This is a genomic window from Curtobacterium sp. MCLR17_055 (assembly GCF_003234305.1).
GTDB classification, from domain to species: domain Bacteria; phylum Actinomycetota; class Actinomycetes; order Actinomycetales; family Microbacteriaceae; genus Curtobacterium; species Curtobacterium flaccumfaciens.
The window spans coordinates 57,672-159,863 of the sequence record NZ_QKSX01000010.1; the positions used below are offsets into that span (position 1 = coordinate 57,672).

Here is a 102,192-nt window from a genome sequence, read left to right on the forward strand (position 1 = left end):
CCTCGCGGGCGACCACGGCCGCGACCGGCATCAGGAAGTTCTCGGTGAACAGTTCGCTGTGCGCCAGGTGCAGCGCGATGAAGCCGATGCCGAAGGCCAGCCCGGCGAGCAGGTGGCTGTCGGTCTCGGTGAGCACCGCCAGGTACGCCATCACCCCGAGACCGACCTCGAGGCCGCCGAAGAACCCCGTGACGAGGACAGCCCGGGTCGTCCGTTGCAGCCGCTCCGCGCCCTCCTCGATGGTCGCGTCGAAGGACTCCGCGAGTTCGTCCTCCACGGGGGCGTCGCTGGTGCCGAGCTCACGTCGGCGGTCGTCGGTCATGGCCGGGACGCTATACGCGGCCGTCGTGGCGGCCCGCAGGATCGCGCCGAGACGGACGGGAGGCCCGGTACCAGCCGGCACCGGGCCTCCCGTCCGTCGTCCGGTCACCGCTCAGGCGGCCGGCACCGCCGGTCCCACCGGCCACCGCAGCAACGCCGCGGCGGGCGCACCGTTCGGGAGCGACGCGGCGTTCACGAGCAGCAGCTCCGCGTCGGTGAGGGCGACCGCCCGGACGATCGCGCACACGGCCGGGACCGGTCCGATGACCGGTGCCCCCGCCGCCTGCTCGGGTGCCGTGGCGATCCACGGCACCGCTCCCAGCGCGAGCAGGGTGCGGTCGCCGATCGCGGCGGCGTCGATCGCGACGACCGAGGCCTGCGCCTGCTGCAGCGCCTCGACGACGGACCCGAGGCCGGTGACCGTCTGGTTGTCCCCGCGGCCGACGTGCGTGCGGAGCAGGTCCTCGAAGTCGTGCCGACGGGTCGCGATGACCCGGGCGAGCGCGATGTCGACGTGCTCGACGAGCGCGGTCTCCGACGCATCCGAAGCCCGGGTGTCGACCGGGACCTCGGAGACGACGGCGCGCGCCTCGGTGGACAACTGGTCGAGCAGGAGCCCCCGTGCGCGGATGTCCCCCGCGACCACGATGAGCTTCGGCTGCAGCCGCCGGAAGGCCTCGTCGACGGACGTGGCGACCTCGTTCTGGTTGTCGCGCCAGATCTCCTCGGTGTGGTGCTGCCACCGCAGGTGCGACCAGCCGCCGCCCTGGAACTTGTGGAGCGTGTCGGTGCGGCCCTGCACGCGCTGCTCGTCGCGACGGTCCGGCACGTCGGCGTGGCCCAGGCGGTAGGCGCGGTAGCCACCACCTTCGCGACCGACCTCGACGATCAGGAACGGCAGGTCGAGCGGCCGGTGTGCCAGGAGCGGCAGCAGGTCGGGCACGGGGTCGTGGCCGATCGACGTCGGGGCGTGCATCGCCCCGGGCAGGACCTCGCTGAGCACGAGTTCGCCGTCGTGCACGAGCACGTACCGGCTGACGGGTGCCGGCACCCCGGGTGTCTCCTCGAGTTCGGCCATCACGGTGTCGATGACCTCGGCGTCCGCCCCGGCCGACCGCAGCACGTCCTCGGCCTTCCGGCGTTGCAGGGCGGCGAGGTGCTGCGGGTCCTCACGGTCACCGGACGCGTCGACGTAGGCCCACGTCCAGGTGCCCCCGCGCTTCAGGCGTTCGGCGATGCCGGACTGCAGGTGCGGCGCGTCATTCTGCGTCAGAGCCATCGGTGCTGCCCTCCCCGGTCTCGGTGCGGTACACGGTCGCGTCGGCTCCGTCGCCGTCGCCGGTGGGCAGGGGGTCGGCCCGGTCGGCGTCGTCCTCGGGGAGCACGTCGGTGGTGTCGTCCTGCAGCTCGCCCTCGAGCTCGCCGTCGTAGCCCGACGCCGCGAGGGTCTCCGGGCCGTCGGTGTCGTCGGGGACCGGCTCGGACTGCCGGAACTCCTCGACGTGGGCGTTGCTGCCGTGCCCCTGGACGATGCTCTGCGCCTCGTGCGCGAGCTGCTCGTCGAGTTCGGGGCGATGGGTGGTGTTCCCGCGTTCGGTCATCGCTTGTCCTCCCGGTCGTGCCACCGGCGGCCTTCGCCGTCCGGGGCGTCGGTGTCTGCTCTGTGACCCCACGGTCCGCGCCCGGGCCTGGGGCCGTTCCAAGGTGCGCAGGGAACGCGCAGTGTCGGTACGGTCACGAAACCACAACGGCGTTCGGTTCTGTGATTGGGTGTCGACAACCCCGATCAACGACGAACGGAGTGCGGCAATGGCGCCACGACCACGACCCATCACGAGACGACACCTGTTGGGCTTCGGCCTCGGCACCGCGGCGGCGGGACTCCTCGCCGGCTGTGCGGTCCCGGGCTCGACCAACGTCAACAAGGCGGCCCTCGTGCCCGCCGCGGCCTCGGGTGAGACCGTCCAGCTCACCTACTGGGCCTGGCTCAAGGACCTGCAGAAGGTCTGCGACGTCTGGAACAGGACACATCCGGACATCCAGGTGTCGGCGAACTGGATCCCCGGCGGCAACAGCGGCGGGTACCAGAAGATGTACTCCGCGCTCGCGGCCGGCGGCGGCCCGGACATCGGGCAGGTCGAGCTCCGACAGATCCCCGAGTTCATGCTCGCGAACGGCCTGGTCGACCTGGCCCGGTACGGCGCGAAGGACTTCGAGTCGAAGTACGACGAGGCCGCGTGGGCGCAGGTGTCGTTCGTCGACGGCATCTACGGCATCCCGCAGGACACCGGCCCGATGGGGTTCTACTACCAGACCGCGATCCTCGAGCAGGCCGGCGGCGAACCCCCGACGACGTGGGACGAGTGGCGTGACCTGGCCGACAAGGTCCGGAGCACCGGCAAGCAGAACTACCTCGAGGTGTTCCCGGTCGCCGACGCGTCGCCGTTCGCCGCGTACGCACAGCAGGCCGGCGCGCGCTGGTTCAAGGTCGACGGCGACGAGTGGGTCGTCGACATGACCGACGACAAGACCCTGATGGTCGCGGACTTCTTCGACGGGGTCATCGACGACAAGCTGGTCGACACGAGTGCCGGTGCGTACTCCCCCGGGTGGTACGCCGCGGCTGCGAGCGGCAAGATCGCCGCGGTCACGAGCGCGAGCTGGGGTGACGCCCTGATCGAGTCGGTGCAGGGCGGCGAGGGCAAGTGGAAGGTCGCCCCGATGCAGAAGTGGGGCGCCGACGGCTTCGGCTCGAGCGCCATCGGCGGTTCGACGGCCGCGGTGCTGGCGAACGCGAAGCACCCGAAGGAGGCGCTCGAGTTCATCACGTGGATGACCACCTCGAAGGAGGGCATCGACGCGATGATCAAGCACTGCGGCATCGGCTGGTCACCCGCCGTCGACTACATCGGGGCGCAGCGCGAGAAGCCATCGAAGTGGTTCTCCGGCCAGAACTACAACGAGGACGTCTTCGTGCCGGCCTCGAAGGAGCAGAACATCGACTGGTCGTGGTCCCCGGTGACCCAGTCGGCCTTCACCAGCCTGCAGAACCAGTTCCGCCGCAAGCTCACCTCGGGCCTGAAGCTCAGTGACGCGGTGGAGCTCGCACAGCGGGAGATCGTCCAGTCCTTCAAGGACAAGGGCCTCAGCGTCAGGACGGCACGATGACCCAGCAGACCACCACCCGGCAGTCCACCGGCCGACCGGCCGGCGGCACGCCCGCGTTCCGCACGAGCACGAAGGCCACGAGCGCGCAGAAGCGTGCCCCGTGGATCCTGCTCGCCCCGTTCCTGGCCCTGTTCCTGCTGACGTTCGTCATCCCGATCATCAGCGCCCTGTTCCAGTCGTTCACCACCGTCGACCGTGAGGGCCTGTTCGGCGAGGACGGTGTGGTCGGCCGGTTCGCCGGGTTCGACAACTACGCGATCGCCCTGCAGGACAGCGGGTTCGTCGCCTCGATCGGCCGCATGCTGCTGTTCGGCATCGTCCAGGTCCCGGTGATGATCATCGCCTGCACGATCCTCGCGCTGCTGCTCGAGTCGGCGAGCGCCCGCTGGCCGGGCTTCTTCCGGGCGATCTACTTCATGCCCTACGGCGTCCCGGGCGTCATCGCCACGATCCTGTGGTCGTTCCTGTACGTGCCCGGCCTGTCACCGATCGTGTCGCTGCTGCAGTCGATGGGGCTGCAGCCGGACTTCCTCGGCGCGAACAGCGTGCTGTGGTCGATCGCGAACATCGTCACGTGGACGTACACCGGCTACAACATGCTCATCATCGTGGCGCAGCTGAAGTCCATCCCCGGCGAGGTCTACGAGGCCGCCAAGGTGGACGGAGCGAACGCGTTCCAGGTCGCGTGGCGGATCCAGATCCCGCTCATCGCACCGGCCCTGGTGCTCACGACGGTGTTCTCGATCATCGGCACCCTGCAGCTCTTCGCGGAGCCGCAGATCCTGTCGACCGTCGCCCCGGCGATCGACACCGAGTACACGCCGAACTACGCCGCCTACACGAACGCGTTCGCGTTCAACGAGTACGGCGTCGCGAGTGCGCAGGCGGTCATCATCGCGCTGGCCGCGTTCATCCTGTCGTTCACGTTCCTCGCGCTGACGAACCGACCACCCAAGGACGAACGCGACCGACGCAAGCGCGCACGGCGCGACGGCCGGGAGGCCCGCACCGCGCTCCAGACGCGCGCTGCGGCGGGCAGCACGGTCACCACCCAAGCCGACCCGGGCCTCCAGGCCGGTCGCGTCGCGACCACCGAAGGGACTGACCGATGACCAGCGAAGCCATCGAAGCGCCGGCCACGGCGAAGACCGCCGTCCCCGTGGACACCACGTCGATCTCGGCGCACCAGCGACGGAAGCTCGACCGGTCCCCACGCTCGCAGATCGTGGTGACGGGGATCCTCGTCGTCGTCGCGCTGTACTTCATCGTCCCGCTGTACTGGGTCGTCATCGCCGCGACGAAGACCACGGGCGCGCTGTTCTCGACCAACGGGTTCTGGTTCGGCGGCGAGTTCGCGCTCTGGAGCAACCTGCAGCAGGTGTTCACCTACGACGGCGGCATCTTCGTCCGGTGGATCGCGAACAGCATCCTGTACTCCGGCGTCGGTGCCGTCCTGGCGACCTACTTCGCCGCGGCCGGCGGGTACGCGCTGGCGAAGTACGACTTCCGGGGGCGCCAGTTCGTGTTCGGCACGATCCTCGGCGGCGTGCTCGTGCCGGGGACCGCGACCGCACTGCCGCTGTTCCTGCTGTTCTCGTCGATGGGCCTGACCGACACGTACTGGAGCGTGCTCATCCCGAGCCTGGTGTCACCGTTCGGGCTGTTCCTGTGCCGGGTGTACGCCGCCGCGTCGGTGGACACCACCCTGCTCGAACAGGCACGCATCGACGGGGCCGGCGAACTGCGGATCTTCCACACCGTGGTGCTCCGGCAGATGACCCCGGCGCTCGTCACCGTGTTCCTGTTCCAGGTGGTCGGGATCTGGAACAACTTCTTCCTGCCGCTCATCATGCTGGCAGACCAGAAGCTGTACCCGATAACACTGGGTCTGAACAACTGGCGCTCGCAGGTCGACCGCCTGCCGGAGTTCTACCAGCTCACCACCGGCGGGGTGCTCGTCTCGGTCATCCCGCTCGTCATCGCCATCATCGTCCTCCAGCGCTTCTGGCGTGGAGGCCTCACGGAAGGATCGGTCAAGGGTTGACCCACTCCGCACTCTCGTCCACCGCACCCGGCTCCGACTCGCGGCTGGCACCCCGTGCCTGGCTGCACACCGACGCCCCGTCCCTGTCGCTGAACGGGGACTGGCGGTTCCGGTGGTCGCCCGTCGCCTCGGTCTCCGAGGACTTCGCGACCGAGGGTGGGGAGGACGACGACCCGGCCTGGGGCGAGCTCCCGGTGCCGTCGCACTGGGTGCTGCACGGGCACGGCGCACCGAGCTACACGAACCTGCAGTACCCGTTCCCGATCGACCCGCCGCACCCGCCGGAGGAGAACCCGACCGGTGACCACCGCCGCACGTTCGAGCTGCCGTCGTCGTTCGACGGTGCCGGCCGGGTGCTGCTGCGGTTCGACGGGGTCGAGTCGCACTTCCGGGTGTGGCTGAACGGGACGCTCGTGGGGTGGTCGACGGGCTCGCGCCTGGCGACCGAGTTCGACGTCACAGAGCTGGTGCGCCCGGGGGCGAACGAACTCGCGGTCCGGGTGCACCAGTGGTCGGCGGCGTCCTACCTGGAGGACCAGGACCAGTGGTGGCTGCCCGGCATCTTCCGTGACGTCACCCTGCTCGCCCGGCCCACGGCACCGATCGACGACGCGTTCGTGCGCGCCGGTTGGCGGGCGACGCTCGGCACGGCTGCCTCGTCCGGCACCGCGGCGTCGGGACGGCCGGAGACGGGGACTGGGACGATCACGTTCCCGACGCTCGACGCGGTGTTCCCGGTGCGGTTCGCGGTGCCCGACCTGGGCGTCGACGTCACCTGGGCCACGGCGGACGACGTCGCGCCGATCGAGGTCGAGGGCGTCGAGCCGTGGAGTGCCGAGCTGCCGAAGCTCTACGACGCGATGCTGTCGACCGGTTCCGCGGCGGCCGGCGCGGGCGCCTCGGGCGGTGAGACGGTGTCGCTCCGACTCGGGTTCCGCACCGTGTCGATCGTCGGCGACCGGTTCCTGGTGAACGGCGAGCGTGTGGTGTTCCACGGCGTGAACCGGCACGAGACCCACCCCGTGCGCGGCCGGGTGTTCGACGAGGAGCACGCCCGCGCCGACATGGCGCTGATGAAGCGGAACAACGTCAACGCCATCCGCACCTCGCACTACCCGCCGCACCCCCGCGTGCTCGACCTGGCCGACGAGCTCGGGTTCTGGGTGATCCTGGAGTGCGACCTGGAGACCCACGGGTTCCTGTTCACCGACTGGGTCGGCAACCCCTCCGACGACCCGGCGTGGGCCGAGGCCTACCTCGACCGCATCGCCCGCACCGTCGAGCGCGACAAGAACCACGCATCGATCGTGATGTGGTCGCTCGGCAACGAGTCGGGCACCGGCCGGAACCTCGCGGCGATGTCGCAGTGGGTGCACGACCGCGACGCCGAGCGCCCCGTGCACTACGAGGGCGACTACACGGGCGAGTACACCGACGTCTACTCGCGGATGTACCCGACGCTGCAGGAGACCGAGTCGATCGGCGGTGGCACCCCGACGCCCCTGCTCGGCTGCGGCCCGGCCGAGGCCGCACGGCAGCGGTCGAAGCCCTTCATCCACTGCGAGTACGTGCACGCGATGGGCAACGGCCCGGGGCAGATCGCCGAGTACGAGGCCCTGGTCGACCGGTACCCGCGGCTGCACGGCGGGTTCGTGTGGGAGTGGCGGGACCACGGCCTGCTCGCGAAGACGCCCACGGGCGAGGACTACTACGCGTACGGCGGGGACTTCGGCGAGGTCGTGCACGATGGCAACTTCGTGATGGACGGCCTGGTGCTGCCCGACGACACCCCGACACCGGGGCTCGCCGAGTTCGCCGCCGTCGTGGCCCCGATCCGGCTCGCGGTCTCGGACACCACGGTGCTGGTCGAGAACCGGTACCACTCGGCCTCGACCGCCGGGCTCCGGCTGTGCTGGACCCTGTCGCGGAACGGCGTCGTCGAAGCCTCGGGGCGCCTGTCCACGGGCATCGTCGCCGCCCGTGAGTCCGCGACGATCCCGGTGCCCTCCGAGGTGCTCGACGCGGCCACGTCCGAACTCGCACCCGGCGACGAGCTCTGGTTCGACCTGACCGTGGAACTGGCGGGGCCGACCGCGTGGGCGGACACCGGCCACGTCGTCGCACGCACCCAGCGGCTCGTCGCGGCGCGCGCGGCGGACGCACCACGGCCCTCCCGGCAGGGGTGGGATGGCGACCGACTCGGTGACGGCACCTTCAGCGCCCGCGGCGACCTGGTGTCCTGGAAGGGCCACGAGGTCGCCGGGCCCCGCCTCGAGCTCTGGCGTGCACCGACCGACAACGACAGCCTGGCGTCACAGGGCGGCTACGAGACCGCGGACCCGGTGCTCACGCACGGTGTCGGCGATCCGACCGCTCCCCCGTCGGCGTCGCGCTGGCGCGACCGAGGGCTGGACCGGCTGACGCACCGGCTGGTGTCGGTGTCGCGGACCGACTCCGGTCTGGAGCAGCGCGTCCGCGTGGCGGCGGCGAACAGTGGGTGGGGCCTCGAGGTCACGCACCGCTGGACCCTGACGTCCGACGGACTCGTGCTGCAGACCGACGCCGTGCCGTTCGGCGCCTGGGACGTCACGTGGCCGCGGATCGGGGTGCGGTTCGACCTGCCGGCATCGCTGGCGGATGCGGACGCGACCTGGTTCGGGACCGGACCGCTGGAGTCGTACGCCGATTCCTCGCACGCTGCCCGTGTCGGCCGGTTCACCGCTCCGGTGCGCTCGCTCGGGGTGGAGTACTCGCGGCCGCAGGAGACCGGGCACCGGCCTGACCTGCGGGAGCTGTCCGTCGGGCCGTTCACCGTGTCGACGGTCGGGTCGCACCGTGCGGGGTTCACCCTGTCGCCGTGGACCGCGCAGCAGATCGACCGCGCCGAGCACCCGTACGAGCTGCCGACGTCGGACCACCTGTACCTGTACCTCGACGCCGCGCAGCACGGGCTCGGCAGCCGGGCGTGCGGGCTCGACGTGCTGCCGGAGCACCAGCTCTGGCCGCAGGCGTTCAGTTGGAGCGTGCTGCTGGGCTAGGCGGTCACGCGCAAAACACCGGTGTTCGCACGTTGCACACCCGCGTCCCGCGGCGTGCGGTGCGAGCACCGGTGTTTTGTGTGCGCAGCGGATAGCCCACCAATCCATTGGGGCCGTTGGCGCTTCCCGTGTGCCGCGCTCCTGCAAGAGCGCTCCGTTGACGCAACCTCCTCCGATCGAAGCACAGCGAGGCAGCTGCTCAATGCCGCATGCACAAAGGGGTTCATTCGCTCTTGACACAGGTGACATTCTACGTTTCAGTACTCATATGCTTCTCTCCGGCTTGGCCCTCTTTGCTAGCGCGTCGGTAATCACCGTCGTCGCCGAGCTGACTGCGCGCGGCATCGTCGGGCCGAACGGTGGCGCTGGAATCCGCATCGCTTCCGTGATGCGGTCCAAAGCTGCTTGGCAGGTCGGCCACCGTGCGGCCCGAAGGTGGCTCCACTCCGGTGCTGCAGCGTTGGCCGGCTCCGGGGTCCTGGACATCGTGGCACCCAGTCGCGTTGCTGACACGTACCTCCCCATCGGGATGGCGCTCGCAGTTTGCTTCCTCATCGTCGGTGCCGTTGTCGCCCATCGCGCCGCCCGGCTGGTTGAAGCCAACAGAGATGACGACTGAACTGACGCTTCGAAACGACCCGCAGCCGGACCACTTGATTCGCCGCCGCTGAAGACCAACAGCACGACCCACCAACTCACAAAGGGGTAGCCATGAAGTTGATCACCACCGCAGTCACACTCACCGCAGTGATCGCCTTGGGGAGCGTGACAGCCGCACACGCGGACCAGCGCGATGTGTTCTCCGATGAGCAGATCGTCCGAGGCTTGGTCTTCGGCCAGGGTGAATTCGCCGACCGCATCAACACCAGGGTCGAACTTCCCGAGGATCTCGACGAATCCGGACTGAAGAAGTACGACGAGGTGATGGACAACATCGTCACCGACCTGGTCGACAACAGCGCGTACGGAACCGACAGCTCCATCGAAGCCGTGAAGTCCGGAGATCCCTACAAAACGCTGTCGGCCTTCGGTGATCTCCGCGAAGCTTTCGAGAAGTCGCTGCGTTCGCAGTACCCAGAGGTGATCTCAGAGCGATCAGACGCAATGCAACCACGAGTGTGTGGGCCCACTGTGTGCGCTGCGGCACTCGTGGCAGTGATCGCGGTCGGAACGGTTCTCGCCGCGGTCAACTTCAACGTCGCCGGCAACGTCAACATGGTCGTCAATCAAAACGGCTTGTGGTCGAACAACGGGGTGTTCGGTTCACGGTCAACTCCACGCGTCGACGGAAACCTCCCCTCCCCCGATCCCGCCCGAATCGTGGAGCAGTACCCCCACCTGAACGAGTCCGAGGTCGCCGCACGAGTGGCGACGGTCTTCGCGTAGAACGTGAGTGCGCAGCGGTCGAAGATCGCGCTCGGAATCGCCGTTCTCGCCGTAGCAGGAGCCATGATCCTGACGCTCGCGTCGTTCGCCGGCAACAAGGTGTCACAGACCGTGAGCGATCCGACAGGACGGCAACTTTCAGGACAGCCCGCCGCCCAACTGTTCCGACAAGGATGGGGCTTCTTCACCCGCGATGCACGCGAAGACATAGTCCGAGTCGCTCATCGGCACGGCAACGAATGGCGGGTAGCGGAGGGCAACGTCACTTCATCGAGGGAGAACTTGTTCGGCTTCTCACGCCGATCCCGGAACTTCGACCAGGACCTGTCGTTCCTGCTCGAAAGCCTGCCTGCCGGCACCCGTTGGACCGACTGCCGGGCACTGAGTGCCCCTGGCTCGTGCTTGACGACGACCGGCCTGCGAAACGCTCCGGTGGTGCGGCTTCACAGTTCATCGGAGTCTCTATGCGGAACGCTGATCCTCACCCGACAACCGCCGATTCCGTTCGCGTTCTCTCGTTTCCGGGTCGCGGCTCCGGGAGCTGTCCTGGCGCTGGAGGTCAGATGCCTCGGCTGAGTCGTCTCTTGGATCGCTGGGGCGATCGAGTGATGATTGCGTGGGGGCGGTCACCCCACGGCTTCCAGCTAACGCTCGCACGCTCGGTGCTGGCCTCGTCGACCTTCCTCGTGCTGCTGCTCAATCCGACTTCAGTGTTGCTACACGATCCTTCACTGGTCGGTACGACACCGTCGTCCTGCACTGGTATCGCTTCGGCAGGTGCGTTCTGCCTTGCACCGGATAACCTCGGCGAACTGGTTCGCTGGCTCCTGGTGGCGATGTGCATCCCCACGCTGCTCGGGGTCATGCCCGCGGTATCGGCTCCTTTGCACGCCTACGCCGCTTTCAGCCTTGCATCGAACACGGTCGGGATCGAGGGAGGCGACTACCTCGAGACCACTGTCAGCGTCGTGCTGGCGGTCGTCTGCTGCACCGATCGACGGTGGAACGGTTGGCGTCCGCGCGATACGGCGCTCCGCCAGCGGCGGAACATCCCGGCCCACGTCCTGTTGCTCGCGCTCAAGCTGCAACTCGCCTACGTGTACCTCGAAGCCGCCACCGTCAAACAAGCCCATCCCATATGGGCAGATGGAAGCGCCTTGTGGTACTGGGTGCAACAACCGAACTTTGGTGCCCGCTCCGAGGTTCGAGAGTTCCTCGAATGGGTTCTGTCACATGGAACCATCCTCCACGCTGCGACGTGGGGGGTCATCGTCACCGAGTACGTTCTCGCTGTCTCAGTGCTCGCCGCCCGACGTCGTACGCCTCGCTTGCTGACGCTCGGTGCCTCCGCGACGCTGCACCTCGTCTTCTCGATGGTTCTCGGACTGGTCACGTTCGAGATCTCGATGCTCGGTTCAATGCTCGTCCTCATGTGGCGCTCAGGGGACGCGATGCCGTGGAAAGTCTTTCGCCTGGCGCGCTCTGGCTCCCATGAGCGAGGTGACGGGAGCTCGCGCCGTGGCCCTTTGGTCCAGTCGACCGAGAAATGGTCCGGCTGATCGCGCGTCTACGACGAGTCGCTGGCGCAGGACGAGTCGCTCCCGCCGCCTACGCGCCGGCGGACAGGGCGCGCAGGGCCTCGGGGGCGCTCGCGTTCAGGAAGTCGGTCAGGCGCTCGGCCTCGCCCGGCTCCTCGATCGCCTCGGCCGCACGCCGCAGGGCGAACAGCGCCCGCAGCACGCCACGGTTGGGCTCGTGCGACCACGGCACCGGACCGACACCGCGCCAGCCGGCCTTGCGCAGGGCATCGAGCCCACGGTGGTACCCGACACGGGCGTACGCGTAGGACTCGAGGGTCGCGCCGCGCGCCCACGCCTCGTCGGCGAGCAACGCCCACGCCAGGCTCGACGACGGGTAGGACACCACCACGCTGGCGACGGGGGCCTCCGCCTCGATCGCGGCGGTCACCTCCGGCTCGGCGGGCAGCAGGGTCTCGGGGTTCGACGACGGGGTCGGCAACAGGTTCTCCGGCATGCCCCCAGCCTGTCATCCCTTGCGGGTGCCCGTGTCACGGGATTACCGTGGAGGTCACCTCGTCGTCATCGCGGGGCCGCCGGGGCGGGAGACCGACCGGCGGAACGGATGGCGGACACGGGGGTCCCCCGACGGAAGCAGACGGATTGCTGTCGATCACCGGTACCGCTCAGCCCACGCGCTGACACCGTGATCGCGCGCCCCGTCGGGCGCTCCACCGCACCGCGGTGGCCTCGGTGTCGTGCGCCCAGCATCGACACCGGGAGACACCCCATGCCCACCAGTCCGTCCGTCGTCCTGCACGACGTCACCTTCGCCTGGCCCGACGGCACCGTCGCGCTCGACCACCTGACCGCCGCTTTCGGACGTGGCCGGACCGGGCTGGTCGGGAGGAACGGGGCCGGCAAGTCCACGCTGGTCCGGCTCGCGACCGGCCGGCTCCACCCCACGTCGGGCAGCATCGCGACGTCGGGTCCCGTCGACCACCTGCCGCAGCGCCTTGCAACGGGGATCGACGACACCGTCGCCGACCTGCTCGGCGTCCGGCCCACACTCACCGCGCTCCGGGCCGTCCTGGCCGGCGACGCCACGGCCGCACAGCTCGAGGCAGTCGGCGACGACTGGGACCTGGAGGAACGGGCCGCCGCGGTGCTCGACCGGGTCGGGCTCGACGGCACCGACCTCGACCGGCCGGTGTCGACGCTGTCCGGCGGGCAGTCGGTGCTCGTCGCCGTCGCCGGGGTTCGGTTGCGCGCCCGGCCGATCGTGTTCCTGGACGAGCCGACGAACAACCTGGACCGCCGGGCCCGCGGGCTGCTCCTCGACCTGGTCGACGACTGGCGCGGCACCCTGGTGCTCGTCAGCCACGACCGGGAACTCCTCGAGCACGTCGACGAGACCGTGGAGCTCCGCGCCGGGTCGATGACGGTCTTCGGCGGGACGTTCAGCGCGTTCGAGGAGCACCTGGCCGTGCAACAGGCGGCCGTCGAGCGCGAGGTCCGCGTCGCCGAACAGCGGCACCGCACCGAGAAGCGGCAGCGCATCGAGGCAGAGACCAAGATCGCCCGACGGGCGAAGGCCGGCGAGAAAGCGGGCCGCTCGATGCCGAAGATCCTGGCGAACGAGCAGCGGAAGAAGGCGCAGGAGACCGCCGGCCGACTGCGCGTCGGGTACGCGGACGACGAAGCCGCCGCACTCGCCACCAAGCGCGAGGCCGAGCTCCGCCTGCGCGACGACGAGTCGATCCACGTCACCCTGCCCGACCCGGACGTGCCGGCATCGCGTCGGATCGCCACCGTGACCGTCCGCGGACGGGACGTCATCGTGCAGGGGCCGGAACGGATCGCCGTCACCGGGGACAACGGCGTCGGCAAGTCCACCCTGCTCGAGCAGCTCGTCGGCGACCCCGCGGCCCGGGAGCACCCGCTGCCCGAGACCGCGGCCGTCGCCCACGTCGACCGCATCGCGTACCTGCCGCAGCGGAAGGACAGCCTGGACGACACCGTCACGGTGCTCGACAACATGCGCCGGGACGCCCCGCACGTGCCCGTCGCCGAGGTCCGCAACCGGCTGGCGAAGTTCCTGGTGCGCGGGGACACCGTCGACCGCCCGGCCGGGGACCTGTCCGGCGGCGAGCGGTTCCGGGTGGCGCTGGCGGCCCTGGTGCTCGCCGACCCGCCGCCGCAGCTGCTCGTGCTCGACGAGCCGACGAACGACCTCGACCTGACGAGCGTCGACCAGCTCGTGGATGCGCTGCGGGCCTACCGGGGAGCACTCGTCGTGGTGAGCCACGACGAGACGTTCCTGGAGCGACTCGACCTCGACGAACGGATCGAGCTGCGGTGACCCGTCGAGGGACGGACGTCAGCGCCGTCGGGTCGGCCGGATCGCGAGCGACTCGACGGTGCCGCGCTCGGGCAGGTCGACGACGGTGCGGACCGCGGCGGCCACGTCTTCGGGTGCCAGGTAGTAGTCGGTGTCGTAGGACTCCCCGAGCTTCGCCACGAGCTGCCGCTGCATGTCCGAGTCGGTCCGGCCCGGGTGCACGCTCGACACCCGCACGCCGTTCGCCCGCTCCTCTTCGCGCAGGGCGTCGGCGAAGGCCCGCAGCGCGAACTTCGACGCCGCGTACACCCCACCACCGGGGCCCGAGTGGAACCCGGAGCCGCTGTTGATCGGCACGACGATGCCGCGCGCCGCCCGCAGTGCCGGCAGCGCCAGCCGGGTGAGCTCGGCGACCGCGAACACGTTCGTCGCGAAGACCTGCTCCCACACAGCGCGCGGGGTGTCGGCGACGGTGGTGCCCTGCTCGACACCGGCCGAGTGCACGAGGACGTCGAGCCGATCCGGCAGCGCGGGGACCTCGCCCGAGCCCAGGTCACCGACGAACGGCGCCGCGCTCGGCAGCTCCTGGACGAGGGCGTCCACGGCGTCGGCGGACCGGCCGCCCACGAGTACGTGGTGGGTGCGGCCGAGGTCGGCGGCGATCGCGCGCCCGATGCCGCGGGTGGCTCCGGTCACCAGGGCGACCGGACGGTTCTGGAGCTGGTCTGTCGTCACGGAGGCCAGCCTACGGAAGCCGGGCCGGGCCTCCTGTGCGGTCGCGGCGACGACGCAGGACCGTCAGCGCGACGCCGGCGACGACCACCAGGCCCACGAGCGCTGCGATGCCCCACGGCGAGCCGGCGAGCGCCGCGACGACCGCCCAGAACACGGCGAGCCCGACGGTCGCGTACAGGAACGCCCATGCCACGCACCCGGGCACCATCGCGATCGTGTACCGCCACCAGGCGACCCGCGCCAGCCCCGCCGCGGCGTTCATCACCGTCTGCAGGCCGACCACGACGAAGCTCACCGTCACGACGGGCAGCCCCCAGCGGTCGAGCAGCGCCGAACCGCGACGGACCGCCGGCGAGCGCAGCCAGCCGCCCCACCGCGATCGGGACGCGCCGGTCACCGCGAGCCGCGCGACCCAGTACGTGGCCTGCGCACGGCAGAACACGATCACGAAGAGCGCGAGGACGAGCCACCGGAACGGGAGCCCCTCGAGGAAGGACGGCACGCTCGCACCGTAGCGCCCCGACCCGGAGAGCGCCCGTCAGCGGTGGTCGGACGAGCCGCGGTCAGTCGTTGTCGACGCCCTGGCGGATGCGGATGCCCTCGAGCACGTCCTGCGCGCGCTTCTCGTCCTGCTTCTCGATCTGGCGGGTGTCGCGCTCGGGGAGCTGGATGTCCTCCTCCGCCCGGATGCCGGCCTGCAGCTCGCGACCCCGCTCGATCTCGGCGTCGAACTCGGCGCCGAAGAGCAGGGCGTTGTTCGTGATCCAGATCCACAGCAGGAACACGATGACCCCACCGAGGGAGCCGTACGTGGCGTTGTAGTTCGAGAAGTTCCCGACGTAGAACCCGAAGCCGACGCTGGCGATGATCCAGATGAGCAGCGCCAGGATCGAGCCGCCGCTGACCCAGGTGAACTTCGGCTGCTTGACGTTCGGCGACCAGTAGTAGAGCACCGCGACGACGATGATCGCGATGACGAGCAGGATCGGCCACTGCACGATCGACAGGACGGTGACGGCCACGTCGCCGAGACCGATGACGTCGCCGAAGCTGCGGGCGAGCGGCGCGCTCACCAGGACCAGCAGACCGACCACGAGCAGGACGACGGTGGTGACGGTCACGCCGAGCATGGTCGGGCGGAGCTTCCAGATCGGGCGGCCCTCGCGGACGTTGTAGATCCGGTTCATGGCACGGCCGAACGCGCCCACGTAGCCGGAGGCCGACCAGAGGGCGCCGAGCAGACCGACGATGAACGTCACCGGCGCAGCGGGCGAGCGGACCAGGCCGTTCACCGGCTCCTTCAGCAGGCTCGCGACGTCACCGCCGCCGACGTTGCGGATCACCTGGAGCAGGGTCTCGATGGTCTTCGCCGGGTCCGACACCAGGCCCAGGATCGACACGACCGCCAGCAGCCCGGGGAACAGCGCGAGCACGGAGTAGTACGTCAGGCTCGCCGCCAGGTCGGTGCACTGGTCGCTCGTGAACTCGCGCAGCGTCTTCTTCAGCGTGTAGACGAGCGTCGGCTTCTTGAGGTCGGTGGGGTTGTCGGGCTTCCGGGCGTCGTCCGGGTCCGGCTTGTGCTCTTCGTGCGCCATGTGACTACCCTCTCGCCTTCAGGGCCTGCTTCGACCGCTTGACCGCCTGCTTGCGGTTCTTGTTCGCCCGTCGCTGCACCGCCGCGATGCCGACCTGCTGCTTCACGCGGGCGCGGTGCGCCGGGTCCTGCTCCAGGGCTTCCTCCGCCGCCTTGGCCCGCGCCTTCCGGCCCTTGCGACCTGCCTGCGCCTGCTCCTTCGCCGAGGGGGCGTCGCCACGCGCGCCGAACGGCAGCAACGCGGTGAAGGCCGAGTTCGCCGGCGGCTGGGCCAGGTGCCCGGCGGGGCGGTTCCGCAGTGCGATGCCGAGGACGATCGCCGCGACACCGGTCAGCCCGGTGATGCCCATCGCCACCAGCGGCGTGGGGTCGCGGTGCCACCGCTGCTTCGTCTTGGCGACCGCGAGCCGCGTCCGGGCGGGCAGGTCCGCGCGTCGCTTCAGCTCCGTCACGGTGTCCGTGATGCCCTCGCGGGTGCGCACGTTGGCGAGTTCGAGCTCGGGCAGACTGTCCTTGGCCATTCCCCATTTCGTACACGTCCCACCCGGGATCGTGCCCAGCAGGCCGCGTCTACCGTGCCGCACATGCTCTTCCGGGACGCCGCCGAGGGGATCCACCGCCTCGAGATCGCACACACCAACACGTACCTCGTCGAGACCGGCGATCGGTTGCTCGTCGTCGACGCGGGGTTGCCCGCCGCATGGCCGCACCTGCAGCTCGCCGTGCACGACCTGGGCTACACGCCCGACCAGGTCGAGGGGCTCCTGCTCACGCACGGGCACTTCGACCACGTCGGCACCGCCGCACGGATGCACCGCGACTGGGGCACACCCGTGTTCGTCCACCCGGGCGATCGACACCTCGCCGCGCACCCGTACTCGTACCGGCCGCAGACGAACCGCTTCGGGTTCGTGGCGCTCCACCCGGGTGGTCTGCGCCCCCTGGGCCGGATGCTGCTGGCCGGTGCGGTCACCGTCGACGGCATTGCGGACACCGAGCCGCTGGAGAGCCGCGCCGACGTGCCGGGCAACCCGTGGATCATCGAGACCCCGGGGCACACCGACGGCCACGTGGCCCTGCACTTCGCCGACCGTGACGCCGTGATCGCCGGGGACGCGCTCGTCACCTTCGACCCGTACACGGGCGGTATCGGACCGCGGATCGTCGCACCCGCGGCGACCTCCGACGTCGACACGGCGGTCGCGTCGCTCGACCGGCTCGCGGACACCGAGGCGAAGCACGTGCTGCCCGGCCACGGGCCGGGCTGGTCGCTCGGCGTGCGGCGGGCCGTCGCGCAGGCGCGGCGGGCGGCCGGCGCCGCCTGACGCGCGACCTGCTCGCGAGTCCACGGGCTCAGCGACACCTCACGCGCGGCGTGACGCGTGGACTGTCGGCGCGCGCGAAAGGTCACCGACGCGGTGGACGCGACCAGAGCCGGCCTGGAGGCGCGGTGCGGGCCCGCCCCGCGCCTCCAGGCCGTGGGTGGGTGCGGTCAGGACGGGACGACGACGTCCTCGGGCAGGCCGGACGCCGCGGAGCGGCCGGCGGCCTCCATCAGCGCGAGGCTCCGCAGGTTGTCACGACCGCTCGTCTCGGGGGCGGGACCGCCCTGCACCGATCGGGCGAACGCCTGCAGCCCGCCCTGGCGGTCGGTGTGCGCGAGCACGGGCAGCTCGACCGGCTCGGCGACGTCGTCCTGCGTGCGGCGGACGGTGACCCGGTCGCCGTCGACCGCGTTCGGCTCACCGTCGCGGCTCGTGAACCAGAGCTCGCCGTCCTCGCCCTCGATGCTCCACTCCCCGGCCCAGGCGGTGCGCGGGCCGCGGCTCAGCCAGCTGCCGCGGTAGTTGACGACCGTGCCGCCGTCGAGCTCGATGATCATCGAGGCGACCGCTTCGTCCTGGTACTTGCTGTACGCGGGGTAGCTGGCCTTGGCGAAGACCCGGACGGCCTCTTGCCCGGTGATCATCCGGAGCAGGTCGAAGTGGTGGATCGCCATGTCGTTGATCATCGCGTGCGGGAACCGGTAGTGCGGGTACGTCTCGGCGGGCTGGTCGTTGTCCCACTGCCGGAAGTCGACGTTGATCGCGGAGACCTCGCCGACGACGTCCGCCTCGAGCATCTCCTGCACGACCCGCGGTGCCGGGTACCAGCGGTAGTTCTGGCTGACCTGCAGCACCAGGCCGAGCTCCTCGGCGCGACGGACCGCGGTGACGGCCTCGTCGGTGGTGTTGGCGAACGGCTTCTCGACCAGGACGTGCTTGCCGGCATCGAGGGCCTCGAGCGCGAGCGGCACGTGCGTCACGGCCGGGGCGGTGATGACGACGGCGTCGGCCTCGACCGCGGCGAGCGCCTCGGTCAGGGACCCGAACGCCGCGGAGGCCGGGAGCCCGAGGTCGGTCCGCACGGCCTCGAGCGTCGGCGCCGACGGGTCGACGATCCCGACCACCTGCACTTCCGACACCTCTGGGATGGCGGTGCGGGCCCAGTTGCCGCCCCACCCTCCGAGACCGACGTGGATGATCCGGACGCTCATGCGCGCACTCCTTCGTGACTGCCGTCGTGACTGGTGACGCACCACGGACGCCGCGGTGCGTGCGTCCAGTCTGTCAGTGCGTGAAGGCGTACGCGATGAGTGCCATCGTGACGATGAAGCCCGCCAGGTAGTTGATCCAGAGGAAGCGCTTCCACCCGGCGTTCGCGGCCTCGGCGCCCTGGTCCGTGATGTTCCACCACGGCAGCACGTTGAGCGCGTACGGGATGACGACGATCGCGGCGATCGGCCCGGGGAACGCCGAGAACAGCAGCGCGACGCCGGCGACCAGGTAGGCGACGAAGGCCAGGCGGACGGTGGCCCGTGCACCGATGACGGTCGCGACGGAGCCGATGCCGCCGGCGCGGTCGGCCAGGACGTCCTGCACGGCACCGAACGCGTGCGAGGCCACGCCCCACAGGAAGAACGCGATGCACACGGCGACGAGTTCACCGGTCCAGTGCGGACCGGCGAGGGCGAGGCCGTAGATCGCCGGTGAGACGAAGTGGGTGCTCGACGTGAGCGAGTCGAGGAACGGCTTCTCCTTGAACCGCAGCCCCGGTGCCGAGTACGCGATGACCGCGAAGACGCTGATCGCCAGGACGAGCCACGACCACGGCCCGTTGCCGCTGACCGCGCCGAGCACCACGAGCGCGACGAGGAAGGGGACGTTCGTGACGACGACGGCCCACAGCGTGGTGCGGTGGACGCTCTTGTCGAGCAGGGCGCCCTCGACGCCGCCCTTGCGCGGGTTGCGCAGGTCGGACTCGTAGTCGAAGACGTCGTTGATGCCGTACATCGCCAGGTTGTAGGGCACCAGGAAGTACACGACGCCGACCAGGAACGCGACGAGCGAGAACCCGCCGCCGCCCTCGACGCCGACCCCGCTGCCGAGCAGGTACGCGGCGCCGAACGGGTAGGCGGTGTTCACCCAGCTGATCGGGCGCGACGACACGAACAGGGCGCGCAGGGTCGACGGCCTGGAGGCGGTGCTGGCGTTCACTTCATGTCCTCTGCTGGTGCTGTGGTCGGGCCGAGCGCGGGGCGCGCGCTGGTCCGGTCGCTGGCGTTCGTCCGGTCGCGTGCGCCCGTCCGGTCGAACAGGACCCACAGGCTGGGCAGCAGCACGATGGCGGACATCGCGTAGGCGAGGTCCTCGACCGGGATCGCACCGATCTTCGCACCGCTGATGAGCGAGGGGTCGTACGCGACGATCCGCAGCGTGACGATGACGTTGTCGAACACCATCGTCATCACCAGCAACGCGACGCCGGCGATCACGGACGTGAGCACCGCGACCCGGCGCCCGACCGCGGGCCGTCGACCCGCTGCACGGGCCCGGCGGGCGGCGACGACGCCGGCGACCACGGCCACGACGGCCGTGACGCCGAAGAACGGCAGGGCCAGGAGCGCGTACGCCCCGGTGCCGTTCACGACCGCCGCCGATCGGTCGCCCGCTGCACCAGGGGCCGGACGAAGCCGACCAGGTCCATCGTCGAGTAGCAGAGCAGCAGCAGGAAGAAGAGCTCTTCGAGCGGGACCTCGGGCGCCAGGAGCACCCCGGTGAGCAGGTTCTGCGGCCCGATGAAGAAGATGCCGGCAGCGACACCGGCGACGTCCCACACCATGAAGAACGCGACGCCGACGACCATCACGGCCGCCGCCCGCCAGGGTGCCCGCCAGAAGAACAGCCGGAAGCGGGCGTCCAGCACGGTCATGCCGACCAGGGACACCACCAGGCCGGCGAGGTAGACCCCGGGCATCAGGCGGTCTCGGTCCGGTCCCGCGGGGCCCCGAGGGGCGTCGGCAGCGGCTCGGTGCTCCGGTCGCCGTGGATGCGCTTGAGCAGGACCTCGGCGCTGATCAGGCACATCGGCAGACCGATGCCCGGGATCGTCGAGGCACCGACGTAGTACAGCCCCTCGACCTTCTTCGACGCGTTCTTCTCGCGGAAGAACGCGCTCTGCTTCAGGGTGTGCGCCGGGCCGAGCATCGAGCCGTTCCAGGCGTTCAGGTCGTCGGCGAAGTCGCGCGGTCCGATCGTCCGTCGGACCCGGATGCGGTCGCGCAGGTCCGGCACCCCGGCGCGCTCGGCCAGCACGTCGATGGCACGGTCCGCGATCTGCTCGACCTGGTAGTCACCGGCACCGTCGATGCCGCCCTTGCCGATCGACAGGTCGGCTGGCAGCGGCACCAGGATGAACAGGTTGCTGGTGCCGGGCGGCGAGACGCTCGGGTCGGTCTCGGACGGGGCGCAGACGTAGATCGAGGCGGGGTCCGGCACGTGCCGGTCGTCGCCGAAGATCGCGCCGAAGTTCGCCTTCCAGTCCGCGGTGAACATCAGGGTGTGGTGCAGCAGGCCCGGCGTCGGACCGTCGATGCCGAGGTACACGAGCACCGCGCTCGGGCCCGGGTCGCGCTTCTTCCAGTGGTCCGCGCCGTGGGTGCGGTGCTCCCGCTCGAGCAGCTGCATCTCGGTGTGCTGCATGTCGGCAGCGCTGACCACGAGGTCGGCGGGGGCCGTGTGCTGCACGCCGTCGCGGTCGCGGTGGACGACCCCGGTGGCGACGCCGTCCTCGACGACGATCCGTTCGACCTTCGCGCCGGCGATGATCTTCGCGCCCTCGGCCCGGGCGACCCGCTCGACGGCGGAGATCACCTCCGTGATGCCGCCCTTCGGGTAGAGCACGCCGTCGGCCAGGTCGAGGTGGCTCATCAGGTGGTACATGCTCGGCGCCGCGTACGGGCTCGTGCCGAGGAACACCGCCGGGTAGCCGAGGATCTGCCACAGGCGACGGTCGCGCACCGCGGTCTCGGCGAAGGTGGAGAGCGGCTCGAGCAGCAGGCGCGCGAGCTTGGGCAGGCGCCGCAGGACGTCGGGTGCGGCGAGCTTCGTGAGGTCCTGGAAGCTCGTGTAGAGGAACCGGCGCACGGCCATCGTGTAGGTGTCCTCGGCCGACGCGAGGTACTTCCGCATCCGCTCGCCGGCACCGGGCTCGATGGACTCGAACAGCGCGATGTTGGCCTCGGCGTCGGCGCGCAGGTCGATCGGCTCGTCGTGGCCCTCGCTGTAGACGCGGTAGCCGGGGTCGAGCTTCACCAGGTCGAGTTCGGCCTCGGCCGACGTTCCGAGCAGCTGGAAGAAGTGGTCGAAGACCTCGGGCATGAGGTACCACGACGGCCCGGTGTCGAACCGGAACCCGTCCTGCTCCCACGAACCGGCACGGCCGCCGAGCTGCGTGCGCTGCTCGAGCACCGTCACCGAGAAGCCGTCGCGTGCGAGCAGCGCGGCGGCCGCCAGGCCGCTGATGCCGCCGCCGATGACGACGGCGCGGCGTGCGGGCACCTTGCGCCGGGTGGTGGTTGCGACCGTCGTCGGTCGGGAGGCGCGGGGCGGGGTCATGAGGAGCCTCCCGGCCGGTGGGTGGTGACGCGCGACCGGAGCGGTGCGCGTCCGGCGAGGACCTGCGCCGCGAGGCGCACCTTCACCGGGTTGGGGACGCGCACGCGCGTCGTGACGAGGCGGCTCGCCGGGGTGCGCGCGAGTCGGTCGTTGAGTTCCTGGAACAGTGCGTGCGCGAGTCCGACGGCGTTGCGGGCGTCGGCCGGCAGCAGCCGGATCGTGCGTGCTGCGTGGTCGAGGTCGGCCTGCACGTCGGCGACCAGGCGGTGCTTCGTGGCCTCGTCGAAGGAGCGGATGTCGACGCCCGGGAAGTACGAGCGACCGAGCACCTCGAAGTCGGCGTGCAGGTCACGCAGGAAGTTCACCTTCTGGAACGCGGCGCCGAGCGCACGTGCACCGGCGACGAGTTCGGCCTGGTCGAACGTCGGCCGACCGGCGCGGTACACGAACGCGCGCAGGCACATCAGGCCGACGACCTCGGCCGAGCCGTACACGTACGCGTAGAACGAGTCGTCGTCGTGCTCGGTGCGGTCGAGGTCCATGCGCATCGAGGCGAAGAACGGGGCGGTGAGCTCGGCGCCGAAGCCGGTGGCGCGGGCCGTGCGGGCGAAGGCGTGGACGACCGGGTTCACCGAGAAGCCGAGCGCGATGGCCCGTTCGGTGTCGGCCTCGAGCTCGTCGAGCACCGTGCGGGCGAGCTCGCGGTCGAGCCCGGCCTCGGTCGCGGGGCCGTCGACGACCTCGTCCGCGACGCGGACCAGTGCGTAGACGTTCCGGATGTGCTCGCGCGTGTCGCGGGCCAGCATGCGGCTCGCCAGGCCGAACGACGTGGAGTACCGGTCGATGACGACCCCCGACGCGGCTTCGGCCGTGGCGTCGTAGAGCTGGAGGCGAGCCGGACGGGATCCGGTCGCCGTGGTGGTGCTGTGGGTCACCGGGCGCGCTCCACGAGTTCGGTCACGAGGGCCTCCAGGCGGTCGGCGAGGTCGTACGGCAGCCGGGCGAGCTCGGCCCGGGCGAGTGCGGTGTGGTCGGCGACACGTGCTTCCGCGGCGCCGCGCGCACCGCAGGAGACCAGGGTCGCACGGACCTCGTCCGCGCGGGCCTCGGTCAGGTCCGGGTCGCCGAGGTACGGCTCGAGGTCGGGCCAGCAGTCGGTGGTCGCCGCGTACGCGATCAGCATGGTGCGCTTGCCCTCGCGCAGGTCGCCCAGCACGGTCTTGCCGGTCATGGTCTCGTCGCCGAAGACCCCGAGCAGGTCGTCGACGATCTGGTACGCGATCCCGATCTCGCGGCCGAAGGCCCCGAGGGCGGTGACGATCTCCTCGTCGGCGCCGGCCAGCACGGCCCCGGACTGCAGGGGCGCCTCGAACGAGTACACGCTCGTCTTCGCCCGCTCCATGGCCAGGACCTCGTCCACCGTCGGCATCACGCCGAGTGCCAGGTCGACGTCGGTCATCTCGCCGGCAGCGCTGGCGAACACCGCCTCGTCGAGCAGTTCGAGCAGCCGCTCGCGGCGGGTGCCGTCGACGCCCGCAGCCTCGATGAAGCGGGGCGCACCGGCGAGTGCCAGGTCGCCGGCGATGACCGCGGCACTCATCCCCCGGTGCTCGGCCGTCGGCAACGGCAGGCCGCCCGTCGTCCCGTTGTCACGGAAGGACCCGGCGACGTTCGGCTGACCGCGGCGCGACCAGTCACGGTCGATGACGTCGTCGTGCACCACGAGTGCGGTGTGCAGGAGTTCGTAGGCCGCAGCGACGTTGGCGGCGGCGTGCACGTCGGTGCCGCCCATGCCGGCGTACGCGGTCATGACCATGCGGGGCCGGAAGCGCTTGCCGCCCATGCTCGCCTTGCGGAGCACGCGCCACAGTTCTTCGGACGGTCGGCCGTAGCGCTCGGCGCGTGCCGACGACACGGCGAAGAAGCGCTCGAGGCAGTCGTCGACGAGCGCGAGGTCGATGTGCGGCACGGTGGTCGCTTCCTCGCTCATTGGCCTAACCTATCGACACAGATGAACGCTTTCCCTGAATCCGTGGTGCTCCTGGCCGACGACCGTACCCCGATCGGCACGGCGGACAAGTTCACGGTGCACACAGCCCACACGCCCCTGCACCTGGCGTTCTCGTGCCACGTCCGGAACACCGACGGTGACGTCCTGGTGACCCGACGAGCACTGTCGAAGAAGACCTGGCCGGGGGTGTGGACGAACACCTTCTGCGGCCACCCCGGTCCGGACGAGTCCTTCGAGGACGCCATCGGCCGTCGTGCCTCTCGCGAGCTCGGCATCACCGTGCGTGACGTCGAGGTCGTGCTGCCGGAGTTCCGGTACCGCGCGGTCGACGCCTCGGGCATCGTGGAGAACGAGGTCTGCCCCGTCTTCCGTGCCGTGACCGACGACACCCCGGCGCCCGCCGACGACGAGGTCGCCGAGTGGGCATGGGTGTCCGAGGACTCTCTCAGGCAGGCCGTCGCCGGCGCGCCGTTCGCCTGGAGCCCGTGGCTCGGGTGGCAGCTCGCCGAACTCGAGACCGCCGGGCTGCACGTCACGCGCTGACGCTCCTGCGCAGGCCGCGACGGGTTGTCCGACCCGCGCCGCAGGCGTACGCTCGACCGTCGGCAGCGCTCTGGGCGCCGCCACGACGAGACGAGAAGGGCAGGTGAGGCGCGATGTCGGGTGACCATCCTCGATCGGGCCGGCCGCCCGTGTCGGTCGTCGCGCCCGCTCGCTGACCCTGCCCCGCCCCGGATCGCCTCCGGGGCGCCATCGCGCCCGCCTGCTCCCCACCGAAGGAGCACGCACATGGCACTGATCGACAACGCGATCTACGTCCGGGGACGCCGCGTGGAGTCTCCGTCGACCCTGTCGCGCCCGGCTCGTGGCGACCTGACGTGGATCGGGCTACTCCGGCCCGACCCGCACGAGCTCGAGGCCGTCGCCACCGAGTTCGACCTGCACGAGAACGCCGTCGAGGACGCCCGCAAGGGACACCAGCGCGCGAAGCTCGAGCGCTACGGCGACACCCTGTTCCTGGTGCTCCGGCCGGCCTGGTTCGACCCGTCCGAGGGCACCGTCGAGTTCGGCGAGGTGCACCTGTTCGTCGGCGACCACTTCGTCGTGAGTGTCCGGCACGCCGCCCGACCCGACCTGGCGGTGCTGCGGGCACAGGTCGAGGCAGACCCGGAGTTCCTGGCGAAGGGGTCCGAGGCCGTGACCGCGGCCGTGCTCGACGAGGTCGTCGACGGCTACGGCCCCGTCGTCCAGGTCCTGCAGGAGCAGATCGACGCCATCGAGGACCAGCTGTTCGCCGGGCAGGTCGACCCCGGGGTCTCGAAGCGCATCTACCAGCTGCTCAGCGAGGTCCTCGCGTTCCAGCGGGCTACCACCCCGGTGCCGGCGATGGTCACGGGGCTGCTCCGCGGTGCCGACAAGTACGGCGTGGACGACGACGTGCAGCACCGGCTCCGCAACGTGCACGACCACGCGCTCCGTGTCACCGAGCGGGTCGACTCGTTCCGCGCCCTGCTCGAGAACGCCCTGACCCTGCACGCCACCCTGGTGTCGCAGGAGCAGAACGAGGCGATGCGCCGGATGACCAGCGCGAGCCTGGCCCAGGGTGAGGAGAGCCGGCAACTCGCCCGGGCAGCACACCGCCAGGGCGAGGAGGTCAAGAGGATCTCGTCGTGGGCGGCGATCCTGTTCGCACCCGGCCTGATCGCCGGTGTCTACGGGATGAACTTCGACCACATGCCCGAGCTGCACTGGCACTACGGCTACCCGGTCGCGATCCTCGGCATGCTCTTGCTGATGGGCGTGCTCTGGGCGATCTTCCGCAAGCGCAACTGGCTCTGAGCGGACGGCGGATCGGCGCACAGGTGGCGTCGATCTGCCGGACGTGCATAATGATCTGGCCCGGATGTGAACGTGCACATCGATGTGCCACGGCACCCGGGCGGAAACGAGCAGCAATGGCGTCATCGCGGACACAGCAACCGCGTTCGCCCAGCATCCGTGACGTCGCACGGATCGCGGGCGTCTCGCACCAGACCGTCTCGCGGGTGCTGAACAACTCGGACGCGATCCGGGCCGAGACACGCGACAAGGTCCTGGCGGCCATGGAGCAGCTGCAGTACCGGCCGAACCGGGCCGCACGCGCCCTGGTCACGAGCCGGACCCACACGATCGGCGTCCTGACGGCCCGCCGCGCCCACTACGGTCCGGCCGTGGCACTGCAGGCGATCGAGGACGCCGCGATGCTCCGTGGCTACTCGGTCACGACGGCGAACATCGCTGAGGCGACCGATGCCGCCGTGCGGGAAGGACTCGGGCACCTGCTCGACCTCGACGTCGAGGGCATCGTCGTCATCGCGCCCCAGCAGCGGGTCTTCGACCTGATCGCGGAGCTCGGCATCCGCACCCCCTACGTCACCATGCGCGCCAGCGTCGGTGAGGATCCGACGGCCCTGTGGGTGGACCAGATGGAGGGCGCACGACTCGCGACCGCGCACCTGCTCGACCTGGGGCACGAGTACGTGCGGCACATCGCCGGACCGCAGGACTGGATCGAGGCCGACGCCCGGATGCAGGGGTTCCTGCGCGAGATGTCCGACCGCGACATGGCCGTCGCCCCGCCGATCCTGGGCGACTGGACCGCCGACTTCGGCTACCACGCCGGTCGCGAGCTGCTGCGGTGGCGGGACTGCACCGCGATCTTCTGCTCGAACGACCAGATGGCGCTCGGCGTCATGCACGCAGCGCGCTCGTACGGGCTCGACGTCCCGGGTGACCTGTCCGTGGTCGGCTACGACGACATCCCCGAGGCGAAGCACTTCTGGCCACCGCTCACCACGGTGCAGGTCGACTTCGCCGAGCTCGGGCGGCGCTGCGTGGACCTGCTGCTGCCGAGTGAGGGCGAACTGCTCCGCCCCATCGACATCGTCCCGCAGCTGGTCGTGCGCGCCTCCACCAGCGCGCCCCGCACGCGCTGACGCACCTCGGGCTGGTCCGGCGCCCCGGAGTACCTGCCACGAACTTCTGCCCAGGGACGCCCGGAGACACCCGGTACGCCCGAAACCGCCCCGCGCCCCCGGAGTACCTGCCACAAACGGGCATACCTGCCACGAACTTCCGACCAGGTACGCCCGAAGACACCAGGTACGCCCGGAATGACTGGGTACACCCGAAACGTCTCGGTACACCCGAAACCAACCGGCCACCCCGGAGTACCTGCCACAAACGGGCATACCTGCCACGAACTTCCGACCAGGTACGCCCGAAGACACCAGGTACGCCCGGAATGACTGGGTACACCCGAAACGACCCGGTACGCCCGGAACCACCCGGCGCCCCCGGAGTACCTGCCACAAACGGGCGTACCTGCCACGAACTTCCGACCAGGTACGCCCGAAACGACCAGGGACGCCCGGAACCACCCGGCCGCCCCGGAGTACCTGCCAGGAACGGGCATACCTGCCACGAACTTCCGACCAGGTACGCCCGGAAGCACCAGCCAAGCCCGCTCCGACAAGGCGAGCGCGGCTCCGGACGCGACCACGAAGCGGACGGGAGGCCCGTGGCGGGCCCGCCACGGGCCTCCCGTCCGCGCATGCGGATTCGCGCAACGAAACGCGCGCTCCCGAGCCCCCTGGCCCCAACCCGGGGGACGTTCCCTCCGGATCACGCACGCCGTTACGAAAACGCGACCAATCCGAATTGACAGCCGCACCGAGGCTGTGCGTAAATTGCCTCCGTCCAGCCGATGTGACCGTTCACATGAGCGTCACACCGAGCCGGATCCGGACGCGACAACGAAGTCCACACAGGCCCCCTGTGCTTTCGCTGCCGCAGCAGAACCACCCGAACACACTGCCGCACCGAAGCGGCAGAAGGAGATGCACTGTGGCGTCAACCCCGATCGACACCGGCCTCGAGACCCGGTCGATCACCGCACCCGAGACGATCCTCGAGATGCGCTCGATCACCAAGGAGTTCCCTGGTGTGAAGGCGCTGGCCGACGTCTCCCTCAGCGTCCGCGCCGGCGAGATCCACGCGATCTGCGGCGAGAACGGCGCCGGCAAGTCGACCCTGATGAAGGTCCTGTCGGGCGTCTACCCGTACGGCACCTACAGCGGCGAGATCGTCTACGAGGGCGAAGAAGTCCGCTTCTCGAACATCAAGCAGTCCGAGCAGGCCGGCATCGTCATCATCCACCAGGAGCTAGCGCTCATCCCGGAGCTCTCGATCACCGAGAACCTGTTCCTCGGCAACGAGCCGGGCCGCGGTGGCGTCATCAACTGGACCGCCGCGCAGCTGCGTGCGCAGGACCTGCTCGCCCGCGTCGGCCTGGCCGACGACCCGGACACGCAGATCAAGAACCTCGGTGTCGGCAAGCAGCAGCTCGTCGAGATCGCGAAGGCCCTGCACAAGGACGTCAAGCTCCTGATCCTCGACGAGCCGACCGCCGCGCTCAACGAGAACGACTCGCAGCACCTGCTCGACCTGATCGTCGGGCTGAAGGCCAAGGGCATCGCGAGCATCATCATCAGCCACAAGCTCAACGAGATCGAGCAGATCGCCGACGAGATCACGATCATCCGCGACGGCAAGGCCATCGAGACGCTCAACGTCAAGGCGGACGGCGTCAACGAGGACCGCATCATCCGCGGCATGGTGGGCCGCTCGCTCGAGTCGCGCTTCCCCGACCGCACCCCGAAGATCGGCGAGACCTTCTTCGAGGTCCGCAACTGGACCGTGCAGCACCCGCTCGACTCGTCGCGCCTGGTCTGCAAGGCCTCGAACTTCCACGTCCGCCGCGGTGAGATCGTCGGCTTCGCCGGCCTGATGGGCGCCGGACGCACCGAGCTCGCGATGAGCCTGTTCGGTCGCTCGTACGGCACCTGGCTCGACGGCCAGATCATCAAGGACGGCCGCGAGATCAAGGTCACGAACGTCCAGCAGGCGATCGAGAACGGCCTCGGCTACGTCTCCGAGGACCGCAAGGCGCTCGGCCTGAACCTGCTCGACACCGTGAAGCGCTCGACGGTCGCCGCCGACCTGCAGAAGATCTCGAAGCTCGGTGTCGTCGACTCGCTCGAGGAGTACTCGGTCGCCGAGAAGTACCGCAAGATGCTCCGCACCAAGGTGCCGAGCGTCGAGGACAACGTCGGCAAGCTCTCTGGTGGCAACCAGCAGAAGGTCGTCCTGTCCAAGTGGATGTTCACCGACCCGGACATCCTGATCCTCGACGAGCCCACCCGCGGCATCGACGTGGGCGCCAAGTTCGAGATCTACGGGATCATCCAGCAGCTCGCGGCCGAGGGGAAGGGCATCATCCTCATCTCGTCCGAGCTCCCCGAACTCCTCGGTCTCTCCGACCGGATCTACACCATCTTCGAGGGCCAGATCACCGCTGACCTCCCGGCCGACCAGGCCGATCCCGAATCGCTCATGCGCAGCATGACCTCCGCGCGGAAGGGCGCCACCGCCTCATGAACAACCTGAAACTGCTCTTCGGCAAGGGCAACAGCATCGGCCAGTACGGCATGATCATCGCCCTCATCGTGCTGCTGATCTTCTTCTCGATCACGACGAACGGGCTCATCCTCGAGCCGACCAACGTCATCAACCTGTTCCTGCAGTACTCCTACATCCTGATCCTGGCGCTCGGCATGGTCATGGTCATCATCGCGGGGCACATCGACCTGTCGGTGGGTTCGGTCGCGGCGGTCGTCGGCATCGTCGTGGCGCAGTCCATGGCCGTGTGGGACTTCCCGGTGTGGGCCGCCATCATCCTGGGTCTCGCGTGCGGTGCCCTGATCGGTGCGTGGCAGGGCTTCTGGGTCGCGTTCGTGAAGGTCCCGGCCTTCATCGTGACGCTGGCCGGTCAGCTCATCTTCCGTGGTGTGAACCAGATCATCGGCAACTCGACGTCGGTCCCCGTCCCGGACGCCTTCACCCCGATCGGCGCCGGCTTCCTCGGTGACTTCGGCCCCGACTTCGGCTTCAGCAACGGCACGCTGCTCATCGGCCTCGTCACGATCCTCGCGCTCATCATCATCGAGGTCCGTGGCCGTGCCCGCCGTCGGAAGATGCAGGCCGAGGTCCCGCCGCTGTGGGTCTCGATCGTCCGCACCGGCATCCTGGTCGCCGTCACGCTCGTCGCCACGTACCTGTTCGGCGCCGGTCCGGTCGGCACCTCGGTCCCGATCGTCGCGATCATCCTCGGCATCCTGACCATCGTCTACGGCTTCGTCACGAAGAACACGATCTTCGGTCGCCAGGTCTACGCCGTCGGTGGCAACGCCAACGCAGCCGTCCTGTCCGGTGTCTCCGCGAAGAAGGTCAACTTCTTCGTCATGATGAACATGTCGGTCCTCGCCGCGATCGCCGGCATGGTGTTCGTCGCCTACTCCGGCGCCTCGGGCCCCGCGGACGGCACCGGCTGGGAGCTCGACGCGATCGCCGCCGTGTTCGTCGGTGGTGCAGCGGTCGCCGGTGGTGTCGGCACGATCTCCGGCTCGATCATCGGTGGTCTCGTGATGGCGCTGCTGTCGAACGGTCTGCAGCTCATGGGCCTCGAGTCCAACCAGGTGCAGATCATCCGCGGTCTGGTCCTGCTCGTCGCCGTCGCCTTCGACGTCTACTCGAAGTCGCAGGGTCGTCCGTCCCTCATCGGGGGCATGATGCGGCAGTTCCAGCGGAAGGACACCGAGCAGAACACGGTGGCCGCCCAGCAGCCGCGGTCCATCGAGGACCAGCCGGACAAGATAACCCTCCCCTAGTTCACCCCTCCCCACAGCGGGGCTCCGGCCCCACACCTCCTCAACGAAGAGAAAGCACTCACATGCGCAAGAAGATCGTCGCCGGCCTCAGCCTGGCGCTCATCGCGGGCCTCGCCCTCAGCGGCTGCTCGGCACGCGGCTCGTCCGACGACGCCGGCAGCACCAGCAGCATCAAGAAGGGCGACCTCATCGGCGTCGCCCTGCCGGCCAAGACCTCGCAGAACTGGGTCCTCGCGGGTGCCGCGTTCAAGAAGTCGATCGAGGACGCCGGCTTCAAGGCCGACATCCAGTACGCCAACGCCGGCAACCCGGTCCCCGACCAGCAGTCGCAGATCTCGGGCATGATCACCAAGGGCGCCAAGGCCGTCATCATCGGTGCCGCCGACGGTTCGCAGCTGACCGCGCAGGTCAAGTCCGCCAAGGACCGTGGCGCCGTCGTCATCGCCTGGGACCGCAACATCCTGAACACGAAGAACGTCGACTACTACGTGGCGTTCAACAACTTCAAGGTCGGCCAGCTCCAGGCCGAGGCGCTGCTCAAGGGCCTCGAGGAGAAGAAGGGCGACAAGCCGTACAACGTCGAGCTCTTCGCCGGTTCGCCGGACGACGCCAACGCGACCGTGTTCTTCAACGGTGCAATGGACGTCCTCCAGCCGAAGATCGACGACGGCACCATCAAGGTCGTCTCCGGTCAGACCACGTTCCAGAAGGTCGTCACGCAGGGCTGGCTCGCGCAGAAGGCCCAGTCGCGCATGACCGACCTGCTCTCGCAGTACTACACGGGTGACACCGAGCTCGACGGCGTCCTGTCGCCGAACGACACCCTCGCCCGTGCGATCCTCACCGCGACCAAGGCCGCCGGCAAGGACAACCCCGTCGTGACGGGCCAGGACTCGGAGACCGCGTCCATCCCGCTCATCATGCAGGGCACGCAGTACTCGACGATCTTCAAGGACACGTCGAAGGAGGCCCAGGCGGCCGTCGACCTCGTCTCCACGCTGTCGAAGGGCGACAAGCCCGACACGAAGATGGACAAGACGAACAACTACAACGGCAAGAAGACGGTCCCCGCGATCGAGCTCACGCCGGTCCTGGTCACCAAGGACAACGCCGTCGAGGCCTACAAGGGCAACGACACCCTCGAGGAGCTCGCCAAGAAGGGCTGATCTCCCCAGCACCACGGACGGCCCCGTCTCGCCTCGGCGAGACGGGGCCGTCCTGCGTCGTCAGGGGGCCGGCCACACGGCGGACGGGAGGCTCGGTGCACGTCGTGATCCGTGCCTCCAGTCCGCCGTGTGGTCCGCCCAGGGCACGTGGCCGCGCCCGGTCCGTGCCCGCGTCCGTCAGGGGTGGGCAGCGCGCAACCGGCGCGCGGCGTCGGCGAGGTGCGGGACGTCGGTGCGGGCGGTGCCGAACACCAGCGCACGCGTCGTGTCGAAGTACCGCCGGGTCAGCCGCTCCCCCAGGTCGGACACGCGCGACCACGGGATGCCGGGCTCGCTCGCGGTGACCCCGGCGGGGAGCACCCGGACCGCCTCACCGATCTCGACCAGGCGCATCCGGACCGCGTCGTGCACCAGGTCCTCGGGCACCCGCTCGTCGTCGATGTAGCGCCGGATCGCCTCACACGCCCGGATGACGTCGTCGAGGCGGTCGGCCACGGCACGGCGGATGCCGGGCTGCCCACTCACAGCGGCACCGCGGTCCGGACGACCCCGGGGCGCATACCCGCGGCGTCGACCACGTCGACCCGGACCCCGAGCAACCGTTCGGCGGCGTCCTGGATGCGCATCAGCGCGAAGATGCCGAGCCCCGCGTCGACGTCGACCATCAGGTCGACGTCGCTGTCCGGACCGTCCTCACCCCGGGCGACGCTGCCGAAGATGCGGGGATTCCGCCCGCCGAACCGCTGCACGATCTCGAGGAGGTCCTGCCGGGCCGCGACCACGCGCTCGAGGAGCGGCGGGGGTTCCTCGACCGGCTGCAGGTCGATCGTCGTCGTGAAGCCCGCCGCGCGGAGCATCCGCTGCAGGGCTGCGAGCGACGGTTCGCGCCGACCGTTCTCGTAGGTGCTGATGACGCTCTGCGTGACGCCGGCGCGCTGGGCGAGCTGGACCTGGGTCAGTTCGGCGCGTTCACGGGCGTCGCGGATGAGCACCGCGGCCGACAGCGGCGGGGCGGACCGTGGGGGAACAGCGGACATGCTGCAACGATACACAGCATCCAACATTTCGTCCGCCGCCGGAGCGGCGCACGCTCAGCGGGGGTCGGAGACGTCCGCCCGGTGGAAGTTCTGTGCCGAGCGCGACGCGGTCGGGCCGCGCTGACCCTGGTAGCGGGACTGGTACTCGGCGGAACCGTAGGGCTTCTCGGCCGGGCTCGACAGCTGGAAGAAGCACAGCTGCCCGATCTTCATCCCCGGCCACAGCTTGATCGGCAGCGTCGCCACGTTCGACAGCTCGAGCGTCACGTGCCCGGAGAACCCGGGGTCGATGAAGCCCGCGGTCGAGTGGGTCAGGAGGCCGAGGCGACCGAGCGAGCTCTTGCCCTCGAGCCGAGCGGCGATGTCGTCGGGCAGCGTCACGACCTCGAACGTGGAGCCGAGGACGAACTCGCCCGGGTGCAGCACGAACGCCTCGTCCGGGTCGGTCTCGACCAGGCGGGTCAGGTCGGGCTGGTCCACAGCGGGATCGATGTGCGGGTACTTGTGGTTGTCGAACAGCCGGAAGAACTTGTCGAGCCGGACGTCGATGCTCGACGGCTGCACGAGCGAGGCGTCGTACGGGTCGAGGCCGATCCGGCCTGCAGCGAGCTGGGCGGTGATGTCGCGGTCGGAGAGCAGCACGGACGAAGCCTAGCGGCAGCGCGCGTCGCGCCGGTATGCTGCCAGGCTGCCCACCACCCGGGCGGGCGGCGTTCGGAGCAGTGATGACCACGTACACCGTCGACGAGATCACGGTGCCCGCCGCCATGGACGACGACCCGGCGACCGTCGCGACCTTCGCCGAGTGGCTCGCGGTGTCAGACGGCGCCGAAGCCGCCGTGCACGGGCTGCACGAGTTGGCCTGGACGCCGGAGGAGTACCTGCCGCTGTGCCGCGAGCCGGGCGCCCCGAGCCGGCTCGTCGTCGCCCGAGACGACCGCGGCACCGTCGTCGGTGCGGGCTCGTACGACACGAAGCAGGAGCCCGGCACCACCAACTGCTGGCTGTCGGTCGGCGTCGACCCCGAGCACCAGCGCCGCGGTGTCGGGACGCTGCTCGCCGACCACCTGGAGTCGATGGCCCGCGCCGACGGCCGCACGCAGTGGAAGACGTACGCCGTCTCGCGGCAGGTCGGGCCCGCATCCGGTCCCGGGTACGTGCAGGCCCCGACGGGGTTCGGCGCCGTCCCGGAGGACGAGGCCGGGGTGCGGTTCCTGACCGCCCGCGGCTGGCACTTCGGCCAGGTGAACCGGATCAGCCGGCTCCCGCTGCCCGCCGACGCATCCGTGGTGCGCGGACTGCACGAGCGGGCGTCTGCTGCCGCCGGGCCGGAGTACCGCGTGCACGCCTGGACCGGTCGCACGCCGGAGCAGTGGCTCGACGGCATCGCCCTGCTCGAGACCCGGATGAGCACCGACGCGCCCGCCGGGGACATGGAGGAGCCCGAGGACGTCTGGACCGCCGAACGACTCCGGGAACACGAGGACGAGCTCGCCCGGGCACCGCGCAGCCTGCTCACCGTGGCCGTCGAGCACCTGCCGACGACCACCCTGGCCGGTTTCACGCAGCTGTCCGTCCCGGACGACCCCGCACGGCCGGCACAGCAGTGGGACACCCTGGTGCTCCGCGAACACCGCGGCCACCGGCTCGGCCGGCTGCTCAAGGTCGTCGGGATCCGAGAGCTCGAGCGGCGGTTCCCGGGGCGCCCCTCGGTCATCACGTTCAACGCGGAGGAGAACCGCCACATGCTCGACGTGAACGAGGCCGTCGGGTTCGTCGGCGTCGGCTGCGAGGGCATCTGGGAACGGCGGGTCTGAGCGCGCATCCGAGGGGCCGCCGTCCAGCCGACACGCCTACGATTGGACGGTCATGACCGTCACGTCACCCGAAACCCAGCCCACGGGGTCAGCGCCGGACGCCGCCCCCACCACCGGGCGCTCGTCCACCGTCGCGACGGTCCTCGTCATCGCGATCCCGCTGGCCGTCGCGTGCTCGATCCTCGGGCTGACGATCACCGGTGCCTTCAGCGCGAGCCAGCAGCTGGTGTCCGCCGGTGAGGTCGTCGAGTACGGCCTGCCGATCGCCCGCGTCGTGCACGACACGATGGCGGCGCTGACCATCGGGCTCCTCATCGTCGCCGCCTTCGCGCTGCCCGCGCAGAAGAAGGACCACGGCGCCCTGTCCAGCGTGCAGCACCGTGCGACCCGGTGGGCTGCAGCGACCGGCGCCGTCTGGTTCCTGGCCGCCGCGGTGAGCATCGTCCTGACCGGCGCGAACACCCTCGGTGTCCCGCTCACCAGCCCGGTGTTCGCCCGCAACTTCATGCTCTTCGCGTTCCAGGTCGAGATCGGCCAGGCGCTCGTGGTGTCGGCTGCCGCGATCCTCGTCGCCACGGTGGTGGCCGCCTTCGCCACCCGGGTGACGACCCTGGCGTTCGCCACCGTGATCGGCCTGTTCGCCCTGCTCCCCCTGGCCCTGTCCGGTCACGCCGCCGGGTCGCTCGAGCACGCGAACGCGGTGAACTCGCTCGCGATCCACCTGGTCGGGGTGTGCGTGTGGGCCGGTGGCCTGGTCGCCGTGGTCCTGCTCCGCACCCGCACCAAGGGCGCGACCGGGCGCGTGATCGCCCGGTACTCGACGCTCGCCGGCTGGTCGTTCGGGGCCGTGGCGTTCTCCGGCATCGTCAACGCGTCGCTGCGCCTGACCGGCCCGCTCGACCTGTTCACGACCCCGTACGGCTGGCTCATCACCGTCAAGGCGCTCATCCTCGTGCTGCTCGGCGTCGCGGGCATCGTGCAGCGCCGGAAGCTCGTGCCCGGGCTCCTCCGCGCGCCGCTCGACCGCCGCCTGTTCACCCGGTTCGCCCTGGCCGAGATCGTGTTCATGGCCGTGGCCATCGGTGTCTCGGTCGCCGTGTCCCGCTCGCAGCCGCCGATCCCGCAGACCCCGGCGACGGGCGAGGACACCCGCTCCGGCCTGATCGGGTTCCCGTTCCCGCCGGCACAGACCACGCACACCTACCTGACCCAGTGGCACATCGACTGGGTGTGGCTCGGCCTGGCCGTCGTCGGGGCCGTCTGGTACCTGCTGGCGGTGCGCAAGCTCCGGAAGCGCGGCGACGCCTGGCCCGTCGGGCGCACCATCGCCTGGCTGATCGGCTGCGCCCTGTTCATCTGGACCACGTCGGCCGGCCCCGCCGTGTACGGCATGATCCACTTCTCGTCGCACATGCTCCAGCACATGCTGCTGATGATGTTCGTCCCGCTGCCGCTCGTGCTCGGCGGCCCGGTGCTGCTCGCGCTCCGCACCTTGCCGGTCCGGAACGACGGCTCACGCGGCGCCCGCGAGTGGCTCATGCTCTTCGTGCACTCCCGTTGGATGCAGTTCCTCGGCAAGCCCGCCGTCGCGGGGATCATCTTCGCCGGGTCCCTCGTGGTGTTCTACTTCACGCCGGCGTACCAGGCCGCGATGCAGTCGCACGAGTGGCACGTCGCGATGATCATCCACTTCGTCCTGAGCGGCTACCTGTTCTTCTGGGTCTTCGTCGGTGTCGACCCGGGCCCGCAGCGCCCGCCGTACCCGATGCTCATCATCACCCTGCTGGCCACCCTGGCGTTCCACGCGTTCTTCGGCGTCGCGGTCATGACGTCACAGTCGGTGTTCGCGATCGACTGGTTCCACGCACTGGGCCAGACGAACGACGCCGCACTGCTCGACGACCAGCACACCGGCGGCGGCATCGCCTGGGGCGCTTCGGAGCTCCCGATGGTGTTCGTGGCCCTGCTCGTCGTCCGGAACTGGATGCGCTCGGACAAGCGCGACGCGAAGCGCCTCGACCGCAAGGCCGACCGCGACGGTGACGCCGACCTCAAGGCGTACAACGAGCGCCTGGCGGCGATGAGCAAGCGGGACTGACCCGCAGCACCGGCCACACGGCGGGCGCGGCCCCGGTCAGTCCCCGTGGACGATGCAGACCGCGTCGAGGTCCATCGCGGCCTCAAGCGCGGCCGAGATCCCCGATTCCCCGTCGGGGCCGGCGGGGGTCACGGTGTCGACCCACCACAGCGGCGTCGCCAGGGTCGGGGCGTCCGGCAGGATCCGCTCGACCTCGTCGAAGGAGTCCACCCGCCGCACGCCGAGCACGGTGATCACCGGGTGGGTGGCGTCACGGCAGACCTGCATCATCGGACCGTCGTCGAGCGCCCGGACACCCCAGGTCTCGTCGTGCAGCAGGAGCGCCTCCGCCACCTCGCGCGTCTCCACCGGCTGGCGGCAGAGGATGGTGACGTCACGCGGCACCCTGACCGCCCACCATCCGGTCGTCGCGGATGTGTCCGTCGAGCGTGCCCTCGTCGTGCGCGGGGTCGAGCGGTGCGCCACCGACCAGCTGCAGGAAGCGGTCCTCGTCGATGCGGTCGAGGAACGACTCGAGCGCTTCCCAGCCGTCCTCGAAGCGGACGATCATGCCGCCGTCGTCAGCCGCGTCGGCATCCGGACGGGCGGCCGAGCCGGAGCCGGCTGCGAAGGTCGCGGTCGTGGTGCGCGGTGGCGGCCAGACGCCGTCGCGGTCCAGGAAGCCGGCGGCCTCGGGGCCCACGACGACGGCGAGCGGCGACGGTTCGCCGTGCGAGACGGCCCGGACCAGGTGGTCTGCGTCGCCGCGGCGCTGCATGACGACGCCGAACACGGGGACGACCTGGTCGGCGACCCGCTGCACGGCGTCGAACATCCGGTTCGCCAGCCCCGGGTCGGTGTTCTCCTCGGGCACGGTGAGCACGGCGGACATCGTCTCGACGACGACCCCGCCGACCAGGTGCGCGGTCATCGTCGCGGAGAAGCCCTCACCGACGGCGTACGAGGTCGAGATGCCGGGTGCCTCGTGCTTCGCGTACTGCGTCACGACCCAGCGGTCCCACGGCACGGTGAGCGGTTCGGCGGTGCCCCACCGGGTCGGGCAGGTGCCGACCGTGTGGCACAGCGCCTCGATCGCGGAGCCCATGTCGACCGCACGCCCGGGGTGGTGGCGGAGGGTCAGGTCGATGCTGATCTGTCGCACCGAGTCGGCCGAGACCGGGTGCTCGGGCGACGGGGTGCCCACGAGTTCGGGGCCGCGGTGCACGAAGTCCTCGATGTCCGATGCGGCGACGCCGGTCCGGCCGTCACGCAGCGTGCCGTCGAAGTCGGACACCGCCCACGCGGCGCCGTACGCGCCGAGCGCGTGCCGGAGCGCCGGGGTGATCGCCGCGGCCCGGCCGGTGCGGAGCACGACCGTCCGTCCGGCGTCCGCCGACCGACGGAGCAGCGAGGCGAGCGCGTCCGTCAGCCACACGACGGGCGAGGCGGACTCGACCACGATCGCCGAGCCGACCACGTCGTCGATGAGGGGATGCCTGACCATCCGGGTCCTCCTCGGTTCGGGGCTGGAACTCCCTGGACGGTACACACGGGGGCGACACCTGTCCGTCAGGCGCCCACCCTCACAGCGGAGACTCGGGAGGCGCGACACGCGCCCGCGAGACGGCGTACGGTGCGCGGTCGGCTGGCTTCCAGGCGAGAATCCGCTAGGCTTGCCGAGTCCCGTTCTGCGGGGCGCGCGAGTGTAGTTCAATGGTAGAACTCCAGCTTCCCAAGCTGGTAGCGCGGGTTCGATTCCCGTCACTCGCTCCGTCGGACGTACGCTCGCCGCATGTCCTCCTCCTCCGGTTCCCCCGAACACACCGCACCCGTGGTCGTCATCGGTGCCGGGGTCGTCGGCGCCGCGACCGCCTACGCCCTCACCGCCCGCGGCGAGCGCGTCGTGCTCGTGGAACAGCACGCTCGCGGCCACCACCTCGGTTCCTCGCACGGTGCGACCCGGATCTTCCGGCAGGGCTACGCCGACCCGGAGTACATCGCGCTGACCACCCGCGCACTGGCGCTGTGGGAAGCGCTCGAGGCCGCTGCCGGCGAAGAGCTCATCGTCCGCACGGGTGCCGTCGACCACGGTCGGCCCGAGGTCGTCGACGCGATCGCCGCGGCCCTCGCCGACGCGGACATCCCGCACGAGTCGCTCACGCCGGACCAGGCGGCGGCGCGCTGGCCCGGCATCGCGTTCGAGGGGAACGTGCTGGCCCACCCCTCGGCCGGGCGCATCCGCTCCGACCGGACGATCGAGGTGTTCCTCACGCTGGCCGAAGCGACCGGTCTCGCCGACCTGCGGTTCGACACGCGGGTCACCGGGCTCGAGGACCACGGTGACGACGTCACCGTGACGCTGTCCGACGGCAGCGCCGTCCGCACCGCGTCCGTGGTGGCCGCGGTGGGCTCGTGGGCCCCCACGCTGGTCGGCGGGCTGCTCGCCAGACGCGGGGCGGGCCTCCCGGCCATCCGCGTGACCCAGGAGCAGCCGGCCCACTTCCCCAGCCACCTGCCGGACGCGGCCTGGCCGAGCTTCGTGCACTGGGCCGACGGCGACGACGTGTACGGGCTGCTGACGCCGGGCGAGGGCGTCAAGGTCGGCTTCCACGGCACCGGGCCGGTCGTTGACCCGGACTACCGGGACTTCGTGCCCGTGCCGGCCGAGGCCGAGCGACTGCAGGCGTACGTCGCGCGGTACGTGCCGGGGGTCGACGCGACGAAACCTGAGTTCATCAGCTGCCTGTACGACAACTCCCCCGACGAGGACTTCGTCATCGACCGGGTCGGGCCGCTGACCGTGGCGACGGGGTTCTCCGGGCACGGCTTCAAGTTCGCGCCGCTGCTCGGCGAGATGCTCGCGGACCTCGCGACGGGCGGCGTGCCGCACCCGCGTTTCGCCCTGCCGGACCCGGTGCCCGCGCCCTGAGGCCAGCGTGCGGTCGTTCGCGAGACGCCGGCGTGTTCGTTCGACGCCGTCATGTCGTCGAGACGCCGCCGAATCCGGAGGCGTCTCGCGGACAACGCGGCGTCCTGCGCACACACCGGCGTCTCACAGCCGCGCACACGCCGTCGTCTTCTGCGCACGCCGTCGTCTGGCGACCGGCCGCTACGGTGGGAGCCGTGCGCATCATCGTGGCTCCGGACTCGTTCAAGGGCACCGCGACGGCGGCGTCGATCGCTGCGGCGGTCCGTGCCGGCTGGCTGACCGAACGCCCCGACGACGACGTGGTGCTCGTCCCGATGGCCGACGGCGGCGAGGGCACGCTCGACGCCTTCGAGACCGCCGTCCCCGGATCCGTCCGGGTCCCCGTCACCGTCACCGGGCCGGCCGGCACGCCGGTCGACACCCACTGGTTGCGGCTGCCCGACGGCCGCGCGGTGGTGGAGCTCGCGGCGACGAGCGGCCTCCCCCTGCTCGACGCACCGATGCCGGACGCGGCGACGAGCCGCGGGTTCGGCGAGGCGATCGCCGCCGCGCTCGACGCCGGTGCCACGGGGCTCGTGCTCGGCATCGGGGGCAGCGCGTCCACCGACGGCGGGCGTCCGGTGCTCGAGGCGCTCGGACTCGACAGCGACGGAGCCGGCACCGACGGCCTCCGGGCACTCCCCCCGCTCGGCGTCACCGTGCTCACCGACGTGACCTCTCCGCTGCTCGGTCCGACCGGTGCCGCAGCCGTCTTCGGCCCGCAGAAGGGCATCACGCCCGACCGTGTGGCGTCCTTCGACGACCGGCTCGCCACCTGGGCCGCGCGGTTCCCTGACGTCGACCCGGACACCCCGGGCGCCGGAGCCGCCGGCGGTGTCGGGTTCGGCCTGCTGGTGTGGGGCGCCACGCTCGCCGGTGGGGCCGCGGCCGTCGCCGAGGTCCTCGGGCTGCCGGCGCTGCTCGAGGGGTCCGATGTGAGCGGGGCCGGTGGAGCGAACGGGGCCGACGTGGTGATCAGCGGCGAAGGGCGCTTCGACGGGCAGAGCGCCGTCGGCAAGGTGCCCTCGGTGGTCCGCGACCTGACCGCGGCGCACGCTCCCGGAGCCCGCTCGATGCTCGTCGCCGGCGCGATCGAGGCCCCGCTCGACGACTACGCGGCTGCGGCGTCGCTCACCGTGCTCGCGACGCAGACCACCGGCGAACCCGACGACGCCCTCGCCGACCCGCTGCGCTTCGCCACGATCGCCGGGCAGCGGCTGGCCCGGCTCGCCTGAGCGAGCAGAACGCCGCGACGCGCCCGTCCGCGGGCACAGGGGTGTCCTGGTTGTACCTCCCACCCGGCCGCGGCTGCGCGCACACTGGTTCCGGGCCGGAACCGGCCCGCAACGCACCACCCCCACGAGGAGATCATTGCGCACCGTCAACGCGTACGCGGCACCGTCAGCGACCGAGCCGCTCGTCAAGACCACCATCACCCGTCGGGACGTCGGCCCGGACGACGTCGCGATCGACATCGCCTACGCCGGCATCTGCCACTCGGACATCCACACCGTCCGCGGTGAGTGGGGCCCCATCCAGTACCCGCAGGTCGTCGGCCACGAGATCGTCGGCCACGTCACCGAGGTCGGCGAGAACGTCACCAAGCACAAGGTCGGCGACCGCGTCGGCGTCGGCTGCATGGTGAACTCGTGCGGCGAGTGCGAGAACTGCGTCGCCGGCCAGGAGCAGTACTGCCTCAAGGGCAACATCGGCACCTACGCCAGCGTCGACCCGGCCGACGGCTCGATCACCCAGGGCGGCTACTCGCAGGCCGTCGTGGTGAACGAGGACTTCGTCCTCCGTGTCCCCGAGTCGCTCGACATCGAGAAGGTCGCGCCGCTGCTCTGCGCCGGCATCACCACTTACTCGCCCCTGCACCACTGGAACGCCGGCCCCGGCACCAAGGTCGCTGTCGTCGGCATGGGCGGGCTCGGCCACATGGCCGTCAAGATCGCCGTCGCGCTCGGCGCCGAGGTCACCGTCCTGTCGCAGACCACCTCGAAGCAGGAGGACTCGCTCCGCTACGGCGCGAAGGCCCACTACGCGACGAAGGACCCGGAGACGTTCGAGAAGCTCGCGAACTCCTTCGAGCTGATCATCAACACCGTCTCAGCGAAGATCCCGATGGGCGCCTACCTCGGCCTGCTCAAGGTCGACGGCACGCTCGTCAACGTGGGTGCTCCGTCCGAGCCGCTCGAGGTGCCGGCCTTCGCGCTCATCCCGCGTCGGCTCAGCTGGGCGGGTTCCGCCATCGGCGGCATCCAGGAGACCCAGGAGATGCTCGACTTCTGCGCCGAGCACGGGATCCTCCCGGAGACCGAGCTCATCAGCGCCGACCAGATCAACGAGGCCTACGAGCGCGTGCTGTCCTCGGACGTCCGCTACCGCTTCGTGATCGACGCGGCCACGCTGGCGTAGTCGTCACCACCTGACAGACGGAAGGCCCGTTGCCGGCTGGCACCGGGCCTCCCGTCTGTGGTCTCGGTGCCGTCAGCCGACCTCGTCACCGGACGGCAGCGCGCCGCACCAGTCGACGGAGCCCGCGTCGATGCTCGCCTCGAGCGCACCAGAGGCAGCGTCGACGATGCTCACGAGCTCGCCGGTCGCCGACTTCGTCGCGACCGCGACGAACTGGCTGTTCGGGGACGGGCAGACCGCGGTGACGCTCGCGTCGTCCGGGATCGTCACCGGCAGCCGGGAGGCCCGTCCCCCGTCCACGCGCACGATCCGTGCCGCGATGGTGCCGTCCGACCGCACGTCCCCCAGCACCCGCAGGTACGTGTCGTCGGACAGCTGGGCGATGCGGCCGAGGACGGCCGCATCGGTGCTCGCGGCGGGCGCCTGCAGCGCCGACTTCGACCCGTCGGTCAGGTCCAGCCGCTCGATCCCGGTGCCCGTCTCGACGACGGCGGTGGTGCCTGTGCCGACGAAACCGTGCAGGTAGGTGGCGCTGCCGAGCCGGACCGGGTCGGCACGCCCGCTCATGTCGACGAGCACCAGGTCGTCGCTGCCCGTCCGGACCAGTGCGCTCTCGGTGCGCGGCACGTAGGCCCACTGCCCGACCGTCATCGGCACGGCCCCCGTCTTCGGCTTGCCGTTCGCCGCGATCGCGGTGGGCATGTGCGTGCCCGTCATGTCGACCACGTACAGGCCGGTGTTCCGGGACTGCCCGGTCGAGGTGTCGGCGTACTCGAACCCGAACGAGGCACCGTCGTCGGCGACGTGGAGCGCCGTGACGCGGCCCTCGGCGGTCGGCAGGGTGAGGTGTTCGACGGGGGCGTCGGCGTCCTGCACGCCACCGCTCAGCGCCACGATGTCCACGGACGAGCTGGCGTCCGTGCCGCTCACGACCACCAGGGAGCGGCCGAGCCGGGCGTACTCGGAGATCGCGGTGCCCTCGTAGACGGTGGTGGCGCCGCCCGCGTCGAGGGATCGCCGGACGATGCGGTCCTTCGCCCCGGCCTGCCCCGGCACGAGTGCGAGCACGTCGGTGCTGCCGGTGCGGATCGCCGCCCTCAGGTCGGACGTGGCACGCTGCCCGGGTGCCCGCACGCCCGCGACCGTCACGGTGTACTCGCGGTCGTACGCCAGGGGTCCGGCGAACTCGACGGCGATGGTGTTGCCGCTCGAGGTCACGGTGTGCGCCGCAGCCGGGCTGACCCGGACGTCGGCGGCGGCGACCTTCTGCAGCGCCTGGTTCGCGGTCAGGATCACCCGTTGGGCCGGCCGGGTGACGAGACCGGTCGCGTCGTAGGACACGTCGCGGAGCCGCGGGCCCTGCTGCGAGCCGACGACCGCGGCGAGCGCGGCGACCACGGCGAGGACCACCACGACGGCGACGTACCGGCGGTGGAAGCGGTGTGCGACGGGGCGGCGCTCAGAACTCATACGGGTCCTCGGGCTGCGCGATGTCGGTGATCTTCGCGGCCTTCACGACGATGCGGGCGTCGGCGGACTGGTCGGGGTTGGCGGCCAGGGCTCCGCGGACGGTGACCCACTGCCCCTCGTCGGGGACGGTCCCGGCACCGGCGCCGTCGCCGTCGCCGGTCACGACACCGAGGCCGACCGGTTGCGCGTCCACGGCGCAGCAGCTGATCACGAAGCGGGTGAGGGTGAAGGACCCGTCGTCGCCGGGCACCACGAAGCCGGTCAGTTCGACCTGCTTGCCGACCAGGGCCGTGGTGTCCGTGGTCTGCCGGATCAGCGCGGCCCAGTCCTTGACGCCGTACTCCGAGGTGTCGACGCCCTCGCTGCCGAGCAGCTGCACCGCGGACTCCGAGCCGGTGGCGTTGGACAGGGTCGCGGAGTCCACGCTCCGCTGCTGGGCGGTGCGGGCGGACAGCGTCGTCGGCGGCAGGACGAGCATCGCGACGGTGACACCGATCGTGACGACGGCGGCGGCTCCGCCGAGGGCGAGGCGGACGGCGCGACCGCGGCCTCCCGTCCGCTGCTGCTGGTGCAGGTCGAGGTCGTCCTCATCGTCGCCGTGCGTGTGGCCGTACCCGCGCGCGATGGCCACCAGTCCGGCGATCGACGCGGGCACCCCGACGGCGGCGAGCACGACCGTGAACACCGAGTAGCGCGGGTTGATGTACAGGTCGAGGTGCCCGACCAGCGCGAGCCACAGCGTGCAGAGGGCGGCGGCCAGCACCGACCCGAGACCCAGGTACGCGGCCGCGTTGCTGCGTGCATCAGACGAGGACATTCATCACCAACCCGACGGCTCCGGCGAACAGGACGCACACGACGGACAGCAGCACCAGGAAGCGGACCCGGAACGTCGTGCGCAGCAGGGCGATCATCTTGACGTCGATGATCGGCCCGATGATCAGGAAGGCCGTGATCGACCCGGGCAGGAACGTCGACGCGAAGGACAGCGCGAAGAAGGCGTCGACGTTCGAGCAGAGCGACACCGTCATCGCCAGCAGCATCATCGCCGCGACGGACAGCACCGGGTTCGAGCCGACGGCGACCAGGGTCGAGCGGGGCACGGCGACCTGGATCGCCGCGGCGAGGCCGGCACCGACGAACAGCGCCGGCATCATCGTCGCCGTCTCGCCGCCGAACTGCGCGGCGCTCTGCCGCCAGCGGTGCAGGCCGCGAGGCGCTCCGACGGCCGCACGGCACCGGGCCTCGAAGGCGGGGAGCAGCAGGTCGGCCGGACGGCGGTGCGCGGCGACGATCCAGCCGACGAGGTTCGCGATGACGAACCCGCCGACGATGCGCACCGGCAGGATCCACCCGGACCAGCCGAACGCCTGCGCGGTGCTGATGATGACGAGCGGGTTGAGGATCGGGGCCGCGACGAGGAACGTGACGGCCTCGGCCGGCGTGAACCCGCGCATCATCAGGCCACGGGCGAGCGGGACGTTGCCGCACTCGCACACCGGGAACAGCATGCCGATCAGGGAGATCACGGCGCGACGGCCGAAGGCGTTCTGCGGCAGGACCTTCTCGAGCGCGCCGACCGGCACCCAGACCTCGACGACGATCGACAGCACGATGCCGAGCACCACGAACGGCAGGGACTCGACGACCACGCTGATCGCCAGTGTGAGGAAGTCCTGCACGACGTCCGGCAGCCCGGTCGACCCGATGCTCGGGGAGAACAGCCGGATGCCCAGCAGGACGACGACGGCGAGCAGCACCAGGCCGGGGCCGGTGAGGCTCCGGGTGCGCTGCGGCGGCCGCGTGGTCGTCGTCACCGGGACAGGATAGGTGACGCCTCCTGCCCGGGGCTGCGCACGAGGCGGCTCAACCCGCGGTGACGCCGTCGAGGTGCCGGTCGAGCACGTCGATCGCCCAGTCGCCGGACTCCCCCGGAGCCAGCCGGACGACCTGCATCGCGAGTCCGTCCAGGAGCGCGTGGAGCCGGCAGGCTTCGTACTCCCGGTCGTCCGCCGGTACCCCGAGCAGCCCGAGGACTTCCTCGCACCACGTCCGCATCGCCGCGACGGTCCGGTCGAGCGTCGGCCGGAGCCCGACGTCGGTGAGCGCGGCGTTGCCGAGTGCCAGGTAGACCTCGAGCTCGATGACCCGCTCCTCGTCGAGGGGCAGCAGCTCGAGCACGATCCGGCGTGCGCGCCGGGCGGACGTCAGGTCAGCGGGGATGGCGTCGATGCGCTCGCGGATCCGGTCGAACACGAGCGTGATGGTGTGCTCGCGGACGCTCGCCTGGGTCGGGAACGTGTAGCGGACCGTGCTCGGCGGCAGCCCCGCCTCGGCGGCGACGTTCCGCACGCTCAACGCTCCGAGCCCGTCGCGCACGAGGACCCGGCACGCCGCCTCGGACACGGTGCGGCGCCGTTCGTCGACGTCCATGCTCCTGGCCACGACGCCATACTCGCACAGTCGTACGAACTCGTGCTACCGTCGAGTTCGTTGTCGCACAGTCGTACGACAACGAGAACGAACGACTCCCGCAGGAAAGGACATCGTCATGGCATGGGCAATCCTCGTGCTCAGCGGCGTGCTCGAGGCCGTCTGGGCCACCGCCCTCAGCGCCTCGAACGGCTTCAAGAAGGTCGTCCCCACGATCGTGTTCGTCGCCGGGATGGCGCTGAGCATGGTCGGGCTGGCGTTCGCGATGAAGAGCATCCCCGTCGGCACCGCCTACGCCGTCTGGGTCGGCATCGGGGCGTCCCTGACCGTGGTCGTCGCGATCCTCCGTCGACAGGAGGCCGCGTCCTTCGCCCGCCTCGCCCTGGTCTTCGGCCTGGTGGCGTGCGTCATCGGCCTCAAGGTGGTGAGCTGACGTGGCCTGGATCGTCCTGTTCGTCAGCGCCGCGCTCGAGACCGTCTGGGCGACCGCACTCGGCGAGAGCGACGGTTTCACCGAGCTCCGCCCGACGGTCGTGTTCGCCGTCACGATCGTTGTCAGCCTGGTCGCCTTCGGCTACGTCCTCAAGCACATCCCGATCAGCACGGCGTACGCGGTGTGGACCGGGACCGGCGCCGCCCTCACCGTGCTCTGGGGCATGGCCACCGGCGCGGAGCCCGTCACCGTCCTGCGCCTGCTGTTCATCGCCGGCATCGTCGGGTGCGTCGTGGGCCTCAAGCTCGTGCCGGCCCGCCCCGTCGCCGACCTCACGCGCTGAGCGACAGCTCACGCACCAGCGATCCCGTGAGGTGTCGCTGACCCCGTGAGGCGAGTGCGGTCCGAGCACGCGCGCCGAGACGGACGGGAGGCCCGGTGCCAGCTGGCACCGGGCCTCCCGGCGGATCTGGGGTCGCGCCCACCGCATGGTGAGCAGCAATGGTCGGGTCACCTCGCGGGACCCGACCGTTCCTGCTCACGAAGCGAGCGCTGGGAGCGCTGGGAGCGTCAGACCGACGCGCCCGTCCACTCGTCCTCGGCGGCGACGTGGTCGCTGCCGACCGTGCCGGCCGCCATCGCGGCAGCGGCACGCGCGGCGTGCGACGGCGGGTCCGACGGGACGTCGGCGGGGCGACCCTCGTCGTTCAGCTTGCGCAGCTCCGGCACGATGTCCGTGGCCAGGATGTCGATCTGCTCGAGCACCGTCTTGAGCGGCAGGCCGGCGTGGTCGATGAGGAACAGCTGGCGCTGGTAGTGGCCGACGTGGTCCTTCATCGCGGCGTACCGGTCGATGACCTGCTGCGGCGAACCGACGGTGAGCGGGGTCTGGGCGGTGAAGTCCTCCATCGAGGGGCCGTGGCCGTAGACCGGGGCGTTGTCGAAGTAGGGCCGGAACTCGTTGATCGCGTCCTGCGAGTTCTTCCGCGCGAAGAACTGCCCACCGAGCCCGACGATCGCCTGGTCGGCACGGCCGTGCCCGTAGTGCTCGAAGCGCTGGCGGTACAGGCCGACCATCTGCTCGGTGTGCTGGATCGGCCAGAAGATGTTGTTGTGGAAGAAGCCGTCACCGTAGTAGGCCGCCTGCTCGGCGATCTCCGGCGTGCGGATCGAGCCGTGCCAGACGAACGGCGGGACACCGTCGAGCGGACGCGGGGTCGAGGTGAAGCCCTGCAGCGGCGTGCGGAACTTGCCCTGCCAGTTGACGACGTCGTTCTCCCAGAGCTGGCGGACGAGCGCGTAGTTCTCGATCGCCAGGTTGACGCCCTGGCGGATGTCCTGCCCGAACCACGGGTAGACGGGACCGGTGTTGCCGCGGCCCATCATGAGGTCCATGCGGCCGTCGGACACGACCTGGAGCATCGCGTACTCCTCGGCGATGCGCACCGGGTCGTTCGTGGTGATCAGGGTCGTCGACGTGGACAGGGTGATGTCCTTCGTCTTCGCCGCCAGGTAGGCGAGCAGCGTGGTCGGCGAGGAGGCCACGAACGGCGGGTTGTGGTGCTCACCGGTCGCGAAGACGTCGAGGCCGGCCTGGTCGGCGTGCTCGGCGATCGTCAGGATGTCGCGGACGCGCTGGGTGTCGTCCGGCGTGGTGCCGGTCGTGGGGTCGGTCGTGACGTCACTGACCGTGAAGATGCCGAACTGCATGATGCGCCGCCTTTCGCGATATCGATGCGTTTGCATCGACTTGCTCGGTACAACGTAGCGCACGGCGTGGCATTCCCGCCAGGCTCGCGCCCGTCGGACGGGCGGCCTGGAGGCCCGGCTCGACTCCCCGGGTCAGCCGGCGGTCGGCAGCGTGGCCGGGTCAGGGGGCGAGCGTGGCCGGGTCGGTGCGCGCGGCGTGGTGCATCCCGTCGAGGAACCACACGACGGTCACGACCGCCAGGACGCTCGCGCTGGACGCCAACCGCCCCGCCACCAGGATCGCGGCGTGGTCGTACGCGCCGTCACCGGTCAGGCCGACCACGAGCGCCGCGACACCGATCGCCAGCGTGAGCCCGGTCGCGACGAGGAGCACGACGCTCACCACCCGCCGCGGCCCCCGCCGACCGTCACGGTCACCCCGGAGCCCGCGGTCGACCCGGGGTCCGACCGCGCGGACGATCCCGAGCCAGAACATCGCGATCGCGCAGGCGCCGATGATGTCGCTGACGCGGTGCCAGCCGTAGACCACGGTCTGGTTCGCCACGAAGACCGCGTACCCGACGCCGACGATGGTCACCAGCGGGCGGAACCGACGAGGCGTGACCATCAGGACCGCGAACAGCGCCGCCAGTGCGATCGTCGCGTGCCCGGACGGGAACGAGTTCGGCGTCGTCGACTGAGCGATCTCAGGGCGCACGGCGATACGCTTGACGAGCGTCGAGGTGGCCGCCGACGCGAGCACCACGACCCCCGCGCCGAGTCCCACCGAGAGCCGCCGTCTGGCGAACGCCACAGCGACGATCACGACGACGAGCAACAGGATCACCGGCACCGAGATGACGTTGAGCGCAGTGTCCGAACTGAACAGGTCGGACTCCCGGACCCCGCCGAGCGCGGCGTCCTCCGCTTTCTGACCGACCGGGGTCAGCACCGCGACCCCGTAGACGAGAGGCACGATCACGAACCCCAGAGCCGCCAGCGCAGCCCACCGCCCCCGCCGCGAGACCCACGGTCCGCGCGACTCGGATGCACTGCGCTCGGGTGTCAAGGTCACCGGGCTGGTCCTCCTGGGAGTGGTCGTCGTCGGGCTCGTCGCACGACTGGCGGCGGCGCTGCGATTGGGTCGGTCGGGGTCCGACACGATACCGTTGGAGCACCGGCCGGAGGCTGGGAACCGCACCCCCGTCGGCCGTGCACTGCGCACTGACACGAGGGGATCGGTGATCCCCGCCGGGCCGTCGCACCACGCGGGACCGACGCACGTCGCGTCGGCAGTGTACGAGGAGGAAACCGAAGTGGCCATCAAGGAACCGGGCATCATCGCCTCGCCGAACCGGGGTCTCGCACTCACGGCCGGCGGCGTCCTCGCACTCTGGGGCGTCCTGGGCTTCTTCTTCGCCGCCGACGGCGACCCGGGCTTCTTCAACCGCCAGGGCGGCATGCTGTGGAACGCGTTCGGCGTGAACCCGGCGCTCTGCCTGGTGTGGGTGCTGCTCGCCGCGGTGCTGCTCATCACCGGCCTCGGCAACACCGTCGGATCGCGCAACGGCAACCTGCTCGTCGGCGTCCTGCTCGTCCTCTTCGCGGTGTACGGCTTCGTCTTCGTCGACACCTCGGCCAACGTCTTCGCGCTGAACACCACGGACAACGTGTTCCACGCGATCGTCGGTGTGCTCCTGCTCCTCACCGCGATCGGTGCCGACAAGGAGAACCTCCGCGCACTGCGTGCGGCGCGCGCCTGACACCCGCTCGACTGCACTCCCGACGCCCGTCTGCCGCTCCGGCAGGCGGGCGTCGTCGCGTGCGCGGGGGCGGGGCGGCGGGGTGGTCCGGCGGCGGTGTCGTCCGGCGGGGGTGTCGTCCGGCGGGGGTGTCGTGCGGTCACGACTCCCCGCTCAGGTGCGTCGGCCGGTCAAGAACTGTCGGATGCGGAGTGTCCAGGCGACGACGAGTGACCGCTCGGCGCAGGACCGACGGGGAGCCGTGACCGCTCGGCAGTGTGCGTCCGGGCATGCAGCCGCGCGTGCCCGGCGGCGTGTGGCCGAAGCGGACCCAACGGGTCAGTCGGACGCGTCAGTCGGCGTCGGAGTCGGCATCGGAGTCGGCGTCCGGCTGCTTCTTCGGGGCCTCGAGCTCGGTGGCGACGATGCGGGGCGCCTCGGACATGAAGCGCCGGACGTCCAGGTCGACGATGATGTCCTGCGGCCGGAGCGGCCGGGTGAGGAACAGCCCCTCGAGGGAGGTCAGCCGCGACAACGCCACGTACGTCTGGCCCGCGCTGAACACCCGGTTGCCGAGGTCGACCACGGCCCGGTCGTAGGTGCTGCCCTGCGACTTGTGGATGGTCACGGCCCAGGCGAGCCGGAGCGGGAACTGCTGGAACTCCCCGACGGTGTCCTTCTTGAGTTCCTTCTTGTCCGCGTCGTACGAGTACTTGAACTTCTCCCACACCGACGGCTGGACCTCGAACGATTCACCGTCGACGTCGACCCACACCGTGTCGCGGATGGCCGTCACGATGCCCAGGGTGCCGTTCACCCAGCGCTGGTCGGCGTCGTTGCGCAGGAACATCACGTGCGCGCCGGGCTTCAACTCGAGGGCTTCGTCGGCCGGGAAGTTCCGTCCGCCGAAGTCCCCGTTCACGTCGGCCTTGGCGGTCTTCACCTTGCCGGGCAGCCGTTCGAGGGCGGCCTTGTTGATCCGGGCGACCGTGTCGTTGCGGGTCGCCAGGGTGATGGCGTCGTCCGGAGCCGGACGCGCCCCGGCGGTGTTCAGCTGCTCGGCGATGTCCGCGGTGACCCGACCGTGCCGGACGGCGGTGAGCATCGCGGCGAAGGCGTCGTCGCGCTGCCGGTGCACCGTGGCGAGCTCGATGATGTTGAGCTCGGCCTCGAGCCACACCTTGGCGTCGAAGAACCACATCGACCGGTAGTGGTCGGTGAAGTAGGCGCGCTCGTCGGCGTCGCCGGGCACCGGGGGCAGCTGGTACGGGTCGCCGAACATCACGACCTGCACGCCGCCGAACGCCTCGAACTGCCGACCGCGGGCCTTGCGGAGCGAGCGGTCCATGCCGTCGAGCAGGTCGGCGTTGACCATCGAGACCTCGTCGATGACCAGGGTGTCGATCGTGTTGAGGAGCTTGCGGGTGTCCGGGCCCTGCCGCAGTTCGGCGTCCGCGATGAGCCCGATCGGCAGCCGGAACAGGGAGTGGATCGTCTGGCCGCCGACGTTGAGCGCGGCGACCCCCGTCGGGGCGCAGATGACGACCTGCTTCTCGGTGTTCCACGACAGGTGGTTGAGGAGCGTGGACTTGCCCGTGCCGGCCCGGCCGGTGATGAACACGTGGTCTCGGGTGTGCTCGATGTACTCGAAGACGGCGCGCTGTTCGTCGCTCAGCTCGATGCTCATCGGGCGTCCGCTCCGGGCGAGGGTTCGAGGTCGTCGCTGCCGTCGTCGAAGTCCAGGTCGTCCTGGTCAACCCGGGAAGCGGGCTCGGCGGCGGCGGTCGGACCGGCCACAGCTGCGTCGCCGTCAGCAACTGCGTCAACGGCGTGGGCCGGGTCTCCCCCGTCACGCCGCAGCCGCACGAGCACCACCACGACCACGGTCACCAGGAGCAGCACGCCGGCGACGATCAGCACCAGGCCCGCCCGGGCCTGGTCGACGAGCGGATCGGGCCCCCACGTCCGGCCCATCGCGCCGAACCACGATGCCTGCAGCAGCCCGAGCGGCCCGCGCATCGCGATCCCGAGCGAGACGATGCCCGCCGCGATCACCGCCGCCCCGACGATCCGGACGACGGCGGCAGCAGTGGTCGGGCGGCGGTGCCCGGCAGGGATCGGTGTGCAGAGCGTCGGGACGGCCAGCAGCCCGACCAGCAGGAACACGGCGTCGCTGACGGTACGACCGGTGGGGTCGCTCACCGACCAGCGGACGGCGTCGGTGGCGAAGAAGGCCCACCACAGGGCCGCCGCGAGCAGGAACGCGGGGAACGGCTGGGCCAGGTACCGCACGGAGGGGTGCTCGACGATGACGCCGGTCCACTCACGCACCCCCGTGCTGTCGTCGTTCCGGGGGTGCACGGCGGCGCGGATCAGGGCGACGGGTGCCGCCGCCCACACCAGGGCGGGGACCACCAGGCCGAGCAGCACGTGGGCACCGACGTTCGCCGAGACCAGGAACCGGTCGTACTGGTGGAGCGAGCCCGAGGTCGCGACCACCAGGGACACGATCGCCAGGGCCGCGGCGATCGAGCGTCGCGCCGGCCACCGCACGCCGCTCCGCCGCAGTCGCACGACGCCGGCCACGTACGTCGCGGCGAGCAGCACGGCGGCCATCAGCCAGAACAGGTCGATGTTCCACTGGGTCAGCCAGCCCCATGCACCGGGCGCGTGCGGCAGCAGGTCGTCGGTCAGGAGCTCCGCCGGGCTCGGGTCGGTGGTCTTGCTCAGGGCGATCTGGTCGACCGGGGTGGCGGTCCGTCCGAGTGCCGCGGCGAACCCCGACGCCACACCCATCACCGCGAGTTCGACGACGATGAGGGTCCAGAAGGGCCGCTGCCGACCGGGCGAGGTGGTCAGCGCACGGATGGCCCGACGGCGCTGCACCGCGCCGAGGACCCCGATGGCGACGATCGCACCGATCTTCACCAGGACGAGCGTGCCGTACGGGGTGAACAGGTTCGAGAGCGCCCCGACGCGGATCTGCGCCGACGCGGTGCCCGAGACGGCGACGAGCACGAAGCAGCCGAGGGCGATGCTCGAGTACCGGGCCACGACCGCGGGCAGCCGGTCGCCGGGCAGCACCCCGCGCAGCAGCACGAGCGTGACGAGCCCACCGACCCACAGCGCCGCACCGACCAGGTGCAGCCCCAGTGCCGTCACGGCGGCGTCGTGGCTGGCGGTGCCCGCGGCGTGGCCCTGCTGCGCGAGCGGGATGAGGCCGATCATCGAGACCGCGGCGGTCAGGGCCACCATGCCCCGCGAACGGACGGCGAAGCACAGCACCGTGACGGCCGCGGCGACGAGGACGGTCACGAGCCAGGCGAGCCCGAGCTCGGTGCCGGTGAGGAAGACCCCCATCGACTGCCCGAACTGCTCGTCGATGCTGATGCGCGAACCGGCGACGCTGAGGAACGTGCAGAACGTGGCGACGGCCGATGCGACCGTCCAGACGCCACTGGCCCCGGCGGCGACGTCGATCGCGCGGTTCCACTCGGGGCCGGAGCGCGAGAGGCCGACGGTCGCCAGCGCGAGCCCACCGATCGTGGTGGCCGCGGACAGGTCGACGACGAGCCGGGCGATCGGCAGCCCGAAGCGGACGACGGGCCCCGGGTCGGCGATGAGCGCCGGGTTCGCGCCCCCACCGATGACGAGTGCCGTGAGCAGCGCCACGAACCCGACGAGCAGGAGCACGGCGGGACCGGCGATGCGCGCGATCCGATTCACCCGTCAAGCCTAGGCGGTGCCCACCCGGCCGACGGACGGGGCGGGCCGATCTGTGCAAACCGGCACGGGCCTCCAGGCCAGGACCCGCGCACCACGCGCCCGCGCGCCCCGGGAACGACGAAAGGGACGGCCGAAGCCGTCCCTCCCGATGCGCGGAACAGTCTTACTTGACCGCAGCCTTGAGCTTCGAGCCGGCGCTGACCTTGACCGAGTCGCTCGCGGCGATCTCGATGGCGTCACCCGTCTGCGGGTTGCGGCCGGTGCGGGCGGCGCGGTGCGTCTTCTCGAAGGCGATCCAACCGGGGATCGTGACCTTCGTGCCGTCGGCGACGGACGACGAGACGACGCTGAAGAGCGCGTCGACGACGCCGTTGACGGTGGCCTGGCTCTGGCCGGACTCAGCGGCGACGGCAGCGACGAGCTCGGTGCGGTTCAGTGACTTGTCAGCCATGGATGTCCTCCTCGGACTTCTTGCAGTATCGGTCGGACGCACGTGTCGTCCGGCGCCCGGAGCGGTTGCCCCGTGCCACGGTGCCAGTGGGCCGAGGGCCCGGCGGAACCGGAGTTGAACCTACCAGCCGCCGGGGGTGAAAACCGCCGACTCGCCCGGATTTCCGGGGTTGTCGGGGCTCCGAGGGGGTGCTGGAGGGGCAGATGTGACGAATGACGGCTCGCATGTACCCCGTACACAGCGAACGCCCCGCCACCAGGAGGTGACGGGGCGTCGTGTACTGCGAGTGCTTACCAGGAGCTCTTCGTGATGCCGGGGAGCTCGCCGCGGTGGGCCATGTCACGGAAACGGACACGGCTGATGCCGAACTCACCGAGGTGGCCACGGGGGCGGCCGTCGATGGCGTCGCGGTTGCGGTAGCGGATGGGCGATGCGTCGCGGGGCAGCTTCTGCAGGCCCACGCGGGCGGCCTCACGCGACTCGTCGGTGCCGTTCGGGTCCACGAGGGCCTTCTTCAGCTCGAGACGACGCTCGGCGTAGCGCGCGATGATGACGGCACGCTGGTTGTTCTTCGCGATCTTGCTCTTCTTCGCCATGCTTAGCGCTCCTCACGGAAGTCGACGTGCTTGCGGATCACCGGGTCGTACTTCTTGAGCACGAGTCGGTCGGGGTTGTTCCGACGGTTCTTCTTGGTCACGTAGGTGAACCCGGTGCCCGCCGTCGAGCGGAGCTTGATGATCGGACGGATGTCCTGACCCTTTTTCGCCATCAGATCTTCTCCCCACGGGCGAGGAGATCCTTGACGACGGACTCGATGCCACGTGCGTCGATCACCTTGATGCCCTTCGCGCTGAGCGTGAGCGTGACGTTACGACGAAGCGAGGGCACGTAGTACGTCTTCTTCTGCACGTTCGGGTCGAAGCGACGCTTCGTCCGGCGGTGCGAGTGCGAGATGTTGTGACCGAAGCCGGGAACGGCGCCGGTCACCTGGCACACTGCTGCCATGGTTTCCTCCTGAGTACCGTGCGACCGGACGGCCGCACCCAAGTTCACTTGCCTGGTGCACACGCGCAGTGCCACCGGGGTGGCCGTGCGAGGGGGTTGTGTGCACCGCCCAGGTCCGCATCCCCTGTCGAAGGAGAGCCGGACACCGCGCGACCGCGGCGTTCGCGACGGTCGGAGGGCTTGGAACAACGGGCCCGCCGCGCGGACGCGGAGAACCAGGGGTCCACGTTACGCGAGGACCGGGCGTGTCGCAAGCCGCGCCTCCAGGCCTGGAGGCCCGTGGCGGCCGACCGCCCCGCTCACGTGGCCCCGTTGGTCGCCCCCACGGCGTTCGAGTGTGCAGAAGACGCCGGGTGCCGGAGGCGGACCCGACGTCTTCTGCTCACTCGACGGCGCCGAGCCTACGGCGCCTGCGTCGGCTTGGGCGCGAGCGCCTGCACCATCAGCTCCCCGAGCTGCTGCGGCGCCGTGAACATCGGCCAGTGGCCGGTCTCGAGCCCGACGATGGAGAGCTCCTCGGTCGCGACGAGCTCCGCCGCCCAGGCCTGGTGGTCCGCCACCATCGCCAGCAGCTCGGCGGCGGGGATCTCGCAGGTGATGATCGTCGCGGGGATCGTGTGCCGTGCGGGGTCGGCGTAGTGGAACCGGTCCGACGGCACCGAGGCCGGCTCGGGGATCGCCCGGTGCTCGACGTCCTGCCGGACCTCGGGCGTCATGCCCCGGACGGTGGCGGGTTCCCAGATGTCCCACGACGGCAGCGGTACGACCCCGTCGACCACGGGCAGCTCGTCGTTGACGCACCCACCCTCGGGCCCCGGGAACGTGTCGACGTAGAGCAGGTGCGCGACGAGCGACGGGCGCTGGTCGGCGGCCATGTACGCGATCGGCCCGGCACCCGAGTGTCCGGCGAGCACGACGGGTTCGTCGGCGGACGCGACGTCGTCCAGGATCGCGACCAACGCGGCGACCTGTTCGTCGAGCGTGTCGCCGTCGCGGGTGACCGCCTGCACCGAGTGCCCGGCCTCGCGGAGCACCGGGGCGACGTCGTCCCACGCGCTCGCGTCGAGCCAGAACCCGGGGACCAGGATGACGTGCATGCGGGGCAGGCTACTCGTCGGTGGCGGCGGTCGCGCGGGCGGCCGTGCAGACGGCGCACTCGCCGAAGATGTCGACGACGTGGCTGGCGTTGGTGAACCCGTTGGCGGCGGCGACGTCCTGCGCCCACTGCTCCACCGGGTCCGCCTCGATCTCGACGGTCCGGCCGCAGTTCCGGCAGATCAGGTGGTGGTGGTGTGCGTCCGTCGTGCACGCCCGGTACAGCGATTCGCCGTCCTGCTGCAGCGAGTCGGCATCACCCTCGGTGGCCAGGTCGGCGAGCGCCCGGTAGACGGTGGCCAGACCGATGGTCGATCCCTCGTCCCGCAGGTGCTGGTGCAGCGCCTGCGCACTCACGAACCCCTCGGTCGAGTCGAGGGCTCCGCGCACCGCTTCGCGCTGCCACGTGTTCCGCTTGGTCTTCTGCACGGCGTTCATGCTGACACCTCTTCCTTCCGACCGGCTGTCGACGTCGTCCCTGCCTGGAGGCCCGGCTCGCCCCCGCCACGCTGGCTCCGGCCGGCGACGCGGTTGCGTCCCCGCTTGTCGCGTCGCGACCCGATGATCCGGCAGACCACCCAGATCGCGAACGAGATCGTCGTCACGTACGGGCTGATCGGCAGGCCGCCGCCCAGTGCGAGCAGGATGCCCCCGACGACCGACGTCACCGCGAACACCGTCGACAGCACCGGCACGACCACCGGGTGCGAGCTCAGGCGCAGGGCAGCGGCCGCCGGGGTGACGAGCAGGGACAGCACGAGCAACGCACCGACGATCTGCACCGACACGGCGGTGGCCAGTCCGAGCACGAGCATGAACACGATCGCGAGGGTCCGCACCGGGATCCCCGCGGCCGCAGCCACGTCGGGGTCGACCGAGGCGAACATCAGCGGGCGCCAGATGACGAGCAGCGTCGCCACGACGATCGCGGCGACCACGATCAGGAACGTCAGTTGCGGGTTGTCGACCGAGACGATCTGCCCGGTGAGCAGCCCGAACTTGTTGGCGGCCCGGCCCTTGTAGAGCGCCAGGCAGAGGATGCCGAGCCCGAGCCCGAACGGCATGAGGACGGCGATGATCGAGTTGCGTTCCCGGGCACGCGACCCGAGGAGACCGATGAGCAGGGCGGCGATGACCGACCCGACGAGCGAGCCGGACACCACGTTCGCCCCGAGCAGCAGCGAGGCACTGGCCCCGGCGAACGAGAGCTCTGAGATGCCGTGCACGGCGAACGGCATGTTCCGGGCGACGACGAACGGGCCGATGAGGCCGCCGACGATGCCGAGCACCGCGCCGGCCCAGATCGAGTTCTGCACGAGCACGAGGAGCTCGCCGTAGTCCTGGAACGAGAAGACGGTCGACAGCAGGTCCATCAGATCCGCCCTTCGTCGGGCTGGTCGGCGTGCGGGTCGACCTCGCCCGGGTGGTGCTCGTGGGCCTCGTTGGCCCCGACGATGACGATGCGTCCCATGGTGCGGACGACGTCGACGGGCGTGCCGTACAGGTCGCTGAGCACGTCGGCGCGCAGGACCTCGTCCGGCGAACCGATCCGGAACCGACCGCCGGCGATGTAGAGCACCCGGTCGACGACGTCGAGGATCGGGTTCACGTCGTGCGTCACGAAGAGCACGGCAGCCTCGCGCTGTCGGCGCTCACGGTCGATGAGCTCGGTGATCCCGCGCTGGTGCCGCAGGTCGAGCGAGATGAGGGGTTCGTCGCACAGCAGCAGGGCGGGGTCGGCGGCGATGGCCTGCCCGACGCGGGTGCGCTGCTGCTCGCCGCCGGAGAGCTCGGCGACGGGGGCGTCCGCGAAGGCGGTGGCGCCGACCTCGTCGAGGACCCGGTCGATGCGCATCCGGTCGGCCTTCGACGCACGTCGGATGCCCCACCGGTGCCCGGTCACGCCCTGGGCGATCATGTCCCGCGCGCGCAGGGGCGTCCCCGCCTCCATCAGGCGCTGCTGCGGGATGTAGCCGATCTTCCGGTGGCCGCGGTGCACCGGCTGCCCGAGGAACGACATCGTGCCGCTCGTGAGCCGCTGCTGCCCGAGGACGGTGCGGAGCAGTGAGGTCTTGCCGGCGCCGTTCGGACCGAGGACCGCGACGAACTCCCCCGGCGCGAGGTCGAGGTCGAGGCCTGCCCAGAGCTTCCGGGCGCCGTAGGACAACCCGGCGTCGCGGAGCGCGAGGACCGGACGAGCCGCAGCCCGGTCGTCCACCGTGGTGGTCGCCGGGCTGGGGGTCGCCGCTGCTGCGGTCGAGGTCGTCACTTCTGGAGCGCTGCCTTCACCGCGTCGATGTTCGCCTGCTGCCACGAGACGTAATCCTGCCCCTTGGGGAGCGTCTCCGTGACACCGACGACGGGGATGTCGTTCTGCTCGGCCGCCTTCTGGACCTGCTCGGTCTCGGGGCTGGACGCCTGGTTGTTGTAGGCGAGGAGCTGCACGCGCTTGCCGGTGAACAGCGCGAGGGTGTCGCGGAGGGCCGCCGGCGGGACGTCGTCGCCTTCCTCGATTGCCTCGGAGAAGTCCGGCGGGGTCTCGTTCTCGAGCCCCATCGCGTCGAACAGGTACCCGGGCACCGGCTCCGTGTACGCCACCTTGTCGCCGGAGTCCTGCTTCTTGACGGCGTCGGTCTGGGACTCGAGGTCCTCGAGCTTGGTGGTGAGCGTGGCGGCGTTCTTCTCGAAGGCGTCCTTGCCGCTCTCGTCGAGCGCGCTGAGGTCCTTCGTGACCGCCTCGACCAGCTTCACCATCGTCGGGTAGCTGTAGAAGACGTGCTCGTTGAACTCGGCGCTGCCGCCCTTGTCGAGGCCGGAGAGCTTCACGACGTTGATCGTGTCCGCCTTGGTGTCCGAGGCGTTCGCGAGCGTCGTCATGAAGTCGTCGTACCCGCCACCGTTCTCGATGAGCAGGTCGGCCTTGGAGACGGAGAGCTGCGTGCGGGCGCTCGACTCGAACGAGTGCGGGTCCTGCGACGGGTCGCTCAGGATGCTCGTCACGGTGACGGCGTCGCCACCGATGGTCTTGACGATCGAGCCGTAGACGTTGGTGGAGGCGACGACGTTGACCGTGCCGTCACCGCTGGCCTCCCCCGAGGCGGACGAGGTGGCGCACCCGGTCAGGGCGAGCGCGGCGGCGCCGGCGACGAGCGGGAGGGCGAGGAGGCGGTTGTGCATGGCACGACGCTAACGCCTACTGATAACGATTGTCAAAACCGCTATGAAGGCTCTCAGCGCGACCGGGAGACGGACGGGAGGCCCGGTGCCAGCTGGCACCGGGCCTCCCGTCATGGAGACGCTCGCGTCTACGGCTTGGTGGCCGCGTCGATCGTGTTCTCGGCGATCGTGTCCTCTTCACGCCCGGGGGTGCGGAGGTTCCACTTCTTGATCACGAAACTGAACAGGAAGTAGTACACGACCGCGTAGCCGAGGCCGATCGGGATGAGCCAGATCGCCCCGTCCGCCTTGCCGAAGTTCAGCACGTAGTCGATCGCGCCGGCCGAGAACGAGAACCCGTCGTGGATCCCGAGGGCGTTCACCAGGGCGAGCGAGGTGCCCGTGAGCACCGCGTGGATGATGTACAGCGGGAACGCGACGAACATGAACGAGTACTCGAGCGGCTCGGTGATGCCCGTGACGAACGAGGTCAGTGCGGCGGAGATCATGATGCCGCCGACGAGCTTGCGGTTCTGCGGCTTGGCGTTGCGCCAGATCGCGAGGGCACCGGCGGGCAGCGCGAACATCATGATCGGGAAGAAGCCGGTCTGGAAGATGCCCGCGGTCGGGTCGCCCGCGAGGAAGCGAGGGATGTCACCGTGGACGAGGTCGCCGGCCGCGTTGGTGAAGCTGCCGAGCTGGAACCACGGGAAGAAGTTGAGCAGCTGGTGCAGCCCGATCGGGATGAGCATGCGGTTCGCGAAGCCGAAGATGCCGCCGCCGATCACGGCGTTGTCGGCGACGGCGGTGCCGGCCGCGGTCAGTGCGATGTCGAAGTAGCGGTAGACGAACGACATCGCGACGGCGATGACGAGACCCGCAGCGGCCGTCAGGATCGGAACCAGGCGGCGACCGGAGAAGAACCCGAGGAAGTCGGGCATCTTCGTGCGGTGGAACTTCTCCCACATCACGGCGGAGACGAGCCCCATCACGATGCCGCCGAGCACCCCGTAGTTGATCGTGGCCTGCTCGCCATTGGCGTTCTTGACCCCGGCGAGGACGACCGGCGACATCACTGCGAACACCTCGTACATGACCATGTAGCCGACGACCGCAGCGAGCGCGGTGGTGCCGTCGGACTTCTTCGCCCAGCCGATCGCGATGCCCACCGCGAACAGCAGCGGGAGCCACGTGAAGATCGCCTGGCCGGCAGCTGAGATGACTCCGGCGCCGGTCTCGAAGCCGGGGATCGCGCCGAGGAGGTCCGGCTGACCGATGCGGTTCAGGATGCCCGCCGCCGGCATGACCGCGATCGGCAGGAGCAGGCTCCGTCCGAGGCGCTGGGCCTGTGCGAACAGCCGTGACTGCTTCTTCGGCTTCTTCTTCTCCGGCACATCCGTGGCAGTGGTGGCGCTCATCGGAGGTCCTCTCGTCATTGGGTGGAGCTGTCGGGGTGAGTTGAGTCGTGCAGCCAGCGCAGGTAACCTCGGCGGTGTCGCCAGGTCCGGTCCTGTCCGGTCATGACCAGTTCCGTAGTCTGATCCGAGAGCGGTCCGGTGTCAACCTGCGACGCAAACCCTTAACGAGGAGGAAACGATGGCCGACATCAAGGCAGCCGACATCATCGCCGCACTCGGCGGTGCCGAGAACATCGAAGAGGTCGAGGGCTGCATCACGCGCCTCCGCGTCGAGGTCGAGGACGGGGACCTGGTCGACAAGGCCGCCCTGCAGGCAGCCGGAGCCCAGGCGGTCATCGGTGGCGGCACCGGCTGGCAGGTCATCGTCGGCACGGTCGCCGACAACCTCGCCCAGGACATCCAGGACGAACTGTGACCGTCGTCCGCACCCCGTTCGGCGGCCCGGTCGTCGCCCTCGCCGACGTGCCCGACCCGGTGTTCGCCGGGCAGCTCGTCGGCGCCGGCGTCGCGGTCGACCCCACGGGCGTCGAGGGCGCGGTCACCGCGGTGGCACCGGTCGACGGCACCATCGTGAAGCTGCACCCGCACGCGTTCGCCCTGCAGGGCGCCGCTGGCACCGACGTCCTGGTGCACGTCGGCATCGACACCGTGAAGCTCTCCGGCGAGGGCTTCGAGCTCCTCGCGACCGAGGGCGACACCGTCACCGCCGGTGACCCCGTCGTCCGGTTCACCCCCTCGGTCATCTCGGCCGCCGGGTACTCGCCGATCTGCCCGGTCGTCGTGCTCGGTTCGACGCCGGACAGCGTCGACCAGGGGACGGTCGGCACCACGGTGCTCGACGGCGACACCCTCTTCGAGGTCTAGGGCCACTTCCCCCTTCGAGAGCGACTGTGTACTGCGGAACACCCGCGGCGCACAGTCGCTTTCGCGTTGCTGGCCGGACTACGCGACCGCGGGGGTCGCGGTGACCTCCATCTGCACCCGGTAGCGGTCCGAGCGGTACCAGCTGCGGGTGTGCTCCACGGGTCGTTCCCCCGCGTACGACACCCGGTCGAACTCGAGGACCGGCGCTCCGGTCTTCGTCCCGAGCAGCGTCGCGACGTCGTCGGCCGCCGGGTTCGCCGCGACGGTCTGCTGCGCGCGGTCGATCGGGGTGCCGTACTCCGTGGCGATGATCGAGTACACCGACCCCGACAGGTCGTGGTCGAGCAGACCCGGGAACGCGTCGGCCACGAGCCAGGCGTCGTCGATCGACACCGGGGCGCCGTCAGCCATCCGCAGGCGCTTCACGTGGAAGGCCGGCACGTCCGGATCGATCCGCAGGGCTGCGGCGGTGTCGGCCGGCGGTACCCGCTCTTCGCGCACGAGCACCACGGTGGTCGGTTCGTGCCCCATCGCCCGCATCTCCTCGGTGAACGAGGCGAGGTGCAGCGTCGACTGCACGGGCCGGTGCGCCACGAAGGTGCCCTTGCCGCGGACGCGCTCCAGGTAGCCCTCGTTCACCAGCTGCCCGAGGGCTTCACGCACGGTGATCCGCGAGACGCCGTACTCGGCGATGAGCTGCCGTTCGGACGGGATCGCAGCACCGGGAGCCAGTCGCGTGGTGACGAGGTCGAGCAGGATGCGCCGCAGCTGCTGGTGCTTCGGTTCGGCACCCTCGGTGATGCGGCTCGTCATGCGTCCCTCGTGCTCCGTTGCTGGTCCTGGGCGGTGGTCATGCGCGGACATGACCAGTGCCCATCACAGTAGCGAGTCAGGCCGGGAAGACCAACGCCACCCGTAGCAGTCGTTGTGAAACACGAATTTCAGATCCTTGACATCAGTCTTGGGCCGCTGCCACGATCGGTCGAGCCTCATCGGGGGGCACATGGGAGGAAACAGTCATGCACAAGTCCAGAACGAAGATGCTCGTCGGCCTCGGTCTCACCGTCGGCCTGATCACGGGCACTGCGACGGCGGCATCAGCTGCGCAGTTCGAGGTCATGGGATCAGGGTCGGAAGCCGGCGGAGTGGCCGTCGCTGCTTCCGGCGCAAGTGCGAGCGGTGAGACCAGGGGCATCGGTACCGACAACGACGGCGGGGGCGGGAGCTTCTGGCAGTGGGGCGTCGGCAAGGACGACACCTGGTCGAACTACTTCCGCGAGAAGCGGTGCCACGGCGCGACCGCGGTCGGCAAGAAGTCGAAGCGCGTCACGAACGTGCCAGGCGGCCGGTACGCGATGGCGATGACACCGAAGGCGCGCAGCGGCAACAAGGCGTACTACCACAACTGCTGAGACCGGGAGCGGGCGGTCCGAGAGACCGTCCGCTCCGGCTCACGCTCGCCGCAAGGGGGACCATGAACATCCGATCGGTGACGCTCGCCTACCTCGTCCCGCCCCTCCTGGCTTCCGTCCTGGGCTTCATCGGCCTGGTGCAGGTCAGTGAAGCCGGCATCGTGGGCGCCTCGTCCGTGGTGACCGCTGCCGCCGGTGCTGAGACCGGATCGAACCAGCGGGTCGCGACCGCACTCGAGCAGGTCGCCGAGGCCGAGCACGCGACGATCGCACGGGTGGTGGCGGACCGCGAAGCTCCGACGACGCGGCGCGTGGCGCTCGTCACCGACGCGCCCTCGAGCCGCGGTGCCGGCTGGCTCCTCGACGGGTACGAGGACTTCACGAGGTCGATGGCCACCACCGTCCGTCCGATGTCGGAACTCGACCAGTTCGACCCGACCGGCTCGTACTCGGTCTTCGGGGACGACGACGCTCGGCGAGCCGTCGTGAGCGCACTGACAGACGCCGGGTACGAGGTCAGCGTGGAGCGCGTGCCGCTCCTGCAACGCATCGGCGTCACCGACGGCTTGGATCAGACCTTGGCCCTGGTCGGAGCACTCGTCTCGGGATGCGTGGCGCTCTGCCTGATGACGACCGTCGGGGCCCCTCGCCGCAGCGCAGTCCGCCGACTGCACGGAGACACCACAGCCGCCATCGTCGTCCAGGAGCTGGCTGAGCTCCGGACCGCCGTGCTCGTCTTCGCCATCGGAGCACCCGTCGCCGCCATCGGGCTCTGGTTCTACAACGGGCTCGCTTCGGCGGCGACCCTCGCCGCCGCGACCTCCGTGTTCTGCGTGGGGCTGCTCGTTCCGGTCGTCGTCGCGCACACGATCGGCACGGTGCTCGCGTGTCGACAGCCGTTGGCCGGCGCACTGCGGGGCGCTCGACCAGCGGGCGCGCTCCTGCTCGTCGCACAGATCGCACGGGTGCCCGCGCTGCTGTTGCTCGTCGCGGCCGTCTTCGAACTGACCGGGGCGGTGACCACCGCGCGACAGGGAACGGCAGAACGGGATCTTCGGGCGGCCGGCGAAACCGTCCAGCTCTGGGTCACCCCTGATCCCCGCCCGGTCGAGGAGCAGGCCTACTGGGACCGCATCGGTGACTTCGCCGGCGGGGCACTCGAGCGGCGTGATGCGTTCCTCGCCGCTGCGGTCGAGGTGTCGAGTGGCCGAGGGAAGTCGATGGTTCCTGCGCTCGTCGTCGACCAGGGCTACCTCGCCCTGCAGGACGTCCGTTCCGAGGACGGGGCCCGCATCACCACCGACGGCGCGGAGATCGCCGTGTGGATGCCTGCCGACAGTGAGCTCTCCCGCGAGCGGCTCGTCGAGGGTCTGACCGACTGGCAGTTGCGGGATGCACCCGACGCCCTCCTCGAGCACGTCACCGGCGGCACGCTGGCCCGCCAGCAGGTCTACTCGTACCCGGACGACGCGTCGTCGCGCGCGTGGCTCGACGATGCCGTGATCGTGGTCGTCCCCACGCCGGTCGACGTCTTCTCGGCCGATGAACTCGGATCGTGGTTGTCGACCGGAGACGTCGTCTTCACGTCCCGTGCTGCCGCTGAGCGGTCGATCGGCGCGTCGGGCCTCCGCGCCGAGTTCAGCGCGGTCGTCGCGGTGGGTCAGTCTGCGGCGGAACAGGCACGGCACGCAGCGACGACCGTGGCGATCGGGACGGGCACCATGGTCAGCACCCTCGCCGTCAGCGTCATGCTCGGGTTGGTCGCCACGATCGCGCACCGACGCCGTCACGGCCGTGCGCTGTTCGCGAAGTTCACCAGTGGCGTCTCGCCCGTCCGCACCGACGCTGGCCTGCTGGCGATCGAAGCCGGTCTGGTCTCGATCGCCGTCATCGCCGTCGTCAACACCTGGTGGTCGCAACGCCCGGACGGGAGCGGTCTCAGATCGGCGCTCGACCCGGTCGCGCAGTCAGCCGGAGTCGCCGGGGCGATCGCACTCGTGGCGCTCGCGACGGTGAGCGCCACGAGCCTCGTCGTCATGGCCGTCACGGCGCGGAGCACTGCACGCAACCGAGGGAGCGGATCACGATGATCGAGGTACGGAACGCATCGAAGCGTCGCGGAGGCCGCGCGCTGTGGCACGACCTGTCGTTCGAGGTGGCGGGCGGAGAGATCGTCGGCTTGGTCGGGCCGAGCGGCTGCGGGAAGTCGACACTGCTCGACTGCATCGGGCACGTCGATGCGCTTGACCTCGGCACGATCCGGATCAACGGAGAGTCGGCGGGCTCGAACGAGCGGCGGGCACGACTGATCCGGCGGCGCCACCTCGGGTACCTGTTCCAGGACTTCGGGTTGGTACCCGACATGACGGTCCAGTCGAACGTCGACGTGGTTCGCCTGCCGGACGGACGGCGCAGACACCGAGGCATCCGGACGGGTGAGGCCCTGGGCCGTGTCGGTCTGGCCGGACGCGGAACGGACCGCGTCCACGAACTCAGCGGCGGCGAGCAGCAACGCGTCGCGATGGCGCGGCTCCTGGTGAAGCGTCCGTCGGTCATCCTCGCCGACGAGCCGACGAGTGCCCTCGACGACGGCAACGCCGCGATGGTGCTCGACCTGCTGGACGAGCTGGCGGCCGACGGAGCGGCCGTCCTGATCGCGACACACTCGTCATCGGTCGAAGCGCGCGCCGCACGGAGCATCACGCTCGGCGGACCCGCTCGCTGACGGGTCAGGCGTTGGCGACGAGCCAGGCGAACTGCTCGTCGGAGAGCAGCCGATCGGTCCAGACCTGCCCCTCGACGCCGGCGGCCGCACGGTTCTGCGCGGCGGGAGCCCCCTGCCACACCAGCGACAGCCCGGCACGACGCAGCACGGCTGCAGAAGCAGGGTTGTTCGTGAGCACCCGGCCGGTCACCGGGACGTCCGGAGCAGTGTCGGCGGCGGCACGCACGGCAGCGAGGGCGATCTCGGACGCGAAGCCCTGCCCCCATGCCGCGGGCGCCAGGCGGTAGCCGAGGTTCCAGACCCCACCGGCGGTCATGTCGACCCCGCCCACACCCACGAAGGCGTGGTCGGATGCGGTGCGGACCGCCCAGGACCCGAGGCCGTGGCGTGCACGACCGCCGATCTTGCGCTGCACCATGTCCACGCTCGAGCTCCGCGCCACGTGCCGACCCGTGGGCAGGTGCTGCCACGTGCGGGCGTCCGAGAAGAGCGCGTGCACGTCGTCGATGTCGGCCGGGGTCAGCGGGGTGAGCAGGAGGCGATCCGTTCGGATCTCCTGCGAGGGGGTCAGGAGCTGGTGGACCATGCACCGATCATGCCGCCGACCCCCGACATCCGTGTGAACACCACGCGACGTTTGCGGAAGCCCGCAGATGGTGAGCAGGAATGGTCGGGTGGCTCGAAGCAACCCGACCACTTCTGCTCACGAAGCGGAACGACCGACGCTAGTCGAGCAGGAGCGCGGGCTCCTCGAGCACCGAGGCGACGTCGTGCACGAAGCGGGACGCCACGTCACCGTCGACGACCCGGTGGTCGAACGACGCACCGATCGTGGTCACCATGCGCGAGCGGACCTCGCCGTCGACGACCCACGGCTTCGGCTTGATCGTGCCCATGGCGACGATCGCGACCTCGCCCGGGTTGAGGATCGGGGTCCCCGTGTCCATGCCGAACACACCGATGTTCGTGATCGATACGGTGCCGTTCGCCATCTGCTTCGGCGTGGTCTTGCCGTCGCGGGCGGTCAGGGTGAGTTCCTCGAGCGCCTCCGCCAGCTCGAGCAGCGACATGTCCTGCGCGTCCTTGATGTTCGGCACGATGAGCCCGCGCGGGGTCGCCGCGGCGATGCCGAGGTTCACGAAGTGGTGGACGATGATCTCTCGGTCGGTCCAGGTCGAGTTCACCGAACGGTTCCGGCGGACGGCCCAGATGACGGCCTTCGCGACGATGAGCAGCGGCGAGACCTTGACGCCGGCGAACGTCGGCGAGGCCTTGAGCCGCTTGACGAACTCCATCGTGTGGGTCGCGTCGACGTCGACGAACAGCGACACGTGCGGTGCCGTGAACGCGGACGTGGTCATCGCGGTGGCGATGGCCTTGCGGACGCCCTTGACCGGAATCGTCTCGCTGCGGACCTCACCCCACTCGGGCGTCTCGATGTTCCGGAAGACGCTGGCCTGCTTCGCGTGCCGGATGACGTCGTCGCGGGTGACCTCGCCGGCCAGACCGGTCGCGACGATCTCGGTCAGTTCGACGCCGAGGTCCTTCGCGAGCTTCCGGATCGGCGGCTTCGCCAGCACGTTGGTCGCAGTGCTCTGCTTGTGCGCGGAGCCCGTGCCGAGGGCGCTGATCGCCTCGGCGGTGCTCTCCTCGCCCGGGTCGACGGAGGCTTCGGCCGCCGCGGCGGTGTCCACACTGGAGGCGCGGCTCGCCTCGGCCGCGAGCGCTGCGGCCCGGCGGGCGCCCGGCTTGCGACGGGAGGGCGACGAGGTCGCCGAGCCGTAGCCGACGAGGACGGCACCGGAGGACTCGTCGGTGCCCTGGACGGTCGCGTCGACGGCGACCGGCTGCACCGGCGCCGCCGGTGCAGGCGCAGCAGCGGGGGTCGGCGCCGCTGCGACCGGAGCGGGGGCAGCAGCGCGCGCCGGAGCGGGCGGGGTCTGCGCGACCGGGGCCGACGGGGCGGCAAGGGCCGGCGGGGTGGACGCGACCATGGGCGAGACCGGGGCGGTCTGGGCGACGGGCGCCGCGCCTCCAGGCTGTTCCGCAGGCGGCGTGAGGGCCGCACCGGAGGCGACCGACGCGTCCGAGTCGACGCGGATGATCGGCTTGCCCACCTCGACCGTGTCTCCCTCGGACACGAGCAGGCCCGTGACGGTGCCGGCGAACGGCGACGGGAGCTCGACGAGCGACTTCGCGGTCTCGATCTCGACGAGCACCTGGTCGACGGCGATCTCGTCCCCGATCGCGACGCGCCACTGCACGATCTCGGCCTCGGTGAGGCCTTCACCCACGTCGGGCAGGGGGAATTCGGCGGCGGCCACTACGGCTCCTTCGCGGATCTGGTCGTGCTCGGTCGGACGGGTCAGTAGGCGAGGGCGCGGTCGACGGCCTCGAGGATGCGGTCGGCATCCGGCAGGTGCAGGTGCTCGAGCTTCGACACCGGGAACGGCACGTCGAAGCCGGAGACCCGCAGCGGCGGTGCCTGCATCGTGTAGAACGCCCGCTCGGCGACGGTCGCGGCGATCTCGCTGCCGACGCTGACGAAGCCCGAGGCCTCTTGTGCGATGACCAGGCGACCGGTCTTGCGGACGGAGGCGAGCAGCGGCTCCCAGTCGATCGGCGAGATCGAGCGGAGGTCGATGACCTCGCAACTGGTGCCCTCGGCCTCGGCGATGTCCGCCGCCTGCATCAGGGTGGCGACCATCGCGCCGTGTCCGACGAGCGTGACCTCGGTGCCGGTACGGGCGACGCGGGTCGTGTGCATCGGGACGTGGCCGTCGACGAGGTCCACCTGGCCCTTGGGCCAGTAGCGGGACTTCGGCTCGAGGAAGATCACCGGGTCCTTCGACGCGATGGCTTCCTGGATCATCCAGTAGGCGTCGTTCGGGGTGCTCGGGCTGACGACCCGCAGACCCGGGGTGTGCGCGAAGTACGCCTCGGGGGACTCCTGGTGGTGCTCCACGGCGCCGATGTGGCCGCCGTAGGGGATGCGGATGACGACGGGCAGCGACATGTGTGCCGGCAGGCGGTTCGCCATCTTCGCGAGCTGCGAGGTGATCTGGTCGAAGCCGGGCCACACGAAGCCGTCGAACTGGATCTCGACGACCGGGCGGTAGCCGCGCAGGGCGAGGCCGATCGCGGTGCCGATGATGCCGGCCTCGGCGAGCGGGGTGTCCCGCACGCGCTCGGAGCCGAAGCGGTCCTGCAGGCCCTCGGTGATGCGGAAGACGCCGCCCAGCTGGCCGATGTCCTCGCCCATCAGCAGGACCTTGTCGTCCGCTTCCATGGCCGCGGCGAGCCCGGCGTTGAGGGCCTTGGCCATCGGCAGGGTCGGGGTGGGGTCGCTCGGGACCTCGCCGGCGCCCGGGTGGGAGCGCAGCGTGTAGTCGAAGAGCTGCTCGGTGGTGCTCATGCGTGGGCGCCCCCTTCGAAGCCGGCCTCGTACTGGGCGAGCCAGGCCTTCTGCTCGGTGATCCGCGGGTGCGGTTCGCGGTACACGTTGTCGAACATGACGTCGACGGACGGTGCGGTCAGGGCGACGGTGCGGCGTCGGACGTCGGCGGCGATGTCGTCGCCCTCTTCGTCGAACGCGGCGAACTGCTCGTCCGTCGCACCCTTCGAGCGCAGGTACGCCTCGGACCGGACGATCGGGTCGCGCAGGACCCACTCCTCGAGCTCGCCGTCGGCGCGGTACCGGCTCGGGTCGTCGGAGCTGGTGTGCGCACCGATGCGGTAGGTGTCGGCCTCGATGAAGGCCGGGCCCTGGCCGCTGCGGGCGTGCTCGGTCGCGACGACCGAGGCCGTGTAGGAGGCGAGGATGTCGTTGCCGTCGATCAGGACGCTCGGGATCCCGAAGCCGCGCGGGCGGTCGACGAGCGGCGTCGGGGACTGCACCGACACCGGCACCGAGATGGCCCAGTGGTTGTTCTGCAGGAAGAAGACGACCGGCGCCTTGGTCGACGCGGAGAACACGAAGGCCTCGTTCACGTCGCCCTGGCTGGTGGCGCCGTCGCCGAAGTAGACGATCGAGCAGGCGTCGCGGTCCGGGTCGCCCGTGCCGACGTCGCCGTCGAGCTTCTGGCCGAGCGCGTACCCGGTGGCGTGCAGGGTCTGCGAGCCGATCACCAGGGTGGAGATGTGCGTGTTGCCGCGCTGGTCCGGGTCCCATCCGCCGTGGGTCTGCCCGCGGTACATCGCGATGATCTCCATCGGCTCGACGCCGCGGTGCATCGTGACGGCGTGCTCGCGGTACGACGGGAACACGTGGTCCTGGGCACGCAGGGCAAAGGCCGAGCCGGTCTGTGCCGCCTCTTGCCCGTGGCTGGGCACCCACAGGCCGAGCTGGCCGGTGCGCTGGAGGTTGTGGCCGGCGTGGTCGAACCGACGGGTGAGCACCATGCGGCGGTGCATCGCCAGCAGGGTCTCGTCGGGGATCGCCCGCGCGGCGGCGGCGAACTCGGCGTTCTCGTCGGTCTCCACGAACCGACCCTCGGGGTCGAGGAGCCGGACGGTGGTCGTCGCGGGAGCCGCGGCGCGGAATGACATGCGGGCCAGCGTAGCGCCAGGCACTAGTCGGCCACCTGGAGGTCCCCCACAAGTGAGCGGGCTGTTTGGAGGAGCGTTTCCACAGCTTCGTGCTCGCCGATCGAGATGCGGATGCCCTCTGGCGGGAAGGCCCGGACGATGATGCCGGCATCCTCGAACGCGGCCGCCGCGGTGGACGTCCGCTCGCCCGTCGGCAGCCAGAGGAAGTTGCCCTGGGCGTCGGGGACGTCCCAGCCCTGGGCCCGGAGCTCGACGACGATCCGGTCGCGCAGGGTGGCGATCTCGGTCACGCGCTCGAGCAGCTCGGCCTCGCGTTCCAGGCTGGCGAGCGCCGCCGCCTGGCCCTGGGCGGTCACGGACAACGGGATCGCGCAGGCCCGGACGGCGTCGAGCACGTAGTCCGGACCGAGCGCGTAGCCCACCCGGAGGCCGGCGAGCCCGTACGCCTTCGAGAAGGTGCGGAGGACCACGAGGTTGGGGTGCGCGGCGAGCAGCGGGTGGCCGTGCACGGCGGCTTCGTCGGTCACGAACTCGGCGTATGCCTCGTCGAGCACGACCAGCACCGACTGCGGCACCGCGGCCATGAACGCGTCGAACTCCGCGGCGGTCACGATCGGCCCCGTCGGGTTGTTCGGCGAGCAGACGAGCACCATGCGGGTGCGCTCGGTGACGGCCGCGGCCATCGCGTCGAGGTCGTGCCCGCCGTCGGCGCGGTTCGGCACCTGCACGCTCGTGGCGCCGGCAACCGTGACGACGCCCGGGTACGCCTCGAACGAGCGCCAGGCGTAGACGATCTCGTCACCAGGGCCGGAGGTCGCGCGGGCGAGCTCGTGCAGGATCGCGACACTGCCCGGGGCGACGTGCACCTGCTCGGCGGTCAGCCCGAAGCGGTTGGCCAGCACGGCGCGCAGGGCGAGGGCGGTGGCGTCGGGGTACCGGTTGTACGAGGTCTGGGCCTGCACGGCCTCGACGACCCCGGGGAGCGGCGGGAACGGGTTCTCGTTGCTCGACAGCTTGAAGGCGGAGTCGGACGCCTGTCGCCCCTGCTTGTACGCGGGGAGGACGGCCACCTCGGGCCGGATGTGCACACGCTGCTCGCTCACGGGTTCAGGCTACCGGCAGGCCCACGGCACCCACGAGGGGAACGAGGGCATCATGGGCGCATGCGATTCCTCGTCCGCCTCGTCGTCAACGCCCTCGCGCTCTGGCTCACCACGCTCATCGTCAGCGGCGTCTCCGTGACGCCGTTCGGCGACGGCGGGACCACTGCGACCGTCCTCACCTTCCTGCTCGTGGCGTTCGTGTTCGGTCTCGTGAACGCGGTGATCGGAACGCTCATCCGGATCGTGGCGTTCCCGCTCTACATCCTCACGCTCGGGCTCATCTCGTTCGTCGTGAACGCGATCCTGCTGCTCATCGTCGCGGGGATCTCGGAGGCGTTCGGCTTCGGGCTCGAGGTCGACTCCTTCGGCTGGGGCATCGTCGGTGCCTTCGTGCTCGCGGTCTTCGCCTGGCTGATCGGGCTCTTCGCCCGCCCGGTGCTCAACCGCCAGCGGGCGTGACCCCGGCGGACCTCGCGGAGGACCCCGCCCTGCGTCATGATGTGCTCATGACCCAGGACGTCGACGCCCCGTTCCGCGTCTCGTTCGTCTGCAGCGGCAACATCTGCCGCTCCCCCATGGCCGGTGTCGTGTTCGCGCAGATCGCCGCGGACGCCGGTCTCGCCGACCGGTTCCAGGTGGAGTCGGCCGGTACCGGTGACTGGCACGTCGGCGAACCCGCCGACGAGCGCACGATCGCAGCGCTGGCGGCGCGCGGATACGATGGCAGCAGGCATCGCGCCCGTCAGTTCGACCCGGACCGGTTCCCGGACCTCGACCTGGTGGTCGCACTCGACCGCTCCCACGAGCGCATCCTGCGTTCGTGGGCCCCGACCATGGACGACTCCGCCAAGGTGACGCTCCTGTTGCGGTACGACGCCGCCTGGCCCCAGCAGGCCGACGTGCCGGACCCGTACTACGCGGACCGGCACGAGTTCGACCGAGTGCTCTCGACCGTCGAACGGGCCTGCCGGGCGCTCTTCCACCAGCTCGAGCCGGCAGTCCGTCAGGGAGCCCCATGACCCCCCTTCCCCCGCAGCCGATCAGCCCGCTCGACGGGCGCTACTACCCGATCGTGCACACGGTGGGCGAGCACCTCTCCGAGGCCGGCCTCAACCGCGCGCGCATCGTGGTCGAGGTCGAGTGGCTCATCTTCCTGACCGACCACGCGATGTTCACCACCTCGCCGCTCAGCGTCGACGACAAGGCAGCACTGCGCCGGATCGTCGAGACCTTCGGCCAGGACCAGATCGCGGAGCTCGCCGAGATCGAGGCGACGACCCGTCACGACGTCAAGGCCGTCGAGTACTTCGTGCGCCGCCGACTGTCCGAGCTCGGGCTCGACGCGATCGCCGAGCTCACCCACTTCGCCGCCACCAGCGAGGACGTCAACAACCTGTCCTACGCACTCACCGTGCGGGACACCGTCGACCAGGTCTGGCTGCCCGGCTTCCGTGCCGTGCTCGAGAAGCTCCGGACGCTCGCCGTCGAGCTGAAGAGCGTGCCGATGCTCTCGCACACCCACGGTCAGCCGGCCACCCCGACGACGCTCGGCAAGGAGCTCGCGGTCGTCGTCTACCGACTCGAGCGCGTGCTCGCCCAGATCGAGGGCGGCGAGTACCTCGGCAAGTTCTCCGGCGCGACCGGCACCTTCTCGGCACACCTCGCCGCCGACCCCGAGGCCGACTGGCCCGCGCTGTCCCGCGAGTTCGTCGAGGGCCTCGGCCTGACATGGAACCCGCTCACCACGCAGATCGAGTCGCACGACTGGCAGGCCGAGCTCTACGACCGGGTGCGTCACGCCAACCGGATCCTGCACAACCTGGCCACCGACGTGTGGACCTACATCTCGATGGGGTACTTCACGCAGATCCCCGTGGCGGGTGCCACCGGGTCGTCGACGATGCCCCACAAGATCAACCCGATCAAGTTCGAGAACGCCGAGGCGAACCTCGAGATCTCGTCGGCGCTCTTCTCGACGCTGTCCGAGACCCTCGTGACGAGCCGACTGCAGCGCGACCTGACCGACTCCACCACGCAGCGGAACATCGGCGTCGCGTTCGGGCACTCGCTGCTCGCGCTCGACAACCTGCGCCGCGGACTGGGCGAGATCGCCGTGAACGAGGCCAAGCTCGCCGACGACCTCGACCACAACTGGGAGGTCCTCGCCGAGGCCATCCAGACGGTCATCCGTGCCGAGGTCACCGCCGGGCAGTCGAACATCGAGGACCCCTACGCGATGCTCAAGGAGCTCACGCGGGGCAAGCGGGTGAGCCAGCAGGACCTCATCGTGTTCGTGAACCGTCTGGACATCTCCGACGGCGCGAAGGCCCGGCTGACCAACCTGACGCCGGCGACCTACACGGGCCTGGCGGACGAGCTGGTCGACCACCTCGACGTCTGAGCACGACGGACCGGCGGCCGGACGGTCGTCGGTCCGTCATCGGATCCGCGTCCGGGGGTGCGGAATCCTGAGCGGTTCGATAGGTTCGTATCGCTGAGTACATCTCAGCACGGGGGGCGTCGCAGTGGATGCACCCTGTCCACTGACCGGATGGATCTCCACACCGTGCTTCGTTCTCGCATCACCGCGGCCGCCGTCGGCGCCACCGTGCTCGGCGTCTCCGCCGCCCTCGTCCCGACGGTCTCGACCGCCCTGGTGACGAGCACCGCTGCTTCGGCCATCGTCACCTGGACCGACTCGGCCGACGACTTCACCGCCGCGCCGACCGGCACCTTCCCGCTGACCGACCAGTGGTACTGGGCGTCCGTGACCGACCTGGACGGTGGCGGTTCGATCACCGACCACGCCACGCTGGACGAGGACGGCCTGTCCGTCTCCGAGGGCGAGGCCGTCGGCCTGGTCCGCGGCCTGAACGAGCCCGTGCCCGCGAGCAGCGTCCCCGCCCTCGCCGCCGGCATCAGCATGACGACCACCGGCGCGACGAGCTTCGGTCTCGCGGTCCAGGAGGGCGGCGACACCAGCGCGCAGACCGTGGTCTTCGCCACGGACGCGCCCGAGACCGGTGACGGCGTCGGCATCTCCGACGGCACCAGCAACTGGATCGACCCCGCGACCGGCGAGGTCGAGTCGACGACGGAGCTCACGGCCGACCTCGAGGCCGCCGACGCGCAGGTCGTCGGGTACGTCGTCTACGTCGGCATCGACGTCGCCGCCGACACCACGGCCCCGCCGACGCCCGAGCCGACCGAGACGCCCGCTCCGACCGACGAGCCCACCCCGGCCCCGACCGTCGACGGCACCCCGGCACCGAGCGCGCTGCCCAGCAGCGAGCTGAAGAGCCTCGCCGCCCCGCTCGAGGCGAACGGTCAGTCCCTCGCCGCCGACGCCAGCGGTTCGATCTCCGCGCTGCGCATCGACGACACCACGACGTACTTCACGCCGCAGCCCACCGCGGCCGCCGAGCTCCTCACCCCGACGGCCACGCTGACCGAGGCCACCACCACCGGTGTCCGCATCCAGGGCTCGGGCTTCGCTCCGAACGAGCTCGTCGGCGCCGGCGTCGGCACCGGCGCCCAGGGCACCGACATCCCCGGGGTCGCGTTCCGCGCCGACGCCGACGGCAACGTCTCCGGCACCATCGTCCTGCCCGCCGACTTCGTGAACACCGCCGGCGCGTACAGCGTCGGTCTCGTCGGCGCCTCGTCGGCGCAGGCCGCGCAGGCCGCGCTCACCGTCACGGCCGACCCGGCCGCTGCCGGTGACCCGGGCACGGCACCGGTCGCCGTCCCGGTGCCCGGAACGGCGAACTTCACGGGCTGATCTTGCCGATCCTCCCGACCGAGCCACGGCGGCGTGCGACTGTGATCGCCGCCGCCGTGGCCGTCGTCTGCGCAGGGGCCGTCGCGTTCGTCGCGCTCGGTCCCCTGTCAGCCGCGCCCGCCCCGACACCGACCCGGTCCGTCGCGGCACCGACGCCCACCCCCACGACGACACCGGAGCCGACGCGGTCGGCAGCACCCGTCGACGCGCTCGACGCCCCGGCCAGCACCACGGTCGCTGCCGTGACCGGCGCGTCCGTCCCGGTCAGCGCGAGCGCGGGCGGCACGGCGACACAGACCCTCGAGAACCCGCAGGCGTCCGGTGCCCCGCTCGTCTTCCGGGTCGTCGACCAGCAGGACGGCTGGGCGGAGGTGCAGCTCGCACAGCGCCCGAACGGCAGCACCGGTTGGGTGCCGACCAGCGCCGTCACCCTGACCGAGGACCCGTACGCGATCGTCGTCACCCGCTCGACGAAGACGCTCGACCTGTACAAGGACGGCAAGGTCGTCGACAGCTACCCCGTCGCCACCGGCACCGGCGGCACCCCGTCGCCGACCGGCCGGTTCGCGCTGACCGAGCTGCTCGCGCCGACCAACGAGGGCTACGGCCCGTACGCGTACGGCACGACGGCGTTCTCGGACGTGCTCAACTCGTTCGGCGGTGGCCCCGGCCAGATCGGGCTGCACGGCACGGAGGACACGTCGAGCATCGGCACCGCCGCCTCGCATGGCTGCATCCGCATGCACAACGCCGACATCACGGCGCTGGCGGAGCGCCTGCCGCTCGGCACGCCGTTCCAGGTGCGCTGACGTTCCAGGTGCGCTGACAGGCGGCCTGGAGGCGCGGCGTGCGCCCGGCAGTGGGCGCCACCGTCTCAGGTGGTGACGTCCAGGGCGACGGCGACCAGCGCCTCCAGGACAGTGCGCACCACGGGACGGACGGCACGGTCGGGGCGGACCAGTGCCTCGATGCGGCGTCCGGCACGGACGTCGGCGAGCTCCGCCAGGTGGAAGCGCCCGGCGGCCCGCGTCCCCGACGTGTACCGCGGGACGAGTGCGATGCCGTGGCCGCCCGCCACCAGGTTCTCGATGACCGGCAGGTGGATCGTCCGGAACGCGACACTCGGCGGGGTGTCCGTCGCCGCAGCCATCGCGTGCAGCACCCGGTCGATCGGGTAGCCCTCCGGCACGCCGATCCAGCGTTCCCCGACGACCTCGTCGATGCCCACGCGCGCGCGGCCGGCCAGCGCGTGCCCGGGCGGCAGGGCGACGTCGAGGGGTTCGCGGAGCAGCGGCACGGTGTCGACCGATCCCTGGTCCGCCGGTCGGACGCCGTCGGACCGGTGCCCGACGACGACGTCGTGGTCAGCCGCGAGCGGTGCGAACTCCCCCTCGCTGACGTCCACGTCGACCAGGGTCAGCGCGATGCCCGGGTGCGCCTGCATCCGGGTGAGCACGCCGGGCAGCAGCAGTTCCGCCGCCGACGGGAAGATCGCCAGCGACACCGGTCCGGTCGTGCCGCCGAGGTGCTCCTGCCAGGCGGCGTCCACCCGCGCGATGGCGGTCGCGACCCCGGATGCCAGGCCCGCGAGCACTTCGCCGTGCGGGGTCAGCCGGACCCCGCGCCCGACGCGTTCGACCAGCGGGACCCCGGCCTGCCGCTGCAGCGTCTGCAGCTGCTGGGAGACGGCGCTCGGTGTGCGGTGGGTGGCCTCGGCGACGGCCGTGACACTGCCGCGCTCGGCGAGCTCCCGCAGGACCGCCAGCAGCTGCACGTCGAAGTCGACCATGCAGGGACCCTACATCGTGGTTCGCGAAGGTTTCGATGGACCTACAACGTCGCGCCCGGGACGATGAGGAGCATGACCACCCGAGACCGCCTCCTCGCCGTCGTCGTCGCCGTGGTCTGGGGACTGAACTTCCCCGCGACGGCACTCGCGCTCGAGCACTTCCCACCGTTCCTGCTCGCAGCGCTGCGGTTCACGATCCTGGCGGTCCCGACGCTGCTGTTCGTGCCGCGGCCGCGGATCCCGTTCGGGCGGCTGCTGCTCGTCGGTCTCGGGCTCGGCGTGCTGCAGTTCTCGTTCCTGTACCTCAGCATGGCGTCCGGCATGCCGTCGGGGCTGGCCTCGCTCGTGCTGCAGGCCTCCGCGCCGTTCACGGTGGTGCTGGCCGGGGTGTTCCTGCGCGAGCGGCTGACCGGCCGGCAGGTCGTCGGGGTCACCGTCGCCGTGGCCGCCCTCGCCGCGATCGCCCTGCACCGTTCCCAGACCGCTGCGCTGCTGCCCGTCGTGCTCGCGCTGTGCGGTGCGCTCGGGTGGGCGATCGGCAACGTCGCGACCCGGCGGGCGGGGGCCGCGAACCCGCTGCACCTGACCCTGTGGTGGTCCGTCGTGCCGCCGGTCCCGATGGTCGTGCTGTCGCTCGTGGTCGAGGGCCCGGACCGCATCGGCACCGCTCTCGGTTCGGCGTTCACGGCGGCCGCGCTGCCCGCGGACCTCGGCCTGCTCTACATCGTGGTCGTCGCGACCCTGGTGGGCTACGGCATCTGGTCGCGGCTGCTGGCGGCCTACCCCTCGAGCACGGTCGCGCCGTTCTCGATGCTCGTGCCCGTGGTCGGGGTGCTCGCGTCGTGGGTGGCCTTCGGCGAGGTGCCCGACCTGGTCGAGGTGCTCGCCGGCGCGGTCGTCGTGGCCGCCGTGCTGTGGTCGTCACGACCGGCGCGCGACCGTGGGCCACGACCAGCCCCCGTCGACGAGGTCGCACGACGCGCCGCTGCCGTGTCGCCGAGGTCGCACGACGTGCCGCACAGACCGCTCGCGAGCGGCAGTCCGCGCGACCTCGACCCGGCGCTCAGCCCCGGTGCTGGCGACGCTCCGCGATGATCCCGGCGAGCGCCCCGCGCAGGTGCGGGTACCGGAACTCGTAGCCGGCCTGGGTCAACCGGGTCGGCACCACCCACCGGCTCTTCAGCACGAGTTCGGTCTCGGTGCGGATCGCGAACGACCCGAGCTCGAGCATCCACCGCCAGGTCGGCACCCCGAACCGGCGCCCGACGGCGTCGCGGAGGGTGGCCATCACGGTGCGGTTGTCGGACGGGTTCGGGCTCGAGATGTTCACCGGCCCCTCGATCTCCGGGTGGTCGCGGAGGAACCGGATCGACCCGAGGACGTCGGCGATGTGCACCCAGCTGAAGCGCTGCCGACCGTGCGTGGGCCGGTGGTGGTGGTACGTGCCGGCGCGGAGCCGGGAGCGCGTCGGCACCCACGGCCCGTCGTACTGCGGCCCGCCGAGGCCGGCCTGCGCGAGCCGGAGGAGCGGCAGCAGAGCGCTGCCGTCGCCGAACACGATCGCCATCCGGAGCGCCACACGACGGGTGCCGGGCAGGTCGGCGCCGAAGAAGGCGTCCTCCCACGCGCGGGCGACGGAGACCGAGAACCCCTCGCCGATCTCCCCCGTCGCTTCGTCCTGCGGTCGGTCGTCGGCGTGCCGGTAGATCGTCGCGGTCGAGGCGTTCATCCACAGCGGTGTCGGGTGCTCGGACGTGCGGATGGCCTCGGCGAGCTCGAGCGTGGTGTCCACCCGCGAGCGCATGATCTCCGCACGGTTGCGTCGGCCGTAGCGGCAGTTGACGCTCTTGCCCGCCATGTTCACGACCATCGCGGCGCCGTCGACGAGTTCCCGGATGCGCATGGTGTTGCCCCACACGGCGTCGCCGGTCCGGCCGATGGTGACGACCCGGTACCCCTCTTCCGTGAAGGCGTCCCGCAGGTACCGCCCCACGAAGCCGCTCGCTCCCGCGATCACGACGCGGCCCTTCTGGTCGCTCATCTCATCCCCGTTCTGTGTCCGGCGCGATCTCGTACCGGAACGCCCCCTCGTACCGGTACAGCGTGCCGAGCACCGGCGCCGTGAGCACCAGGGACACGCGCTGCAGGTCGGCTTCGTCATCGAATCGTTCTGTGAGCGTCACACGCGGGCTCAGGGCGGCCGGGAGGCGCACCTCGCGTCCCAGCGCCCGGAACGTCACACGCGTGGAGACCAGGCGCAGGGCGCCCGCGTCGGGACCGTCCCCGTCGACCTGCGTCCGGAGCCGGGCGCTGACGCGCCCGTGGCGACCGAGGTGGTCGACCAGGCCGTCCGGTTCGGCGGTGATGGCGTCCACCATCGTGCGGCTCCCGGAGCGGAACCGGAAGGTGCGGTGCGCGCGGACGGCGGGGCGGGCCTCCAGGCCGGTGCCGGGTCCACGACGAACGCGAGCCGGCCGGTTCTCGACCGCGAACGGGACGTCCCGCTCCCAGACCGGGAACATGACGGAGTCGCGGGCGAACACCGCGAGCACCGGCCAGAGCCACCGACGTGGGGTGCCGACGACGTCGAAGACACCCTCGCCGCGGCCGACGTGCCCGGGCCGGATCTCGCCGAAGTACGTGCGGAGTCGCGGGTGCAGCCGAGCCAGCACGTCCGGCGGTGTGGACAGCTCGTAGGGCGACCGGCTCACGGTTCGATCCTGGCATGTCGTCAGTGCGGATCCCTACGATGTCGCACATGGGACACGACCACGGGCACGGCGTCGGGCACGCCTCGGAGCGCGCCCTGCTCATCGCGTTCTGCATCTCGGCGGGCATCCTGCTCGCCGAGGTCGTGGGCGCCGTGGTCACGGGTTCGCTCGCGCTGCTCGTCGATGCCGGGCACATGGTCGTCGACACCGGCGGACTCGGCATCGGGCTCGTCGCGACGCGGCTCGCCCGCCGGTCCCCGACCGCGCAGCGCACCTGGGGCTTCCAGCGGGCCGAGGTCCTCGGGGCCACCGCACAGGCCGCGATCCTGCTCGCCGTCGGGGTCTACGTGATCATCTCGGCGGTGCAGCGGCTGTTCGTGCCGGAGGAGATCCACTCCGGGCCGCTGCTCGTCTTCGGCATCGTCGGCCTCGTCGGCAACCTGGTGGCCTACGCGGTGCTGCTGCGGGCCTCGGGCGAGGGGTTCACGTCGCGCGCCGCCCGGCTCGAGGTCCTCAACGACACCCTCGGGTCAGTCGCCGTCATCATCGCCGCGATCGTGCTCATGCTGACCGGGTGGGAGCGGGCGGACTCCGTCGCCGCGATCCTGATCGGCCTGCTCATCCTGCCGCGAGCGATCCGGCTGCTGCGCGAGACCGCGAACGTGCTGCTCGAGTCGACGCCGCCGGGGCTCGACCTCGACGACGTGCGTGGTCACATCCTCGAGCTCGACCACGTCATCGCGGTGCACGACCTGCACGCGACGCTCGTGGCGACCGGGGTGCCGAACCTGACCGCGCACGTGGTCGTCGACGACCACTGCTTCTCGACGGCGCACGCCCCGGCGATCCTCGACGAGCTGCAGCGGTGCGTGGCGGAGCACTTCGACGTGCCGGTGGAGCACTCGACGTTCCAGTTGGAGCCGGTGTCGCACCGGCGGCACGAGTACGAGGTGCACGCGTAGGGTCCGCGCTCGGGCGTGCGGGCGTCGGTCGGGGTCGCTCCGGCTTCGCGACGATCCACCAGGTGATCGACGCGTGGTCTGTCGCAGAACGGGTGTCCGCGGGTGCCGGGTCAGCAGTCGTCGGTGCGCGTGGGGTAGGCCGTGATCACCCGGTCGGTGGTGGCCGAGACGATCACCTTGACCCAGGGCTCGTCGTCGGGGCGCGAACCGTCGTCGAACCGGACGGGTGCGGCGTAGCAGACCTTGCCGTCGCCGGCGTCGAGCGGGAACCCGGGGCGCGGGTCCTCGAGCGCCGTCTGCACCGCGGTGAGCATGGCGTCGTCCCAGTCGCGCGAGCCGTGCCCGGTGACGACGTCCTGCCAGTCGGCGGTGTGCCGCACCCGGATGTGCTCGTACCCCTGGGCAGCGGTGCCGCACTGCAGGGTGACGCGGCCCAGGGCCTCGGTCTCGTACTGCGCGACGGCCGCCTGGGTCGTGGTGTCGCACCGGCCGAGCGCGGTGCTGCCGGGCATGTCCGGCCCGGTGCGGGTGATCGTGACGGTGCCGTCACCGGCGGCCGTCGGCGCGTCGCTCGGCGTCCGTGAGGCCGAGCCGGCACCGATGGTCGGGTCGTCCGCGCCCTGCCGTGCCGTCAGGAACAACCCGCCGGCGAGGAGACCGGCGGCCACCACGGCCGCGACGCCGGTGAGCACGGGACGGTTGCGGTTCCGGGGCACGCGCCCAGTATGCCGGGAGTTCGACCGCACGACGGAACCAGGCTCCGGACACGGCACCGCGCGATCGCGTGGTGCGGTGTCCGGAACCTGGTTCCGGACGGACGGGAGGCCCGCCACGCGTCAGGCGCGCGCGGCCAGCCGGGTGCCGGCGACGACGGCCAGGACGGCGACGAGCACCACGTACCCGATCAGGACGGGGAGCGTCGGGATGACCAGCAGCGCTGCCCCGACGGCCACGACCGGCACGGTGAGCCCGGCGTAGGCGATGAGGAACGTGGCGGCGAGCACGCCGCCCCGGCGCTCCGGGCCGACCAGTGCTGCGGCGCTGCCGATCGCGGCGCGGAACAGCAGGCCGACGCCGGCTCCCGCGACGACCCCGCCGCCGATGAACCCGGCGACCTGCAGCAGGACCGCGGCGACGGCGAGGACGACCAGGCCGACGACCAGGAGCACCATGCCGAGCCGGATCTGCGCACGCTGCGACAGTCTGGCGAAGAGGATCTGCGACAGCGCACTCGCGGCGAAGACCCCGAAGGTCGTGGCCCCGGCCGCCAGGCGGTCGGTGACGTGGAACGTGGTGCCGAGGAAGCTCGGCGCGACCGAGGTGAAGAGGCCCTGCACGGCGAGCGCGGCGAACGCGGCTGCGCCGGCGGCCCAGAACGCGGCACCCTGCCCCTCCGGCGCCTGCATGCGCTGCGGGCGGTAGGCCACGGGCTGCTCGGGACGGTCGACCGTCTCCGGTGCGGCCAGCACGAGCACGAACGCGACGGCCAGCGCGATCACGAACACCACGTACGGGACCATGAGCGGCTGCCCGACGAACTCGGCGAGCGCTCCGCCGACCAGGGCGCCGAGCGACAGCCCCCCGAGGTTCACGGCTCCGGCGGCGACGCTCGCGCCCTTCGCGGAGTCGCTCGACCCGGTGGCACGGACCCGGAGCTCACCGAGGTGCGCCGTCGCGGTCGCCGTCAGCGTCCCGACGCCGAGGCCGGTCACGAGCCGGGCGACGATGAGGCCGGTGACGTCGTTCCAGAGCAGGAACAGCACGGCGGCGACCAGCTCGAGCGCGATCGACACCAGGATGAGCGGGCGCCGCCCGTGCACGTCGCTGAGGTGTCCCGCCAGGTACAGCGACCCGACGACCCCGACCCCGTACGCCGCGAAGATCACCGTCGTGGTGAAGGTCGGGAAGCCGTCGCGGGCCTGGTAGATGACGTACAGGGGTGCGGGGACGGTCGCGAAGGCCATCACCGCGAGGAACGCGAAGGCGACGACCCAGAAGCCGAAACCGTGGCGCCGACGGGTGTGGACACGGCGTCCGCGCGGGGCGACGACACGGTCGCTCGCGGATGCGGGAGCGGCGGTGGTGGCGGGGACGGTGCCCGTCGGGGTGTCGGTGACGGTTGACATGCTCCGATGATCGCGCTCACGGTTCATCGAGTCCAACGGATGCGCTTGATGTGCACGATCGATCTGCTCGATACTCAGGCGATGGAGACCCGACTGCTCGACCAGTTCGTCACCGTCGCCGCCGAGGGCAGCGTCACCCGGGCGGCGGAACGGCTCTGGGCCGCGCAGTCCACGGTGTCCGCGGGCATCGCCTCGCTCGAGCGCAGCTTCGGGGTGCGGCTCTTCGATCGCACCGGCCGACAGCTCGTCCTGACCCCCGCCGGCGAGGACCTGCTCCCCCACGCCCGCGCGGTGCTCGAGTCCCTCGACCGGATGCGCGACCTGGCCACCGCCGACGACGCCGACCTGCGGGGCCGGGTGCGGCTCGGCATCTTCACGAGCATGGACATCGTCGACCTGACGGGCGTGCTGCAGCGGTTCCGGCGGCAGCACCCGCTCGTCGCCGTGGAGCTGATGACCTCGCCGTCGGGGACGACCGGCCTCGTGCAGGACCTGGTCGCCGGGCGGCTCGACATCGCCTACACGGGCCTGCCCACCGTGCCCGCCGGCGTCGTCGTGGAGCCGTTGCGGGAGATGCCGTTCCGGGTGTTCACCGCGGCGGACCACCCGCTCGCCGGCCGGTCGTCGGTGTCGCTCGCCGAACTCGCCGACGAACCGTTCGTCGACACGGCGCACGGGTTCGGCAACCGGATCATCCTCGACGGGGCACTCGAGCGGCTCGGCATCCGTCGGCGCATCGTCGCGGAGATGAACGACATGCCCGCCGTGATCCGGTTCGCCTCCGCCGGGCTCGGCGTCGGGGTCGTGCCGGACTCGGGGGTGCGGTACGACGGGGCGGTGCTCGACCTGGAGGACGAGGTCGACCCGCTCCGCATCGGCCTGGCGGTCCGGACGTCCCCGGAGCCGAGCCGCGCGGTCCGGACGCTGGCGCGCGACATCGTGGCGGCGCGGGTGGGGTGACGCTGGGCGCGCTCGGTGTGCTTCGTGAGCAGGAACGGTCGCGTCGCGGTGCGCGAGGCGACCGTTCCTGCTCACGATCTGACCACCGACGGACTGGAGGCACGGGTCGGGTCCGCCACGTGCCTCCGGGCCGTCAGTCCCCCCAGATCTCGCCGACCACGGCGTCCAGCAGCCCGTCGGTCGGGACGTTCGACTGGTCGATCTGCAACCAGGTGTCACCACGGACGTACATCGTCCGGGCCCAGTCCGTGCCGTACTGCGGGTCCTTCTTGGTCTGGCGACAGGTGCGAATGCCGTCTGCGTCGACGCAGGTCGGGGTCCACCCCTGGTAGAAGTCGTCCTCCGCGTGCTGGAGCTGCGCCGGCGTTCCGGTACCCGCTGTGATGGCGAGCCCTGAGATGTCCGCCCGCGGGTCCTTCCACAAGCAGTAGAGCTTCGTCGGTGCGGTCTCCGGGCCGATCTCCGGCTCAGATCCCGGAGCCCTCGTGTACTCCGGCGGGAGTCCCTCTTCCGGAGGTTCGACCCGGATGTACGGGGTGTCACCGAAGAAGCGGTCGTAGTCCTCGGCGGGGACGAGCGCGCGACAGTCCGTGGGGATGGTCGCCGCGGCGGGGGTCGGTGTCGACGTCGGGGTGGGCTTCGGGACGGGGGCACCCGTGATCGGGGCGGAGCTCGGCGTCGTGGAGGACGGCGCGGGCTCGGGCTGCTGGGTCTGGGTGGGAGCGGCGACCGGGTCGGCGTTCTGCTGCGACAGGGTCAGGGCGACGGCGCCGGTCGCGGTGCCGACGGCGAGCAGCGCGACGACACCGATGACGATCCCGGACCGGCCCCGACGACGCTTCGGGAGCGGGGTGGCACGTTCGAGGACGTTCTGCTTCATCGAGACGAGCATGCGCTGCAGGTCGTCTCCCTGCGGAGGCTCAGTGTTCATCGTGCATCACCACCTTCTTGAGTCGTCGACGGTTGCGGGACACCCGCTGGGTGACCGCGCCGACCGTGAGTCCGAGGAGTTCGGCGGCCTCGGCGTACGAGTGCCCCTCGAGCAGGCAGAGCTCGCAGATGCGGCGGTCGAGGTCCGGGAGCGCGGCGATCTCGGCGCGGACCCAGCGCAGGGTCTCGCGGGCCTCGTCGTGGTCGGCGGGCGAGGCGAGGTGCTCCGGCAGCTCGTCCGTGCGGCGCCGGGCCTGCTTGCGCCCGGTGTTGAAGGCGTGGTTGCGGCACACGACGAGCAGCCACGGCAGCACCGTGTCCGCCGGCAGCTCGAGGGTCGCGGCGCGCTGCCAGAGCGTCAGGAACGCGTCCTGCACGATCTCCTCGACGTCGGACCGGTCGTCGACGAGCGCCCACGCGTAGCGGGTGAGGGTGGCGGCGTACCGGTCGAACGCCCGGGCGAGCGCGCCGGTGTCCCCTTGTGCCATCGCACGGACGAGTCCTTCGTCCGTGTCGGTGCCGGTCGTCACGTCCACATCCCACCTCCTTCACTCAGAGGTGTCGGCAGGACCCGCGATCCTGACAGGACCGTGGCGGATTCGTGATCTCGGGCGTGTCCGCTCGGAGACGTCAGAGGGCGGTCACCGCTGCGGCAACCGCCTGCCGTCAGTGGAAGTCGTCGCCGTCGCCCTCGCCCGGCGTCTTGTGCCCGCCGAGCATGTCGTTGTCGTCCTGCTCGCTCGACGAGGCGAGCTGCAGCATCGCGAGCACGACGACGACCACGATGAACGCGACGCCGAGGAAGATCACGGCCAGCTGCAGTTCCCGCGTCGAGAACAGCACGACGAGCCCGGTGAACACCGCGATGATCGCGGAGATCCCGAGGAGCTCGACCGGGCGCAGACGGTCACGACGGCTGGGGGTGGTCATGCGTGTGGTGCTCCGTCCGGGGCGACGGCCGGCGTGGCCGTGCCCCACTTGTGCGAGAGGCCGGCGATCACGTGGAAGACGGCCGTGATGGCGAGGTACGCGCCGAGCAGGCCGACGAGCACGATCGAGGCGTCGAGGGTGCCGGTGACCTGCTCCACGCCACCGAGCTGCTGGGAGTAGTCCGGCGGCGTGACGAGGAAGGCGACCGCGAGCAGCAGCGTGAGGCCGCCGATCGTGGCCCAGTCGCGAGCGAAGGGCGAGCGTCGCCGGGCACGGAGCCCCTGCGACAGCTCGAGGGCCCCGGTCAGCACCGCGAACGCGACGATGACCGTGATGAAGGCCGGCAGCCCGAACCCGTTGCACGCGAACGCGGCGACGGCAGCGAGCAGGGTGATGACGGCCTGCAGCAGGGTCGTGCGACGCGATCGACCGTCGAGGGGCAGTCGGGAGATCCCGCCGAACAGGAGCACGAGGCCCTCGACCAGGGCGAAGCCGCCGAACAGCAGGAGACCGTAGCCCGCGGCGTGGTTGGTCGAGAAGGTGATCACCATCGCGACGACCGCTGCGGGGACCGCCCGGAGGATCGGGATCGGCCAGTACCGCGCGCGCTGGGTCGCGTCTTCCACGGTGGTGGCGTCGTCCACGGTGTCGGACACGAGACCTCTTTCGGGCATGCGGATCGTGGATCCGATCCTACCGCCGGTGGGGTGGACGCCCGACCGGAGCGGACTCGACCCCCTGTGGACGTCCACACCCGTGCACCGGGACGACACCGCCTCCGGGTGCCGTCCCGGCGGTGTCAGGGCTGCTGCGGGTCGTCGGACGGCGCGTTCCGGCGAGCACGACGTCGGGCGAGCCACCAGCACACGGATCCGGCGGCGGCGGCCAGGGCGGCGAGCGCCGCGGCGAGGCCGAGCCCTTCGGCGCCGGTGTAGGCGAGAGCTCCGACGGGGGCAGCCGCCCGACGGTCGACTGCGGGGTCACCGGCTCCGCCGTCGTCGGCACCGGCGCCGTCACCGTCGTCGCCACCGGAACCGTCACCACCGGCGTCCCCGTCGTCCGGAGCCGGCCCGGTCGTCGGCACGGGGCCGCTCGTCGGCACGGGGCTCGGCGCGGGCCCCTCGTCGTCCGGGCCCACGACGATCGCGACGCCGGTGGACGGGTCGCCGCCGTCCGCGTCGGTCGGCGAGGTCGCCGTCGCCACGTTCACCACGTCGGAGCCGTCCCCCTGGTACGCGGGGTCGAGCTCGGCGCGGATCCGGAAGTCCAGGGTCTCGCCCACCTCGAGCGACACGTCGGAGCTGCAGGTCACCCGCTGCCCCTCGGCCGTGCACCCGTCCTCGGAGCCCACGAACCGCATGGCCTGGGGCAGGTCGTCGACCGCCCCGACCTGCTGCGCCACCGACGGCCCCCGGTTCCGGGCCGTCACGAGGTACTCGACCTCGTCACCGGGCCGCACGGTCGACGGCGACACCGACTTGTCCGTCTCGACGTCGGCGGCGATCACCGGTGCCGTTACGGTGGTGGTCGCCCGCGAGGCGTTGTCGGCCTCGTTCGTGTCGGACAACGAGGTCGGCGGGGCGATGGTCGCAACGCTCTCCAGCGCTCCGGACGTGCCCTCGGCCACCCGGCCCTCGATCGTGACGACGGCGGAACCCCCTCGGGGCAACGACAGGTCGGTCGCGACGTCACCGGTGCCCGACAGGGTCGCACAGGCGGAGCCGTCCGCGGCCGTGCAGGTCCAGGTGACGTCCTCGACGCCGTCGGGCACGTCGACCTGCAGCGGACTCGGGTCGGCGGCGTTCGGGCCGGGGTTCCGCGCCGTCACGGTGTAGCGGAGCGGTTCGCCCGCCGTCGCGGTCGCGGGCAGGTCGTGCTCGACGGACAGGTCCGCCGGCTTCCAGACCCGGAGCGCGTCGACCTCGTGCTTGTCGACGTGACTGCCGGTGGCCCCGGCGAACCCGAGGCGCAGCGTGCTCGGCAGCGCGGCCTGCCCGTCGCCGTGCAGCGGGACCGAGTCGAGCACGGTGCGCATGGTCGAGCCGACCTGCAGCCGGACGGAGACCGCGAGCCCGCCGTCGTCGTCGGGCAGCAGGGTGATCCGGACCGTCCGGGGCGTCGAACCGGCCGTCACGGTGCCACCAGGCGCCGCGGCACCGGCGACGTACCGGTAGCCCTCGGTCCCGTTGCCGGAGCCCCGGACCACCACGTGGTCGGGCTGTGCTCCGGGACCGGACCCGTTGATGCGTGACGAGAAGTTGCCGTAGTGGTCGATCGCGACGGCCGCGAAGCCCCCGGGGACGCCTGGCAGGTCGCACTCCCGGCCACCGCCCTCGGTCGCCTCCTTGCGGCAGGCGTACCCGAGACCGGCGCCGAAGGACCCGACGCCCTGCGCCGCAGCGCCGTCGGCCAGGTACAGCAGCAGGCCGTCGGCGCCGGGGTCGTCCTTCTCGGTGTGCATCGCGTACGTGAACTCGATCTCGAGCCCGGTGTCCGACGGGAACGTGTCGTTCGTCGACCACGCCCCCGCTTGGTTCCGGATGTCGTCGGTGAGCCGCAGTCGGCCGCCGGACACCGCGGCGTCACCGTGCAGGGCACCGCCGGACGCACTGGAGAACTGGTTGACGTACGGGAAGTCGAGGGCGGCCGCACTCGACCCGGACGGCAGGACCGCGGGTGCCGCGAGCACGCCGAGCGCGGTCAGGGTGGCGCACGCCGCGGCGAGACGGCGGACGACCCGCGAGCGGAACGACCGCCGGTCGAGGGAAGGCGCTGGGGCAGGAACTGGAGCTGATGCAGTGGGATCTGTCATGCCCCGATGCTCGCGACCGGGACGTCACCCCCGGGCGGCGGGGAGACGATCTGTGGAACGCCCCCACGGGCCTCCCGGCTGTGGAGGACGAACGACGCAAGCGGACCGCTCAGGCCAGCCACACCGTCGTCTCACCCGGCAGCAGCCCCGGTGCGACCCCGTCGAGCGGCCCGGACGCGACGACGACGGTCCCGGCCGGCAGGGGCACCGGCGCGGTGCCGAAGTTCGTCACCGAACGCCAGCCGTCGTGCCGCGCGAACGCCACGACCTCGGAGCCGGACTCCAGCCACGTCAGCGCCTCCCCCTGCTGCAGCCGACGGCGGGCGGCCAGCGCCCGGCGGTACAGCGACAGGGTCGACCCGGGATCGCCGTCCTCGGCCTCGACCGAGGACTCCCCGAAGTCCTGCGGCTGCGGCAGGTGCGGTGCGACGTCCCCGAAGCCGAACGACGGCCCGGAGCGCGTCCACGGGATCGGCACCCGACAGCCGTCCCGGCCCTTCACGGTGTGCCCGGTGCGGAGCCACTTCGGGTCCTGCAGCAGGTCGCGCGGGATCGCGGCGGCCTCGTGCAACCCGAGTTCCTCGCCCTGGTAGACGTACGACGACCCGGGCAGTGCCAGCATCAGCATCGTCGCCGCTCGGGCCCGACGGAGCCCCCGTGCACGGTCGAGCTCCGGCGTCGTGCCGTCCGTCATGAGCCAGGCGTCGGTGTCGGTGCCGTCCGGCAGGCCGTAACGGGTGGGGTGCCGCACGACGTCGTGGTTCGAGAGCACCCAGGTGCTCGAGGCACCGGACTGCTCCGAGGCGGCCAGGTTCCGCTCGATGATCCGACGGAACACATCGGGCTCGAACGGAGCCTCGAGCAGGTCGAAGTTGAAGGCCTGCCCGAGCTCCGTCGGCCGGGCGTACAGGACGCGGCGGGGTGCCGGGGCCCAGGCCTCTGCGACCGCGGCACGGGGCGGGTTGTACTCGTCGAGCACCCGGCGCCAGGTGGCGAAGATCTCGTGCACCTCGTCGCGGTCGTACAGCGGGTCGGAGCCGTCGAGCGGCAGGTCCTGCTCGTTCGACGGCCGGTACGGGGTCGACAGGTCCTTCGCCAGACCGTGCGCGACGTCCACGCGGAACCCGTCGACACCGCGGTCGGACCAGAAGCGCAGCGTGTCCTCGAAGTCGGCGCGGACCTCGGGGTTCGACCAGTCCAGGTCGGGCTGCTCGGGGGCGAACAGGTGCAGGTACCACTGCCCGTCGGGCACTCGGGTCCACGCGCTGCCACCGAAGTTCGACACCCAGTCGCTCGGCGGCAGTTCCCCGGAGGCGCCCGAGCCCTCACGGAACACGTACCGCGCACGCTCGGCCGACCCCGGCGCGGACGCCAACGCGGCCCGGAACCACTCGTGCTGGTCCGAGGTGTGGTTCGGCACGATGTCGACGATGACCTTGAGGTCGTGCTCGTGGGCGGCCCGGACCAGGGCGTCCAGGTCGTCGAGGGACCCGAGCTTCGGGTCGACGGCGCGGTAGTCGGCGACGTCGTAACCACCGTCGGCGAGCGGCGACGGGAAGAACGGGGAGAGCCACAGGGCATCGACGCCCAGCGATGCCAGGTACGGCACCCGGCTCGTGATGCCCGCGACGTCACCGAGCCCGTCGCCGTCCGTGTCGGCGAAGCTGCGCGGGTAGACCTGGTAGACGACGGCATCGCGCCACCAGGTCGGGTCGGTGGTTCGTGGCGTGCTGGCCGGGGTCCGAAGCGTGGTCACGTCGCCACCGTACCCAGGGTGCTGGGAATAGCGCCCCCTACGATCGCATTGGTTGTCGCTGACACCTTTCCGTCCAGCAACAGCATCCCGCAACAGAAGGAGCTCCATGACGAACGTCCTCGTCCTCGTCGGCAGCCTGCGCGCCGACTCCATCAACCGCAAGCTCGCCGAGGCCGCCGCGCACCACGCGCCGGAGGGCATCGAGCTGCACACCTTCGACGGCATCGTCGACCTGCCGTTCTACAACGAGGACATCGACGGCGACACCCCGCCCGCCGCTGCCGTCGCCTTCCGCGACGCCGTCGCCACCGCGGACGCCGTCCTGCTGATCACCCCCGAGTACAACGGCACCATCCCCGCCGTCCTGAAGAACGCGCTCGACTGGGGTTCGCGTCCGTTCGGCGCCTCGCCGCTGTCCGGCAAGCCCCTCGCCGTGATCGGCTCGGCGTTCGGCCAGTACGGCGGCGTCTGGGCCCACGACGACGCCCGCAAGGCCGCCGGCATCGCCGGCGCGAAGGTCCTGGAGGACGTCAAGGTCGCCATCCCGCAGTCGGTCGTCCGCTTCGCGGAGACCCACCCGCGTGAGGACGCCGAGGTCACGACGCTCGTGCAGGGCGCGCTCACCGCGCTCGCCGAGGCCGCAGCCGGCACGGACGAGCAGGCAGCCGCGTAACGCGACGAACCACCGGACAGGAGGCCCGTGGCGACCCCGCCACGGGCCTCCTGTCCGTCCGGTGCGGACGCAACGGTCGTTGCGAACGCATCGGACGGTGCGGACGCACCGGTCGTGGCGGAACCCGGGAGTCCGCTAGACGACCGAGATACGAGACGGGTTACCCTGAACGCCATGTCGACGCAGGAGATCACCGAGGCGTCCGGGTACTGGTTCCCGGACGACGACGCGACCCAACGCGGGGTCGCGGTGCTGAACGCCCTGCGCCGGTACCGATCCGCCGAGACGGCCATGCGCCGCCGGACCCGTGACTCGATGGGCATGGGCGAGACCGACCTGCTCGCCGTGCGCTTCCTGCTGCAGGCGCAGCGCTCCGGCACCGCCGTGAGCCCGAAGGACCTCGCCGCGTACCTCAAGATCTCGTCGGCCTCGACGACGATCCTCATCGACCGCCTGGTCAAGTCGAACCACGTCCGCCGCGACCCGCACCCCACCGACCGACGGGCCCTCGTCATCACGCCGACGACCGAGACCGACGACGAGGTCCGCGCCACGCTCGGCGTGATGCACCGCCGGATGATGTCGATCGCCGAGGGGCTCCCCGCGTCCGAGGCGCGGATCGTCGCCGGGTTCCTGGAGCAGATGCGCGACGCCGTCGACCAGGTCGACCCCGCGCCGTCGCACTGAGCAGCCCTGCACCGGACGACCTCGGGGGACGCTGCCTCCGAGCGCACTGAGAGCGCGCACTGCGGCACCGCGTAGACCGGAACGGTCACACCGACGCGAAAGGAGCCACAACCATGCACGCTTCGGACAAGATGGCCAAGAACCTCCAGGCGGTCCTCGTGGACCTCATCGACCTGCACCTGCAGGGCAAGCAGGCCCACTGGAACATCCTGGGCACCAACTTCCGCGACCTGCACCTGCAGCTCGACGAGATCGTCGACGCGGCTCGTGAGTTCGCCGACGACACCGCCGAGCGCATGCGCGCGCTGTACCTCGTGCCGGACGGCCGATCGGCGACCGTCTCCGCGGGCAGCCACCTCGACGCGTTCCCCTCGGGCGAGATCACCACGCACGACGCCATCGACCAGGTCACGCTCCGGCTGTACCAGGCGACGGGCACCATGCGCGACGTCCACGACGAGGTCGACGAGGAAGACCCGACGACCGCGGACCTGCTCCACGGCTTCATCGAGCGCCTCGAGCAGCTCGCGTGGATGGTCTCCGCCGAGAACCGCGCGCCCAGCACCCCGCTGGCCTCCGCCACCACGCCCGCCGTCGCCGACGCGTCGGCACACGCGTAGGGGCCCGGGTGGACCTCGGTATCCAGGGCAAGACCGCACTCGTCTTCGGCGGCGACTCCGGCATCGGCTGGAACACGGCGCGCATCCTCCTGGCAGAGGGTGCGACCGTGGTCGTCACCGACATCGACCAGAGCCGTCTGGACACCAGTGCGGACCAGCTCGAGGCACCGCTCGGCAAGCTGCACGCCTTCGCCGCCGACGTCCGGAGCGCCGAGAGCCTCGCCGCCCTGCACGACAAGGTGCGTGAAGCGGTCGGCGAGATCGACATCCTGGTGCAGTCCTCGGGCGTCACCGGCGCCCAGGGCATGTTCCACGAGATCGACGAGGCCGGCTGGGCGGAGACGATCGACATCGACCTGATGGGGCCGGTGCGGATCACCCGCGAGTTCATCGGCGACCTGCGCCAGGGCGGCTGGGGACGCATCGTCTACCTGGTGTCCGAGGACGCCTCGCAGCCGTACGACGACGAGCTGCCCTACTGCGCCGCCAAGGCCGGGGTGCTCTCGTTCGCGAAGGGCCTGTCGCGCTCCTACGCCTCCGAGGGCCTGCTGGTGAACACGGTCTCCCCCGCGTTCATCCACACGCCGATGACCGACGCGATGATGGACAAGCGGGCCAAGCAGCGCGGGACCTCGTTCGACGAGGCCATCGGCAGCTTCCTCGAAGAGGAGCGGCCGTACATGGAGCTCAAGCGCCGCGGCGAGCCGGAAGAGGTCGCGAACGTGGTGGCCTTCCTGTGCTCGGACCTGGCCAGCTTCGTGAACGGCGCCAACTACCGGGTCGACTCCGGCTCGGTCGCCACGATCTGATCGTGGCACCACAGCACCGCCAGGAGGCGTCATGACCGACTTCCGCTACCTCATCGTCGGCGGCGGGATGGTCGCCGACGCCGCTGCCCGTGGCATCCGCGAGCTCGACACCGACGGGTCGATCGGCATCCTCAGCGAGGACGTCGACCGGCCCTACGCCCGGCCCGCGCTCTCGAAGAAGCTCTGGACCGACCCGGACTTCAGCTGGGACGACAAGGTCGACCTGCACACCGAGGAGACCGGGGCGCAGTTCGTCCTGGGAACCGCGGTCACCGGGATCGACCGTGCCGCGAAGACCGTCACGACGGCCGACGGCGCGACCCACGGCTACGAGCGGCTCCTGCTCGCGACCGGCGGGAAGCCCCGCGGGCTGCCGGGGCTGTCCCCGTCGGCACGCGTGCTCGACTACCGCAGCGCGTCGGACTACCGCCGGCTGCGCGAACTCGCGGACGCCGGAGCGCACGTCGCCGTCGTCGGCGGCGGGTACATCGGCCAGGAGATCACGGCGGGCATCGTGCAGAACGGCGCACGTGTCACGCTGGTCGACCCGGACGAGGTCGTCGGCGGACGGATGTTCCCGGACGACCTGGCTCGGGCGTTCCAGCAGCGCTTCGTCGACCACGGCGTCGAGCTCCGCACCGGTCGTCGGGTGTCCGAGGGCACCGAGACGGCCGACGGCGTGCGACTGACGCTCGACGACGGCTCCGTGGTCGAGGCCGACGCGGTCGTCGCCGGACTCGGCATCGAACCCGCGACGCAGCTCGCCGCCGACGCCGGACTCACCGTCCGCGACGGCATCGTGGTGAGCTCGACGCTGCTCACCGACGACGACTCCGTGTTCGCCGCCGGTGACGTCGCCGAGTACCCGGACCGCATCCTCGGCACCCGCCGGGTGGAGCACGTCGACAACGCCCAGCAGCAGGGTCGGCAGGCAGGCCGCAACCTGGCCGACGCCGACGAGACCTACGACCACACGCCGATGTTCTACTCCGACGTCTTCGACATGGGGTACGAGGCCGTGGGGCAGGTCAGCTCCAAGCTCCGCACGGTCGAGGACTGGCAGGACCCCACCGTGACCGGCGTCGTCTACTACCTGGACGACGACGACACGGTCCGGGGCGTGCTGCTCTGGAACGTGTGGGACAAGACCGACGAGGCCCGCAAGGTGCTCGCCGAGGCGAACGCGCTGACGCCCGACATGCTGCCGGGCCGCATCACGCCCTGACCGCTCGCCCGTCGCGGTGGTCGCGACGCCCTGGAGGCCCGGTGCCGGTCCGGTGGACCGGCACCGGACCTCCAGGCGGTCACCCGCAGATCGCGACGCCCGCTGCTTCGACGGTGCTCGCTGCTTCGACGGTGCTGGCTGCTTCGACCGTGCTCGCTACTTCGACTCCGGCGCGACCTCGTCGACGACCGCCCGGCGGTCCGCCGGGTCGACCGGCAGGTCGTCGCCGTCCGCCATCGCGACGGCGTGTGCGGACTTGGCCGCCTCGAGCGTCTCGTCGTCGTTCCGGGCCATCCCGAACAGCTCGATGAACCGCGACTTGACCAGCAACCAGGCGTCCCCCGGGCTGAGCCGCGCCAGGTCCGACGACGTCGAGCCGTCGCGCACCCGCTGCAGCGACGACACGCCCCGGTCGGGGATCCGGTGGTCGACGTGCGCCACGGCGAGCCGCGCGACCGCGTCGGCCTGTGCGTGCATGACCGAGTGTGCGCCGTCGACGACCTCGCGGAGGACCGCGTACGGGAACACCCGCGCCAGCCGACGGACCCAGTCCCGCGGCACCATCGCGTCGTGCTCACCGCGGACGATCAGGGTGCGGGCCTGCACGTGGGCGGCGCGCTCCTCGATCGGGAACGCGATCATCCGCGGCAGGACCTTCCGGAACCAGTGCCAGCCGCACAGTGCGTACGCCGTGATGCCGTGCCAGCGGACCGCGGCGGGCTCGTGCAGCGTCGACCGGAGGAACCGGAACGCCGACTGCCGCACCGTGCGTGCCGACGAGTCGACCACCGGGCTGATGAGCACGAGGTCGGAGATCCCCGGACGGCGGGCGGCGACCTCGGTGACGACCTGGGTGCCCATCGAGTGCCCGACCAGGACCGGGTCCTGGAGCCCGAGGTCGTCGATGACCCGCTCGACCGCGTCGGCGTAGCGCTCGATCGAGACCTTCCCGCGGAACCGCGGGACGCCGGCGAACCCCGGCAGGTCGAGCGCGTGCACCGGCCCGTTCTCGTTGAGGTGCGGGGCGAGCCGCTCGTAGTAGGTCGAGGCGATGCCGAGCCCCGCGACGAGCACGAAGGCCCGCTCGCCCGGCTCGCCGATCGAGCTCACCCGGACGTAGGTGCCGTCAACCGCGACCCGGTCCACCTGCACCGTGACGTCGGCGTCCTCGGCCTGGGCGAGCTCGCCATCCGGGTCCGGCCGGGGTGCCTGGCGTTCGTCGTCCACGTGGGTCTCCTCCGGTCGGGCGGTCGCCCAGGATACCCGGCCGCCGTCCGCGCGGGCGGCGACGACGTGCTCAGCCGCTGAAGGTGTTCGCGGGGAACCCGTGCACCGTCGTCGGCACCGCGAAGACCGCGCCGGACCGGGGCGCCTGCTCCAGGTCCTCCTCGGTGAGGTTCTCGCGGGCCGTCCCGACGAAGAGCGTCGACATGTCCGGGCCGCCGAACGCCACCGACGTCGGGTTGGCGACGGGGAGCTCCACCGTCTCCAGGTGCGAGCCGTCCGGCCCGTAGCGCTCGACGCGGGACCCGCCGTAGATCGCGCTCCAGAAGCAGCCCTCGTCGTCGCGGACCAGGCCGTCGTGCGCCTGACCGACGATGAACGGCTCGAGTTCGCCGAGCTCGCCGTCCGGGCCGTACGACCCGCGGAAGACCGTCGAGGCGCTGGTGTCGGTGACGTACATCGTGCTGCCGTCCTCCGACCACTCCATGCCGTTCGTCACGCCGAAGCCGCCGCGGAGCAACCGGGTCGTGCCGTCGGCCTCGATCGAGTAGAGCGCCGCGTCTGGCTCGCCGGTCGTCACGTTCATGCTGCCGACCAGGAACCGGCCGAACGGGTCGCACTTGCCCTCGTTGAACCGGTTGCCCGAGGTGCTGTGGGTGACGCGGGCGATCTCACGCTCCACGGATCCCTGCTCGTCCGACACCACGACGGTGTCGCCGAGGGCCGCGACGAACCCGCCGGAGGCCCGGGGCTGGAAGCTCGCCAACGGGGGCGGCAGCGGCACGCTCGAGCGCACGGTGCCGTCGGCCTCGGCGGTGTTGAGGGTGCCGAGGGTGATGTCGGCCCACCGGAGCAGCTGTGCGGACGGGTCCCAGACGATGCTCTCGGCGAGGACCGCTCGGGCGTCGGCGAAGACGGTCGCGGGGCCGGTCGTGACGTTCGTGCTCATCGACCCCGTCTACCGCGGGGGCGGTCCGTGCCCGTTCAGGCGTGCGTGCGGCGGCGGGTAGCGCGGCGGCGCTTGCGGGTCAGAGGCGGGCGAACCGCGCGCGGAAGAAGCTGTAGACGCCGAAGGCCAGGAACCCGATGCCGATCGCGACGAGGACGAACACCCCACCGGGCATGCTCCGCACCGCGTCGAACGCGGCGTCGAGGCCGGTGGCCTGGTCGGGGTCGCTCTGCAGCCCCGCGACGGCGATGAGCACGCCCACGATGACCACGGCGACGCCCTTGCCGACGTACCCGACGACGCCGAGCACGGTGACCACGCGGTCGAGCTGGCCCGACGGTCGCGTGATCTGCTTGCGGAACGACCGGCGGCAGCCGATCACCACGAGCCCGATGCCGACCGCGACCGCGATCGCCCCGGCCAGGACCAGCACGAACACCCCGCCGGGCGTCGCCAGGGTCTTCGCCGCGGCACTCTGCGACGAGCTGCTCGAGCTCGACCCGGCACCGAGCGCGTACGAGGCCGCCGAGTACGCGATCACGCCGTAGACCACGGCCTTCGCGACGTCCTTCAGCCGGGCGAGCCAGCCCCGGGTGGTGTCGGAACGGCCGCCGACGATCGCCTCGGCGACCAGGCGCACGGTGAGTGCGGCCGTGCCGACGGCGATCAGCCAGAGCAGGAACACCCCGCCGGGGACCGCGGCGATCTGCTGCAGCGCACCGGACTGGTCCGTCTCGCCGCCCGAGGACGCGTTGCCGATCCCGAGCAGGATCGCCAGGTACCCGATCAGCAGGTGGACGATGCCGCTGCCGACGAACCCGGCGCGTGCCGTGACCTCGAACCAGCGGCTGTCGGCCGCCCGCCGGACCTGTCGTCCGGTTTCCTTCGCTGCGTGCTCCGCCGTGTCGCTCATCACGGCCCAGCGTGCCCGACGCGTGCCGTCCTGTCCGGGGCGCGCCGGGCCGTGCGGTCCGCCACGTGGCGGACGGGAGGCCCGTGGCGGCGCCGCCACGGGCCTCCCATCCGTCGGTGGGCGCGTCTCAGTCACCCTTCACGTTGACGACCTGCCGCAGGGTGTGCCGGATCGACACGAGGTCCTCGGCGTCCGCCATGACCTGGTCGATCGGCTTGTAGGCCGCCGGGATCTCGTCGAGGAACGCGTCGGTGTCGCGGTACTCGATGCCGGCCATCGCCTCGCGCAGCTGCTCGTGGGTGAAGGTCCGCCGGGCAGCGCTCCGCGAGAACAGCCGACCCGCACCGTGCGGGGACGACTCGAGCGAGGGCTTGTTGCCGAGTCCCTCGACCACGTACGACGCGGTGCCCATCGACCCCGGGATCAGGCCGGGCTGACCGGCCTTCGCCTGGATCGCACCCTTGCGTGAGACCCACACGGACTTGCCCCAGTGCGTCTCACGCTGCGTGAAGTTGTGGTGGCAGTTGATCCGCTCGCGCTCGTCGACGGGCGTGCCGACGGCCTCGGACAGCTGCCGCACGACGCGGTCCATCATCTCCTCGCGGTTGAGCAGCGCGAAGTGCTGGGCCCACCGCAGCTCGGCGATGTACCGGTCGAACTCCGGCGTGCCCTCGACCAGGTAGGCCAGGTCGGGGTCCGCCAGCTGGATCCACCAGCGCTCCATGGCCTTCTTGGCGACCTTGATGTGCCGCTGCGCGATCTTGTTGCCGACGCCCCGCGACCCGGAGTGCAGGAAGAGCCAGACCCGGTCCTGCTCGTCGAGGGAGACCTCGATGAAGTGGTTGCCGGACCCGAGCGTGCCGAGCTGGTTCCGCCACCCGCCGTGCACGTCGTCGGGGTCGAACCCCGCGGTCTCGGCCATCGCCTCGAGCTCGGCGATCCGGGGAGCGGCGGTCGCCACGATCTTCCGGTTCGACGCACCGGCCGACAGCGGGATCGCGCGCTCGATCTGCTCGCGCAGCCCCTGCAGGTCGGCGGGCAGGTCGGTGGCGGTGAACTGCGTGCGGACCGCGATCATGCCGCAGCCGATGTCCACGCCGACGGCCGCCGGCATGATCGCGCCGAGGGTCGGGATGACGGACCCCACTGTGGCCCCGAGGCCGAGGTGTGCGTCGGGCATGAGGGCCAGGTGCGGGAACACGAACGGCATGCGCGCGGTCGTGCGGGCCTGCTGCTCGGTGTTGTCCTCGAGCATCGAGGCCCAGCTGAGCAATCGGTCGTTGATCTTCTTCATGGAGTCGTCTCGCTTTCGTGACGGTCGAGGTGACGGTCCGAGACGGTCGTACGCCGGGCCTCCTGGTCGTCGCCGGACGTAGCGGACGGAAGGAAGCGGTGCTGACGAACGCCCCGGGCCGGGTGGGCACGGGGCGTCGTGGGACGTCGCGTGCCTACGCGGGATAGCGGAGGGACCACTGCTGCTCGGGCAGCACGGCGGCCGCGGCGAGCTGGAGCTCGACGCGTTCCTCGTTGTGCTGCACGGTGCGCATGCGCGGTCCTTCCGGTGTGCCCGGGGCGGGCGGTCTGCCGATCGGCAGGAGCACGACGCTAGTGCGACACGCCCGGGATGCGCAAGTCGCGTGGGCGTGTCGGCTGGGCGCCGGGGGTTCGCCGACGGCTGTCCTGGGGTGTTCCGGCGGTGCGCCGGGGGTGCTCCGGCGGTTCGCCGGTGGTTCTCCACAGCCGGGAGGCCCGGCGTGCGTTCTCCACGAGGGGTACGTCCGCCTGATGGTCGCCACCGGGGCCGGGGCAGGCTGGACGCATGACCGAGCGCACGCGAGACACCCCCGACGCGACCGAGAACGAGGAACGGACGAACGGGTACGTCCCGCTCCGTTCGTACGGCGCGATCGGCGACGGGCGGACGGTCGCCCTCATCGCGCTCGACGGTCGGATCGACTGGCTGCCGATCCCGTCGATGGACTCGCCGCCGGTGTTCGCGAGCATCGTCGACGCCGAGCACGGCGGACACGTCGCCCTGCGGCCGGTGGACGACCAGGCGCAGGTGTCCCGCGCCTACCTGCCGGGGACGAACGTGCTCGTGACGACGTGGACGACCCCGTCCGGCACCGCCACCGTGACCGACGCCATGGTCACCGGTGTGGCCGGACGCCTGCCGTGGGCCGAGATCGGCCGCTGCGTGCAGGGGGTCGATGGTTCGGTCGAGATGGAGTGGGCGGTCGTGCCCGGCACGATCCTGAACACCGCCGAACCGCGCCGACTCGACACCGCGAACGGCACGGTCATCGGCGTCGACGGCGTGACCATCGCGATCGTGGAGCAGGGCTTCGAACCGGTGCACGACGACGGCCCCCGGTTCTCGGGGCGGTTCACGACGACCGAGGGCTCGAAGTCGATCCTGACCATCGTCGGCACCTACGACGAGCCGATCTTCCTGCCCGAGCCGGAGCGCACCCTCGAAGGGGTCGACCGCACGATCGAGAACTGGTCGACCTGGTCGAAGGAGTTCAGCTACGACGGCCCCTGGTCGGACGCCGTCCAGCGCAGCGCCCTCGCCCTGAAGCTCCTGATCTTCGCCCCCACCGGCGCCATCGCCGCAGCCCCGACGACGAGCCTGCCCGAGGACCGCACCGGCGGGAAGAACTGGGACTACCGGTTCGCCTGGGTGCGCGACCTGGCGTACACGGTGCACGCGCTCACCCGCTTCGGCCTGCGCGAGGAGACGCACGCCGCCGTGTCGTGGGTGATGCGCACGATCGCCGAGCATGACGAGACGATGCCGATCTTCTACGGACTCGACGGGTCGAAGAGCGACACCGTCGAGGAGCGCGACGTCCCGGGCTGGAACGGCATCGGGCCGGTCACGATCGGCAACCGCGCCGGTGACCAGCTGCAGCTCGGGGTCTGGGGCGACGTGTTCGAGATCATGCGCCAGTACGTCCGAGCCGGCAACGTGCTCGACCGCAAGACGGCCTCGGTGCTGCAGGACCTGGCCGACGACGCGTGCCACCGTTGGCCGGAAGCCGACTCGGGCATGTGGGAGCTGCAGGAGGCGCAGCACTACACGACGAGCAAGATCGGCTGCTGGCAGGCGCTCGACGCCGCGGTCGAGCTGCACGACGCGGGGATGATCGACGGCCCGCGCGAGAAGTGGATCGAGAACCGCGAGCTCATCGAGGACTGGGTCGCCGAGAACGGGTGGAACGAGGAGCTCGGCCGCTACGTCATGTACCCGGGCACCGACGCGCTCGACTGCTCGATCCTGCTGCACGCGATGTCGGCGTTCGACCGCGGACCGCGCATGGAGTCCACGATCCGTGCGATCGAGGAGCAGCTGCAGCACGGCCCCCTCGTGTACCGGTACTCCGGCATCCAGGACGAGGAATCGCCCTTCGTGGCGTGCTCGTTCTGGCTCGCTGCGGCCCTGGCCTGCGTCGGACGGGTCGACGACGCGAAGCAGCTGATGGACGACATGGTCGCGCAGGCGAACGACGTCGGCCTGTTCAGCGAGATGCTCAGCGCCGTCGACGGGGACTTCATGGGCAACATCCCCCAGGGGCTGTCGCACCTGGCGCTCATCCAGGCCGCGCTGACCATCGAAGAAGTCTCAGAGAAGTCCTGACCGGGCTGGACGAACCGTCGGGGGCACGGGGCATCATGGTCTGACGATGAACGACGTCGATGCACGGATGGACCGGCTCCGCAGGGCCGCGCGCTACCGCTACCAGCAGCTCGTCGACCAGGAGATCGAGCGGGGGTCGCTCGACCCCGACGAGGTGCGCTCGGAACGTGAGGAACGTCGGCTGCTCAAGGCCGCCGACGTCGCGGCGCACGCCCGTGCCCAGATCGCGGAGGCCGAGCGCCGCGGGGTCTTCGAGGGCAACCCGTACCACGGCAAGCCACTGCCGGGACTCGACGGGCAGCACGACCCGGACTGGTGGATCAAGTCGAAGATCGAGCGTGAGGACATCCGGGGCATCGCGCCGCCGGCCCTGGCGCTGCGGACCGAGGACGCCGAACTCGACGACGCACTCGACGCCCTGTCGCTCGAGACCGACGTGCGCGACGTCCTGGTGGACTTCAACGCGCGGGTGAAGGAGGCCCGACGGCAGCTGCTCGGCGGGCCGCCGGTGGTGACGCCGATGCGCGACGTCGAGGCCGAGGTGCTCGCCTGGCGGGAGCGCCGCGAGGTGCGCATGGCGTCGGCCGCGCAGGCTGCGGAGCAGGCGCGGCTCGAGGCGAAGCCGCGGCGGTGGTGGCGGCGCCGCTGAGCGGTGGCGCGGCGCGGTGCGGTGGGGTTCGGGCGCGATTTCGCGCTGAGCGACAGTCCACGCGAACGTGAGCGCGTGAGGTGTCGCCCAGCCCGTGACGACGGCGGCCGCCGGCCCGGCGTCCGCACATGACGGACGGGAGGCCCGGTGCCAGCTGGCACTGGGCCTCCCGTCCGTCTGTGCGTACGTTCTTTCCCATCGCGCGCGCGGTGGTTCGCAAGAACGGGCGTACCTGGTCGAAAGAACCCACCGGGTACGCCCGTTTCCGCCAGGTACACCCGGTACCGCTCGACGCACGTCGCACGACGCAAGTCGGCCCGGGCCGCGCTGCTGCGTGGTCCGGGCCGATTGTGGTGGTGCGGGGTGTTACTTGATCTGGGCGGTGATGGTGGCGGTGCCGACGAGGAGGCCGCGCTTGACGGCGTCGGTGCCGAA

At 71.0% G+C, this 102,192-nt stretch carries 102 protein-coding genes, 1 tRNA gene and 1 pseudogene (1 of these 104 cut by a window edge); 45 read left to right on the top strand and 59 right to left on the bottom strand.

The genetic code is table 11. The features are described from left to right. The 3 genes from DEJ09_RS10305 to DEJ09_RS10315 form a co-directional block, all read right to left on the bottom strand. On the bottom strand, positions 1-322 hold the start of the coding sequence (locus tag DEJ09_RS10305) for a formate/nitrite transporter family protein (protein ID WP_111088480.1). The gene continues 521 nt to the left of window position 1, outside the view; only the first 322 of its 843 coding nucleotides appear in the window; the start codon lies at positions 320-322; its stop codon lies off the left edge, out of view. A 111-nt stretch (positions 323-433) separates the two neighbouring features. Continuing rightward, positions 434-1,600: a Vms1/Ankzf1 family peptidyl-tRNA hydrolase gene (locus DEJ09_RS10310; protein ID WP_111088482.1), complete on the bottom strand. Its 1,167-nt coding sequence runs from the start codon at positions 1,598-1,600 to the stop codon at positions 434-436. Next, the gene (locus tag DEJ09_RS10315; RefSeq protein WP_110864926.1) at positions 1,581-1,922 is read right to left on the bottom strand and encodes a hypothetical protein; all 342 of its coding nucleotides are present in this window, start codon (positions 1,920-1,922) and stop codon (positions 1,581-1,583) included. Before DEJ09_RS10315 ends, DEJ09_RS10310 begins: the two co-directional genes overlap by 20 nt. Before the next feature lie 208 nt (positions 1,923-2,130). Here DEJ09_RS10315 and DEJ09_RS10320 point away from each other — a divergent pair, with 208 nt between their 5' ends. From DEJ09_RS10320 to DEJ09_RS10355, 8 genes and pseudogenes are all read left to right on the top strand, one after another. Further along, the gene (locus tag DEJ09_RS10320) at positions 2,131-3,489 is read left to right on the top strand and encodes an extracellular solute-binding protein (RefSeq protein ID WP_111039408.1); all 1,359 of its coding nucleotides are present in this window, start codon (positions 2,131-2,133) and stop codon (positions 3,487-3,489) included. Then, positions 3,486-4,436, top strand: a pseudogene (locus tag DEJ09_RS10325) (carbohydrate ABC transporter permease); the annotation flags it as partial. The gene DEJ09_RS10320 and the pseudogene DEJ09_RS10325, both read left to right, overlap by 4 nt. Before the next feature lie 161 nt (positions 4,437-4,597). Beyond that, positions 4,598-5,533, top strand: coding sequence for a carbohydrate ABC transporter permease (locus DEJ09_RS10330; protein ID WP_027464914.1), 936 nt, complete (start codon positions 4,598-4,600; stop codon positions 5,531-5,533). Then, complete coding sequence (locus DEJ09_RS10335; RefSeq protein WP_111088484.1) at positions 5,530-8,571, top strand: glycoside hydrolase family 2 TIM barrel-domain containing protein; 3,042 nt, start codon at positions 5,530-5,532, stop codon at positions 8,569-8,571. Before DEJ09_RS10330 ends, DEJ09_RS10335 begins: the two co-directional genes overlap by 4 nt. Before the next feature lie 268 nt (positions 8,572-8,839). Beyond that, complete coding sequence (locus DEJ09_RS10340) at positions 8,840-9,190, top strand: SdpI family protein (protein WP_181433335.1); 351 nt, start codon at positions 8,840-8,842, stop codon at positions 9,188-9,190. A 92-nt stretch (positions 9,191-9,282) separates the two neighbouring features. Further along, positions 9,283-9,957, top strand: coding sequence for a hypothetical protein (locus tag DEJ09_RS10345; protein ID WP_111039405.1), 675 nt, complete (start codon positions 9,283-9,285; stop codon positions 9,955-9,957). Positions 9,958-10,020: 63 nt separating this feature from the next. Beyond that, positions 10,021-10,533 (top strand): SdpA family antimicrobial peptide system protein, encoded by a 513-nt coding sequence (locus tag DEJ09_RS10350; RefSeq protein ID WP_111039404.1) that lies wholly within the window; start codon positions 10,021-10,023, stop codon positions 10,531-10,533. A gap of 86 nt (positions 10,534-10,619) precedes the next feature. Then, positions 10,620-11,516: a hypothetical protein gene (locus tag DEJ09_RS10355; RefSeq protein ID WP_146245703.1), complete on the top strand. Its 897-nt coding sequence runs from the start codon at positions 10,620-10,622 to the stop codon at positions 11,514-11,516. Positions 11,517-11,565: 49 nt separating this feature from the next. On the opposite strand, the gene DEJ09_RS10360 is transcribed toward DEJ09_RS10355, so the two are convergent. After that, positions 11,566-11,991, bottom strand: coding sequence for a DUF3151 domain-containing protein (locus tag DEJ09_RS10360; RefSeq protein ID WP_111088490.1), 426 nt, complete (start codon positions 11,989-11,991; stop codon positions 11,566-11,568). Positions 11,992-12,264: 273 nt separating this feature from the next. Between DEJ09_RS10360 and DEJ09_RS10365 the strand changes: the two genes are divergently transcribed. Continuing rightward, a complete protein-coding gene (locus DEJ09_RS10365; protein WP_111088492.1) occupies positions 12,265-13,836 on the top strand; it encodes an ABC-F family ATP-binding cassette domain-containing protein in 1,572 nt (523 codons plus the stop codon). Positions 13,837-13,854: 18 nt separating this feature from the next. On the opposite strand, the gene DEJ09_RS10370 is transcribed toward DEJ09_RS10365, so the two are convergent. The 4 genes from DEJ09_RS10370 to DEJ09_RS10385 form a co-directional block, all read right to left on the bottom strand. After that, on the bottom strand, positions 13,855-14,550 hold the full coding sequence (locus DEJ09_RS10370) for an SDR family oxidoreductase (RefSeq protein WP_111088494.1): 696 nt from the start codon (positions 14,548-14,550) through the stop codon (positions 13,855-13,857). 10 nt (positions 14,551-14,560) lie between these two features. Continuing rightward, on the bottom strand, positions 14,561-15,052 hold the full coding sequence (locus DEJ09_RS10375; protein ID WP_027464919.1) for a VTT domain-containing protein: 492 nt from the start codon (positions 15,050-15,052) through the stop codon (positions 14,561-14,563). 61 nt (positions 15,053-15,113) lie between these two features. Continuing rightward, a complete protein-coding gene (locus DEJ09_RS10380; protein WP_111039398.1) occupies positions 15,114-16,145 on the bottom strand; it encodes a YihY/virulence factor BrkB family protein in 1,032 nt (343 codons plus the stop codon). Positions 16,146-16,149: 4 nt separating this feature from the next. Continuing rightward, entirely contained in the window at positions 16,150-16,665 is a 516-nt protein-coding gene (locus tag DEJ09_RS10385; protein ID WP_111039397.1) for a hypothetical protein, read from the bottom strand. Positions 16,666-16,728: 63 nt separating this feature from the next. Here DEJ09_RS10385 and DEJ09_RS10390 point away from each other — a divergent pair, with 63 nt between their 5' ends. Further along, on the top strand, positions 16,729-17,469 hold the full coding sequence (locus DEJ09_RS10390; RefSeq protein ID WP_111088496.1) for an MBL fold metallo-hydrolase: 741 nt from the start codon (positions 16,729-16,731) through the stop codon (positions 17,467-17,469). 167 nt (positions 17,470-17,636) lie between these two features. On the opposite strand, the gene DEJ09_RS10395 is transcribed toward DEJ09_RS10390, so the two are convergent. From DEJ09_RS10395 to DEJ09_RS10425, 7 genes are all read right to left on the bottom strand, one after another. Then, positions 17,637-18,680 (bottom strand): Gfo/Idh/MocA family protein, encoded by a 1,044-nt coding sequence (locus tag DEJ09_RS10395; RefSeq protein ID WP_027464923.1) that lies wholly within the window; start codon positions 18,678-18,680, stop codon positions 17,637-17,639. Between the two features lie 73 nt (positions 18,681-18,753). After that, positions 18,754-19,680, bottom strand: a complete 927-nt coding sequence (locus tag DEJ09_RS10400) for a prenyltransferase (protein ID WP_071404934.1) — start codon at positions 19,678-19,680, stop codon at positions 18,754-18,756. Further along, entirely contained in the window at positions 19,677-20,111 is a 435-nt protein-coding gene (locus DEJ09_RS10405) for a lycopene cyclase domain-containing protein (protein ID WP_181433336.1), read from the bottom strand. The genes DEJ09_RS10400 and DEJ09_RS10405 overlap by 4 nt, the downstream gene beginning before the upstream one ends. Further along, positions 20,108-20,440: a lycopene cyclase domain-containing protein gene (locus DEJ09_RS10410; protein WP_111088500.1), complete on the bottom strand. Its 333-nt coding sequence runs from the start codon at positions 20,438-20,440 to the stop codon at positions 20,108-20,110. Before DEJ09_RS10410 ends, DEJ09_RS10405 begins: the two co-directional genes overlap by 4 nt. Continuing rightward, the gene (gene crtI, locus DEJ09_RS10415) at positions 20,440-22,080 is read right to left on the bottom strand and encodes a phytoene desaturase family protein (RefSeq protein WP_111022696.1); all 1,641 of its coding nucleotides are present in this window, start codon (positions 22,078-22,080) and stop codon (positions 20,440-20,442) included. Before crtI ends, DEJ09_RS10410 begins: the two co-directional genes overlap by 1 nt. Continuing rightward, positions 22,077-23,015 (bottom strand): squalene/phytoene synthase family protein, encoded by a 939-nt coding sequence (locus DEJ09_RS10420; protein ID WP_111088502.1) that lies wholly within the window; start codon positions 23,013-23,015, stop codon positions 22,077-22,079. The genes crtI and DEJ09_RS10420 overlap by 4 nt, the downstream gene beginning before the upstream one ends. Then, a complete protein-coding gene (locus DEJ09_RS10425; protein WP_071404931.1) occupies positions 23,012-24,070 on the bottom strand; it encodes a polyprenyl synthetase family protein in 1,059 nt (352 codons plus the stop codon). Before DEJ09_RS10425 ends, DEJ09_RS10420 begins: the two co-directional genes overlap by 4 nt. Positions 24,071-24,091: 21 nt before the next feature. Here DEJ09_RS10425 and idi point away from each other — a divergent pair, with 21 nt between their 5' ends. The 6 genes from idi (at position 24,092) to DEJ09_RS10455 (ending at position 32,024) form a co-directional block, all read left to right on the top strand. Continuing rightward, positions 24,092-24,634 (top strand): isopentenyl-diphosphate Delta-isomerase, encoded by a 543-nt coding sequence (gene idi / locus DEJ09_RS10430; RefSeq protein WP_110864939.1) that lies wholly within the window; start codon positions 24,092-24,094, stop codon positions 24,632-24,634. Between the two features lie 246 nt (positions 24,635-24,880). Beyond that, complete coding sequence (locus DEJ09_RS10435; RefSeq protein ID WP_111088504.1) at positions 24,881-25,930, top strand: magnesium and cobalt transport protein CorA; 1,050 nt, start codon at positions 24,881-24,883, stop codon at positions 25,928-25,930. Between the two features lie 116 nt (positions 25,931-26,046). Then, positions 26,047-27,066, top strand: coding sequence for a LacI family DNA-binding transcriptional regulator (locus DEJ09_RS10440; protein WP_017886425.1), 1,020 nt, complete (start codon positions 26,047-26,049; stop codon positions 27,064-27,066). A 979-nt stretch (positions 27,067-28,045) separates the two neighbouring features. Beyond that, the gene (gene mmsA, locus DEJ09_RS10445; protein WP_111033091.1) at positions 28,046-29,569 is read left to right on the top strand and encodes a multiple monosaccharide ABC transporter ATP-binding protein; all 1,524 of its coding nucleotides are present in this window, start codon (positions 28,046-28,048) and stop codon (positions 29,567-29,569) included. Further along, a complete protein-coding gene (mmsB, locus tag DEJ09_RS10450; protein WP_111039392.1) occupies positions 29,566-30,858 on the top strand; it encodes a multiple monosaccharide ABC transporter permease in 1,293 nt (430 codons plus the stop codon). The genes mmsA and mmsB overlap by 4 nt, the downstream gene beginning before the upstream one ends. A gap of 62 nt (positions 30,859-30,920) precedes the next feature. Then, positions 30,921-32,024 (top strand): sugar-binding protein, encoded by a 1,104-nt coding sequence (locus DEJ09_RS10455; protein ID WP_027464932.1) that lies wholly within the window; start codon positions 30,921-30,923, stop codon positions 32,022-32,024. 177 nt (positions 32,025-32,201) lie between these two features. Here the strand turns inward: DEJ09_RS10455 and DEJ09_RS10460 are convergent, their stop codons facing one another. The 3 genes from DEJ09_RS10460 to dcd are packed head-to-tail and all read right to left on the bottom strand — an operon-like array spanning position 32,202 to position 33,703. Next, the gene (locus DEJ09_RS10460; RefSeq protein WP_084740843.1) at positions 32,202-32,549 is read right to left on the bottom strand and encodes a DUF86 domain-containing protein; all 348 of its coding nucleotides are present in this window, start codon (positions 32,547-32,549) and stop codon (positions 32,202-32,204) included. Further along, a complete protein-coding gene (locus DEJ09_RS10465) occupies positions 32,546-33,061 on the bottom strand; it encodes a helix-turn-helix domain-containing protein (RefSeq protein WP_111029679.1) in 516 nt (171 codons plus the stop codon). The genes DEJ09_RS10460 and DEJ09_RS10465 overlap by 4 nt, the downstream gene beginning before the upstream one ends. A gap of 54 nt (positions 33,062-33,115) precedes the next feature. Beyond that, complete coding sequence (dcd, locus tag DEJ09_RS10470; RefSeq protein ID WP_071404926.1) at positions 33,116-33,703, bottom strand: dCTP deaminase; 588 nt, start codon at positions 33,701-33,703, stop codon at positions 33,116-33,118. A gap of 83 nt (positions 33,704-33,786) precedes the next feature. Between dcd and DEJ09_RS10475 the strand changes: the two genes are divergently transcribed. Together DEJ09_RS10475 and DEJ09_RS10480 are read left to right on the top strand one after the other, a co-directional pair. Then, entirely contained in the window at positions 33,787-34,878 is a 1,092-nt protein-coding gene (locus tag DEJ09_RS10475) for a GNAT family N-acetyltransferase (RefSeq protein WP_181433337.1), read from the top strand. Between the two features lie 52 nt (positions 34,879-34,930). After that, positions 34,931-36,976, top strand: a complete 2,046-nt coding sequence (locus DEJ09_RS10480) for a cytochrome c oxidase assembly protein (RefSeq protein ID WP_111088508.1) — start codon at positions 34,931-34,933, stop codon at positions 36,974-36,976. A 36-nt stretch (positions 36,977-37,012) separates the two neighbouring features. On the opposite strand, the gene DEJ09_RS10485 is transcribed toward DEJ09_RS10480, so the two are convergent. Together DEJ09_RS10485 and DEJ09_RS10490 are read right to left on the bottom strand one after the other, a co-directional pair. After that, positions 37,013-37,324, bottom strand: coding sequence for a hypothetical protein (locus tag DEJ09_RS10485; RefSeq protein ID WP_146243392.1), 312 nt, complete (start codon positions 37,322-37,324; stop codon positions 37,013-37,015). 25 nt (positions 37,325-37,349) lie between these two features. Continuing rightward, entirely contained in the window at positions 37,350-38,459 is a 1,110-nt protein-coding gene (locus tag DEJ09_RS10490) for a DUF6177 family protein (RefSeq protein ID WP_111088510.1), read from the bottom strand. A gap of 195 nt (positions 38,460-38,654) precedes the next feature. On the opposite strand from DEJ09_RS10490, the gene DEJ09_RS10495 reads away from it, so the two are divergent. The 4 genes from DEJ09_RS10495 (at position 38,655) to DEJ09_RS10510 (ending at position 42,341) form a co-directional block, all read left to right on the top strand. Next, positions 38,655-38,725: transfer RNA gene (locus DEJ09_RS10495), tRNA-Gly, on the top strand. Positions 38,726-38,747: 22 nt separating this feature from the next. Then, complete coding sequence (locus DEJ09_RS10500) at positions 38,748-39,884, top strand: FAD-dependent oxidoreductase (RefSeq protein ID WP_111088512.1); 1,137 nt, start codon at positions 38,748-38,750, stop codon at positions 39,882-39,884. 194 nt (positions 39,885-40,078) lie between these two features. Continuing rightward, positions 40,079-41,158, top strand: a complete 1,080-nt coding sequence (locus DEJ09_RS10505; protein WP_111088514.1) for a glycerate kinase — start codon at positions 40,079-40,081, stop codon at positions 41,156-41,158. Positions 41,159-41,294: 136 nt separating this feature from the next. Beyond that, positions 41,295-42,341: an NAD(P)-dependent alcohol dehydrogenase gene (locus tag DEJ09_RS10510; protein ID WP_071404920.1), complete on the top strand. Its 1,047-nt coding sequence runs from the start codon at positions 41,295-41,297 to the stop codon at positions 42,339-42,341. 72 nt (positions 42,342-42,413) lie between these two features. Here the strand turns inward: DEJ09_RS10510 and DEJ09_RS10515 are convergent, their stop codons facing one another. Genes DEJ09_RS10515 through DEJ09_RS10530 form a run of 4 tightly spaced genes read right to left on the bottom strand, consistent with a single transcriptional unit; the run spans position 42,414 to position 46,256 of the window. After that, on the bottom strand, positions 42,414-43,811 hold the full coding sequence (locus DEJ09_RS10515; RefSeq protein WP_111088516.1) for a hypothetical protein: 1,398 nt from the start codon (positions 43,809-43,811) through the stop codon (positions 42,414-42,416). Beyond that, positions 43,801-44,628, bottom strand: coding sequence for a TIGR03943 family putative permease subunit (locus DEJ09_RS10520; RefSeq protein ID WP_111088518.1), 828 nt, complete (start codon positions 44,626-44,628; stop codon positions 43,801-43,803). Before DEJ09_RS10520 ends, DEJ09_RS10515 begins: the two co-directional genes overlap by 11 nt. Next, positions 44,615-45,628 (bottom strand): permease, encoded by a 1,014-nt coding sequence (locus DEJ09_RS10525; RefSeq protein WP_071246228.1) that lies wholly within the window; start codon positions 45,626-45,628, stop codon positions 44,615-44,617. The genes DEJ09_RS10520 and DEJ09_RS10525 overlap by 14 nt, the downstream gene beginning before the upstream one ends. 49 nt (positions 45,629-45,677) lie before the next feature. Further along, on the bottom strand, positions 45,678-46,256 hold the full coding sequence (locus DEJ09_RS10530; RefSeq protein WP_258373866.1) for a TetR/AcrR family transcriptional regulator: 579 nt from the start codon (positions 46,254-46,256) through the stop codon (positions 45,678-45,680). A 106-nt stretch (positions 46,257-46,362) separates the two neighbouring features. Here DEJ09_RS10530 and DEJ09_RS10535 point away from each other — a divergent pair, with 106 nt between their 5' ends. Both DEJ09_RS10535 and DEJ09_RS10540 read left to right on the top strand, forming a co-directional pair. Continuing rightward, positions 46,363-46,677 (top strand): multidrug efflux SMR transporter, encoded by a 315-nt coding sequence (locus DEJ09_RS10535; RefSeq protein WP_027464946.1) that lies wholly within the window; start codon positions 46,363-46,365, stop codon positions 46,675-46,677. Position 46,678: 1 nt separating this feature from the next. After that, a complete protein-coding gene (locus DEJ09_RS10540; protein WP_111088522.1) occupies positions 46,679-47,020 on the top strand; it encodes a multidrug efflux SMR transporter in 342 nt (113 codons plus the stop codon). Positions 47,021-47,247: 227 nt separating this feature from the next. On the opposite strand, the gene DEJ09_RS10545 is transcribed toward DEJ09_RS10540, so the two are convergent. Both DEJ09_RS10545 and DEJ09_RS18140 read right to left on the bottom strand, forming a co-directional pair. Next, positions 47,248-48,387 (bottom strand): CE1758 family FMN-dependent luciferase-like monooxygenase, encoded by a 1,140-nt coding sequence (locus tag DEJ09_RS10545; RefSeq protein ID WP_027464948.1) that lies wholly within the window; start codon positions 48,385-48,387, stop codon positions 47,248-47,250. Between the two features lie 160 nt (positions 48,388-48,547). Further along, positions 48,548-49,342: a phosphatase PAP2 family protein gene (locus DEJ09_RS18140; RefSeq protein WP_181433158.1), complete on the bottom strand. Its 795-nt coding sequence runs from the start codon at positions 49,340-49,342 to the stop codon at positions 48,548-48,550. Positions 49,343-49,682: 340 nt separating this feature from the next. On the opposite strand from DEJ09_RS18140, the gene DEJ09_RS18145 reads away from it, so the two are divergent. After that, the gene (locus tag DEJ09_RS18145; RefSeq protein WP_181433159.1) at positions 49,683-50,129 is read left to right on the top strand and encodes a DUF4383 domain-containing protein; all 447 of its coding nucleotides are present in this window, start codon (positions 49,683-49,685) and stop codon (positions 50,127-50,129) included. A 331-nt stretch (positions 50,130-50,460) separates the two neighbouring features. Here DEJ09_RS18145 and DEJ09_RS10565 read toward each other — a convergent pair whose 3' ends face one another. The 12 genes from DEJ09_RS10565 to DEJ09_RS10620 all read right to left on the bottom strand — a co-directional run bounded on the left by DEJ09_RS10565 (position 50,461) and on the right by DEJ09_RS10620 (position 60,959). Beyond that, a complete protein-coding gene (locus tag DEJ09_RS10565) occupies positions 50,461-51,795 on the bottom strand; it encodes an ATP-dependent RecD-like DNA helicase (protein WP_111088528.1) in 1,335 nt (444 codons plus the stop codon). Continuing rightward, a complete protein-coding gene (locus tag DEJ09_RS10570) occupies positions 51,792-53,834 on the bottom strand; it encodes a cytochrome c oxidase assembly protein (protein WP_111088530.1) in 2,043 nt (680 codons plus the stop codon). Before DEJ09_RS10570 ends, DEJ09_RS10565 begins: the two co-directional genes overlap by 4 nt. Positions 53,835-53,997: 163 nt before the next feature. After that, a complete protein-coding gene (locus tag DEJ09_RS10575) occupies positions 53,998-54,285 on the bottom strand; it encodes an HU family DNA-binding protein (protein ID WP_017886454.1) in 288 nt (95 codons plus the stop codon). Between the two features lie 290 nt (positions 54,286-54,575). Beyond that, positions 54,576-54,881, bottom strand: a complete 306-nt coding sequence (gene rpsN / locus DEJ09_RS10580) for a 30S ribosomal protein S14 (protein ID WP_017886455.1) — start codon at positions 54,879-54,881, stop codon at positions 54,576-54,578. Between the two features lie 2 nt (positions 54,882-54,883). Then, positions 54,884-55,054: a 50S ribosomal protein L33 gene (rpmG, locus tag DEJ09_RS10585; RefSeq protein WP_017886456.1), complete on the bottom strand. Its 171-nt coding sequence runs from the start codon at positions 55,052-55,054 to the stop codon at positions 54,884-54,886. Then, positions 55,054-55,290: a 50S ribosomal protein L28 gene (gene rpmB, locus DEJ09_RS10590; protein ID WP_027464952.1), complete on the bottom strand. Its 237-nt coding sequence runs from the start codon at positions 55,288-55,290 to the stop codon at positions 55,054-55,056. Before rpmB ends, rpmG begins: the two co-directional genes overlap by 1 nt. A gap of 401 nt (positions 55,291-55,691) precedes the next feature. After that, positions 55,692-56,387: an alpha/beta fold hydrolase gene (locus DEJ09_RS10595; protein WP_071246243.1), complete on the bottom strand. Its 696-nt coding sequence runs from the start codon at positions 56,385-56,387 to the stop codon at positions 55,692-55,694. 10 nt (positions 56,388-56,397) lie between these two features. After that, positions 56,398-56,823, bottom strand: a complete 426-nt coding sequence (locus DEJ09_RS10600; RefSeq protein ID WP_027464954.1) for a Fur family transcriptional regulator — start codon at positions 56,821-56,823, stop codon at positions 56,398-56,400. Further along, positions 56,820-57,758, bottom strand: coding sequence for a metal ABC transporter permease (locus DEJ09_RS10605; RefSeq protein ID WP_111088532.1), 939 nt, complete (start codon positions 57,756-57,758; stop codon positions 56,820-56,822). The genes DEJ09_RS10600 and DEJ09_RS10605 overlap by 4 nt, the downstream gene beginning before the upstream one ends. Continuing rightward, a complete protein-coding gene (locus DEJ09_RS10610; protein ID WP_051596603.1) occupies positions 57,758-58,603 on the bottom strand; it encodes a metal ABC transporter ATP-binding protein in 846 nt (281 codons plus the stop codon). The genes DEJ09_RS10605 and DEJ09_RS10610 overlap by 1 nt, the downstream gene beginning before the upstream one ends. 47 nt (positions 58,604-58,650) lie before the next feature. Further along, on the bottom strand, positions 58,651-59,562 hold the full coding sequence (locus DEJ09_RS10615) for a metal ABC transporter solute-binding protein, Zn/Mn family (protein WP_111039737.1): 912 nt from the start codon (positions 59,560-59,562) through the stop codon (positions 58,651-58,653). A gap of 128 nt (positions 59,563-59,690) precedes the next feature. After that, complete coding sequence (locus DEJ09_RS10620) at positions 59,691-60,959, bottom strand: PTS transporter subunit EIIC (RefSeq protein WP_111030930.1); 1,269 nt, start codon at positions 60,957-60,959, stop codon at positions 59,691-59,693. A gap of 178 nt (positions 60,960-61,137) precedes the next feature. Between DEJ09_RS10620 and DEJ09_RS10625 the strand changes: the two genes are divergently transcribed. Both DEJ09_RS10625 and DEJ09_RS10630 read left to right on the top strand, forming a co-directional pair. Then, positions 61,138-61,374: a PTS transporter subunit EIIB gene (locus DEJ09_RS10625; RefSeq protein ID WP_027464959.1), complete on the top strand. Its 237-nt coding sequence runs from the start codon at positions 61,138-61,140 to the stop codon at positions 61,372-61,374. After that, on the top strand, positions 61,371-61,823 hold the full coding sequence (locus tag DEJ09_RS10630) for a glucose PTS transporter subunit IIA (protein ID WP_071404905.1): 453 nt from the start codon (positions 61,371-61,373) through the stop codon (positions 61,821-61,823). Before DEJ09_RS10625 ends, DEJ09_RS10630 begins: the two co-directional genes overlap by 4 nt. Before the next feature lie 78 nt (positions 61,824-61,901). Here DEJ09_RS10630 and DEJ09_RS10635 read toward each other — a convergent pair whose 3' ends face one another. After that, positions 61,902-62,636, bottom strand: coding sequence for a GntR family transcriptional regulator (locus DEJ09_RS10635; RefSeq protein ID WP_017886466.1), 735 nt, complete (start codon positions 62,634-62,636; stop codon positions 61,902-61,904). 206 nt (positions 62,637-62,842) lie between these two features. Between DEJ09_RS10635 and DEJ09_RS10640 the strand changes: the two genes are divergently transcribed. From DEJ09_RS10640 to DEJ09_RS10650, 3 genes are all read left to right on the top strand, one after another. After that, complete coding sequence (locus tag DEJ09_RS10640) at positions 62,843-63,235, top strand: lactococcin 972 family bacteriocin (protein ID WP_111088534.1); 393 nt, start codon at positions 62,843-62,845, stop codon at positions 63,233-63,235. Between the two features lie 62 nt (positions 63,236-63,297). Further along, a complete protein-coding gene (locus DEJ09_RS10645; protein WP_111088536.1) occupies positions 63,298-65,325 on the top strand; it encodes a hypothetical protein in 2,028 nt (675 codons plus the stop codon). After that, positions 65,322-65,960: an ABC transporter ATP-binding protein gene (locus DEJ09_RS10650; RefSeq protein WP_111088538.1), complete on the top strand. Its 639-nt coding sequence runs from the start codon at positions 65,322-65,324 to the stop codon at positions 65,958-65,960. Before DEJ09_RS10645 ends, DEJ09_RS10650 begins: the two co-directional genes overlap by 4 nt. A gap of 4 nt (positions 65,961-65,964) precedes the next feature. Here the strand turns inward: DEJ09_RS10650 and DEJ09_RS10655 are convergent, their stop codons facing one another. From DEJ09_RS10655 to DEJ09_RS10675, 5 genes are all read right to left on the bottom strand, one after another. Continuing rightward, the gene (locus DEJ09_RS10655; protein WP_111088540.1) at positions 65,965-66,546 is read right to left on the bottom strand and encodes a GNAT family N-acetyltransferase; all 582 of its coding nucleotides are present in this window, start codon (positions 66,544-66,546) and stop codon (positions 65,965-65,967) included. A gap of 139 nt (positions 66,547-66,685) precedes the next feature. Then, positions 66,686-68,284, bottom strand: a complete 1,599-nt coding sequence (locus DEJ09_RS10660) for a dihydrolipoamide acetyltransferase family protein (protein WP_111088542.1) — start codon at positions 68,282-68,284, stop codon at positions 66,686-66,688. A gap of 41 nt (positions 68,285-68,325) precedes the next feature. Next, the gene (locus DEJ09_RS10665; RefSeq protein ID WP_111088585.1) at positions 68,326-69,285 is read right to left on the bottom strand and encodes an alpha-ketoacid dehydrogenase subunit beta; all 960 of its coding nucleotides are present in this window, start codon (positions 69,283-69,285) and stop codon (positions 68,326-68,328) included. A gap of 86 nt (positions 69,286-69,371) precedes the next feature. Beyond that, a complete protein-coding gene (locus DEJ09_RS10670; RefSeq protein WP_111088544.1) occupies positions 69,372-70,508 on the bottom strand; it encodes a thiamine pyrophosphate-dependent dehydrogenase E1 component subunit alpha in 1,137 nt (378 codons plus the stop codon). Positions 70,509-70,531: 23 nt separating this feature from the next. Next, positions 70,532-71,611 (bottom strand): histidinol-phosphate transaminase, encoded by a 1,080-nt coding sequence (locus DEJ09_RS10675; RefSeq protein ID WP_111088546.1) that lies wholly within the window; start codon positions 71,609-71,611, stop codon positions 70,532-70,534. Between the two features lie 60 nt (positions 71,612-71,671). On the opposite strand from DEJ09_RS10675, the gene DEJ09_RS10680 reads away from it, so the two are divergent. The 5 genes from DEJ09_RS10680 to DEJ09_RS10700 all read left to right on the top strand — a co-directional run bounded on the left by DEJ09_RS10680 (position 71,672) and on the right by DEJ09_RS10700 (position 76,201). Next, the gene (locus tag DEJ09_RS10680) at positions 71,672-72,070 is read left to right on the top strand and encodes a phage holin family protein (RefSeq protein ID WP_071404898.1); all 399 of its coding nucleotides are present in this window, start codon (positions 71,672-71,674) and stop codon (positions 72,068-72,070) included. Positions 72,071-72,117: 47 nt separating this feature from the next. Beyond that, positions 72,118-72,630, top strand: coding sequence for a low molecular weight protein-tyrosine-phosphatase (locus tag DEJ09_RS10685; protein ID WP_017886476.1), 513 nt, complete (start codon positions 72,118-72,120; stop codon positions 72,628-72,630). Continuing rightward, on the top strand, positions 72,627-74,012 hold the full coding sequence (gene purB / locus DEJ09_RS10690; protein ID WP_111032994.1) for an adenylosuccinate lyase: 1,386 nt from the start codon (positions 72,627-72,629) through the stop codon (positions 74,010-74,012). Before DEJ09_RS10685 ends, purB begins: the two co-directional genes overlap by 4 nt. A gap of 165 nt (positions 74,013-74,177) precedes the next feature. Beyond that, a complete protein-coding gene (locus DEJ09_RS10695; RefSeq protein WP_146245705.1) occupies positions 74,178-75,392 on the top strand; it encodes a hypothetical protein in 1,215 nt (404 codons plus the stop codon). 2 nt (positions 75,393-75,394) lie between these two features. Then, complete coding sequence (locus DEJ09_RS10700) at positions 75,395-76,201, top strand: L,D-transpeptidase family protein (RefSeq protein ID WP_258373867.1); 807 nt, start codon at positions 75,395-75,397, stop codon at positions 76,199-76,201. A gap of 65 nt (positions 76,202-76,266) precedes the next feature. Here DEJ09_RS10700 and DEJ09_RS10705 read toward each other — a convergent pair whose 3' ends face one another. Continuing rightward, a complete protein-coding gene (locus DEJ09_RS10705) occupies positions 76,267-77,181 on the bottom strand; it encodes a LysR family transcriptional regulator (RefSeq protein WP_111088550.1) in 915 nt (304 codons plus the stop codon). A gap of 72 nt (positions 77,182-77,253) precedes the next feature. On the opposite strand from DEJ09_RS10705, the gene DEJ09_RS10710 reads away from it, so the two are divergent. Next, the gene (locus tag DEJ09_RS10710; RefSeq protein WP_258373868.1) at positions 77,254-78,276 is read left to right on the top strand and encodes an EamA family transporter; all 1,023 of its coding nucleotides are present in this window, start codon (positions 77,254-77,256) and stop codon (positions 78,274-78,276) included. Here DEJ09_RS10710 and DEJ09_RS10715 read toward each other — a convergent pair. Together DEJ09_RS10715 and DEJ09_RS10720 are read right to left on the bottom strand one after the other, a co-directional pair. Beyond that, complete coding sequence (locus DEJ09_RS10715) at positions 78,245-79,222, bottom strand: epimerase (protein ID WP_110864975.1); 978 nt, start codon at positions 79,220-79,222, stop codon at positions 78,245-78,247. The genes DEJ09_RS10710 and DEJ09_RS10715 overlap by 32 nt on opposite strands. A 1-nt stretch (position 79,223) precedes the next feature. Beyond that, positions 79,224-79,892 (bottom strand): DUF4166 domain-containing protein, encoded by a 669-nt coding sequence (locus DEJ09_RS10720; RefSeq protein WP_111088552.1) that lies wholly within the window; start codon positions 79,890-79,892, stop codon positions 79,224-79,226. Between the two features lie 47 nt (positions 79,893-79,939). Here DEJ09_RS10720 and DEJ09_RS10725 point away from each other — a divergent pair, with 47 nt between their 5' ends. Continuing rightward, positions 79,940-80,854, top strand: a complete 915-nt coding sequence (locus DEJ09_RS10725) for a cation diffusion facilitator family transporter (RefSeq protein WP_111046242.1) — start codon at positions 79,940-79,942, stop codon at positions 80,852-80,854. Positions 80,855-80,964: 110 nt separating this feature from the next. Here DEJ09_RS10725 and DEJ09_RS10730 read toward each other — a convergent pair whose 3' ends face one another. Both DEJ09_RS10730 and DEJ09_RS10735 read right to left on the bottom strand, forming a co-directional pair. After that, positions 80,965-81,570: a hypothetical protein gene (locus DEJ09_RS10730; protein ID WP_111046243.1), complete on the bottom strand. Its 606-nt coding sequence runs from the start codon at positions 81,568-81,570 to the stop codon at positions 80,965-80,967. A 120-nt stretch (positions 81,571-81,690) separates the two neighbouring features. Beyond that, a complete protein-coding gene (locus tag DEJ09_RS10735; RefSeq protein ID WP_111088554.1) occupies positions 81,691-82,980 on the bottom strand; it encodes an MFS transporter in 1,290 nt (429 codons plus the stop codon). Positions 82,981-83,028: 48 nt separating this feature from the next. On the opposite strand from DEJ09_RS10735, the gene DEJ09_RS10740 reads away from it, so the two are divergent. Continuing rightward, the gene (locus DEJ09_RS10740) at positions 83,029-83,940 is read left to right on the top strand and encodes a LysR family transcriptional regulator (protein WP_181433338.1); all 912 of its coding nucleotides are present in this window, start codon (positions 83,029-83,031) and stop codon (positions 83,938-83,940) included. Between the two features lie 133 nt (positions 83,941-84,073). On the opposite strand, the gene DEJ09_RS10745 is transcribed toward DEJ09_RS10740, so the two are convergent. The 6 genes from DEJ09_RS10745 to DEJ09_RS10770 form a co-directional block, all read right to left on the bottom strand. Next, positions 84,074-84,871, bottom strand: coding sequence for a hypothetical protein (locus DEJ09_RS10745; RefSeq protein ID WP_146245706.1), 798 nt, complete (start codon positions 84,869-84,871; stop codon positions 84,074-84,076). Further along, complete coding sequence (locus tag DEJ09_RS10750) at positions 84,861-85,400, bottom strand: RNA polymerase sigma factor (protein ID WP_017886488.1); 540 nt, start codon at positions 85,398-85,400, stop codon at positions 84,861-84,863. Before DEJ09_RS10750 ends, DEJ09_RS10745 begins: the two co-directional genes overlap by 11 nt. A gap of 136 nt (positions 85,401-85,536) precedes the next feature. Next, on the bottom strand, positions 85,537-85,800 hold the full coding sequence (locus DEJ09_RS10755) for a hypothetical protein (RefSeq protein WP_071404886.1): 264 nt from the start codon (positions 85,798-85,800) through the stop codon (positions 85,537-85,539). After that, positions 85,797-86,456: a DUF308 domain-containing protein gene (locus tag DEJ09_RS10760; RefSeq protein ID WP_111088560.1), complete on the bottom strand. Its 660-nt coding sequence runs from the start codon at positions 86,454-86,456 to the stop codon at positions 85,797-85,799. The genes DEJ09_RS10755 and DEJ09_RS10760 overlap by 4 nt, the downstream gene beginning before the upstream one ends. Before the next feature lie 143 nt (positions 86,457-86,599). Beyond that, positions 86,600-88,612 (bottom strand): DUF11 domain-containing protein, encoded by a 2,013-nt coding sequence (locus tag DEJ09_RS10765; RefSeq protein WP_111088562.1) that lies wholly within the window; start codon positions 88,610-88,612, stop codon positions 86,600-86,602. Between the two features lie 109 nt (positions 88,613-88,721). After that, a complete protein-coding gene (locus tag DEJ09_RS10770; RefSeq protein WP_111088564.1) occupies positions 88,722-90,368 on the bottom strand; it encodes a glycoside hydrolase family 13 protein in 1,647 nt (548 codons plus the stop codon). A 106-nt stretch (positions 90,369-90,474) separates the two neighbouring features. Between DEJ09_RS10770 and DEJ09_RS10775 the strand changes: the two genes are divergently transcribed. The 5 genes from DEJ09_RS10775 to DEJ09_RS10795 all read left to right on the top strand — a co-directional run bounded on the left by DEJ09_RS10775 (position 90,475) and on the right by DEJ09_RS10795 (position 94,382). Continuing rightward, positions 90,475-91,041: an NADPH-dependent FMN reductase gene (locus DEJ09_RS10775; RefSeq protein WP_027464982.1), complete on the top strand. Its 567-nt coding sequence runs from the start codon at positions 90,475-90,477 to the stop codon at positions 91,039-91,041. Between the two features lie 174 nt (positions 91,042-91,215). After that, positions 91,216-91,728, top strand: a complete 513-nt coding sequence (locus DEJ09_RS10780) for a MarR family winged helix-turn-helix transcriptional regulator (RefSeq protein ID WP_111024711.1) — start codon at positions 91,216-91,218, stop codon at positions 91,726-91,728. 113 nt (positions 91,729-91,841) lie between these two features. Beyond that, the gene (locus DEJ09_RS10785; protein ID WP_017886495.1) at positions 91,842-92,348 is read left to right on the top strand and encodes a Dps family protein; all 507 of its coding nucleotides are present in this window, start codon (positions 91,842-91,844) and stop codon (positions 92,346-92,348) included. 8 nt (positions 92,349-92,356) lie between these two features. Next, positions 92,357-93,157, top strand: coding sequence for an SDR family NAD(P)-dependent oxidoreductase (locus DEJ09_RS10790; protein ID WP_071246288.1), 801 nt, complete (start codon positions 92,357-92,359; stop codon positions 93,155-93,157). A gap of 31 nt (positions 93,158-93,188) precedes the next feature. After that, positions 93,189-94,382, top strand: a complete 1,194-nt coding sequence (locus tag DEJ09_RS10795; protein WP_111030890.1) for an NAD(P)/FAD-dependent oxidoreductase — start codon at positions 93,189-93,191, stop codon at positions 94,380-94,382. Positions 94,383-94,538: 156 nt separating this feature from the next. Here DEJ09_RS10795 and DEJ09_RS10800 read toward each other — a convergent pair whose 3' ends face one another. From DEJ09_RS10800 to DEJ09_RS10815, 4 genes are all read right to left on the bottom strand, one after another. Further along, positions 94,539-95,609 (bottom strand): alpha/beta fold hydrolase, encoded by a 1,071-nt coding sequence (locus DEJ09_RS10800; RefSeq protein ID WP_111088566.1) that lies wholly within the window; start codon positions 95,607-95,609, stop codon positions 94,539-94,541. Between the two features lie 70 nt (positions 95,610-95,679). After that, positions 95,680-96,555 carry an SMP-30/gluconolactonase/LRE family protein gene (locus tag DEJ09_RS10805; RefSeq protein WP_111088568.1) on the bottom strand — a complete coding sequence of 292 codons (876 nt, stop codon included), beginning with the start codon at positions 96,553-96,555 and terminating at the stop codon, positions 95,680-95,682. A gap of 79 nt (positions 96,556-96,634) precedes the next feature. Beyond that, complete coding sequence (locus tag DEJ09_RS10810) at positions 96,635-97,468, bottom strand: DUF1206 domain-containing protein (protein WP_111088570.1); 834 nt, start codon at positions 97,466-97,468, stop codon at positions 96,635-96,637. Positions 97,469-97,595: 127 nt separating this feature from the next. Continuing rightward, positions 97,596-98,762 carry an RtcB family protein gene (locus DEJ09_RS10815; RefSeq protein WP_111088572.1) on the bottom strand — a complete coding sequence of 389 codons (1,167 nt, stop codon included), beginning with the start codon at positions 98,760-98,762 and terminating at the stop codon, positions 97,596-97,598. Between the two features lie 525 nt (positions 98,763-99,287). On the opposite strand from DEJ09_RS10815, the gene DEJ09_RS10820 reads away from it, so the two are divergent. Beyond that, positions 99,288-101,108, top strand: a complete 1,821-nt coding sequence (locus DEJ09_RS10820) for a glycoside hydrolase family 15 protein (RefSeq protein WP_111088575.1) — start codon at positions 99,288-99,290, stop codon at positions 101,106-101,108. A 46-nt stretch (positions 101,109-101,154) separates the two neighbouring features. Further along, the gene (locus tag DEJ09_RS10825; protein WP_111088577.1) at positions 101,155-101,757 is read left to right on the top strand and encodes a DUF1992 domain-containing protein; all 603 of its coding nucleotides are present in this window, start codon (positions 101,155-101,157) and stop codon (positions 101,755-101,757) included. Positions 101,758-102,192: the final 435 nt, after the last annotated feature.

Bases quoted from the DNA above. Each gene is read 5' to 3' on its own strand.
- DEJ09_RS10310 (WP_111088482.1), bottom strand. From the start codon at position 1,600: ATGGCTCTGACGCAGAATGACGCGCCGCACCTGCAGTCCGGCATCGCC.
- DEJ09_RS10315 (WP_110864926.1), bottom strand. From the start codon at position 1,922: ATGACCGAACGCGGGAACACCACCCATCGCCCCGAACTCGACGAGCAG.
- DEJ09_RS10320 (WP_111039408.1), top strand. From the start codon at position 2,131: ATGGCGCCACGACCACGACCCATCACGAGACGACACCTGTTGGGCTTC.
- DEJ09_RS10330 (WP_027464914.1), top strand. From the start codon at position 4,598: ATGACCAGCGAAGCCATCGAAGCGCCGGCCACGGCGAAGACCGCCGTC.
- DEJ09_RS10340 (WP_181433335.1), top strand. From the start codon at position 8,840: ATGCTTCTCTCCGGCTTGGCCCTCTTTGCTAGCGCGTCGGTAATCACC.
- DEJ09_RS10345 (WP_111039405.1), top strand. From the start codon at position 9,283: ATGAAGTTGATCACCACCGCAGTCACACTCACCGCAGTGATCGCCTTG.
- DEJ09_RS10350 (WP_111039404.1), top strand. From the start codon at position 10,021: ATGATCCTGACGCTCGCGTCGTTCGCCGGCAACAAGGTGTCACAGACC.
- DEJ09_RS10360 (WP_111088490.1), bottom strand. From the start codon at position 11,991: ATGCCGGAGAACCTGTTGCCGACCCCGTCGTCGAACCCCGAGACCCTG.
- DEJ09_RS10365 (WP_111088492.1), top strand. From the start codon at position 12,265: ATGCCCACCAGTCCGTCCGTCGTCCTGCACGACGTCACCTTCGCCTGG.
- DEJ09_RS10380 (WP_111039398.1), bottom strand. From the start codon at position 16,145: ATGGCGCACGAAGAGCACAAGCCGGACCCGGACGACGCCCGGAAGCCC.
- DEJ09_RS10385 (WP_111039397.1), bottom strand. From the start codon at position 16,665: ATGGCCAAGGACAGTCTGCCCGAGCTCGAACTCGCCAACGTGCGCACC.
- DEJ09_RS10390 (WP_111088496.1), top strand. From the start codon at position 16,729: ATGCTCTTCCGGGACGCCGCCGAGGGGATCCACCGCCTCGAGATCGCA.
- DEJ09_RS10395 (WP_027464923.1), bottom strand. From the start codon at position 18,680: ATGAGCGTCCGGATCATCCACGTCGGTCTCGGAGGGTGGGGCGGCAAC.
- DEJ09_RS10410 (WP_111088500.1), bottom strand. From the start codon at position 20,440: ATGCCCGGGGTCTACCTCGCCGGCCTGGTGGTGTCCCTGGTCGGCATG.
- crtI (WP_111022696.1), bottom strand. From the start codon at position 22,080: ATGACCCCGCCCCGCGCCTCCCGACCGACGACGGTCGCAACCACCACC.
- DEJ09_RS10425 (WP_071404931.1), bottom strand. From the start codon at position 24,070: ATGAGCGAGGAAGCGACCACCGTGCCGCACATCGACCTCGCGCTCGTC.
- idi (WP_110864939.1), top strand. From the start codon at position 24,092: ATGAACGCTTTCCCTGAATCCGTGGTGCTCCTGGCCGACGACCGTACC.
- DEJ09_RS10435 (WP_111088504.1), top strand. From the start codon at position 24,881: ATGGCACTGATCGACAACGCGATCTACGTCCGGGGACGCCGCGTGGAG.
- DEJ09_RS10440 (WP_017886425.1), top strand. From the start codon at position 26,047: ATGGCGTCATCGCGGACACAGCAACCGCGTTCGCCCAGCATCCGTGAC.
- mmsA (WP_111033091.1), top strand. From the start codon at position 28,046: ATGCGCTCGATCACCAAGGAGTTCCCTGGTGTGAAGGCGCTGGCCGAC.
- mmsB (WP_111039392.1), top strand. From the start codon at position 29,566: ATGAACAACCTGAAACTGCTCTTCGGCAAGGGCAACAGCATCGGCCAG.
- DEJ09_RS10455 (WP_027464932.1), top strand. From the start codon at position 30,921: ATGCGCAAGAAGATCGTCGCCGGCCTCAGCCTGGCGCTCATCGCGGGC.
- DEJ09_RS10465 (WP_111029679.1), bottom strand. From the start codon at position 33,061: ATGTCCGCTGTTCCCCCACGGTCCGCCCCGCCGCTGTCGGCCGCGGTG.
- DEJ09_RS10475 (WP_181433337.1), top strand. From the start codon at position 33,787: ATGACCACGTACACCGTCGACGAGATCACGGTGCCCGCCGCCATGGAC.
- DEJ09_RS10480 (WP_111088508.1), top strand. From the start codon at position 34,931: ATGACCGTCACGTCACCCGAAACCCAGCCCACGGGGTCAGCGCCGGAC.
- DEJ09_RS10490 (WP_111088510.1), bottom strand. From the start codon at position 38,459: ATGGTCAGGCATCCCCTCATCGACGACGTGGTCGGCTCGGCGATCGTG.
- DEJ09_RS10500 (WP_111088512.1), top strand. From the start codon at position 38,748: ATGTCCTCCTCCTCCGGTTCCCCCGAACACACCGCACCCGTGGTCGTC.
- DEJ09_RS10515 (WP_111088516.1), bottom strand. From the start codon at position 43,811: ATGAGTTCTGAGCGCCGCCCCGTCGCACACCGCTTCCACCGCCGGTAC.
- DEJ09_RS10520 (WP_111088518.1), bottom strand. From the start codon at position 44,628: ATGTCCTCGTCTGATGCACGCAGCAACGCGGCCGCGTACCTGGGTCTC.
- DEJ09_RS10535 (WP_027464946.1), top strand. From the start codon at position 46,363: ATGGCATGGGCAATCCTCGTGCTCAGCGGCGTGCTCGAGGCCGTCTGG.
- DEJ09_RS10545 (WP_027464948.1), bottom strand. From the start codon at position 48,387: ATGCAGTTCGGCATCTTCACGGTCAGTGACGTCACGACCGACCCCACG.
- DEJ09_RS10565 (WP_111088528.1), bottom strand. From the start codon at position 51,795: ATGAGCATCGAGCTGAGCGACGAACAGCGCGCCGTCTTCGAGTACATC.
- DEJ09_RS10575 (WP_017886454.1), bottom strand. From the start codon at position 54,285: ATGGCTGACAAGTCACTGAACCGCACCGAGCTCGTCGCTGCCGTCGCC.
- rpsN (WP_017886455.1), bottom strand. From the start codon at position 54,881: ATGGCGAAGAAGAGCAAGATCGCGAAGAACAACCAGCGTGCCGTCATC.
- rpmG (WP_017886456.1), bottom strand. From the start codon at position 55,054: ATGGCGAAAAAGGGTCAGGACATCCGTCCGATCATCAAGCTCCGCTCG.
- rpmB (WP_027464952.1), bottom strand. From the start codon at position 55,290: ATGGCAGCAGTGTGCCAGGTGACCGGCGCCGTTCCCGGCTTCGGTCAC.
- DEJ09_RS10595 (WP_071246243.1), bottom strand. From the start codon at position 56,387: ATGCACGTCATCCTGGTCCCCGGGTTCTGGCTCGACGCGAGCGCGTGG.
- DEJ09_RS10600 (WP_027464954.1), bottom strand. From the start codon at position 56,823: ATGAACGCCGTGCAGAAGACCAAGCGGAACACGTGGCAGCGCGAAGCG.
- DEJ09_RS10605 (WP_111088532.1), bottom strand. From the start codon at position 57,758: ATGGACCTGCTGTCGACCGTCTTCTCGTTCCAGGACTACGGCGAGCTC.
- DEJ09_RS10615 (WP_111039737.1), bottom strand. From the start codon at position 59,562: ATGCACAACCGCCTCCTCGCCCTCCCGCTCGTCGCCGGCGCCGCCGCG.
- DEJ09_RS10620 (WP_111030930.1), bottom strand. From the start codon at position 60,959: ATGAGCGCCACCACTGCCACGGATGTGCCGGAGAAGAAGAAGCCGAAG.
- DEJ09_RS10625 (WP_027464959.1), top strand. From the start codon at position 61,138: ATGGCCGACATCAAGGCAGCCGACATCATCGCCGCACTCGGCGGTGCC.
- DEJ09_RS10635 (WP_017886466.1), bottom strand. From the start codon at position 62,636: ATGACGAGCCGCATCACCGAGGGTGCCGAACCGAAGCACCAGCAGCTG.
- DEJ09_RS10640 (WP_111088534.1), top strand. From the start codon at position 62,843: ATGCACAAGTCCAGAACGAAGATGCTCGTCGGCCTCGGTCTCACCGTC.
- DEJ09_RS10645 (WP_111088536.1), top strand. From the start codon at position 63,298: ATGAACATCCGATCGGTGACGCTCGCCTACCTCGTCCCGCCCCTCCTG.
- DEJ09_RS10650 (WP_111088538.1), top strand. From the start codon at position 65,322: ATGATCGAGGTACGGAACGCATCGAAGCGTCGCGGAGGCCGCGCGCTG.
- DEJ09_RS10655 (WP_111088540.1), bottom strand. From the start codon at position 66,546: ATGGTCCACCAGCTCCTGACCCCCTCGCAGGAGATCCGAACGGATCGC.
- DEJ09_RS10665 (WP_111088585.1), bottom strand. From the start codon at position 69,285: ATGGCCAAGGCCCTCAACGCCGGGCTCGCCGCGGCCATGGAAGCGGAC.
- DEJ09_RS10670 (WP_111088544.1), bottom strand. From the start codon at position 70,508: ATGTCATTCCGCGCCGCGGCTCCCGCGACGACCACCGTCCGGCTCCTC.
- DEJ09_RS10680 (WP_071404898.1), top strand. From the start codon at position 71,672: ATGCGATTCCTCGTCCGCCTCGTCGTCAACGCCCTCGCGCTCTGGCTC.
- DEJ09_RS10685 (WP_017886476.1), top strand. From the start codon at position 72,118: ATGACCCAGGACGTCGACGCCCCGTTCCGCGTCTCGTTCGTCTGCAGC.
- purB (WP_111032994.1), top strand. From the start codon at position 72,627: ATGACCCCCCTTCCCCCGCAGCCGATCAGCCCGCTCGACGGGCGCTAC.
- DEJ09_RS10705 (WP_111088550.1), bottom strand. From the start codon at position 77,181: ATGGTCGACTTCGACGTGCAGCTGCTGGCGGTCCTGCGGGAGCTCGCC.
- DEJ09_RS10710 (WP_258373868.1), top strand. From the start codon at position 77,254: ATGACCACCCGAGACCGCCTCCTCGCCGTCGTCGTCGCCGTGGTCTGG.
- DEJ09_RS10715 (WP_110864975.1), bottom strand. From the start codon at position 79,222: ATGAGCGACCAGAAGGGCCGCGTCGTGATCGCGGGAGCGAGCGGCTTC.
- DEJ09_RS10725 (WP_111046242.1), top strand. From the start codon at position 79,940: ATGGGACACGACCACGGGCACGGCGTCGGGCACGCCTCGGAGCGCGCC.
- DEJ09_RS10735 (WP_111088554.1), bottom strand. From the start codon at position 82,980: ATGTCAACCGTCACCGACACCCCGACGGGCACCGTCCCCGCCACCACC.
- DEJ09_RS10740 (WP_181433338.1), top strand. From the start codon at position 83,029: ATGTGCACGATCGATCTGCTCGATACTCAGGCGATGGAGACCCGACTG.
- DEJ09_RS10745 (WP_146245706.1), bottom strand. From the start codon at position 84,871: ATGAACACTGAGCCTCCGCAGGGAGACGACCTGCAGCGCATGCTCGTC.
- DEJ09_RS10755 (WP_071404886.1), bottom strand. From the start codon at position 85,800: ATGACCACCCCCAGCCGTCGTGACCGTCTGCGCCCGGTCGAGCTCCTC.
- DEJ09_RS10765 (WP_111088562.1), bottom strand. From the start codon at position 88,612: ATGACAGATCCCACTGCATCAGCTCCAGTTCCTGCCCCAGCGCCTTCC.
- DEJ09_RS10775 (WP_027464982.1), top strand. From the start codon at position 90,475: ATGACGAACGTCCTCGTCCTCGTCGGCAGCCTGCGCGCCGACTCCATC.
- DEJ09_RS10780 (WP_111024711.1), top strand. From the start codon at position 91,216: ATGTCGACGCAGGAGATCACCGAGGCGTCCGGGTACTGGTTCCCGGAC.
- DEJ09_RS10785 (WP_017886495.1), top strand. From the start codon at position 91,842: ATGCACGCTTCGGACAAGATGGCCAAGAACCTCCAGGCGGTCCTCGTG.
- DEJ09_RS10795 (WP_111030890.1), top strand. From the start codon at position 93,189: ATGACCGACTTCCGCTACCTCATCGTCGGCGGCGGGATGGTCGCCGAC.
- DEJ09_RS10805 (WP_111088568.1), bottom strand. From the start codon at position 96,555: ATGAGCACGAACGTCACGACCGGCCCCGCGACCGTCTTCGCCGACGCC.
- DEJ09_RS10810 (WP_111088570.1), bottom strand. From the start codon at position 97,468: ATGAGCGACACGGCGGAGCACGCAGCGAAGGAAACCGGACGACAGGTC.
- DEJ09_RS10815 (WP_111088572.1), bottom strand. From the start codon at position 98,762: ATGAAGAAGATCAACGACCGATTGCTCAGCTGGGCCTCGATGCTCGAG.
- DEJ09_RS10820 (WP_111088575.1), top strand. From the start codon at position 99,288: ATGACCGAGCGCACGCGAGACACCCCCGACGCGACCGAGAACGAGGAA.
- DEJ09_RS10825 (WP_111088577.1), top strand. From the start codon at position 101,155: ATGAACGACGTCGATGCACGGATGGACCGGCTCCGCAGGGCCGCGCGC.